Genomic DNA, 115,343 nt, shown 5'->3' on the forward strand with positions numbered 1-115,343 from the left:
CCTCTGGATCAAACCCGCAATGTTCAAATATTTCTCTCGCAGCCTTTCCTTTCTCTCTTTCAGAAATAAAAATACGCTTAAATTCATCTGTATAAGTGATTCCTTTTGTACCAACTGCTTTAACATATTTATTAGTTGATAACTGCTTGGTCTCTTTCTCTGTGAAAATCTTTTTACTCATTATTTTCCCGTCTCCATGTTATCTCTAGTTGTGTTTCTTAATTATACAAAAAAGTACCCTATTGGTAGACTTTTTTTGGTGTCTACTTAATAGGGTACATTGTAAAGCGCTTCTGGGCTTTTTCATGATGTACAGATAGTTCGCCCCCAACCACTTATTAAGGAAAAATACGCCAGCCGCATAAAGGTTGACAATGAGAACGGTCACCCACATGGAAGGAATGGTCGGCCGATATTTGCAGGCTACCACCATAAACAAACAGGCAATCACCACTCCTCCATGCGACACAAAAAACTCGATATATCGAAAATGCGGAAACGAAAACCGGCCAAGATCAGGTGTCACGATGGCTTGAATGGAACTGCCTAACCCAGCAAAATACATGAATTGAAAAAGTCTGAAGCTATTAGTCAGTAGCATCACAATGGCCAGAATGACAGCAAGATCACTAAGTTGCAGTGGCAAAGCCGTTTTAAGCGACCAAGCATTCTCATACACAAGCCATAGATGATAAAAAGCCTCAGAAGCTAATAAGAGGAATGCTAGAGAGAAACGAAAAAGCCGTTTTTTCCCCTGCTCCTGAATCTGCTTTCTAAAGACAAACAGAAAAACGCCGAGAACTAAAATGATTCCGATCGTCAATAGATGCTCCCCTGAAAAAAGGCGAAACGGATCTAATTTTGAATGAAATTGAAAAAATGTTTTCATCTTGATAACCCCATTACTTGAGTTGATTTTATGAGCGAATATTCCTAGTTTGGGGCAAATTCTGTCAGGTCTATACCGGTTTCTTTGTTAGGCAATATTTTTAACAAGTATGTTTTCAAGGTCAAATGGTTAAAGTAACAACAAAGTTCTATAATCAAGGAGGGTAATTGATGGAGAACACACATGATTTTGTGGAGAAATTGCACGAAAAACAGGAGAAAGACGAACAAAATAGAAAGCGGCAAGGTAAAGGGGATCCAGGCAAAAGGTTACCCAATAAGCGGCATTAACGACGAGCGTTAGTTGAAAGAAACCCTGTAAATTCATTAATTGCAAATTAAAAAAATAAAGCATCGGCGTGTTAAAGCCGATGCTCTTTTTATGTTTAAAAACTATGCTATTTAGATGCGTGTAACTTTTGTGAACTGATTTACACAATTTAAATAGGTTACACAAAACACCAGAGACCTTCCATGGTGTTGAAAGGTTCCTAGTGTTTTATAATCGAACAGAGCTTGATGAATCAACCTACTCCACTTTCTTCCACCGCGTGTCACCAACCAGTTAACATAATTAAATTATGAGAAACTTAATTAATGCAATCAGCTTGTCCTCGTTCTCTCAACAACTGCTTATTTCCCCTTCAGGACAGATTTTAAAGCTTTTTCAATTTCGGCATAGCCGGTGCACCGGCATATATTTGATTCCAGCCATTCTTTAATTGTTTTATCATCGGCATTGGGATGCTGCTCGATGAGCGAATGACAGTTCATGATAAAGCCAGGTGTACAATAACCGCATTGAAACGCGAAGTTTTCCACAAATGCACGTTGAATCGGGGAATCCTTCAGTCCTTCAATAGTTGTAACCCTTTTCCCAACCGCTTCAATAGCAAACATCAAACACGATTTCATCGGCCAACCATCAACATTCACCGTACATGCCCCGCAATCACCGTTTAAACAACCTGGTTTTGCACCAGTTAAACCCAGCTTATTCCTTAATGTGAACAAAAGAGTGTCTGCCGCCCTTACTGTAACAATTTGATTCTCATCATTGACGTTTAACACGATTGTTTGTGATTTCAAGTTTTCAGCTCCCCTTCATCATTCAACTTACTCATGCCTTATCCAATGACTCTAAAACATCCAACAATAAATTCCGCAGCACAAATAAGCGATAGTTTGCTGAACCCTCAACATCATCTAAAATCGGTCCTGGCAATGAAGCTAGTGCACGTTCAACTCTTTCGGCTTCCGGCATCCCTTTATTATTTAAAGCCGCTTCTACCAGCTGTGATCGAAAAGGAAAAGGACAGAGTCCGCTTAAGGCCACCCTTATCTCGTTATCGATTTTTAAGGCCGCTATCGTTATCAATGGATAGCCGGTATACCACTGCTGGCGTCTTTTGAAAGTATAGAACGGCGCATCAATAAACCGTTTTTCTGTTGCTATTTGTACAAGAAACTCACCCGGCGAAAGCTGCAGTTGTTTCCGGAATATCTCATTAATGGGAACCACTTTGACTCCTTCCGGCCCAACAGTGACTACTTGGCTGTCGGAGAGTAAAAAAGGTAAAATGGCTTCACGATAGAAAATTTGTGCACATATATTCCCGCCAAGCGTAATTTTTACTCGGGCGGTACGGTCAGCAATTTCACTTGCCGTTTTAGATAATAAGGGAAATAGATTTTCTTCACCAAGTTCAGTAAGAGTGACCGAGCTTCCTAAAACGAGGTGTTCTCCGCTAAATTGCATGACTTTGCTTTCAGCAATTTCTTTCAAATCAATGACTGCTTCTGTATAGACTAAATCAATTCTCCCAAGCGTAATTAATTCCGTTCCACCTGATATAAACATGGGATTATTGCCTTGCTGGCTTAAGTTCTGGTATAAATCAACAGCCTCCTTCAACGAAGCTGGTTTATAATAATCAAAATCAAACGGAAGCATTCTTTATTGCCTCCTTTGCTTTCCAAATCAATTCTGGAATTAAGGGCAGATTATGAAGTGAAACACCAGCGGCCACGGACAATGCATTCCCGAGGGCCCCGGGCATTCCCATTAACCCTAGTTCTCCTATGCCCCGGGCGCCATATGGTGCATCAAGCTGTGGGTTTTCAACAAAACCAACCAAGTAATTAGGATTTTCTCCATAGCGGAGCGGGCGGTACGTCCGAAGCTGCGGATTCAAAACCCTCCCAAGATTATCAAAATAAAATGTTTCTCTTCCAGCGAATGCCAACCCCATACTCATTGCACCCATAACCTGACCTAATGCCGCTTTTTCATTCATCACCCTGCCAGCATCCACCACCGTCGCAGCATTAACAAGTCGATAAGTATAATCTGTACGATCGAATTCTACCTCTACTCCATATGCCGCAACAGACCATTCCGGACCAGGCTTCCCAGCCCCAGTTTCAGGATCCAAATGCGTTAGATGACGTAATATATAATTTCCTCTGCCAATGATTTGGCCGCCAATAGCGTTACCATTTGGATAGTGATAACCGTAGCCAATATCTTTAAAATGGAGTCCTATGGATGGATCATCTTTTAAAAACACCCGACTATTCGCCACTACAAGATCTTCCTTGGGTGCTCTTAACACACATGAAGCCACTTCCTTTAATTGATTAATCACATCGTCTGCGGCATTTAAGGTAGCTCTGCCTGCCATAAATGTACCCCTGCTGGCAACGGTCTTCCAATGTTCTGGCGTTGTCTGGGTATCGACTTCCATTCGAACATGAATTTTATCGACATCCATTTTCAGTCTCTCAGCGAGAATTTGAGCAAGCACAGTCTTAGTTCCCGTTCCAATTTCGATAATGCCTGACATTAAATTAATACTTCCATCCCGATTAAATGTTAAAATAACGCCTGAGGGAGCATTGGCATCAATCGTTGACGTTTTCCAGCTGCAGCTTACGCCTTTTACTCTAACAAAACGTTCATCTATCTCTTTAATCGGCCCTTCGTCCCACTTGATTAACTCTCTTACTCTCTCAATACATGGCGGTAAGTCTCCTAAATTGCTTTTATTTAAGAGAACCCTTGTCGGTGTCGTATTTCCTGGCCTGATGGCATTTATATAACGAAGTTCAAGCGGATCCATCTGCAGTTTTTGTGACAGTAAGTCCATTGTTCTTTCAATCACAAAGGAAAGCTCGGCATGAGCAAATCCTCTATATGGGGATGCATACGAATGATTAGTATACATACAGTACGAATCACACCAGACATTCTCAACATTGTAGGGACCTGTGCAATCAACTGCCCCTGATCTCGTTACATCAATGGCTTTATCGGAATAGGCACCCCCATCCCACAAATAAAGGATTTCCATAGCTTTAATTTTCCCGTTACGGTCAGCCCCAATTTTAACTGTTGCATCCAAACCAATGTGACATGGGGATGTAATCATATCCTCTTCACGGGCATTAAAAACCTTTACGGGGCGGCCGCCAACAGCCTTCGATGCTAAGTAGGCAAGTACTTCTAGCTGAACGGGTGCCTTTCCACCGTAGGCTCCTCCAACAAGAGGCGTGTGAACAACAATTTTCCCTATATCCTCACCAAAATAATCAGCTATGAGGCTTTTGACCATAAAAGGAGCCTGAGACGAGGTCGTTATATTGATTGTTCCATCTGGTAAAATCTCGCAAATCGAACATCTTGTTTCCATTGCAGCATGGTCCGAAGGGGCAAAGGAATAACTTGCTTCTACCGTTACCTCACTATCAGCCCATCCTTTATCCATGTTGCCCTTGCGAATTTTAATATGAGTTGCAATGTTTGTTCCCGGAACCGGGTGTGAATCTTCCTCCTTTTTATATTCGCCTAACTGTTCATGGACGAGGGGAGCATTCTTTTGGAACGCCTGTGTGGGTGAATTTACTACTGGCAGTAATTCATAGTGGACCTTAACCCGGCTGGCTGCTTTCTTAGCCTGATCTGGAGTTTCGGCGACAACTAGTGCAACTGGTTCCCCGTGATAACGGACCTTATCAACAGCAATCGGCGGGCGGTCGCGAATCGCCTCACCTACGAGCGGAAAATGTTCTCCTGCGACAATCGCCTTAACTCCTGGTATTTTTAGCGCTTCTGTCGTGTCAATCGCAGTGATCCTAGCGTGCCCATATGGACTGATGACCATTTTACAAGAAAGCATCCCGACCGATTGGTAATCATCCGTGTATTTCGCTCGGCCTGTCACTTTATCCCATGCCTCTTTACGAATGACACTCTTCCCAATTACCTCCAATTTGTTCCCTCCTAACCCTCGTTATTCATGAAAGCTTTCGATTAATCACTCCTAAACCTATCCACATCATAAAAATGGAGTAATCCTCTCTTTCATCTATTCCCAGTGCATCAATATTTAAGAAGCCTGTATATATCCCATCTTCAAAAAAAAAGCATAGATGATCCTTCTCTTTTATAGGCAGATCCTATAACTCGAATGATGGTTGCTGCTACTTTTTTCCCCGGACGTTTAATGGTGTCAAGTATCCCGGAAAGGTCCTCTATTCCACTCCCCCATCTCTCAAACACCGTTTTAGTAAGAGCGCTATAACGCAAAGGTTTCTACACTATTTATATTAATGGGAAAACCATTCTTAGAATCTTTAATTTTTTTCATGGAAAATTCATATTCATTTAAAAAGAAAAAACGTCGATGAGACATATGTAAAAGTCAAAGGGAAATGGATCTACCTGTATCGTGCCGTGGATTCTGAAGGAAATACCATTGATTTTTATCTGAGCAAGGTAACAGCTTCTATAAAACAAGACAAAAAGGCTCCTCTTCTTCCTGAAGCCTTTTTGTTATGCTTAGTCTGGAAAGGTAGACTTTTTGAACAGACGAACTTCTGATAATCAGTATTATGTAACCTGCGTTTCTAGCGTAGGCCTTTTTTACATAAGAACCCTGTTAGTTATTGTTGTCCTGTTCTTAATTCTTGAATTAGTTTGAGTGTGTCATTGTACAAACTTAATTGATATCTATAGGGTTCTAATTCTGGCGGAATATTGACTTGTACAGAAATCGAAGATAGGTCCAGCAAGTCTAGGGTAAATCTGAAGATCTTAGGACTTTGATAGTTCTCTAGACTCTCGTTGAGTTGTTTTTCTATGTATCTCCCCAGCATTTGTAATTGAACAGTCCATTGTTGTTGATCAGCTGTTGGTATAAAATCTGTTTTGGACCAATCACTGAATGTATTTAGTATCCCGGAAATATAGGTATATCCTGTCTTTAGTTGCGAAAGGAATTGCTCGTTTTGTTTTAATATTTGCTTTTTATTCTTAACGAATGGATTTAATTTCAAACTTTTTTCTGCCATCTTAAAGTCTTTTTGTACCTGATGCAACTCTTGGAGTAGATTTGTTATATCCTTCCTTAAATGTTGTCCTTCAACAGAGTCACAGTTATTATTTATCCAATGAGCTGTCCTTTCAAACCACTGTACAAGATGGAATCCAAATTGACTTAACATCCGATGAGCCTCTTTCACATAATTGGGCGGAAAAATCATCATATGAATGATAACAGCGATAAGTGCTCCTATGATAGTATCTCTGATTCGGTCCAAGGGATAATAACTTGTTTTATGCATAAAGACAAAAACTAGTAAAATGGTCAAAGCTATTTGATGAATGATGGTTTTATGTACCCTTAGTATAATCGGGAGCAACATTCCTCCTAATAATAATAATCCTATCGTCCATCCGTTCACTTCTAAGTGGCTGACAATAAGGACGGTAAAAACGACGCCAAAAATGGTACCGATGATTCTATAAAAAGCGTACAGGGCAGAATGCTGAATAGTTTCTTGCATAGAAAGAATCACAGTCAATGGTGCCAAATAAGGGTGTTTGGATCCTAGCATTTTTGCCAACTCCCATGATACACCAGAAGCTAAAGCTATTTTTGTTATCAGCATTAATCCTTTTAGTAATCCTGTTTTTTGTTTACCCGTGTTTTTTTTCATAAAAGCTCCCTTGTTTAAAAGTGTCTCTGCATATCTATTTTTGATATGATCCATTTCTTGTATGTCCATACTTACTATGAGCTAGAGAGATCCAATTTATTACAAATGAAATTACCTAATCGATATGAAAAAATTGATATCCTATATTTCGAAATAATTCCATTTATTCAGAGCTGCCTGCGAAAAGGGAACCTTTTTTATATTTATAGTAAGTTAGGTAGAGATTGATTTTACAAAGGAATTCAAACAAGTCGGTCGATATTTTAGAAAGCAAGTATATCGATATGATAATTGCAATCATGCTTGCACCCTCTGATAGAAGGAACAGACAAAATAATGCCTGTTCCTTCATAATCTTGCGTTATTCACTTGTCTTAGAAGGGATCAGCACGGATCCCTCCATGAGTCTTCGAGCACTACGGCTCATGACCACTTTTTTAACGATCCATTCTGTTTCCTCTTGTGCGGCTTCAGCACCTACCGTTAAGGTACCGGAGGGGTGACCAAAACGAAGCGCAGACTTGGTGTCACTCAAAATCTTACTGACAATGGTTCCCGGTATCGCGGCAGCAGCGGCGATCGCTACAGCACCCGTACCGGTCATGGCGTGATGCAGTTTTCCCATGGAAAGAATGCGTGCTAAAACATCAATGTCCTCCGCTCGTACTTCTTTTCCGTCGGACGCCGTGTAGCTCGCTGGTTCCCCAAAAAATGCGATTTTCGGCGTGTGCTGACGCTTTGTCATGACATATTCGACGTTATCAGCTAGACCCATGGCCACAGCTCCATGAGCGCGAATCGCTTCAAAGCGGGCAAGAAGTTCCACATCACCGTTTATATCCCGCTGCAGCTCCGTTCCTGTTAATCCCAAGGATGATGCCGAAACAAAAATAGCAGGGTTTCCGGCATTTATTAAGGTGACCTCCACCTCTCCCACACCTGGTACGGGAAGTACATCTATAGGATTTCCTGTAGGAAACATGGCTCCTCCACCATCCCCATCGCCCGCACCTGGATCAAGGAATTCCAGCTTAATTTCCGCTGCAGGGAAAGTAACTCCGTCCAACTCGAAGTCACCCAGCTCTTGCACCTCTCCATCCTTCATCGGGACATGAGCGATGATCTTCTTGCCTATATTCGCTTGCCAGATATTCACGGGAGCTACTCCATCCCGCGGAGCGTCTACTAGGCCTCGAAGTATGGCAAATGGCCCTACAGCCGAGGTTAGATTCCCACAGTTCCCACTCCAGTCCACCAACGGTTGTCCGATGGCAATCTGTCCGAATAAATAATCTACATCACACCCCGGGCGATTACTTTTGCTGACAATGACTACCTTGCTCGTACTCGATGTGGCACCACCCATACCATCAATCTGCTGACCATACGGATCTGGACTGCCTATAACACGTAGTAATACTCTATCCCGCTCAGTTGGATCAGCCGGTAAATCGTCCGGTACGAAAAAGACCCCCTTGCTTGTTCCGCCTCGCATATATACTGCCGGGATTTTGATTTGTTTTCCCCATTTACTCATGACTCTGGTTACCTCCCATTTTCTTTAACCATGCATCTTCGCTTTACTCTTTTCCAGCTTATTTCGAAGCACCATCTGTAACACTCCACCGTGGCGATAGTAATCAATCTCCACTTCACTATCGAATCTCACCACCGCTTCAAACTCTTTTTTCGTTCCATCCTCATCCGTTGCCGTTACTTTAACAAGCTGCCGCGGCTTGATGTCTTCGGAAATGAGGATTTCATATTCTTCTTTACCGGATAATCCAAGCGTTTCGGCATTTTCTCCTTCTTTAAACTGAAGGGGAAGTACGCCCATTAGAGCGAGATTGCTGCGATGGATGCGTTCAAAGCTTTGCGTGAGGACGGCTTTTACTCCAAGCAGCTGAGTTGCTTTCGCTGCCCAGTCACGGGAGCTCCCCATACCATAGTCGACTCCGGCAATAATCAACAAACCTGTTTTGTCTTGTTGATACTTCATTGCTGCATCATAGATGGACATCACTTCACCAGTTGGGAAATAGGTAGTTACACCACCTTCAGTTCCTGGTGCTACCTGATTGCGGAGACGAATATTGGAGAAGCCTCCACGAATCATGACATGGTGATTGCCGCGTCTCGCTCCATAAGAACTTAAATCTTCGGTTTGAACCTCTTTATCCAGCAAGTATTTACCTGCCACACTCTTGGCCGGGATGGTACCGCCTGCAGGAGATATGTGGTCTGTTGTGATGGAATCTCCCAATTTGGCAAGCACACGAAGTCCTTGAAGCGGCTGAATGTCTCCGGCCTCGCTGGACATGTTCTCAAAGAACGGCGGATTCTGTAAATAAGTTGACTCCTCTTCCCACTCATAAAGTAAACCGGCACTTGTTTCCAATCGGTTCCAAGCTTCATTTCCTGTAAAGATCTTTCCGTTTTGGTATTGGTAAAGATCCGGTGTTACGTTCTCGGCAATAATTTTCTGAATTTCGGAATCTGCCGGCCATAAGTCTGTAAGGTAGACATCATTTCCGTCTGCATCTTTGCCAAGTGGTTCTTCTCGCAAATTAATATCCACGGTACCGGCAATCGCATAGGCCACAACAAGCGGTGGAGACGCCAGGAAGTTGGACTTGATGAGCGGATGGATCCGTCCTTCAAAATTTCGATTTCCGGATAAGACTCCAGAAACGATCAAATCATTTTCAACAATGGTCTTGGCGATCTCTTCAGGCAGTGGACCTGAGTTTCCGACACAAGTGGTGCATCCATAACCTACCAAGTAGAATCCTAGTTTTTCTAGGTATGGCAGTAAGTTCGCTTTTCTTAGGTAATCCGTCACGACCTTTGATCCTGGTGAGAGACTGGTTTTTACGTAAGGAGGAACGGTTAATCCCTTTTCCATCGCTTTTTTGGCAAGAAGACCGGCACCAATCATCACATTCGGGTTGGATGTATTGGTACAGCTCGTAATGGCCGCCAAAACGGTTGAACCGGTTTTTAACGTTGAGGTTTTACCGTTCTCATGCTGAACGCTAGCCTCTTTGTTGATTTCCCCCGCATCAAGACCATAACCATGATTCCCAAGCTCATGGGTGAGTGCCTTTTGGAATGTATCCTTCACCTTTGAAAGCGGAATTAAATCTTGAGGTCGCTTCGGCCCTGCCACACTCGTCTCGATGGTGGAAAGATCGATTTCCATGACTTCCGTAAAAATTGGTTCCGGAGATAGCGGATTAAAGAACAGGCCGTTTGCTTTACAGTAAGCCTCCACTAATTGGACCTGTTTTTCCGATCTTCCGGAAAGACGCAAGTAATTCAATGTCTCCTCATCAATCGGGAAAATCGTAATAGTGGCTCCATTTTCCGGAGACATATTCGAAACGGTCGCTCGGTCTGCAAGAGACAACGTCGAAACTCCTTCACCAAAAAACTCAACAAATTTGCCTACGACTTTCTTTTTGCGAAGCAAATGAGTGACATAGAGTGCTAAATCTGTTCCTGTTGTCCCTGCAGGCAGCTTTCCTTTTAGTCGGATCCCAATGACTTCGGGAGCGGGAAAGCAAGAGGGTTGACCAAGCATGCCGGCTTCTGCTTCAATTCCGCCCACTCCCCAACCTACCACACCAACCCCATTGATCATCGGAGTATGGGAATCTGTACCGAAGCAGGTGTCAGGAAAAGCTAAAACTTCGCCGGTTTCTTCTTCCACCCCATGTACAACGGAAGCAAGGTACTCTAGGTTGGCTTGATGAATGATCGCCGTGGAAGGAGGCACCGCCCGAAACTTATCAATTGAGTTGGTAGCCCATTTAAAGAATTTATAACGCTCTAAGTTTAATTCAAAACCACGATCGACATTGTACCTTAATGCATCAGGCGTCCCGAACTTATCTACCTGTTCGGCATGGTCAATGACCAAATCGACTGCAATTTCTGGATTAATCTGTTCCGGATCTCCGCCCATATTCGCTATGGCGGTTCTTAAGGAAGCCAAGTCAACGACAACAGGAACTCCGGTAAAATCCTGAAGGACAATACGAGCCGGTTTAAAAGGAACGTCTACATTTTCTTTCGCATCCTTTGTGCCCCATTTCGTCAAATTCTCAATGTGCTTCTGCTTGATCGCTTTTCCGTCATACTGACGCAATACAGCCTCCAATAAAATTTTAATAGAGTAAGGCAGTCTGGATACTTGACCTATTCTAGCTTCCTCCAAAGTTTGAAGTCGGTAATAATGAACTTGTTTTCCGTTAAGCACAAAAGATGAACGAGCGTTGAAGATATCTTTATGTGTTCCCATGGTCTTCCCCTCTCCTATCCTGTTGTATTGAACTTGAGGTTATTATAGGGTAGATCCAGACCTAAAAGAAAATATCAATTCCTTATGACTAGCGATACCTATTTGGAATATCTAAAAATAAAAAAAGAGCCAAACAAGACAGACTGCAATTGTCTCATTTGACTTCTTTACCCTTGCAAATCGATTTCTTTAACAAAATGAACAAACGCTTCGACGGTATTCATTTCCAGCGTTTCATTATAGTAATACATCCAGGTTTGTCTTATGATGCGGTTTCCCTCTTTATCTGTGATGTCTACTTTATTTACCTCTTCATCCTTAGCTACAATGAGTCTCGGTACGATGGCGTATCCTAACCCGTTGATAATCATTTCCCTGCACGTGTCGACTTTATCCACCTTTATTCCGATAAGGGGCGGCTCAGAATAGTTCTCCATCCACCAATTATCCAGCAGTGCTTTAAAGATGTGTTCCGTTTGATAGTCTATTCGCGGCAGCTTCGGAAGATTTACTAGATTAATCTCATCAACAGAGGCAATACAAAGAGGTTCTTCAAATAATAAATGACTTTGATCAGGCCAATTGTAGTCTCCGCGAACAAAACCCACATGAACATCCCGATTATACACGGCATTGTAAATGTCCCGTGACCATCCAGTGGTCACTTGAAACTCTACCATTGCATATTTCAATTTAAACTGTTTCAAGATGCCCGGAAGCTTATATTTGGAAAAGTAATTGGAGACGCCGATCCTTAAGGTTCCGGCCACTTGGCTATCCATGCTTTTTACTTTCTCCCTAATCCGGCGAAAATTAAAGAGAATATCCTCAGCCGACTTAGCCAAAAACTCACCTTGAGGGGTAAAATGAACTCCCCTTCTTCCCCTCTGCACAATGGTGACACCGAATTCCTTTTCGATTTGACGCAACCGTTTCGTAATGGAAGGTTGAGAAATGAATAATTCCTGAGCGGTTCTTGTTATGTTTTTATGCTTGTAAAGCACCTGCAATATGAGCCAATCTTGCTCATCCAATGTCTTGACCCCCCTCATCCAATCTATAAATAATATACTATAGCTAACCGAATCAGATATGCAAGTTGGTTATGCCTAACCATACAAAATTAGTATTTTATTTAATAATACTGCTATGATTAGATGTTAATAGGTAACTCATGCTAAGAACGGAGGAACGTAAATGAAGGATATTGTGAGCTTGTTTCAAGAAATTCCGACTCCCTGTATATCCGATGCTTTGCAAGGAATGAATAACCTGGATCCCAGCATTAAACCTTTAAAGGAACAATATAGAGTTGCGGGTAGGGCTTTTACAGTTAAAATGCCTGTCGGAGACAACCACGCGGTACTTCGAGCGATACAAGAAGCTAAACCGGATGATATTCTAATCATCGATGCTAAAGGAGATATGTACCATGCAGTGGCCGGCGACTTTGTCGTGGGCATTGCACAAACCTTGGGAATAAAAGGTATCATTGTTGACGGAGTCATCCGTGATATTCATGAGATAAGAGAGCTAAATTATCCGGTCTTTTGCAAAGGGATCACGGTCGCTGCAAGCGGCAAAGCCGGAGGAGGGGAAATTGGCGTCCCCATTTCTTGTGGAGGGGTTTCGATCCAACCCGGTGATATGATTGTCGGGGATGTCAATGGGGTTGTCGTTGTCCCTCGGGGCATGGAAACAACTATTCTCCATAAAGCTATGGAGAAGTTGAAAAAGGATCAAGAGCGAGCAGAGCTTGTTTCCAGGGATCAGGAAGCAGTAAGAAAGTATCTTGATTCTGTACTATCCAAGTAAGCTAAAAGATTTACCGAACCTAGGAGATAAAAGCTGATCTTCCTATGTGGAAATCAGCTTTTATATTTTGTCACCTATCAGTTCCCAGCCTATAATGAGGTTAGCCAATTCTTTTACTTAGACTTGAAAGAAGTATGATTTATTCAACTATCCTGCTCCTTTAGTTGAACAAGTAAATTAACGATATTCTTTAACGGAATTAAAAAACCTTAATGCTAATATGGCAGGTGGTAAAACCCTTCCCAAATAAGTAATGCTTTTAGGAAGCTCTTTGTTTTCGGGAAATAGGACAAATGGTAGAAACCGAGTGAGTCCAGCACCAAGGGCAACCGCCAAAACCATGATAAAGGTTTGTAAAGGTGTCAGGATCATAACTTTTTCCTCTATATACAAAAAGAGCCAAGTTTTAAATATGGCTCTTTTTATATTTGGGGCCTTGTCCCATCGACATCTATCTAACAGAACAGACTACTCCAAAAACGATAGAATATGCTTCTTTGTTACAAAATAACCTAAAATTTCGTTCTGGGGGTATTTCTAAATTTTAGCTTGATGGGCATGCGTCAGGACCCCTAGTATAACGAATAATCAATAGAATTATTTTGAGGAAGGATCGACTTTTCCTCGTATGAGTCCATCTTCAAAAGTTCCGACTATAAATACCCTGGGAATCAACTCAAATAATCGGGTTAAAAACTTTTCTTCCGAAAGTCTTGGGATTTCTGCGGGAATTTGATCTAAAGTACTGACAACATAGTGATTATCACCTTTTTTTAAAGCGACATACGGTTCTTCTTTTGTATATAAACACACAACTTCTCCTTTTTCAACCGCATCGAGAACTCGCAGAATCTTTTTATAATGAAGCTCAGCCACTTCTTTCATCGTTAACTTTTTGACAGTTCTATCACTCACGTTGAAAAAATCTAACATCATTTCTCTCCCCTCTCTGTCAGGCTGCTATATGTATAGTCTGTGTTCTTGACTTAACGTCTGTGTTTAAATTTTAACTGATGGAACAGCGGCGTACAACACGTATGCCATCATTGGATTATAGCGTATAAATGAATTGTTTTTTCATAACTACATCTCTCCCTTTAATTGGTTTATTTTATTTTCAGCTAAACGTTTACTACTTGAGTAGTATCCTAAATTCAACTCATGTCCTCTAAGTTCTTGCAAAAGTTCTACTGAAACCGCTAATTCAAGCCGTTCTTTGAGTTCATTGATGCGAACCAAAGTTTCGTGTATTCGTTCAGTGTATAGTGTAAGGTCATGTTCAGCTAACATTAGTTGTTCTTCTTTATTTAATTTAGATGCCATTAGTGTGCTCCTCCTAGTTTAAGTCGATTTCTGATTTCATTTGCCCATTGACTTATCTCGTTAACGGTAATTTGTATCTCATCTGCAACATACATCTTCCGCTTATTGACTCGGTGTGATTTAGGTGGCTGTGTAGGTATCTCAGGTTTCAGGAACAAATACTTGGTGTTAACACAGTACCATCCATCAATCAGTACCATGTGCTTATCGAATGTTTCAAAGTCCATCCATGAACCCCCATGTTTCCAACGGTGATTATCCATCTTGTACACCTTTGCATAGAATTCGTTTCCTACCATATAACCGTTTCTACGGACACCATTAGGTAGCTGTTGCTTTGTTGGTCGAAGAAAAGTTATTATTGAATATCTCCCTTCAGTTTGGATTTTATTTCAAGGATAGCTTTTTCATGTCCTGCGATAGCTTTAAAGATAGCTGTTTCTTCATCTGATAAAGTGTGTTTCCATGCTGTACCGTTTACGATGCTATTACTAACACCACGTTCCACTTCAAATATATCTGCAAGTTATACCTAATTGTACTTACCGTTCTAGTAATGTTTACGGATAAGAACAGCATTTCTGTCAGTCAGTTTACTGTTATGGCTATTTTCACCTTGTGTACCTTTATTAATCCGCTTAGTCATGTTGCATTCTCCTCTATTTTTGCGTCTCTTATAGTTGCCTAGCATTTGTATCTATCTGCACAAAAAAAGCAGCACCCTGCCAATAAAAAAGAGTAGTCTCATGAGACTACTCTTTCCTCGAAAGGTGATCTGCCGCTGATAAACTTAAAGAATCATTTAGTTTTGAATTCGTTTAATATGTATTGTTCGGCGCTTGTTACTTCCTTAGTAGCCATTGTTTCTACCTCTTATTCTTTTACAAGAAAACTTTCATTTGAAATTTTTTATATAAGTCTTCTCGTAATTTTTTATAGTATGTTTCACTCACAAGGTTTTTTGCTCCTCGCAGTATTTCTCTTGCATAATGTTCCGGCGGTGCCGTCTCGCGTTCTTTATGAACGACTACAAACGTTAAGACATCTTTTAGCGTATGACCATTTATTTGTACATCAACAAACGTAGGACGATAGGATTTGACTGACACCCCTTCGCGCTTAAAGAGGTAATCAAGCGCTTGTTGCGGAGTTTCGTAGATAACACCCTCAACCCATTCATTCGAGCATTCTACAATATCCGCTCGGCCACCATCCTGTGATTTTTTCGTATATTGAAGGACGTAGCTGTTAAGCACACCTGCTCCCTTCACGTCTTGAAAATAGTGCTCAACGCCATGTTTTTTGAAACGTTCATGATCCATACAGGAACCATAAGCAAAGTATAAAAATGAACTGGGTTTTTGTTGTAAAAATTTATATAATTTCCAATCACCATGTTCAATGGGCTTATGGAGCAGCTTTTTATCTTGAGATACATAGACATAAGAAGGAACTTCTCCTTTATCCGTATAGATGATTTTTGTAATTCTGGTATATAAGCTGTTTTCCTCTAAATCTGTGTATCCTTCTAGTACATCTAAACTCCGAAGCTGCTCATCATTAACGGCATACATTTCACCGTATGTTTTATCAGTTTGTGAGAGGGTCATAGCTGGATAACCGAAACCGGAATCAAATAGTTGCCCATAGGTCCACGCTTGTTGTGAGATACAAGTAGCGCCGTGTAATATGTGATGATACTTTTCATGTTTTCTTAACGTTCCATAAACAAATACATATTGCATTTTTTCCCCCTCTGATTTACGTTTAGCTGTCTCGGAGGTTATATATTGAGCATTTGCGAAATCTCGATCATTTCTATTATGAGCTGATCCTTCTGCATTCAGTTCTTCACCATAGATGGACACAGTCTGCCTGCTTGGTGCAAGTTTCACTCCGTTCCAATGAAGAACTGTGTCAACAAAACCAAATTTATCAGCATGAGATTGACCGATTATACTCTGACTTACATATAATTCATAGGTGCCATCCCTTTCAAAATCAATCGGATATAAACCGCTCAAATCAGCGACGTCTCCTTTTATAAGCCCCTTCAGCTTATGGTCTTTATCATATATTGTTGATAAATATTCCGATCCTTTATCCGCAATATCAAGTGTATACTTTTTATTTAACTGACTACTAATTACATCTAATTTGTAATCATCTTTAAATACAACATCGTACCTATAGTTCCTATTGAATAACTCAAAATCAAAAATTTGTTGAAAATCTCCATTCAAAAATGAATAGAGATAACCATATACACTCCCGCCGCTCCCTCCCGAATTGATAATGATTAAAATATCATTCACTTTATCTCCGGTAAAATCTCCCAAGAAGATCGTTGGATTAAATCCGGCAGCTTCTTTAAGTGGTATTCTTTTGTACTCCTTTGTTTTTCCATTCAGAACGACAAGTACAACCTTGTCCGCAAAGGAACTTGCTGTTCCGAAAGCTCTGTCTCCTACTAAAAAGACTTGATCGATAATTCCATCACCGTTTACATCTCCTTGTTGAAAATCTACTATATAACCACTAAAACCGTTATAATACATCATTTGTCTTACATAACCAGTCTGCAATGTCCCTTTAAATTCCAGCAACGCTTCCTTAGAGGGGTACGGATAAGGAAAGTACAATGCCTTATCAACAGATTGTAACGCTTTATCAGGCAGCCCTGCTTTAGACTGAGCATCTGCCAGATAGTACCAATAAGTAGATGAATCAGGGGTTTCTTGAATTAATGTCTCATAGTATGTAATCACTTTTTTAAAATAGTAGGGGTACACATCTTTTGCAGGAACGAGTTCGTTATGATTCCATCTATATACTTCAACTTTATGTGCTTTCGCTGTCTCATGTTTCCATAGGGCTATCTCGTATCTTCCGTCCCTCCCTTGTTCCCCTGGCATATCTTCCACTTCGATTTTGCTAAAGTTCATCTCCTTAGGCAGTAAATGTTGAAATCCATTGGGAATCCATTGCAAAAGATCTAACTCTGACCAAATTGTGGCAATCTGCCAACCGATAATCAAGTTATTTATTTTGTTGCTCGTAATAGGGGCTGCCATTATATCAGTAATGTTATATCCCTTCCCTTTCATATTGGCAATTTGATACCAAGTGTTATAATGCCTTTTTAAAACCATGACGTAATTTTTACCTTGATATCTATATACAACCGTTAATTCCTTATCCTTATCCCCATCTAGATCTGCCAATAGTACTGCAGGAGGTTTATTTGGTTTTGTCAGTTGCATAAGCTCTGCCCTAGGGGGGAAAAAACGCTTTATAACATTAAGAACATACACATCGTTCTGCCTCATAAAACCCCTCTTTCATGTGTCCTTTCAACACATTATATGTAGACATTTGTTGTGCACATTCCATACCAGAAAGTTTTCTTTATCAAACCCCATAACCACTTCATTTTTAACGGTTTGGACCGGAAAAGGGTTTGGCCGCTTCTATGCTCCGCCGGATGCTCCTTCCTCACTACAAAAAGACGGTTTTTTATTCAGTTGTATATAAGAAGAAAGGAAATTACTCTATTTACATTTTTGCACCAGAATCCTTTCCATTTCGGACAATTTCAATAATCATTTGATTATAAATGCGCATATTTTTCGCTTGTTAAATTATTTATTTCACTGTATTTTTAACTGAGATAGAATAAGTTTTTTTTATCAACAAAGATTGATAGATTTAAAAAATATTGCTCTAACAACAGAAACAATATTTAAACAAAGGGAGTTATGATCAATGAAGATATATATTATAAGAACTGTGAAGGTATTTGCATGGTTCTTCTTAGGGTCTATCATAATAGCTATTTCGATTCTGTTTGGCACCCAGTTTGGGCATAATTTACGCATAATTGCTGCAGAAAGCTTTCTTACTTCGCAGCACCCGCAATTTGCGAAGTTCGCCTTTTTATCTCAAACAGAGTTGACTAATTTAACGAATTCCGTTAAAAATCCGAAGTGGCAAAACAGTAAAATTACAAATAATATAAATTTCTCAAACAAAGAATTGGAAAAGAAAAAGTACGATCCCCTTATCATTACGATAGAAACGATCAACCAAAAGTATCAAGATCATTATTTTGAGGGGAAACTTATGACCGTAAGCAATCCTCTTAATGTAAAGCTCGTAACACAGCAAGGCACGCAAGGGAAAGATGTTGGCGAAAAAATTTATGTGATGGCCAAACGAAATCATGCCCTAGCTGCCGTTAATGCGAGCGGCTTTGCAGATGCAACGGGCCATGGCGGCGGTAAAATAGGCTTGGGCACTGTTATAGCAAATGGACATATTGTAAATACACCTGGAAACAGTAATACTCCAACCATTATCACCGGGTTAACAAAATACGGTCAAATGGTTACAGGAGATTATTCAGCAAACCAACTGCTGCACATGAACGTTATTTCCGCCGCAGGTTTCATGCCGCAACTTATTGTGAATGGAGAAAAGATGATCACACATGGAAACGGCGGCTGGGGATACGGACCTAGAACTATTATGGCGCAAAAGAAAGACGGGACTATTATGTTTTTGGTTGTCGACGGAAGACAACCTCACAGTATCGGTGCCTCATTAAAGGATTGTCAAGATCTTTTATATAAATACGGTGCTTACAATGCAATGGCTATGGACGGAGGTTCATCTGCTACGTTATTTGCATTAGGCAATGTATTGAATATTCCATCTACGTTATCGCATAATTCTCGTTACTTGCCGAACAGTTGGGTCGTTACCGCAAATCAGAATCAAAAAGTGGAAGTTACCGTAGATGGTCAGCCGGCAACGCAAGAAAAAATCACAGCAATTACCGGATTATCAACACTGGTTACTAAAAAGTGAAAAAATACTTTCCTGCAAGAGGCTTCTCATATCCACCGAGCCCAAATTTCGCTGTACCTCCAAACGAAATTTGGGCTTTCTTAGTAAATAAGAAGCTCATTTTATCGTTTTGGAGGTAATCTGTTTTCTTAGCTTGACAGACATGGGGGTTCCCCGCATACCCATCAAGTTAAAGACCTACAATACCCCAGAACGAAAAGATTAGAAACATGTGTAAAGAGAAATAGGCTCCTGTACAGGAGCCTATTTTTTATATAAAGGTTAATGAACCTTATACTGCTTTATCCTTTTCTGTGCGGTTCTATCTTTTAAAAGATCTCCCCTTTAAATATATAACAAACATTAATAACGAACATCCAATTAGAACTGTCAGCCCCATGAAAATATTGCGATACATGGCTTCAGGTAAGAGATTTTTCTGCAATGCAAGTAATAAGCCTGACAGGGTAACACCGAATGCACCACCAAAAAACTGAATTAACTGCGCCATCCCCATTCCTGTGCCGATCTTATCATCTGGTAAAAGTCTGGATGTTTCATTTGCGATACTTGATGTTAGCGAAGAAAACCCTGTACTCATAAACATATACGTAATTAAAATCGCATATGGCGAGACGTTTGAAAAGAATGAAAACGCTACTGTGGAAATTATGAGAAACAGATGCCCGAACAAAATTAATGGTATGTTTCCTACACGGTCAATTAAGCGGCCGATATACTGGGCAGCCACAGCTGATAGTATGGCTCCGGGGAAAATAATCATCCCGATCGCAGCCGGTGCTATTTGGAACACGGCTGAAAGAATAATAGGCATTAAAAAGAGTGTTGAAAAATGTATGATAAACGCAGAAAATCCTATAAACAATACTTTAAGATACTGTCCATTTTTTAAAAGGTCTGGCTGAATAAACGGAATTTCGACGCGGTGAATATGTCTCCATAAGATCGCAATTACCACAATACTTCCTAAAAGAATAGTGTATGAGAATGTCGATAAAAACAAAAGAAGTCCCGTTACGCTAGCTCCTGTTAGCACACCGCCTACAGTATCAAACTTGATTGCTTGCACGTCTTCTTTTGGAAGAAATTTGATGAATGCTGGTAATACAACAAATACCAAAGCAGTAACTGCAAACAAATAGTGCCATCCTAATGTCTGTATAATGGTCCCGCCGATCACTGGACCTAATCCGAATCCTAATGATGCTGCAGATGAAATAAGCGACATTGCTTTTCCCCGTCTTGATTCGGGAATATATTTGCCTGCCAAGACCATTGCAAGGCCTGGAACTGCACCAGCACCTGCTGCTTGCAGAAGTCTAGATGCTAATAATAGATCAAATTGCGTAGCAAACAGTCCGATAATTGAGGCAACGCCTAAAATGGTTATTCCGATTGTTAATAGTCTTCTGATTGGAATAAAGTCGGATAATCGACTGTATGTGAGTGTGGCAATAGCAAACACAATGGAGTAACCTGATACAATCCAAGAAGCTGTGGATGAAGATAATTGAAAATCATCTAATATACTTGGCAAAGCAACATTAAACATCGTGGTATTCATGACAACAAGCCACACGGTGACACTCCAAAGAAGTACAATTTTATTTTCTTGAAGCAGCCCGTTTTTTTTATCGGCTGTTACAGGTAAAGATAAACTGGTCATGTTATTCCTCCGTTTCTGTTTATTTTATAAAGTATGGCATAGCGGTTTCTTTAATCAAAAAATTTCAATCTATACAAATCGTTTATATATAAATGATTTATAATTTCGACATATGAACTGCTGCTATACAGAACCAAAGCCTGCACTCGCTTCCTCTCTCTCATCCTTATATGGAACAGGAAAAGGGTTTGACCGCTTCTATGCTCTGCCGGATGCTCTTTCCTCACTATAAAAGCTGGTTTTTTTATTCACTTATATATAGTTTAACCCTCATATTTTTCTAGAGACTTAGAAAATATACAGGAGTGCCTTGCTGTTCGTCAATAAATTAGTTCTAAATTGACTTTTTTATTCACTGCCGCACTCGACTAAGCTATATTCATGGAAAGAATCATTCAATAGGAGATGGAAAGTATTCTAAAAAATGGGCAATATAGAAGATGGATTCAGAGATAATGGTTATTACTTAATCAATTTAAGTACAATAAGAATTTATCGACACCAGATGATAAATCTATAGTAGCTCCTAATACCGATACGCTGTATTTTTCTGCTTGGTTGGATTTATCTAAAGAACCTGTTGTGCTGAATGTGCCGGATACGAACGATCGATACTATACTGTTCAGTTGTTAGATGCTTGGACGAATACATTTGCCAATATAGGCAGAAGGACCACTGGTACAAAGGCAGGGAAATTTGTAATAGTCGGTCCACATTGGCAAGGAACATTGCCTTCTGGAATTAAGAAGCTACAATCTCCCACTGATACAGTATGGGCGTTAGGACGTATCTTAGTTAAAGGAGAGAATGATTTGCCTGAGGCTCAGTCCTTGCAGGGAAAATTCACTTTGACAACTTTAAAAGGAAAAAGGGCAACAATTAAGCAGAAACGAAATCAATTGTTATCGACAACTACGGTAGAAGAATTAAGTATGATGGATTTTATAAACGAGCTGAATGAAGGGTTGAGACAAAATCCACCTTCAAAAAAAGAGCAAGCAATTCTTCAGCAATTTAAACCGATTGGTATTGATCCTTCCCTTGAAAATCCTTTAAAGGACATGAACCAAGAGACAATAAACGGACTCAATAAAGCAGCAAAAGATGCGATAAATATTATTCGTTTTAGCAATACACAGCTCAAGCCAGAAGGTAGCTGGCAGTATAACTATGATATTGGAACCTATGGCTTTGATTATTTACTACGAGCGGCTGTTGCCTATTCTGGCCTTGGGGCAAATATTATAGAAGAATCCATGTACGTAAGAACATTTGTCGATGAGAATGGAGACAAACTGAACGGAAAAAACAAATATGTAATTCACTTTGAAAAAGGAAAGTTACCAAATGTTGAAGCATTTTGGTCCTTGACTCTCTATAATTCAAGCTTCTTCCTAGTAAAAAATCCAATTAAACGCTATGCTGTTGGTGATCGTACAGAAGGGCTTCGATATAATGCGGATGGATCGCTTGATATTTATATCCAACATAGTCCTCCAGCGGGGAAGGAATTGAATTGGCTGCCAGCGCCCGAGGGTGATTTTAATCTCATCATGCGTTTGTATCAGCCGGGATTTGCCATTCTTAACGGAAGTTACAAACTACCTCCGGTGAAGAAAGTGAGTGGAGCATAAAAGGTTAGATCCATAAAAAATGCCGTTCTTTAAGAAAAAAACGGCATTTTTAGTTACTCTTAACATTTATCTAGGATAGGTACGGTCTGAAGTATTTTTAGATGAATGATTCATCATGAGGATGTGTTTCTAAAAAAGAATTCACCAATGCTTCCAGTTGTTCCGATTCGGGACTTTCACCTTCAAATGTAAATTCAATTTCTTGTATAAACTCACCATCTTTGTACACATGCAATCCTCCTCTTTGGAGTAAAACACTGTATTCCACTTTAAACCGATATCCGCCTTGCTCAATTGCTCCCATGTTCTATCCCTCCTCATACCGGCAGTAATATGTTTCATTGTTAAGTCTTCTCGCTTAGTATTTACATTGCAGGAATAACTATCCAAATACCGAGGAAGCCATCTCATTAAGCTTTTTCAATAAAATTTTCCAACCACTTGCTGAATTCCGCCAATCATAAGCTAAGGGATTATAGCTGAAGCCAATTGATGATTACTCTTATCTGCGCAGGCATCGGAAATCTGCTACATGGTTTCAATCTCTTTGGACATACTGTAGATGGCATCTTCTGTAATGATGTTAACATATGGACAAGGAGGAACTCATATGCCAAACCAAAATAAATTCACGAACTCCACAACTGCTCCGTTTGTGCAGGAGACAATGGAAGACATTTGGCGCACAACTTGCGGGACATGGCAAGACTGTAATGAAACCACTATTCAGTCTTTCTTGTCTCAGTGCCAACAGCATAACATTGACCCACAGTTCTGTATGAGCTGGGTTGAACAACATAGTGATAAGATTCCAAACTGGTCAGCTGTTTCTGATACAACTCGCGAATGGGTGAACCAACATACTTCTACCGGTTCTCCTATTTCTACACGAGACCCGCACATGCCTTAAATACAAAGGAGAGCCGCTTGGCTCTCCCGCATTTTTATTGCATTCTTAATGAGCAATTTCCACTCAACATTTCTGCATGCCTACTTCTCTGTTTATCAATATTTAAAGTATATTTAATTCAAAATAATATGTCTAGAACTACAGGACAATGATCGCTGCCCATTACATGTGAATGAATTTGGGCATCTTTTAATGAATTTTTTATTCTTTCAGATATAATAAAATAATCAATTCTCCATCCAATGTTTCTCTCTCTTACCTTATTCATATAGGACCACCAAGTATATGCATCTTCCCTATTTGGATATAAGTAGCGAAAGGCATCTATAAACCCGGATTCCAGTAGCTTCGTCATCTTTCCTCGTTCTTCTTCTGTAAAGCCGGAGTTTCCTTTATTGGATTTTGGATTTTTCAAATCGATTGCGTTATGAGCTACGTTTAAATCTCCGCATAAAATAACCGGTTTTATTGTATCTAAATCCCTAAGGTAGCTGCGAATTTTATCTTCCCAAGCGATTCTGAAGTCAAGCCTTGCCAAATCTCTTTGAGAATTGGGGGTGTATACATTCACCAAATAGAATTCTTCAAACTCTAAGGTAAGTATCCTTCCTTCCGGTTCTTGTTCTTCAATCCCTACACCATATGTAACGGATAACGGCTCCTTCTTTGTAAATACGGCCGTACCGGAATAACCTTTTTTAACTGCATAGTTCCAATATTGAAAGTAGTTTTCTAAGTCCAAATCGATTTGTCCTTCTTGTAATTTAGTTTCCTGAATACAGAATATATCTGCGTCCGCTTCTTTAAAGTATTCTAAAAATCCTTTGCGTACACATGCTCTAATACCATTAACATTCCAAGAAATCAGTTTCATAAAATTATAACTTTCTCCTCATTGGCTTATCTATATTTTTTCGATAAATAAAATTTTATCATGTATCGCCTTTAAGATATACAGTTATAATATTTGGGATTAATTGGCCCTTTCGCTTTCAACAGCTCTCCTCTATAATTGCCTGTTAGAGAAAGGAGGAGAGCAAATGGCTGATGTAAAACAATTTATCTTTTTCGATTTTGAAATGCTATGTTCAAATAGAGGAATGCCTTTTAGTGATATGGAAGGAATTCGCCTAGGTGCTGTGAAATATGATATTGAGACAGAGAGCATTGCGTATTTTGATCGTTATATTCGGCCTGCAAAACTGGAATCTTTAACTCGATTTTGTAAAGAATTAACGGGAATCCATGATTCTGACTTAGTTAATGCAAGTGATTTTAAAGCGGTGTTTGAAGATTTTTTAACCTGGATTGGCGGAGTTAAAAAATCTCGTTTTTTCTCTTGGTCCACCAGTGATTTATCTCGTTTGAAAATAGATGCAGAAAAATATGAAATACCTCTTGCTACGATTAAAAAAATTGAAAAACGTTATATAGACTTTCAAGCGATCTTTACAAAAAGGGTTTCAAGGAACAACCTTTCGGTGGAAAATGCATTACATGTATATGGGTTAAGTTTTATTGGAGAAAAGCACAATCCGATGTATGATGCATATAATACCCTTCGTATCTATTTAAGCTTTTTAAACGAGCGAGTAGAGTCTGATTTTATCATGTTAAAACAATTTATTTTTGAAGAAGTACCGCTTGAAATTGAACAAATAAATGTAAAGCTTAGCGAATATCTAAGACAAGATATGCAGTTATTTGCAGAACAATTGAATGAAATGTGTAAAATGAAAGACGCAGCAAAAATAATAAAAAGGACTCGGAGAATAGTTGAGAAATATGAAAATGTTCTAATCAACCGTTCGGGTTTATTTTCTCAAGAGAATATTTTTCATGTCGGTCTTTTAGTAAATTTTTATCATGATTTATTGTTGTCTTATGATGAACATTTCAAACACTCATCTAAAATCATAATTTTAGATGAAAGTATGGTACAATCTTTAAACCAGCTTTTTTTGAAGCGAGGATGAAGAACCATTCTCCTTCGTACATATTATAACTCCTAACCCCTCACTATCCTCTGGGCTATTTACACGCACAAATTCATAAAAAATGCATCAGGCTGATACCTGATACATTATGATTACGCAACCTTATGGAAGATGGAATTTATTATGCATCATTCTCCCCCATGTGTCACATTTTTCCCGTAGAATATTTCGTCCATCTCGGCTTTCAATTTCTTTGTGATTGAATCCCGTTCATCGCTATGCAACTTTTCTTTCGTATAACCGAACAGATAATTGTCTAAATCAAATTCCCTAAGCTTACATTTTGTATGGAATATATTTTCTTGATATACGTTAACATCGATCATGTCATATAAATTTTTAATGCCGCTTGGAATGTAATTTTGGATGGAGCTGATTTCATGGTCGATAAATAATTTGTGACCTGTGATATCTCTTGTAAAGCCGCGTACCCGATAATCGATAGTCATGATATCTGTATCAAATGAATGTATTAAATAATTCAATGCTTTAAGCGGCGAAATTTCCCCGCATGTGGATACATCTATGTCTGCTCGAAACGTACTGATTCCATCGTCGGGATGATATTCCGGATAAGTATGAACCGTTATGTGACTCTTATCCAGCTGTGCTACAACGGCTTGCGGAACGGGTCCGGGTGATTCCGATAATGATTCGATTGAGGCATCTCCGACCGGACCTTCCGACACTAAAATGGTTACACTTGCTCCTTGTGGCTCATAGTCTTGCTGCGCAATATTCAATATGTGCGCTCCGATAATCTCAGTTACAGTTGACAATATGTTTGTTAATCTTTCTGCATTATATTGTTCATCAATATACTCTATGTATGCCTCACGTTCTTCTTTCGTTTTTGTATAGCAAATGTCGTACATATTAAAACTTAAAGATTTGGTCAAATTGTTAAAACCATGTAGTTGAATTCCTTGTTTTGGTGTTAGGTGCATTATTTTATATCCTCCTTTTGTACAGAAGATTACTCCGACAGTTCTAATTTCTGCTTTAATAAAGGGCTTATATTCAGTCAATGTACTTAAAGGTAATATTTACTAAATTATTAAATGTAGTATATACTACCAACGAGTTGAAAGATAAGAAAAACGCCCAATTTCAACGGGCGTTCCTTTTCATACTACATATTTGTTAATCACAAAACCCCAAGCGCTCTTACAAAACTCTGACACGGTTTGATGTACACCAACACTACTCAGCCTAGTCAAAACAAACAATATGTTTTAATATTGTTTGCCAATATGAAGTATGTTATTCGGAATTGCACCCTTAAATCGAAACCTAAATGAAATTAATACCTGATGCATCATGCTTACTCAATATTTGTTATATAAACGTTGGGCTCTATCAGCACGTTCTAGCATTCCCGTAGTTTTTCGTACGATTTCACGCCCACCCTTTCTTACAAACCATAAGAGATAACAGACGCGTGCATATTCTTCTAGAGACCGTAACACCTTGTCATTTCCTTCTACAGTACGGGCTAATTCATAAGAATCCCTATCCAAATCCCAGTCATTCTGACTGCTTTTATATGTAAAGTTAACACATTTTTGTGCCAAGTTAGGCACTGTATATAAAGACACATAATCTAATGATAAAATAAGTTCGTTGACACTGCCATCCTGATATACTTCTCTGCTGACAAGCTTGTTAATCCGTGTCATGCCGTCCCTTGTTCGTTTATCCCTTATCATTTTAACTTGTGTAGATTCTTTGTCCATTCTATCTCCCCTTCCTATACCAAGTTGAAACCCATTATATTCTGTGCAAGAGGAATTTATGCTAACTTCAAACAAAATGGCCAAAAGATGAAGGCGGCTTTATGACTTCTTACTCGTTTATAGAGAAAAGTGGAATTGAATAAGGTTGCTCATAGTAGGAATAAATCATCTAATATTCCCTTCTTGTTTCAGATATACTTAATGAAGTGTTCAACTCTATAATGGCAGGATATAATTGAAATTTAGTGCCATAAACTTTGCTTTTCAAAGTGAGGTAGAAAATAAAATGCTGTATTTAGATAAAAAACATGATCCAAGAAAGAACGCAAAATTATTATCACAAATTACCGAAAGCAAACAAGATATTAAAAAAGCCATAAAGGAAACAGAGCGCCTTTTTCATCAGCACAGCATGAATGGACATATACTAGAACAAAACTATGCCCAGTCTTTTTCGGTACTTGCTTTTTTAAAAAAATTCGTGACAAGCCTGACTCATCTTACTTTTACTTCCTTAGGAAATGATAATATTGTAGCATCAGATACATTTGTTGATGAGAAGGGAAATGTTTATCCAAGATGGAAAGAACGATTGGATACAGAATACGCAAAGTTAATGAATGAAATTCATCTGGAAGTAAATGTTGCAGATTACGGTGCTGTAGGCGATGGTATTACTGACAACACTAAAGCTTTTAAAAAGGCGATTGGAAACGGTCGGGTAAAAGTTCATGTGCCAGAAGGAGTTTTTTTAACAAAGGGAATAAGGCTTCCATCATGGACGTGTTTAATCGGGAAAGGAAAAGGCGTGACAACGATAAAGCTTCACAACGACACGCCAAAAGGGACCAGGCTCGTTACAAACGCTAACCATCTTAGAGGAAATCGCAATATTCTTGTGCAAGGAATGAGTTTGGATTGGAATGTAGGCAGGCTCGCCAGCACAGATAAAACTAGTACCGGCGGCAATCATTCCAGCTGTTTGACATTTGCTAATGTTTCATTGGGTTGGGTTAAGGATGTCGAAGGGATTGATGCAGGGCTTCATTGCTTTGACGTTTCATCGACCTTCTATAATTATTCTGGAGATGGAACCCGTGCACGGGGCGGGAGCAAGTACGTGTGGCTGGATAACTTAAACGGTTATGGCTTTGGCGATGACGGGATTACAACTCACCATAGCGATTATATTTTAATTTCAAACTCCCATATGTGTGATCCGAGCGGCAGAGCGCATGACAACGGTGCTTCTAACTCCAACGGCATTGAAATTGACGATGGCTCCAGAAATGTCTGGCTTGTGAATAATTCTACTTCAAGATGCTTCGGGGGAGTGGAAATCAAAGCTCACCACAATTCTTCTGCGGCTTCTAACGTTCAAATCATTGGTCATATTTCGGTAAATGATAACCGTTCCTATAATTTCCGCCATATTGGCCATCACAAAAGTACTGACCCTGAATCTAAAACAGCCTACAATATCAAGGCCACGAATATTGCAGCGATAGCACCCATTTACACAGAACTATATACTGATTCTACTCCGCGCGGTATGGTGGTTTCTGCCTATAGAAATGTAGTCATTAACAATTTTACGTTGATTGGTGATCCTGATTACAACTATAAAGGGAATTCTGTAATTGCTATCCAATATCGCGCGAGAAACGTTGTACTGAATAATGTGGCGATAAGGAATTTTAAAAGCGCAGGCGTGGATATTAAGGTATTTGGCGGTGAACACCGTGCAGACCATATCCATATTTGCAACGTAATGATTCGTAATTCTGCCCCGCAAGCTATCGATATAGGGTCCGGCGTACAAAGCGTTAGAATTCATAAAGTAATTGCCTTAAGCCAAAACGGAAGATATGGATTTAAAGCTGCTAACTTCCCCACAAGTATTTCAGAATTTTATGCAAGGGGTTATAAAACCCCCTTTTCTATTGCAGGAAATGATTATGAAACAATATAAAAACACAGAAATTTATAAAAAATGCACCAGACTAATACCTGGTGCATGATGTTTATTCAATCTTATTCACTTGAAGTTCATTATCTACAACTGACACTTGAATCTTCTTCACTTCGCCGTTAAGAAGCAAGTCAGCTACTGTATCTTCCACTTTTTCTTGAATGACTCGGCGCAGCGGTCTTGCTCCGAAAGCAGGGTGATATCCGATTTCAGCGATTCTTTTCTTGGCAGCTTCGTCCATAGTCAGTTCGATGTCTTGCTCTTTTAGATTTTCTTGTAATTCCTTGGACAATAGCTCCACAATTTTCACTAAGTCTGCTTCTTTCAAATGATTAAACGAAATAATCGCATCGAATCGGTTTAAGAATTCCGGTTTGAAGTATGCCGTTAAGGAATCCATAATGTTGACTTGCTGCTTGTCTTCATTCGCGCTTCCGAAGCCGACTGTCGGAGCCTTCTTATCAGTTATTCCCGCATTGCTTGTCATAATAATAATTGTATCCTTAAAGCTTACAGTTCTTCCTTGACTGTCCGTTAAGCGTCCGTCCTCTAAAATTTGTAGGAAGATGTGCTGAACGTCCGGATGTGCTTTTTCAATTTCATCTAAAAGTACGATGCTGTAAGGTTTTCTTCTTACTTTTTCCGTCAGCTGTCCTGCTTCTTCGTGTCCTACATATCCAGGAGGAGAACCGATTAGTTTTGAAACAGTGTGCTTCTCCATGTATTCGCTCATATCTAAGCGAATCATTGCCTCTTTATCTCCGAACACTTCCTCGGCCAGCGTTTTTGCAAGCTCTGTTTTACCTACACCGGTCGGCCCTACAAACATGAAGGAGGCCGTCGGTCTTGTTTTTGATTTTAATCCTGCTCTTCCGCGTCTAACTGCTTTTGCAACTTTATCAACTGCTTCTTCTTGTCCAATTACTTTATCGGTTAGTCTTTGTTTTAAGTTTTGCAATTTTTGCTGTTCCTGCTGCTGCAGCTTTCTTACCGGAATTCCGGTTTTATCTTCTATAATTTTTTCAATATCTTCTACTTTTACTTCCGCTACTGTTCGTCCTTTCACAGCGCTTAGTTGTTCCATTATTCGTTTTTCTTCATCGCGCAATTGCGCCGCTTTTTCATAACGTTCTTCTTTTGTAGCGATATCCTTCTCGCTTCTAATCTGCTCTAATTCCACCTGCAGTTTTGCCGGTTCTTGACTGCTTTCTCTCAAGTTTACTTTTGAACCTGCTTCATCTAGCAAGTCTATTGCCTTATCCGGCAAGTAACGATCTTGAATATAGCGGTGTGAAAGCGTTACGCATGCTTGAATGGCTTCATCAGATATTTGTACTTCATGATAGTGTTCATATTTGTCCTTAAGGCCTTTTAATATCTCGATAGCCTCTTCAACAGAAGGCTCATTTACTATTACTGGCTGAAAGCGTCTTTCTAAAGCTGCATCTTTTTCGATAATGCGATATTCCTTTAATGTAGTCGCACCTATTACTTGCAGCTCCCCCCGTGCCAAAGCCGGTTTTAAAATGTTTCCGGCATCCATGGAGCCTTGTGCTGAACCTGCACCTACGATTGTATGAATTTCGTCAATAAATAAAATAATATTATTGTTCTGTTGCAGTTCTTCAATTAACATTTTCATACGCTCTTCAAATTGTCCGCGTACACCTGTATCAGATACTAACGATGCAACATCTAAAACATAAATTACTTTATTCAGTAATTTAGCCGGAACTTTTTCTTCTGCGATACGGAGTGCCAATCCTTCTGCAATCGCAGTTTTACCGACACCTGGTTCGCCGATAAGAACAGGATTATTTTTGTTTCTTCGATTAAGGATTTCGATCACTCGTTCTACTTCCTTATCTCTCCCAATTACAGGATCGATCAAGCCGTTTTTAGCAGCTTCGCTTAAATTTCGCGCCATTCCATCTAAAAAACGGCTTCCTTTCGCGTTTTGAGCATTTGCTGAAGCATGATTTGACCGGTTATGTTCTGATGCTGCATGCATATGGTTTCCAAACATATCAAACAGATGAGAAAAACCATCAAACGGAGAACGGTTCATTGCAAATTGCCTGCTCTTCTCCTTCTCATAACAAACGCGGCATAGATGTCTTTCGCTTTTTTGACCGTTTATATTTACATTCAATAAAATATTCGCTTGATTTTGACCACAATTTTGACATTTCATATACATTTCACTCCTTCACAACATTGTATCTATTTAAATAACTATTATAATCAAAAATTGACTTTGACTAACTTTGACCTTTTGGTGATTATTTTACTCCCTTTATAATCATTATCAAGCGGTAATTTTTGGGTGATAACAGTATTGCTCCCGTAATAAATAAAAACCAGTATGCTGCTGAACTAGCACAACATACCGGTTTTTAAATGCTCAATAATGATGATTTTTGAAAAAAAGGTGGTTCTTCATCTCTTTTTTACATGTTCTTTCTCGCAAAAATAAATGCAATGACAGTAAACTTTTTCAATCTAATATCTGTACAACACCTTGCCCACCGTCAACTATAACTCTGTCTCCTGTCTTAAGCCTTGTGGTGGCGTTACCGCATCCCACAATAGCAGGAATGCCAAGCTCTCTAGCTACGATGGCAGCATGAGATAGAGGCGCTCCTATGTCTGTTATGATAGCTGCAGCTTTAGGGAAAAGCGGTGTCCATCCAACATTGGTAGTAGATGCAACTAAAATTTCACCTGACAGAAGGGTATCTCCTTCTTCAGGACTTGTCAGAACACGTACACTTCCTTCTATTCGCCCTGCTGCTCCAGCAAAGCCTTTTAGTGTTTCAGAATCAGATGCTTTGATAGGCATATGAGTATCAAAATAGTCAACTCTTCGATCTGGGTCTTCTGCCCACTTGAAAGGGTCGAACCGTCCATTAATGATTGATGGAAGCGGGGGAAGAGCCTTGTATTTTTCGTAGTTTTCTCTTCTGACTTGTATATACGTAACTGCTACGTCATCTCCAGAAAGTAACTTCACAACTTCATTAACATATAAGAAAAATACGTCATCTTTTATTCCTGTAAGTTCACCTGTTCTAAGTATAAAAGCTCGAGCTACTCGATAAACTCTTACAAACTCTGAACGTGTTGTTTCTCTTAGAGCAGCATATTCGGATGCTTTTGCTAACTGTGTCTTAAGCCATTTTACCTTGTTGGGGAAACGCTCCTGAAATCTTGTAAATGCACCTTCGTATTGAGTATGTTGTTTATTTAAAAGAACTTCTGCATCAATGCCAGACTTCATATATTCCTCTATCTGACTTTCAAGCCAATGTATATCCTCTGCAGGGTGAGGAATTGATAATTCGAATTCGTGAGGTCCTCGATGACCTTGCTGCATTAAATATTCTTCACGACTCATTTTGCCCTTAATTACATTAGATATGCCAATGACAGGGCCGAGACTTGCAAGTCCAGCATTACCTCTGAGGTTGGATAATAGTAGATTCGCATCCTCTTTTCCTACAAGCTTTGTTAGCTTAGTAGTCAATTTAGAAGAAGTCCTACCAGACTTACGTCCACCGGCAAGTAAAGTAAACCAAGCTTTACAAATATATGGGTAGAGTTCCTCTTTCCATAATACTAATAGTTCTTGCTTTGTCCGTGCATATCTAATTTTCTCTGTCGTTTGAACGCACCAAGTTGGTGTGTCCTCAAGATACTCTCGTATATTTTTCATCGCTTTATTTAATTTTAAAAGATATGGTTTTAGTTTTACTGCCATTTCCTTTAGTAATCCAAGTCTTGAAAATGGATACAAAGGTACATTGATTCCTTCAGGTATTTCCCCTAATGCGTCACTAATCAATTTTGCCATCTTCCCACCCTTTGGATTCATTCCAAATACTGTGTATAAAGATAATGCATGACTAATATTTGTGTAGGCTCTTCCGCATATATTGCCAGACCACATATAATACCCAGGGACTACATTTGACTCTTCATCAAGCGCTCTTAGTAAAGACCATGTAAGCGGCGTCATAACATCAGGAATTGCCTCTCCTATATTCGTATTGGTCCATAGAAAATCTCCAAGTAACGTATCATTCCATTCATAGGTTTCAAGATTACCCGAATTTAACGTTGTAATAGGTCTTGCTTGAAGGATATATAGTTTTCCTTTTGATACAGCCCATTCCATATCTTGAGGACAATTCAATTCTTTCTCAAGCCTAGCAGCAAGTTTATAGAGTGTTGATGCATATTTTTGAAACTCATCTGGACCAGCATATTTCCCTTTTAGTCTCATAATGGTAAAAGAGTGTGCATTTGCCTCCCCGGATACAAGCTGCTCTCCCAATCCATAGACATAATTACCTGTCATATTTAGGCGGCTGCCTGTAATCGGATCAGCAGTAAACAATACTCCTGAAATTTCAGATTGTACCATTAATTGAACGACTATTGCAATTTGGTGAGAATGATCAATTCCTTGCACTGTACTATATACTTTTACTCTTTCAGACTGTGTTGATTGATAAACCTTATAGATAGCATTCAAAACCTCTTCGTCCGTTTTTACATTTAGAACCGTTTCAAACTCTCCTGCAAAAGATGCCTGGCCTGAATCTTCACTTAATGCAGATGATCGTACGGCAAATAATGCAGATTCATTATTTTTTCGAATGGCATTCAAATAATCGTATATCTTATTCAAAGATATATCACTTAATTTAGCTTCTTGAAAAGCTGAGGGCAACACTATAAAACCTTCTGGCACAGGATATCCTTCTTGAAACATTTTGGAAAGCATGCCACCTTTTCCACCTGCGTATGGCTGAAGATCAGGAGTTAATTCTTTAAAATTTTTTACCGTGTTATCCACATAAAACAACTCCTTTTCATAATCTCCGCATTCACTTTTCACAGCCTCATGAACATTCCTTATATAGACATTTTCTTAATAGCTCTAAATAATAATCCATTTCTGCTACCATATCTTCTAAATGAAGTTCACTCAGAGAAACGTGCCTTGCTTTTTCCTGTTCCTGTTTACTGAAACCTTCTAGCGTCCAAACAACCATATTAATCGCTCTTTTGTGATCAATATCCTCTCTAAATTTAGAAACATCGATATCTTCAAGTACTTTTTCATAACTGATTGCAATTTTCTCTTTATTTCGATGCTCTAACTCACGCTTCACATCCTCTGATTCTTCAAAATATGCAACCTTAATGAAATCAAACATGTCAGGGTATTTCTTAACTAATTCCACTTTAAGCAATACAAGCTGCCGGAATCTTGCTAGAAGATCTGTTTCATTTAAGTCAATTTCCCCAAAAAACTCATCCATAAGAATCTCTAACGAATAGTCATACAAAAATAAAAACAAATCCTTCTTATTATTAAAATAGTGAAACAGCGACCCTTTTGAAATATTTGCATCTTTCACAATTTTATCTGTAGATGCATTTTTAAAACCCTTTTGTGTGAATTCTTTTATCGCTGCATTTAAAATACGATCTTGCTTTTCACGTTTTAAACTTAAGAATTTTGAAAACATAATGTTTGCCACCTTGCTTAATAAATAATTGTAAAAAGGACCACACGAGTCAATGATAATATATTCTTTTTTGACTGGTGTGGTCAATGATAATGTATCATTTTTGACTAACATGGTCAATTATCTAAATTTGTTTTGAGTATATATTACCTAAATTTTAGCATTTGGATAATTTTGTTATTGTATCTGCGTGGGTTATAGGAATATGGAAACCATTGAAGACGCAAAAATCCCCTTTAAAAAAGAGTGGTGTTTATTCTGTTACACAGTTTAATTCCCCAATTAACTTAGTTGCATATAAGATGGGATCTTAACCAATTAGGTTTATACGTACCGTTCGTAAAAGTACACGTTAATAGACACGTCGAAGTGTACTGTTTTTTAGTATATAAAAGTGTACTTTTTTAGACGCATAAAGGGAGAGGTATTTCAGGTTGGCTACGTATTCACAATGAGGGCAAACAGAAGGCGGAGATGTTATCTCCACCTGAATTTGAAAGTCATATTCATTCTCCAACATGCCGATAATCTTAAAGCGTGAGAGATTTAAGATGTCCATAGGCTGTCTTTTGTTCATTAATTTTTTTCTTCGATTGCCGATTGTTTTCAGAAAATAAAGTATAAGATCGTAAAAATGAACCTCCCCCACTTACTCGCTTCCGCTCCTGGAAGTGGGAGTTTCTTAGCACCAACAAAGATAAGGTCCCATGAGAAGCGGATTTGCCATCTCCTCTCTGCACCTATGCAGGGGCTCCTTCCTTTGTCTGACTAAGCAACTTCTGCACATGCAGAAGGGTGGGAACACACCGTCTACTACTTTTTGCTTACGCAATCCGTAGATACTTTCTTTTTGTTTCTTCCGGAATATGACACATCTTTCCGTACAGTTCTTTTGCCAAAATGTTGCGGGCACCATGAATGTCCCGGTGTTCTTCGTAGCCGCACGCACAAACATAGTTGCGTGTCCGCACTTTCTTTCTTCTTTGGCAACATGGACATGTTTGAGAAGTGTATGCTTCGTCTACGAGAAACAAGAGAATGCCTTTTGCGTGCAGTTTATACTCTAAATACGCGCGGAGTGTGCCAAATGACCAATTTGACAGCTTTTGGTTGACGTGTTTCGTCCGTTTTTTCTGTTTCCTTCGCTGTACGCCTTCTGGATTGCCGACGAAAACTTGCTTCACTTCGTTTTCCAGGCACCAATCGACGAAGTTCTTCGTGGTCTTGTGGAGGGCATCCTGCAATTGCTTGGATGACTTGGACAGGATGAACTGCTTGGCGCGATTGTATTTCTTCCATTGCCGGGAATACTTGTTGCATTTACTCATGAGACGTTGAAGTTCCCCCAGCTTTTTATTGCGCAGCTGATGGATCGAGCGAATTTTTCTGCCGGTGACAATGAGTGCTTCACCGGTTTCACAAAACGCAGCAATCGAGTGGATTTCTCCCATGTCTACACCTGCAGAATGCGTGTATGTGTGCCTCATGGGAATCTCTCCATCTTCATAAGAGATGGCTAAATAGAGTCCATTGTCCCATGCGAGTTCAATTTCTTTCAGCTTTCCTTCGGGTAAGGTCGCAGGATTTACAGATACGACAATGGGCTGTTCTCGTTTTCCGTTATGGATGCCCATCGACAAATGAATGGTGCCATTCTCTTTAACAGAAAAGCCGTCTTTCTTCCATTTCGTATTGTAGTGTTTCTTTTGTTTATAGGGATATTTGGCGGTTTTGATTCCTTTTAGGAGGGCAGCTCTTGTGGCATCTCTGGCGAACAAGTACTTTTCAAATACAGCTTGTATGCTTTGAGAATGTAAGTGGTAGCTTCCTTTCGTCAGTACTTGCAGGGCAGACTTGTTGATCCATTTTCCATTATGTTGCAGATGATATGCCTTTGCGTGACGCAAACAATCATTCCATACTTTGGCGGACTCGCGATTGCAGTCAAACAATCGCTGCAGGTTTGTCTTTGAGGTTTGGAAATAGACTCGTTTCGCTCGAATCATAGATTCACCCCCTATCTATTCCTCATTGTACCACAAAAAACATACGTTCTATTCATTTACAAAATTTTTACATGTCAGACAATAGAGATGGAACGTGCCTATCTCTTGCCCGAAGGCGATTCATCCCCCACTTACCGTTACACACCATTCACACGCTTGAAGTGGGGGTATTCTCGCCCAATTTATGATAAATTTGAGCATTCTGTGACAAAGGAAAAAATATTATTAACTATTAGAAGTAGATGTTAATTAACTCACTGTTTTATGGAAACCCTATCGCTACAATGAGAAGGTGTTAAGAACCTTCTAAATAATAATGAAATGGGGTTTTTTCTTGAACTTTCCACAATTGAAAATAGGTCACATGGTGCCAAAGGTTCCAATCATGCAAGGTGGTATGGGTGTGGGAATTTCTTTAAGTAGACTAGCATCTGCTGTTGCGAACGCTGGGGGAATTGGAATCATATCAGGAACGGGGATTACCGTCGATGAAATGAGATCACATATAAGGAAGGCGAAGGATTGTATAAAGGATTCCGGCTATATTGGGGTAAACGTTCTTTTCGCCATGAATGACTTTGCTGAAAAAATGAAAGCAGCCATTGAAGAAAAGATTGATTTCATCATATCAGGTGCTGGAATTTCAAGAGATATGTATGCTTGGGGCAAAGAATCCGGCATACCTGTCATCTCGATTGTATCTTCAGCGAAGCTTGCTAAGCTGTCAGAACGTCTAGGTGCTTCTGCTGTTGTTGTAGAAGGCTATGAAGCCGGAGGGCACCTTGGTACCGAAAGACCTTTGTTCGATATATTACCAGAAGTGGTTTCTGCGGTTAAGATTCCAGTTATTGCTGCTGGAGGAATTATGACCGGAGAAGATCTCGGGCGCGCCTTAAGTATGGGGGCTTCTGGAGTACAGATGGGAACGAGGTTCGTTGCTAGTGAAGAGTGCGATGCTCCGTTATCATTTAAAGAAAAATATGTACACGCGCGGCAGGAAGATACTATTTTGGTAAAAACAACCGTTGGTCTCCAGGGTCGTGTGATTAAGAATCATTTCACTGAACTTATTTCTGATGATAAAAAGGTGAACATTAAGAAGTGCATTAATTGCCTGAAAAATTGTTCTTATCGTTTTTGTACGCTAGATTCTTTGATTACATCTATGAATGGAGATTGCGAGAATGGCCTTGTTTTTGCCGGTGCAAGAGTGCATGAAATCGAAGAAATCCTGCCAGTTAAAACAATCATCAACAACATTATGAGAGAATATGAAGCTTGTATATGATTTTATAAAAATAAATAACATTTGATAGAAATCTAGGGGTGCCCTTTTGAGGCTGAGAGGAGCAATCCAACCCTTTGAACCTGATTTGATTAGTACCAACGTAGGGAAGATTAAACACGCTTGTGCAGCTTACCTATTTTTTGGGGTAAGCTTTATATTTCAAGGAGGATAGAAAAATGAACTATTACAAAAAATATTATGAGAAAAAGAACTTATCTTTTGAGGACTATTTTTCATCACTAACTCATGAAGATGTAAAGCACGTAATAAATAAAACAACGTTAAACGAGTTGGATTTTTTAACTTTATTATCGCCTGCAGCAGAGCCTTTTTTAGAAGATATGGGGCAAAAGGCTCAACAAGTAACTATTCAACATTTTGGGAAAGTAATGCAGTTGTTTGCACCTCTCTATATCTCCGATCACTGCGTCAATCAGTGCCTGTATTGCAGTTACAGCATAAACAATGATTTTCCTCGAAAAAAACTTACCTTGTCAGAAATTGAAGCAGAGGCCAAGGTAATAGCTGAAACAGGAATTGAACACTTGCTTATTTTAACTGGGGAATCACGGTTACATGCCTCTATTGATTATCTTAAAGAAAGTATCACGATTTTAAAGAAATATTTTTCCTCCCTTTCAATTGAGTTACACCCTCTGAAAACAGAAGAATATCGGGAATTGATTCAATGTGGCATAACCGGACTCACTGTTTATCAGGAAGTATACAACGAAGACATATATAAGCAAATTCATGTGAAAGGTCCAAAACGAAACTACTCATATCGATTGGATACGCCGGAACGGGGTTGCAAAGCAGGAATAAGCAAGGTTAATATCGGGGCACTCCTGGGAATGGATGACTGGCGGAAAGAAGTGTTCTTTACCGGTATTCATGCTGCTTACTTGAAACATAAGTATGCAGAAACGGAAATCGGGATTGGATTTCCAAGAATGCGCCCTCATTTGGGAGATTTTCAGCCAAAAACAAATGTTACAGATAAAAATTTACTTCAAGCCATGATAGCAATGCGTTTATTTTTGCCAGAATCAGATATTATCCTTTCAACAAGAGAGCAGCCAGAACTTCGTGACCACCTTATTAGTATGGGCGTTACTAAAATGTCTGCAGCTTCCTCAACTGCTGTCGGTGGTTATGTAAACAAAGAGACCAGCCACAGTCAGTTTGAAATTTCCGATGAACGAAGTGTTGACAAAATAAAAGATATGTTGCACATTAACGACTATCAAACCCGATGAAGATAATTAAGACTTTTTTCTTACTAGCCAGTTATTGTACAGTTCGTTTTGATACGCTAAGCTATTCATGAGACAAGGGAGCTCCTTTCAAGGATGGTTGGTCGCACTTCTATTCTAGTGAAGAAACGCTTCCTTGTCTCTTTTCCTATGGATTTGTCAGTTTTCACAAGTGCTTTTACTCAAGTACAATTATAAAATAAAAAAGAAAACCCGTACAATTGAATTTTGTACAGGTCTAACTTGCTTTCTCGTCTTCTTTTTTATCTTCCTTCTTAATTTTCTGGGTTAATTCAATGAGTGCTTTTGCAGCTTTCTCTGCATTAAACGTGCCAATTTCTTCGTAGTTAAAATCCATGGTGCGCTCACCTCGACGATATAGTATGCGAGATGTTTTGTCTGTGTACCTTACCCTACTCTTATATCGCTGAAATTTGAAGTGTAAGGCAGAAACTCCATATAATATAGAAAAAAGTCGACCTGACTGATCTCTTTTAGGTTAATTAAGTCCTATTTAATTCGGTAAAGGAAATTATTCAAATGAATTTCACCTGAATATACCCACAACCTATTCACAAGTAAAGCAAAAATAAAAAAACAGCGAAATTATTCGCTTCCTTTGATGAATTGCTCAAGTTCTTTTGTCTTTTGACCATCTAATTGATTAGAAATATAGATAAGACTGTTTTGAACTGCCATTGATTCTAAATGTAATAGTCTTTGCCCAGATGCAATTTAGGTCATTCTAGAGCTTCTGAAGATTACTCTAGAACAATATTGCTTAAGATACTTTTTATAGCCATTCAATCTTTATTGTAGCTGCTTTTCTTTCTCTTGTGGTGTCATGATTTGCTTCTGTATTTGAAGAGAACCATATCTTCTTAATAAACGTCTTGAGAAAAGTGTTACAAGGCTCAGACTCAAGTTCATCTAGCTTATCTAATGTTCTAATAGTGTCTTCTAGTCGTTGTTGCTCTTCATCTGTATTAGATAAATTTTCTAATTGAATGTCAATGAGCTCTATTTGTTGTTGAACTTGCCTGATTTGTTCTTCATTCTCATCCCGCATTTCGTAAAAATCGTTTTTTGTTATCTCTCCGTCCATTCGCATCTCTTTCAAATTTCGTTGCCGTTTATTGAGTTTTTCTAATTGCTTATTCAATGATTCTCGTTGAATCGCTAACTTCTTCTCTACATCGGTTGTATCAAGAGATTTCAACTTTTTTAGTGCTTGTTCAAAATCCGTCTTTCTTTCTTTAACCTTCTGTAATACAAACTTCTCTATTGAAAGGTACTTGTGGCCTCTGTCTTGACATACGTTATTATCAATTTTGTAACTGCACGATTTTATGAACTCAACACCGTTTCCATCACATTGCAAATATCTCTTTCTTCCGCAGCAGTTACAGTAAATTAGATTTTGAAGTCTTCTCGTAGCTTTCAACTTGTGAAAGAACTTGTCTTGACTATTCTCTTCTAACATCTTTTGAACCTCTAAAAATGTTTGTTTGCTTACAATACCAGAGTGAGCATTCTCAACGAACACTTCATCAACCACTCTGCCATTAACTCGTCTGCACGCTTGAATGACTCCGTAATAAACTGGATTCTTTCTAATTTGACTAATGTGGGAGCTAGTCAGTACTTTACCTTGTCTGCTTCTCCATCCGAGCATATCTAACTGCTTCGCGATTTCATTCGCACTAACTCGCTCTAATGTCTTTTGAAAGATGTGACGAATTATTTTAGCTTCATCTTCAACTATTTCTAATCGTTTATCTTCGTTCTTCTTGTATCCTAGAGGAATACGATTCGACATCGTCCATTTGCCTTGTTCTGCTGCTGCTAATCTCCCTCTTCCTAAACGTTTACGAATTTGTTTGTATTCGAAGTTTGCCATCATCGCTTGAAATGAGAAAAGCATTTCATTGCTTTCCTGAGACAAATCTATTGCACCTTGAGGAGTCAAAATTTTGATGTCGTGGAGAATCAACATCTTCTTAATTTCTTCAGCATGAGCATTATCACGAGAAATTCTATCGATGTCCATTACAAGAAGGGCGTCATAATCATCTAGTCTACTTAGCAACAAATTCAACTGAGGTCTTTCAGTATTAACCCCACTTGAAATTTCTTGGTAAATGTCATAGGTTAGTTTTTGTTGTTTTGAAAGCTTGATTAGAGCATTTCGGTGATTAGTCAGAATTTCATCTATATCTAAATGTTCCTCGTTTCTTGATAAGCGTAAATAAATCGCGGCTAATCCCATTCGCTTCACCTCTTAATATATGCATTTGGAATGACGCCATATTTTTCATCTAATAAAAATAGAAAATTAATATTTGTAATCTTGCCGACTGTGCCATACAACGTAATCACGACTATATCGCCAATATTGTATTTAGGTTGTTTTTTTCTAGTCAAACTATTCCTCCCCTTTACGAGTCGTGATCCAATGGTATTCTGACGATATCAGTATATGCGGGCTGAAGGAAAACGCTTATTATAGATGTGCATTATACAAAAAGAATTTTGCCTACAAGAAAAGCGTTTTTTTGCAAATGCATTGGCGGAGGTTCTTGGAGGGTAGCACCTAGCCGGTGGAGCTGGACATAAAAAAGCACACCCTAGTATGTGGTGTGCTTACGCTTCCTGTACATATTTTTCCCATGCCTGATCAAAAATGGTCATGCTTTCTAGCAAACCGCTCAGTTCTAAATAAGAGCTGATTTCATCGTATTCAGCGGATTGCTTCGGAAAGCTGTGATCATCATACATTTTTATGGCCAGCACCGTTAAATCGTCTTTTTGGTAGCTGTCGCGGTATTTCATCATATAATGATAGAATGACTTGTTCATAGAGTGCCCCCCTGTTTTTTGCTTCATTATACACAGAGATATTGAAAAAAACCAGCCGATTGGCTGGTTCATGTTGAGAAATCAAAATAGTTTCGTTTCAGAAGACGCGGGCGTTTCATTAAATCCTCAAATGAAAGAATCTTTGGCAGCTGCTTCGTGTCAATTAAGAAAAGCTGATCCTCAATTTGCTTTACAGTATCTTCCGTTTGATATGTCATTCCGCACGCAGAGCAGCATACACACGGCGTTTCCTCAATTTGTACTGTTTTCGTACCGTCTGGAAGCTCCCAATATACAGTATTTACACTTTCCTTTGCTGTCGTATTTTCGCACCAGCTGCACTTCATGATGTCGCTTCTCCCTCTGACGTTTTCATTTTTGTGATTTGCGCCTGAAACTTCTTCTCTTTTAACTCGTCGCGCTTATCCCGCTTGTTTTTTAAGGAGCTATGTGTCGGGTCTGTTTCATATGTTTTGCGGCGGTCCATACGCTGCAGTCCTTCCGGTACGAGATTAAATTTGCTGTCGTTCATAAGAGCTGCTATGCCGATATTTGAACGCTTTTCATCTGCATCTGGATATACTTCTTTAAAATAGCCGTCTGCACGTCCCGGCACATAATTTTCCGGCTCCGGATACGTAGTAATAACGCCTTCAAAGTTGCGGAGTACAACTTTGTCAGGGCTTTGGGATATTAAATAATTAGGCTGAAGCGCAATTTTCCCTCCACCACCCGGTGCATCAACAACAAAGGTAGGTACTGCATAACCGGATGTATGCCCTCGCAGCCCTTCCATAATTTCCAGCCCTTTCGATACAGGCGCACGGAAATGGCTGATTCCTTCTGACAAATCGCATTGATAAATATAATACGGGCGTACGCGAATTTTTACTAAATCATACATTAATTTTTTCATGATTGCTACACTGTCATTAATTCCCGCTAATATAACAGCCTGATTTCCGACAGGCACGCCCGAATTCACGAGCATTTCGCAAGCGTGCTTCGCTTCCTCGGTAATTTCGATGGAAGTATTAAAGTGTGTGTTCAGCCAAACCGGATGATATTTTTTCAAGATATCGCAAAGATTTTCTGTAATACGCTGCGGAAATACGACCGGGGCCCTTGTGCCGATGCGAATGATTTCAACATGAGGAATCGCTCGTAAGTTTTTCAAGATATATTCTAAAATATTATCATTAATTAATAAACCGTCTCCCCCAGAAATAAGAACGTCCCGTACTTGCGGCGTTTGTGCGATATACTGAATCGCGGCATCCAACTGCTTCTTCGGCACGCCCATTCCAATTTGTCCGCTGAATCGGCGGCGCGTACAATACCGGCAATACATAGAGCATTGGTTTGTAACTAAAAACAGCACCCGGTCCGGATAGCGGTGCGTTAATCCCGGCACCGGAGAATCCTCATCCTCGTGAAGCGGATCTTCCAAATCATATTTCGTTTTATAGAGCTCTTTCGAAATCGGAACAGACTGCATGCGTACCGGACAGCGCGGATCATCCGGATTCATGAGAGAAGCATAGTACGGAGTAATATTAAGAGGAATTGTTTTTGTGGAAATGCGCACTCCTTCTTCTTCGTCCGCTGTTAAATTGATGACCTTTTTCAAATCATCCAATGTTTTAATTGTGTTGGTAAGCTGCCAAATCCAATCGTTCCATTGCTCTTCTGTAACATCCTTCCACAGTTCAATTTCGCTCCAATGGCGCTTTGGTTTATATAAGTTGTACAGCATAAGAGTTTCCCCCTTTAATTCTTTACTTTTTATAAAAGCAAAAACTGTGCCGACGCTTTTGTACCGTCTGCCTTCGTTTTCTATACATTTCCATATTATTTTTATATGTAACAACGATATTCTTGGTGAAAACACACAAACAGCTGCCGAGTACCTGGCAGCTGTTCCACATTTTTTAAGTTTATATTGCATTTGACGGAGCATTTAAAAGCTTGCAGGCTATAAAATACTTCAGTTTCCTTTGCCGGTACTGTCAGCAAGCATCCCCTGCCGAAAATCTGGCAGCATAACCGCGGCTTATCGTGATCTTTACTCGGTTATTTCTATCTTCTGTCAAGTATGTAATAAAGCTTTGGCATTGTTCCTATATACGTATTCCTTCGTTGATAAAAGTCGCATTCATTCCATACACAAACAATCGTACAAGAATAAAAGACCGACCGGCTGCGCAGCTCGCTCCAGCAGCTTTTTCATAAAAACATGCCTGCGAGATTCCGGCAGCGCGGCACAATCTGTTATTTTCTTACACATAAAAAAAATTCACTGTGCATACGGCAAGGTGTTCACCTTTCCTTTTAATGACAAGCTTTGTAAAAGCAGCGAAACGCTCAGTTTTCTCCACAGCAAGACTAGGTTGGTCGATTCGGATCATTCATGAAAGTAATCAAGAACTCACTCAATAGTGCAGCGCTCCTTGCTTTCTAAAAAACTAACTATATACAAATGAATAAAAAAACCTGTTATAGCGGGGAGAGATCATCCGGCGACGTGCAGAAGCGGTCAAACCTTTGTAGTGGTTCATGCAAGGGGAAACCAGGAAGAAGAAGCATATCATGCTCCCTTTTCGTTGCACATAGCACAAAATGTTGAATTTATCATTCACTCATATATATGCTAATATTTCATCCATCACTCACTTCACACCAGTCGAGAAGCGTACAAGCAAAAATTTCGGCAGCAGCTATCATTTTATCGATTTCAATATACTCGTTCGGATAATGAGCCGCCTTTGTTTCGCCGGGGCCAAAAACAAGAGTGGGGATATTTGCAATTTGCGTAAATAATCCTCCGTCCGTTCCCCACGGCGAAGCTTCCGCAACTGGTTCTGTCTGCTGCACCAGCCTAAAATTCTCCCGCACCGTTTCTATAAGCGGGTGCTGCTCTTCAAGCGTTCCCGGCACCCAACGTGCGCCAAACCACTCCAATACGACTGGGTGTCGGTGAAACCAAGCATCGCTATGACCCAGCTCATCCAGCCATGCTGCAAACTCCTGCTTCGCTTCCTCTATCGTTTCATTTGGCATTACACCGTATCTTCCTTCTAACATGATGCAATCCGGGACAGACGACGGCCAATTCCCGCCTTCAATTTTGCCGATGTTAATCGGAACAGGGATTGGCACAGATTCATATAAGGGATCATCTATACGCTCATTGCGCTTTATTTCCAGTTTTTGCAGATGCTCCAGCACTGCTATGCTTTTTTCAATTGCGCTGATTCCTTCATAGCGTGTTCCGCCGTGCGCCGCTTTCCCGTGCACCTTGAGCCGAAACCATATGGATCCTTGCTGTTTTTGGAAAAACCTCATATTTGTCGGCTCCGGTATTAACGCACCGTCTGCTTGATAACCACGCAAAATCGCTGCCAGCGTTCCGGCACCTCCGCTCTCTTCCTCAATAACACTTTGAAAATATATATTCCCTTTCAGCTTTATATCACACGCGATAATAGCCTCCATCGCCATAATAAGCGCTACATTACCGCCCTTCATATCAGCAGCTCCGCGGCCGTACAGCCTGTTTCCAACCACTTCGCCTCCGTACGGATCGTATTCCCACTGCTTCATCTCGCCTTCAGGAACGACGTCAATATGACCGTTTAAAATAAGCGATTTACCGCCCCCTGTACCCTTTAAAGTTGCCACTACATTTGGACTATCATTAAAATGCTTGCGCGGCGAAACAAAGTATGGGTGCTTTTTCATTTCCGAATATGGCGGCTCCCATATATCAAGAGACAGACCGAGTTCTCTCATTTTCTCGATAATAATAGCTTGCGCTTTGCTTTCTTCACCTGATACGCTTCTCTCTTGTACAAGCCGCTTGAGAAGCCGTACTCCTTTTGTTTGATGCGCTTGAATATATTCACGTACTTGGTTTTTCTTTTGATTCAACCGCTTCACCCGCCTCTTATCATATTCCCTGCAGAAATTGCACCGTTTCAAGAAAATATTTATTTAGTCACAGCAGCTGATTAAGCGGTGATAAACGCCGCCCCTTCACATTCCCTTTCAGACCGATCAAACCTTTTCCGTTTCAAATACATTCACGTTTCGTATGAAATTATCAAATAAGGCTGTCCAACCAGAGGCTTAATGAAATTATCGCGCATCATGCACTTTTCCCCTCCCCGTACCCGTCTTTACATCATATGACGAAGTACGCGGTTTCTTTCATAAAAAATGACCGTCTCTTTTATAAGACAGTCATTTTTTTCAGTTCTTATTTTTTGTTAGAAAGCAGTTTATTCTAAGCGATTACAACTTCCTCTTCCGTAATAGGCACGCCATTCATTTTATCTATAACTTCTATTTTTCGGTTATGTAAGCCTTATATCATAAGAAAGAACCGATTAACGCAATGTTAATCGGTTTAGGGATGATTGACGCTCTTTCAGAGATGCCATTAGCAAATACAAGTTGCTCCGATGATGATCAAAAGAATGAACAATACAACAATCAAAGCAAATCCGAAACCAAATCCACCACAGCCATAACCATATCCGTAACCCCACATAGTTTTTCACTCCTTACATCAATTGAAATGGTTTACACTCACAAAATATGTCGGACAAGTCGGGAAGTGTATGTGTGTTTGCCTATAAATAAAAAAAATCTCTGCAAAATGCAGAGATTTTATGTTATCCTTCTTGATTCATTTGTAAAGCAAGCGTCTTTTTTTGTTTTCGCCGTTCTAAATAAAGCGTTTGAAACGCCATGAAAGTGTTTCCGACTACCCAATACAATCCGATGGCAGAAACCAAGTGAAAGGACATAAAGAAAATCATGACGGGCATAACGTACAGCATCATTTTCATTTGCTGATTCAGCATCGCATTATCTGATTGCTTCGCGCGGCTGTTCATCACCCAATATTGGAGGAATGTAGCGACAGCCGCAAGAACCGGCAATATGTGAAGCGAGTCGGTTTGTCCTAGACTGAACCATAAAAATGTATGGGCCGCAATCTCTTTTGTCCGAACAATAGCATTATATAGTGCCATTAATATAAACATTTGGATAACAGCGGGCAAACATCCCATCGCCGGATTTATGCCGTGTTTTTGATAAAGCTTCATCGTTTCTTGATTCAGCAACTGCTGTGTCTTCGGATCTTTCGCATTATATTGCTCTCTCAGTTTTTTCATTTCAGGCTGGAGCTGCTGCATTCTCCACTGATTATCATTTAAAGAAATGACGAGCGGTGAAAGCGCCAGTCGAATCAGCAGCGTAATAGCAATGATGCCGATGCCGTAATTATCGTTAAAAAGATGTGAAATATGGGTAATCACGAATGAAATGGGATATACCAAATAATGATCCCAAATCCCTGTATTATGCGATGTAATAGGTGTCTTTGTACTGCACCCAGATAAAAACAATACAAATGTCAAAGGCAAAAGCCCTAAAATTCTTTTCAACGTGTTTCCTCCTTGTTACTTTTATTTATGAAAGTAACAAGGATACTCCATCTTCATCGTCGTCAGGAGCGGTTTTGTGACGGACAGACATAGAAATTTGTTTGCGGGCATCCAAAATCCAATCGCTGCTGTTCTTTCTGCTTTGTTCCCTAGCTGAAGATGAGAGCTGCATGGTTATATGCGAATCATACACCTTCGGAAGCTCGGAGCAAAGACGCCAGGACCATTTCCCTGCCAAGAAAGCAGTGCTTAAAATCGCAAGGGTAAAGACGGTTTCCCAATTGTCTATCAGCAGTCCCTCAAGCATCTCCAATCTCCTTCGCCTCCTTCCCTATTTATCGCTTTCTATTGTGCGCGAATGATCGCCAAATGTCAATTCTCTTTTACAGGGATGGGGATATGATGAAAGCTCGTAACATCAAATAAACCAAGATCTGTAATTTTCAATCGAGGAATTACAGGTAAAGATAGAAATGATAGCGTTAAAAATGCATTAAAATGCTTCGGAGCACCAATTTTCAACAAGCTGTCATTCACTTCTTTAATTTGCGTATATACCGTTTTCCAATCCGATTCGGACATGAGCCCGGCGATAGAAAGCGGCAGCTTGGCCAGTACTTTTCCATTCTCCACTACAGCAAGCCCTCCTTGCATTTCTTGGAGCGATTTCACTGCCGCTATTATATCCTGATCGTTTGTTCCTGCGGCAATAATATTATGAGAATCGTGTGCAACTGTTGTGGCAATGGCACCGGTTTGAAGTCCTAATCCTTTAATAATTCCGAGCCCGACATTTCCGGTAGCTTTGTGTCTTTCTATTACCGCCGCTTTCAGTACATCCTGCTTTGGATTTGATACGAAATAACCGTTTTGAACCGGTACGCGTTCAATTAAATGTTCTGTTATTAAGTTATTTGGTATAATGCCGATTACATTTGCCTTTGCAGCATTATCCATATGAATTTGCAGCTGCTCATCACATATACTTACTATATCCACTGTTTCCGTGAGGCCTCGTAGAGACTGCTCTTGTGCTTTATGGCCCGTATAACTGCCGTTTTCAGCTACTAAAACGCCTTTTTTATACACTTGTGCAATCGAGAACTCATGCAAATCATCTAACAGCAGCAAATCTGCATCAAATCCCGGTGCCACAGCGCCTTTTGTATGCAAGCCGTAGCACTGCGCTGCATGAAGAGTCGCCATAGAAATGGCAGTTATAGGCGACAAGCCGTATTGAATAGCTTCCCGCACATTGTAATCAATGCTGCCCTCTTCCACTAAATCATCTAAATGCTTATCATCTGTACAGAATAAACAGCGATGTGCATTTTGTTCCGTTACAGCCTCTAAAAGCGTTCTTAAATTTTTAGCTACAGACCCTTCTCGAAGCATTACGTACATGCCGAGACGCAAACGATCCAATACTTCTTCTTTCGTCACACATTCATGATCAGTCAAAATACCGGCAGCCCGATACACATTTATATCAGCTTCTCTCAGCCCGGCTGCATGTCCATCAATTTGCCGGCTCAACAAAAGCTTATTCATCATTTCATCATCTGCTCTTAACACAGCCGGAAAATCCATGACTTCCGCTAATCCTAACACTCTATTATGGGAAAGAAATGCCTGTAAATCCTCCGCATGCAGCACTGCCCCGGCGTTTTCAAACGCTGTTGCCGGCACACAAGAAGGCAGCATAACAAATATATCAAGAGGGACATTCTCCGACGCATCCAGCATATATTGAATGCCTTTTGCTCCGGCTACATTGGCAATTTCATGGGGATCTGTAATGACAGTTGTGACGCCATGAGGGAGTACAACCTGTGAAAATTGGTGAGGTGTTACCATAGAAGATTCAATATGAACATGAGCATCAATCAGCCCGGGGCATACATATCGGCCGGCCGCATCAATTTCTTGCTTTCCTTCGTACGAACCGATTCCAACAATGACACCATCCGTAATGGCGATATCTCCAGCCGTCAATTCCTTCGTAAACACATTCACAATTACAGCATTGCGAATGACTACATCTGCTCGTTCACTTTTATTCGCGGTTACAATTCGTGTTTTCAATTGCTGCTTGTTCATCAAAATGTCACGCTCCTTTTTTGAATATACGAGAATAAACAGACGGCGTGTGCACATCTTGATTTATCCTCGCAGCCAAGCTATTTCCGGTAGCTTGGCTGAGACTCGTGGACCACCCACTATTATATGAAAATTGTTACACATTATGATTTTAAGTATTTTAGCTTAAGAGTACCAGAATGGCAAGATGCTTTTCTCAAAAAAACATGTCATATACATTCTCCCAAGATGCATATAGTGTACGGATGAATAAAGGGGGTGGATAAGTTGTTCCAGACCGAAGCTGATCAATATGCCTTTGAAGCAGCCATGTATGAACAACTGGCTTGTTATTATAAATACAGCAATCCACAAAAATACATGGAGTATTACTTGAAGCATTATGAGGCAGTACAAAAGCTGATAAAAGCGTATCATGCAAATCGCATAGCACATCCGCAGGGACAAGCGCAGCCGGCAAAAGTCCGTGTTCTGCACGCTTCGCCAAATGCTCCTGCATTTGATATGTATGTAAACGGACAGCGTGTGCTGCAAAACCTGACCTATAAGCAATCCAGTAATTACTTATCCCTGCCGCAGGGTCAATATCGCATTGATATTTACACAGCCGGCACGCAAGCGTCCCCTATCCTGTCCGCTATCGTACCGGTTATGAATAATACGGCTTATATGGTTGCTGCAACCGGAGACGCAAGCAAGCTTCAGCTCCTTTCGTTTGTAGACAGCACATATTTACCATACGGCGAAGCAAAGATTCGCTTTGCGCACCTTTCTCCGGATGCCCCGGCTGTAGATGTCACAATGAAGGATGGAGAAGTGCTGTTCCCGAATGTTTCCTTTAAACAAATTACAGAGTATTTGCAAGTGAGTCCAGGCACAGCAGATCTCGAAGTGCGCACAGCAGGAACGAAAAATGCTGTCTTGTCTCTTCCTAATACAAAAATTCAGCCAAATAAAGTGTATACTATATACGCAGTCGGCTATGCAAATAAAGAACCGAAACTTGAGGCTCTCTTTCTCACAAACTAAAAGTCTACAATGAACATTGTAGACTTTTTGTATGTATAATGGCTATTGTAAAGTTGTCTCTTTTGTTTTCTTTTGGAAGGTCATACAAAACCTTGTCCAATCTGGTGTAGATTCACAAGAAATGCGCCCATCATGCTTTTCTACAATTTGTTTGCACACAAACAGTCCGATTCCTGTACCGAGCTTTTTCGTTGTTACGAACGGCTCAAAAATTGTCTCAATTTTATCAGCAGGAATCATCGGTCCGTTATTTTTAATAATAATGTGAATTGTACTTTCATCTTCAAACGTATCAATCACGATTTTACGATTTTTAGGATTCGCTTCCAGCGCATCTATGGAGTTCATTAAAATATTTAATATCACTTGCCGTACTTCGCTGCGATACCCATATAAACCGATAGGATAAAACATGTTTTTCTCAATGGACACATTTGTGTTCACCAAGCTCGGATATAGGAAATGGGTGATATCATGAAATAAATCGTTCAGAGAAAAAAACTCTTTTTCATTCCACATTTCTTTTCGAGATACAAGCAAAAATTGAGAAATACGGAAGTTTAATTGATCTAATTCATGCGAAATAATATCCAAATACGGCAGATGCGTATTTTCCGCTTTTAATAATTTTACAAAGCCCATGATGGATGTAAGAGGATTTCGAAATTCATGAACGAAACTGGCTGACATTTGTCCTAAAATGGTCAGTCTTTCTTTATGTGTTTCATCAATAAACTGCTGCTTTTCTTCTAAGCTTTTCGTGATTATTTCGGAATACTTAAGCACGGTAAAATAAATCAGCTGATCAAAGCAGCTATGAATTTTTGTGATAAGCGGTTTGAGTTCGCGAGCCTTTACATCAAGTTCGCACATAGCCTCAAACAATTCATTTCTCCCAACATTTACATTGTGTACAAATTCTCCAATATTCACATCCGCTTGCGCTCGTTCGGTGGCAATCTTAGCACATAATGGTTGTATGTCTTCTAATCGTTTTTCTCCTATAATCAGAGAAATAATTGAAAACAGAAGATTTTCTCCGTTCATTATAATCTCTTCTCGAAACGGATCTCCTTGGGAAACAATAATTTTTTGCTTCCATGTCTCTACAAATTCTTGGCTGTTTTTTTTTAAGTAGGCGCAAAATTTTTGTTCGATCTCGCTAATAATCAGAAAAACCCCCCGTCCCCTCCATGACACAAGCAAAAGCAGCATCTTTATATTATATTTTGAATATTAACACAAAAGTACCGATTCGTTAAGGATTTTGTCAAATTCCGCGTGCAGCTTGCAGAGTAAAATAACAAACCTTTTACAAACACCATGCATATCATATAATGGGCAAAGCGCCGGCACCCTTGATATCGCTTCGTTATCTCGGATTTCTATACATCTTATCGGTCTCGTTCTCGCTCAACAGCTATAGGTCGACCAGACCTTTATGTGCCGGATGCTATTTTTGAGAAGGAAATGAAATCATTTTAATATGGTAAATGAAATTAATAATTTATAAAATAAAAATCCGGAATCCGGGTCTTTATTTTTTCATGCAAACCAGTTTCAGCTCTGTCATTTCTTCTATGGCATATTTGATTCCTTCGCGCCCTGCTCCGCTTTGCTTCACCCCTCCATACGGCATGTGATCCACTCGGAATGTCGGTACATCATTAATCATCACCCCTCCTGCCTCGAGCTCATCAATGGCTTGCATAGCCTTGCTTAGTTGATTTGTAAAAACCCCTGCCTGCAAACCGTATTGCGATTGATTCACCCGTTTGATGACTTCATGAAAAGATGCAAAAGAATTTACAGTTACAACAGGACCAAACACTTCTTTACACTGAACCGACACATCATCAGGTACATTTGCCAATATTGTTGGTTCGTACGTACGTTCATCCTTTTGCTTTCCTCCAATGATCACAGCGGCGCCGGCTTTCACTGCCTCTTGCACCCATTCATGCACACGCGATACATCTCCTTTGGAGATTAGGGCCGTTACGTCTGTTGTTTCATGTAACGGATCGCCTACAATTAGATTTCGCGTTGCGGCGGCAAACAGCTTCACAAATACATGAAATAAACTTTCGTGCACAAAAATGCGCTGGACGGAGATGCATACCTGACCGTTATATACAAATGCCCCCCACTTTATCCGCTCAACCAACTCTTTTGTAAGCATCACTTCTTCATCAATAATAACGGCTGAATTCGAACCAAGCTCAAGTGTTACTCGCTTCAAACCAGCCTTGCTTTTCATTGCAATTCCGACTTCAGGGCTTCCTGTAAATGTAATTGCTGCAATACGTTCGTCTTTAACAAGTGTTTCTCCAATAACAGATCCTTTGCCGGTCACAATATTAAAAGCGCCTTTTGGCAAGCCCGCCTCCTCTAACAATCCAGCAAGAACATATGAGGATAGCGGTGTTTGACTCGCCGGCTTCAAAACAATTGTATTTCCGGAAGCAATTGCAGGCCCCACTTTATGGGCGACTAAATTCATAGGAAAATTAAACGGCGTAATAGCACCGATGACCCCAATCGGCTTTCGAATCGTATAGGCGACTCTCCCATCCGCATCTGGCGCGGCATCAATTGGAATTGTTTCTCCTCCGATTCGTTTTGCTTCTTCTGCAGCAAACTTATAAGTTTGAATCGTACGTTCTACCTCGACGCGAGCTGTCTTAATGGGCTTCGCCGCTTCCTTTGCGATGAGCTGCGCCAGCTCTTCTTTTTTCTCTTGAAGCTTTGCAACAAGGTTTTCTAAAATGGAAGCACGCTCGTACGCTGAGAGCGAAGCCATCCGTTTTGCTGCTGCTCTTGCAGCTTCTATAGCCTCATGAACGTTCTCCTCAGAGGCTAGTGCAATATCTGCAAGCTTTTCTCCAGAATACGGAGCATACAGCGGTATGTATTCTTTCGTATCTATCCATTGATTGTTTACATATAATTGCTGTTTCATCGATCCCTCTCCCTATAAAAAGCCATCGCTCATGCAGCACGATGGCACTTTCTATACGATATGCCGGCTAACACATACCTAACACTACAAAAACCCGACTCATGAGATTCATTACGAACTGACCTGCTCGGTGAGTGTTGCAATATGCGGGGAAAGATGAGCTGTTTGCTGCTTAATTACCTCTACGTGTTTAATATAATGACCGTCCAGTTCTAAAATACGGAATTTGTAGTTTTCAATTTGAATGCTATCGCCTTGCTGAATTTCAAAGTGCTCGGTTAAAATCCAGCCGCTGATCGTATCTACATCACTGTCATCTATGGCAAGCCCGAACAAATGATTGACCTCGCTGACAAGCACCTTTCCTTCAAGAATTGTTTTCGTTTCGCTTATGTGCTGAATCTCAGGCTGCTCATCCGTATCGAACTCATCTTGAATCTCGCCTACGATTTCCTCTAAAATATCTTCAACTGTCACTAAGCCCGATGTTCCGCCATACTCATCTACAAGAATGGCCATGTGCGTCCTATCGCGCTGCATTTTTAAAAACAAGTCGTGTATGGGAATTGATTCAATCACTTGAATAATGGGACGGGCATAATGCTCAACCGTACACACCTGTACTTTAGGTTCCTGTGCAAAATCCGTAAAAACATCTTTAAAGTTAACCATGCCGACAATGTGATCTTTATCCTTATCAATAACCGGATAACGGGTATATTTTTCATTAGACATCATTTGCATCACTTGCGCTAACGATTCTCCTTTTTCAATCGTTACCATTTCCGTACGAGGGACCATAATTTCCTTTGCAATGCGGTCATCAAATTCAAAAATTTTGTTCACATATTTATATTCCGACTGATTTATTTCCCCGTTTCTATAGCTCTCTGAAACAAGCATCCGGAGCTCCTCTTCAGAGTGCGCTGCTTCATGCTCTTTAGTCAATTGCAGTCCGAACAAACCGACAATAAGACGCGCTGAGCCATTGAGCAGCCAAATAAACGGATAAGCGAGATGATAAAAAAATATAAGGGGCTTCGCTATTGCTAAGTTGATTCCCTCAGCCTTTTGGATGGCGAATGTTTTTGGTGCTAATTCTCCGATTACAACATGTAAGAAGGTGATGAGTGTAAACGATAAAAATACCGACAAAAGCGTTGAAAACGAGGGAGGCACTTCCAATCGAATAAATACAGGATAAAGCATGCGCTTAATGGCGGGCTCCCCGAGCCACCCAAGCCCAAGCGCAGTTACAGTAATTCCAAGCTGACAGGCCGATAAATATCCATCCAAATTCGAAATTACTGTTTTTACAGCAATGGCACGTTTACTTCCTTCTGCAATTAAATAGTCGACGCGAGAGCTTCTTATTTTCAAAATCGCAAACTCCGCAGCGACAAAAAACGCAGTCAAGGCAATTAAAAGCGTAACCATACTCAAGTTAAATATGTCCAAATATGTCCCTTGCCTACTACCGCAAGCAAGGAGCCACCTCCTACCGGTTTTATTCCTATCTTATGAATAAAAATAAGCCTTTCATTCTAACAATCTCGCTTTTTTTCTACACTGCGTATCACCTTATACCGTTATTCAAACTATGTTGTACTTAACTATATATAAGTGAATTATAATTTCGACATTTCCATGTGCTATGTGCAACCAAAAGAAAATATTGTATGCTTCTTCTCTCTGGTTTACCCTTGCATGAACCGCTACAAAGGTTTGACCGCTTCTGCACGTCGCCGGATGATCTCTCCCCACTATAAAAAGACGGTTTTTTTATTCACTTGTATATAGATTATGTATCTACATGATAACGAAACTCATATCTTCCGTCAAACGCGATAAACGAGGAAATTCAACCAAAAAACCTCTCATTTTCAGTCATTTATGCAAGAATTTTATACAAAGCTCAGTTGTTTTCAGGTATTTTCACTTTCTTTGCCGATTTCCCACTTCTTTTGTCACGCGTGCAGGGAATTTATTACGGAAAGAGAAAACGTACAACATGAGAATTGAGGAGGGATTAGTATGGAATATAAAACTCCGATGGTTGCTAAAAAGTTAGGTGTCAGTCCAAAGGTTGTGATGCGCATCGTTCAACAATTGCAATTGGATCTGCAAAAAAATAAGTTTGGTCATTATATATTCAGCGAAGACGACCTGCAGCAAATTCTAGAGTACCATCAAACTCCCGAGAATACTCCCGTGGCTGAATTTCCCGCTGATTTCTCGCACGAAGAATTCGCTTCTTTGAAGCAGGAAATACAAGCTTTATCTAATCGTATGACTCGCAATGAAGGTAAATTGGACGCTAAAGCTGACGATGTGGTAAACTATCAGCTGCTGCAGCATCGAAGTGAAATTGAAGAGCTGCAGAAAACCATCAAGCTGCTAAAAGGAAGAATAGAGCAATTGGAAGTCCGAAAGCCGTATATAGCTCCTGTACGAGAAAACACGGCTGAAAAGCCTAAGCGGCGCAAAATGAGTTTAAGCATTTTTGGTTTTTAGTCCTCAAGGTGTAAAGAAGCGATGTGTTCAAACGCATCGGCTCTTTACACCTTTTTACGTTCATCCGTATAATTTTCCATATTTTATTTATACTAATTTTCAGCATGCAATGTGTATATTTCCTGCATTTTTTAAAAAACGGGCTGATTGCCAAGCTCATTATTTCAAACATACATACAAGGAGGTTTGTTTATGAAGAACAAGCGAGTTATGCTGCTCTCTATGCTGCTCCCTTCTGTATTATCCATCTCCATGTTAAGCGGCTGCGCCGGAAACAAAGGAGAAAATAAACAGAATACCGCGTCATCCAAAAAGAAAGAACAAGTACTGAATTTAATTGAAACAGACGAAATTCCTACAATGGACACAACGAAAGCAACAGATGCTATAGCATTTCGTATCATGGTCAACACAATGGAAGGGTTATATCGGCTCGATAAAAGCAACAAGCCTATTCCAGGCATTGCTGAGTCTTATACAGCAAGCGCTGACAAGAAGACTTACACCTTCAAGCTTCGTGATGCAAACTGGTCAAACGGGGATCCAGTAACTGCTAAGGACTTTGTATATGCATGGCGCCGTTTAGTAGATCCAAAAGTGGGCGCAGAGTACGCCTATATTATGTATTACGTGAAAAATGCACAGAAAATCAACGAAGGAAAAGCTGCTTTAGATTCCCTTGGCGTAAAAGCTTCGGGCGACAAAACATTGGTCGTGGAGCTGGAGTCCCCACTTCCGGAATCCACGTTAATCGCATTAACAACATTTCCTTCTTACTTCCCTTTGAATGAAAAATTCGTAAATGCACAAGCTGGCAAATTCGGGTTGGAGGCTGCCAATACGTTATCCAACGGTCCATTCACGTTAAGCGATTGGAAGCATAATGCGAGTTTTCAATTCGCAAAAAATGATACATATTGGGATGCCAAGACCGTGAAGCTGAAGAAAATCAATTTTAACATTGTAAAAGACGTATCTACTGCAGTGAACTTATACGAGGGCGGACAGATAGATCAAGTCTCTTTGTCTTCTGAGTTTGTAGATAAATATAAGAGCAGTTCAAATTTCAAAACAGAGCCGGAAGCAACCATCTTCTACTTACGAATGAACCTTAACAATCCGATTCTCAAAAATATAAATGCACGAAAAGCAATCGACTTGGCTATTGACAAAAAATCTTTAACAAGCGTCATTTTAAACAATGGATCTAAGCCGGCATATTTCTTTGTTCCAAAAGATTTCGTTAAAAGTCCTGACGGAAAAGACTTCCGTGCCCTTAATGGCGATTTTAATAAAACAGACACAAAAGCTGCCAAAGATCTTTGGACAAAAGCAAAACAAGAGCTGGGTCAACAGCAAGTCACATTAGAGCTGTTGAATTATGACACAGAAACAGCAAAAAAAACCGGCGAATATCTCAAAGAACAAATGGAGAAAAATCTAGAAGGGCTTACAGTCAATATTAAACAGCAGCCGTTCAAACAAAAGCTTGAGCTCGTCAGAAAAAAAGAATTTGAATTGTCATTGGACGGCTGGGGAGCAGATTATTTAGATGCGGTTTCCTATCTCGATATATTTGTATCCAATAGCCCGAATAACAGCTCTTCCTATTCTAATCCTGAGTATGATAAATTAATCAGCGCCGTTAAATCCTCTTTAGCAACCGACGAAAAAGCGCGCTTTGATGCACTATTAAAAGCAGAAAAGCTATTATTTAAGGATGCTGCAATCAGTCCTCTTTATCAGCGCGGCCGCGCCATCATTACAAAGCCTTACGTTAAAGATGTATATTACCACCAAATTGGCGGCGATTATTCATATAAATGGGCTTATATAGATTAATGTTCTACAGCTTGCTGATTGGCAAGCTGTTGTTTTTTTATTATGGTATGTGAAATTATAAGCTGTTTCCTTTCCTAACTCACTCATTTTCGAATATAACCCATGTATTATTTCCGCAGAAAAAGAATACGTGCCTTGATTCCTAACTATCTTTTTATTAAAATAACGTATCAGTTAAATTTGTTTATAAAATAAGCACCAGCATTCGTTGCAACTGACAGCCATTTTATCGATCAATATGACGTATCAATACTGTAAAAGGCTCGCCGTTTTGGCGAGCCTTTTTAATTAACAATGTAGGAATAGTAGACCAAAAGAAATCAGAAGGTAATCCAATCAGGTCGAGTTTTCAAGATAGCATAGCCGCCATATCTTCTGCTGCTGTTGTAATTAACTTTAGGCCAAATTGCTCCTGCAGTGCTTGCAGTATACCTGGTGAGATAAATTCCGGCGCCTTTGGTCCGATTCGAATATCTTGAATGCCAAGGCTGAACAAACCTAACAAAATGGCTACTGCTTTTTGTTCAAACCACGAAAGAACAATACTAACAGGCAATTCATTCACTTCACAGTTAAAGGCTTGTGCCAAGGCGGCCGCGATTTTAACAGTAGAAATAGAATTGTTGCATTGTCCTAAATCTAAATATCGCGGAATATTTGTCCCCGGCACTACTCCATAATCTACATCATTAAAACGAAATTTGCCGCATGAAGTTGTTAAAATAACCGTTTCCGGCGGCAAAGAAGTGGCTAGTTCTCGATAATATTCTCCGCCTTTACCAGGGGCATCGCATCCGGCAATTACGAAGAACCGTTTAATTTTGCCATCTTGCACAGCTTTAACGATTTCTGGAGCAATAGACAGCACTGTCTCATGGTGGAAACCAGTTATTAAATGCTCATCAGACTCTATATAAGCCTCTGGAAGCTCCAGCGCCTTATCGATTAAAAGAGTAAAATCGTCATTTTCAATTTTGCGAACACCTTCCAAGCCTGCCACCTCGTATGAAAAGAAGCGATCTGCGTACGTACCTTTAATAGGCATCACACAATTTGTTGTCGCCAAAATGGCTCCAGGGAATTTTTCAAACAAACGGCGTTGATCGTACCATGCTTTTCCTATATTTCCTTTTAAATGCGCATACTTTTTCAATGATGGATAGCCGTGCGCTGGAAGCATTTCGGAATGTGTATAAATGTTAATTCCTTTTCCTTCCGTTTGTTTTAACAGTTCTTCTAAGGCATATAAATTATGACCAGTTACAACGATGGCTTTTCCTTCTACTCTATTTTGGCTGACTTGTATCGGCTCTGGAATGCCAAAATGCTCCGTATGAGCACGATCTAGCATTTCCATTACGCGAATGGCCGATTGTCCAACCTTCATAGCCATACTCAAATGCTCTTGTTCATTAAAATTTGAATTCGTAAGAGTCATATATAACGCTTCATGCGTCGTTGCATCCACAAATGAATCCGTATAGCCTAACTGCGCTGCATGCGTACGATATGCTGCAATTCCCTTTAATCCGAACACAAGTATATCTTGCAAGCTTGCGATTATTTCATTCTTTCCGCATACACCCATTACTTTACATCCGCCAGTCGGCGTTTGTTCACACTGATGACAAAACATGATTTCCGTCCCCTTTCTCCATAAACATCACATCTATAGCATAAGAAAAACAAGGAGAGCATGTTGTGACGGGAATCACTTTCATTCAGTCGATTGTGTGACAATTTTTCATAGTGTGCTATGAAAAGCCTTAAGTTAACATAATATTTTTATGGTTTTGCTGTAACAGCTTTTGTGCATATGCATTTCCTTTTAATACATCCCGAAACTCTTTTACGGAGTATACGTGCTTCATTGCTGCAAATGCCTCTATTCGCACCGGCACTCCTGTAACTTTTTCACTGAGTAAAAACTCGTCGTCAATAGGTTCTGCCCGAAATCCTAAAAAACGCAAATACAAGTACATCCTTTTTGTGAGAACGGCAATGTACCAATCCGCTTTTGTCTCAAGCGCATGAATAAATAAAATGGCTGTAAGGTGTTTAAAATGACCGCGTCCTCTAAACTGGCTGTCAATGGACAGCTTTCCTATTTCGTATACCTTCTTGCTGCCCAGCTCCTGCACAACCGGGTGCTTGGAGAATGGATAAAAAAATTCAGAGTTTGATTCATCAGGCTCTTTATACCTGGCACACTCTACCGTACCAATAAACTTTTCTCCTTCGCCAATTAACAAAAAACGTTCAGGACTCAAATTTCTCTCTACAAATGTTAAACTTCTTTCTTCGCAAAAGTCTCCCCACAATTGCTCAAACATAAAATGTTCTTCCTTCGTTTGAACTCTTTGAAACATAATTGCCCCGCCTCTCTAGCAGCCTATTCTATAGCAAACAAATACGATACGTTTTGATAGTGCTTTTGTATATATGGTACATAAAGAATGAATAAAAATACAATAAAAATTTCTACCCTTTTATATTTCCACAAAAAGGAAATTATTCCTTTTGTTTTTACATTTCTTATTCTATCTTTAACAATCTCTTTATTATATATTCATAATACAGTACATGAAATTTAATGCATATAGATAGAGCTGAGATACTCTCTGCCCTATCTCAATCCAAGCCATTCCTCAAATAATCGAATAAATTCTCGTTTTCCCATTAATTGCTCGGCCCCTTGCTTTGTTGTGTAAGGATAAAACTGCAGAAATATGCCGCATCCCGATTCAATTTTCTTAGCATGCACCTGACTTCCTGGATATACGCACACCACTTCGTGTATCGCTCTTCTATGGAATTGTCTTTTTCCATCCTTTTCTGTGACATATTTAATAGACCAATATTTATACATCTGTTCCGTTGCCTTTGTATTGCCGATAGGCTGAAAAATATTGTACATTGGACTGTATTTCACTTCTACAATAATTGAAGATTGATAGACCCATTCTTCGTTAATCTGCTGGAAATAGTCGATGCGAATGTCCGGTTTTTTCGTATCTTCACCGTTATAAAAATTGCTTCCCTTACTAAGCGCAATCAGCGGATGCGTTTCAATCAACTCATTGAAAACAACTTGAAGGCGCATGTTCTCTTTCTCTAATGTAACAGCGGTACCGTCTTGTAATCCGTCCAAATAAAAAAAAGATTGAATTTGTGTTTTTACAGGTATCGGAGGAACAAAATCAATCTCTTGCAAAATAGACAAAATAGCAAAAAATATATAATACTCATAGATTAAAAAAGTGGGCTTATAAACGAAAAGAAACAGCGGCTCGTTTGCTTGCATATCCGTTTTTTGATGCAGCGTTTCCATAAATCGGATAAAATTACGATACATCGGCTTTAAGGAAGACGGGACATAGGAAATCTCAGATGGAATGCTGCTCCAAAAAGGAGAATGAAGAAGCGTAGCTACATATACGGTTAACTCGCTAATAATCCCATACAGCACTTTATATTCCTGCATTTTGACCGATACCTTTCTCATATCGGTATCTTTTAAAAGCTGGATATTCCTATATTTTTGTTTATCTCTTTCTGTAACAGACCCATTTCTTTCAATCGTCTGCAAAATTGTTTGAACGGCTTGCTTTTCTTTTTTTCCATTTCCCTCTAAGTGCTGTAGTTTATTCATATTTTCATATAAAAAAAGCTGCAGTTTTTCAACAGTCTGCAAAAATTCTATCGTCTTCCTCTTCACAAATTGATGGGCAGGACTCCTTCTTGATTCTAATACGCGACGGTTCCACTGCTTCTCTATTCCTTTCGCCTGCAAAAGGTCATTTTTGCGTATTGTCCCCTTTGTTGGTTTGCGAAACGATCTCTCCTTTCGTTCCACAACTTCGTACTGTACATCGTCTTCAATCCATGTATACAATTGCTTTATATGTGAAATATTTTGAGACAGCCAGCGAATGGTTTTCATGTGAGAGTGATCTTCTAAATCTGAAAACAAAGAGAATGTTTTTTTATAATGTCCTCTATCCATAATTAAACTGCCCAGCACAGCGCGAACTGTATTTTGAATCAGAACAAGCTGGTCATCATAAAAGTTTTTCGGTGTAATGCGAAACGCACCGTAATACAGTTCCCCTTCCACCTGTACCTCAAAATGATACATACCGCACCGCCACGGGTATACATAATCTGTTTTTCCATGCTCATACAATAAAACGAGCGGTTGTTTTGCATGAAGCTTATATTTCCACTCCGATTCTTGCTTTTTTCCTTCGTATACTTTGTTCCAAACGAAAGTAACATATATGCCCGCTTCACCCAGAAACTGCAAACGAAGCGGCTTCAATTCTTGTACTTCATAAACACATTCAGGAAGGAAGTGCGGTGATTCACATAATCGAGACAAAGGCACTGCATCTCCCTTTTCCCCATTGCCTACTACAAGCTGCAGCAAAAATGGCAGCTTTTTTCCTTCGTCAATGATTTGCGTATACTCCTCATTATTTCGCATATCCGTACAGCTCCAGCTCTCTCGCTTTTTGCTGCAAATATTCTATGCTGTGCACAAAATCCGAAACTTCCTTAGCAAACGGAGATTGAAAAATGTGAAGAAGAGATTTTCCTTTTCGATTATCTTCAGAAAGAAATACACTGACTGCTGAATCCATTCCACGTATCTTTGTTAAAATTCTCTGTTTAATTTGTAAATCTATCGCTTCTTCTCTCGGGATAAAGGGAACATTGCTTTCATCTTTCGGCATATTATCCAAATACGCAGCAATCGCAGACGCGACACGAAAAGAAACGCCTTTCGATGCATCGTGTGCTTGCAGCGTTTCGTGCAATGCATCCAGTAATTCCAACTCCTCTTCTGTAAATACAGAAAGCGCTTGATGATGCTGTGTCCATTTTCCCCGAAATTCTGTTGCTGTTATAGATAAACTGCCTTTTTGCTTGCTGCCGCGAGCGTGGAGCGCTTCTCGAAACGGAAGCTTTTTCAGCGACACAACATTTACCCGGTCAAGAAGGCGGTCTGATAGTTCCTTTGTTGTTTCATCGAAATTCACTGTTCCGACAAATATAATGTTATCTCCGATTTGCACCTGAGGGGGAACTGCTCTTTCTTTGTCATCAGGCGCATACAGAGAAAGAATGCGCTTTGATGTTTCCAGCTCCAAAAGAGATAAAAACGAAGTAAACCAATGCTCAATATGAGAAATATTCATTTCATCAAATACAATCATGTACAGCTGCTCCGGATGAGCTGCTGCATCCAGCATCGTACGAACAACACCTGTGTCGCTCTCCATATAAGTACCGTTCGGGTGAAGATAGCCTAATATATCCTGCGCATCTTGAAAAGCAGGAGAACAAGATACCCATAGCAGTTCTTTCCCATGTCTCAATCCAAGTGCTGCTCCATAGGCTTGCACAAGCTGCGATTTTCCAATACCTGGTATCCCCCCTACAATCGTAACAGGGTTTGTCTTTACGCACACATGAAAATTATAAATATCCGACTCTTCAAAAAACAGATCGTTTTCATAAGCATGATGCTTTACAGCCTGCAAAAACAACCGTTCTTTTTCCTCCGTTGCATTTGCTCTTATTTTTTCCTGTACAATAACAGATGACAACTTTTTTCCGTTCTCTTCAATTTGTTTCAAAAGTGAATCGTACGTATCTTGAGAAACAAAATACAGTTGGTCGTCCATATTCACTTCAATCCAAGATTTCAATTGGTCAGCTTCAATAAATCTCACCTGCTGCTTTTGTTCCACATACATCGCAGGGCTGAAGGTTGATTTTAAAGCTAATTTTCCATATAAGCGCCCTTCGCAAATAAGCAGTTCCGGCATATCAAAATCGTTCGGATATTTCATAAGCAAAAAGGATACATAGCCTTTTTCAAGCTTTCGTTCGAACACATCTCTCGTTTGTCCCTTCTGCAGCTGCGGCACCGGTATAATTCGATATTCTCCTTTATTTGTTCGTTTTTCGGTTCGGATAATCTCTGCAGATAAAGATTTATTCCCATACTTCAGCCGAAATACGAGCAGAAACTGTTCCATCTCATGTTCTGGTACAGACGAAAAAACTCGCTGATTGTGCTTATTTGCGTACAGCCCTGAGAAAATCGGTTTTAGAGTCCCGACGGCTTCTTGAATCGTTTTTGGAACAGGCGATAAACACTGTATAAAAAAATGCGTGTCGCTCTCTTTTGGAATATATGTGCCGAGAAATACCATACGCTGCAATCTTTTAATTACATTTGGATGAAGAGCCTGCTGGAGTCTCACGCTTTTTTGCCCCCTTTTGCAATGCTTTTATCATTGTATGTTGTAAAGAATTAATATAGAAATAAAAAACCTCAGCCGATACGGCCGAGGTTATGCAAGATGCTTTTTCGTTTGTTTTTCTTGTTCCACTGCGTTGCGTGCAATTCGCATTTTTGTAATCGTATACCGCAGTGTGTCATGTGCATTTTTGTCTTCTTCAAGCTGAATTTCCGCCAATGCAGCTACTGTATTAGCTAAGTTCTCCACTGAGTCTCTCAAATGTGAGCCGCGGTTAAAAAAGGATTCCTGAAGCAATGTCTCCATAATTTCTCGGGCTAAATCCCGAATGCGTCGCAATTGCTCTTTCTCTTCCATCTTCCACCACTCCCTAGTGTGTATTACGGAAAGTATGAATACTTGTATATACATATTCGATAAAAGAAAGAGCAATTCCTTGCAGCAGCTCATTTATATTTCAATTTTTCCGTGAAACAGCATACAAATGGAGATAACTGTACAAAGCAAGATTCCAATTATAATTTTGTTTTTGTAAATTTACAAAGCTCTATTGATCCATCACCCATGTTTTTATAATGGCAAAATATTCTCTTGCATATGACTTTGCTTTCGCTTTCCATGGCGTCGGCGCAGCCAGTCCCTCTGTTTCCAAACCGAGACGCTTCGCAATAAATTTGGCACGATAGATGTGGAAGTCATTTGAGATAAGCACCGCTTTTGATATATGAAATTTCTCCATGGAGTATTGAATATTTTCATATGTGCTTGTGGATTGATCTTCTACGAAAATTCGTTCTTCTTTAATTCCTTTTTCGAGTAAATATTGTTTCATCGCCGTTGCTTCTTTAATAACCTCATTCGCACCTTTTCCGCCAGATACGATAACCTTCGTTTCGGGATTTTCTCTTAAATATTCAATTCCTTTATCCATCCTTGCTTTGAGAGTCAGCGACAACCGATCCTCGTACACTCTTGCGCCAAGGATAAGCACATACTCCGCATTTCTCTGCGGCTTTTCCTGCGCTGCTGCAATCATAAGATATGAAGCTGCTGCAACATATATAATTATGATTCCGATAAAACCGATGATTGCTGTTTTCATCCTTTTTCTCCTTCCCTAAATTTACCCCTTCATCATGGAAATGATGTTTGAAAAAGCCCCCATTATAAAAGGCGGAATGTTAATCCGCCCTTGTCTCGCTTTTTATGAATTTATAAGCACGCACATACATTTGCAGTTCCTTCAGCAAATCCTGAATGAGCGGTTTTGCGTCTTCAATCAGCTCGCCATTTTGAAAATAAATGCCATCGAGCACAAGCTGTTTCGGAATGGCATTGGCATAGACGCCTCTGGCGACAATCCGCATACTATTTAAAGCGTTAATGCCACCTTTGCCTCCACCGGCTACTGCAAGCAACGCTACAGGCTTATGCGTAAATTCACGGCTTCCTAAAAAATCGAGAGCGTTTTTCAAAGCGCCACTCATCGCATTGTGATATTCAGGCGTACACAGAACAATTCCGTCTGCTTTTGCAATCATGCTGCGCAGCTTTTTCACCGCAGCCAATTCGCTTTGTGACTCTTCGCCATTATATAAGGGTAATGCCTCTGTGCTCAAATCGTATAACTCTGCATCATACACATCTGCAATATACTGCGCTGCAATACGCGTTCTTCCATGTTTTCTAGGTGTTCCGTTTATTACCGCGAGTTTCATACTTATCCTCTCCTTATGCCGCGAACCGTTCCCGGTAAAATTTTCATATTTTTCATTCAATTATAACATTGTAAACACCGAAAAATATATCGAATTGCTTCAGTTATAGAACTTTCTGCGTATGAAAAAAACTGACACGCCGACATGTCAGTTTTATACTTCGTCATGGATGGGAAACGGCGGTACAAATGAATCGAAGCTGCGTATCGTCATGATTTTCTCTATCGTACGTCTGCATTTAGGCAAGAGCGAAAATGATTGAGCGCCCAGTGGTGTCCCGGTTCATTGAACGAAGCTGTCATATTCGCATAGACGACGATTTTAAACCCTTTATTATAAGCATCTACAGCTGTATGAAGCACACAAATGTCCGTGCACACTCCTACAAGATGAACCTCTTCAATCCCGCGCTCGCGCAGCTTCATCTCCAAATCCGTTCCGGCAAATGCACTGTAGCGCGTTTTATCCATATAATATACATTTTGTTTTTCCTTATTTGCTTCATACATATTTTGAAGTTTGCCATACAACTCTCTGCCCTTTGTACCTGCAATATTATGAGGAGGATACAGAGCTGTCTCGGGATGGTTCATATCTCCTTCTTCATGCTTATCGATTGCAAACACTATATAATCCCCATTTTGGATAAACTGTTCTGTCATGTCCGCAAGTTTATTTTCAATCTCTTGTGCAGGGGCCCCGCATGTTAAAGCGCCATCCTCTGCTACAAAATCATATGTATAATCAATGTGAATTAAAGCTTTTTTCATATCCATCACTCCTTTATTTTCTGTTTCATGAGAAACAAGAGAAAACGACTTCTTTCGGTTTTCGTCTCATTCCCCTCTTCCTTATTCGACAATTCATATAATAACCCTTCTCTCCCTGTGTAAAAAGGAATTCACAGTAATGAAATCTATGAAAACGTTTCTTCACGCACAAAGAGACCATACGCGAAGCATTGGTCTCTTATTTCTTTACTATTTACTGTTTTGCTTATATTTTATATAAGCTCGGTCGTAGTATACCCATTGGCTCGTACCTAAATCGAACCAACCGTCTTTATAAGCATAAGCAAGGTATGACTCAGGACTGTTTAACTTGCGAATGACTGCAGCGCTCGTGGATGGACCTGTGCGAAGATTGATGTTATTTCCAAGAATATCAACTACACCGATTGGACTGCCATCCGGATTTCCATATTTAAGGTATTCGATATAAGAAGGATCGCAGTACACCCATTGGCCCGCACCAAGATCCAACCAGCCGTTATTTTCTGCGTACACAAGATACGACTCAGGACTGTTTAACTTGCGAATGACAGTCGAGCTTGTAGATGGGCCTGTCCGCAAATTGATATTCGTTCCAAGTATATTTGCTATGCCGATGGGGCCCGCAGGCTGTGGAGTTGGATTTGGCTGTTTGTTCAATCCCATCGCTTCTGCCACTCCGCGCGCATATGCTTGACTCATATCTTCGATAAACTGCGGATTCTGCAATAGATTTGCATCACTGCTATCAATAAAAGCTGTCTCACAAAGGATTGCATCCATTGCTGTTTCGCGCAGCACGGCGTAATCCGCTTTCTTTCTGCCGCGGTCGGGCAAGCTGTATTTTGGCAAAACAGAAACAACAGCATTGTGAACGGTTTGCTGTTTACCCGCAGCAAAGCTGCTGTCTGACAGACCAGAATATATATAATCTTCATAGCCTGTTCCGCCGCCCGCATTGATGTGAATAGAGATAAAGTAATCTGCCCCGAAGCTGTTGGCGATGCTTGTACGCTCGGACAACGATATATATACATCTGTTTCTCGCGTCATTTTCACATCTACTTCATAATTCGCACTTATAATGTCTCGAACACGCTTCGCAATTTGCAGAGTCAAATTTTTCTCCTGTAAGCCATTCCCAACAGCACCGGTATCTGTACCGCCGTGACCAGGGTCAATGACTAGCTTCATAGAAAATGCCTCTTCCTTTCTTTTACGTCTATTTATATTGATAGATTGATTGAATATAAAAATATATTCTCTCAATCTATCATACGCAAATGATAGACATAAAGTGCCGTGACATAAGCTCGTTTTCCCGTACATTTATATAAATAGAAAATCCATCACTTTTTGAACGTGATGGATTATTCCCGCTTCAGCCAATTGATGATTAAAATGTATGATTGATAGTGCATTTGTCTAATTAACGCAAGAAAAAGGAGTATGACCGCCCCAGCTCCGCTATATAACAATCCAAACTTGAAAAGCGCCGTAAAAGCAGGCGGAAACAAAGTGTATTGACGAATAATACATAATGTAAGGAACATAATGAAAAACAACGGCAGATGCTGCATTTCATACGGTGCACCTTTTTTGCAAAGAAATTTTGCCAGCCATATGTGTATCCCTTCGGCTAAAATCAAGCAAAGAATCGCACAAATCACGCCCATTGCAACGGTCATTCTCTCCCTTCCTTCTTCTTAAGACTTTAAGAGCAATTCATAAAAGAAAACGTCCTGCCACTCTCCAAACTTAAAGCCGACTTCACGGAACGTCCCTGCATGGGAAAAGCCGAAGCTTTCATGAAGCTTGACGCTCACATCATTTCCTCCTGTAATACCCGCTATGATAACGTGATGCCCGGCTTCCTTGCCTAATTCCAATATGCGCTTGATCAGTTCGCGGGCAATTCCTTTTCCCCGTGCTTTTTTGTGTACATACACAGATATTTCTACAGTTTGTTTATAAGCCTCCTTTTCCCGAAACGGGGATAAGGAACAATAGCCTGCTACTTTCTCGTCCAATTCAGCAACAATCAATGGGTATATATCATTATATTTATGAAACCATTGCAATCTGTCTTCCAATGTTTTTTCTTCTAAGTCAAAGGTGGCTGTTGTATGCAAAACAGCATCGTTATATATGTCTAAAATTTGCGGCACGTCTTCTAGTACGGCTTTTCGAATCATCATGACAGTTCCTCCGTAAGCGTCTTTTCATAGCAATCTACCATTATTCCTTTTGTGGATTCCTTTTTGACAAAAAAGGAAAACCCAAGGTTCTCCCAAAAAGCTTTTGCCTTTTGATTCTGTTCAATGACTGTAAGACGCAGCTTTGTCGTTCCTTGCTCCTTTAATGCTTGCTCCAGCGTAAAATAAGCATTCGTTCCATAACCGTAGCCGCGATAGTCTCCATGAATCATCAGCAGTCCAAGCCACGGACAGCCGTCTCTTTCATTGTGCTTCATATACTCTGCAAGACCTACATATGTATCATCTGCTTTTAGAAAATACGTATGACGATTGGAATCACCGTGAAAAAACTCTTCTCGGAGCTCCTCATCCGTTCTCGCTGCACTGCCGTTTTCAAGTATATTATACTCTGGATTTGAATTCACGATTTCACGTATGATATAAAGCTGCTCCTCTGTAACCGGTTCTAACGTAAGCATATGGCCTCCACTTTCTTTTTCTTACCATGTTAATATAAATGTATAAAGCGAGACAAGTATTTATGAGCTTTATAATGAAATTAACGCTTCTCTTTGTGCCTTCGTTGTTCATAATAAGCTCCGTGAAAAAACAGAAAAAGCCCCTTCTTGAGAAGGGGCTTTTACATTATACGTTCATATAGGCATGCTTTGTCGCTTCATGAAACGCTCTCGTATCATATTTATGCTCCATATAAATTTGGTGCCATACCATAAATGATAGAACCGTCCAAATTTTACGGCTGTAATCGCCTTTTCCGGCACAATGTGCTTCGAGCAAGTTCAAAACGTATTGTTTATCAATCAAATAATCAGTCTGGCTTTCCTTAATGATTGTTACGGCCCAGTCGTACATTTCATTCTTTAGCCAGTGACGGATCGGTACAGGGAAGCCAAGTTTTTTGCGGTCCAGCACGTGATCTGGCACAATACCTTTTACCGCTTCGCGTAAAATGGCTTTTGTTGTGCCATTTGCGATTTTCAAGTCAGTCGGAAGCTTGGATGCAACATCGAACACTTCTTTATCTAAGAATGGAACGCGCAGCTCCAAGGAATGCGCCATTGTCATTTTGTCCGCTTTCACAAGGATATCACCGCGCAGCCACGTAAACATATCAATGTACTGCATCTTGCTCACATCATCATAAGAACGGATTTCATTGTACAACGGCTTCGTAATATCCATGTAGTTTACATCATTGCTGTAGTGCTCCATAAGCGCCGCTTTTTCATCTTCTCTGAAGATTTTCGCGTTTCCGTAATAACGCTCTTCGATCGGCGTACAGCCGCGCTCAAGGAAGCTCTTCCCTTTGAAGCCTTCCTGCAATGCGCCGCTCAGCGCTTTCAGAACGCGTTTGCCTGGTGACGGAATGTATTGGAACATCTTCAAAGAATTTGGCTCACGATAAATATTATAGCCGCCGAACAGCTCATCTGATCCTTCACCGGACAGCACAACTGTTACGTGCTTGCGCGCTTCCTTTGCTACGAAGTATAAAGGAACAGCGGCAGGATCTGCCAATGGATCGTCCATATGCCACATAATTTTCGGGAATTCATTCATGAACTCTTCCGGTGTTACGAGCACGCTGTAGTTCTTGACATCGAGCTTGTCTGCCGTTTCTTTCGCTACATCTACCTCACTGAAGCCTTCACGCTCAAAGCCGACGGAGAACGTAAGTAAATTCGGATTAAACTCTTTTGCAATAGATACAACGATAGAAGAGTCGATACCGCCGGATAAGAAGGATCCGACCGGAACGTCGCTTCGCATATGCACTTTTACAGAATCGTATAATACGTCGCGAATCTTTTGAATATGTTCCTCTTTTGTCGCGTTAGAAGCCTTGAAATACGGCTTCCAATAACGATGGAAGGAAATCGCTTTGCCCGGTTCCTTTACGAAGTAGTGACCCGGTTCAACTTTGTTAATGTCCGCAGTCAATGACGCAGGCTCCGGTGCGTATTGATAAGTAAAATAGTGTTGTAAAGACGCAGGGTTTACGCCTTTATCTTCCAATGCATGCAGGATGCTTTTCTTTTCAGATGCAAAATAAATCGCATCTTCTTCCTGCGCAACGAATAACGGCTTAATACCGAAATGATCGCGTGCGCCGAATAAACGTTTTTCTTCACGATCCCAGATCATGAATGCAAACATACCGCGCAAGTAGTCCACGCACTTTTCTTTCATGTGTGCATACAAAGCGACAATTACTTCTGTATCTGATTGTGTCGCAAATGTTGCGCCTTTTTCCAACAGCATTTCACGAAGCTCTACATAGTTATAAATTTCACCATTAAAAATAATCACATATCGTTCGTTTTCATATGTCAACGGCTGATGTCCCGCTTCTATGTCAATAATGCTCAAGCGGCGGAAGCCAAATTGTACATGTTCATCGCGGAAATATCCTTCATCATCCGGTCCGCGGTGGAAAATAATTGAATTCATCGCTTCAAACTGCCCGATATCTTCAGTTGAAAGTTCTCTAGGCTTCTCGTATAAGCAACCTACAAAGCCACACATAACTTTACCCTTCTTTCCTTATGAAATCCTTATTCATACTACTATATTGACCTTATTTATACTAGCACAAGAACGGCGAACGCGCGAGAAAAAGTAGGAAAAAATGAAATTTCTTTCAAAATTGTTCTCACGTTTAGGCATTTTTATCATATGATATCGCAGATTCAAATGAGGGAGGTATCATGATGGACGAAGAAAACCAAAAACATCCGTCTCGTTCACAAATCAAAAGCTACTTAAAACAAATTGACGACTTTTTTGAGCAAACGCCGCTGCGCAATTTTATGGCAGAAATGAATCATTTTTTCCAAAAGGGGAATCGTCTTTTAACATTTCCTGTTGATTTGTATGAAGCCGGCAACGACCTTGTTGTAAAGGCAGAACTTCCAGGTGTCAATAAAAATCAAATTCAAATTGAAATTCAGGGAGAATATCTGCAAATTTCGGTACAGGACGATATTTTAGAAGAAGAGCAAAGTAAAGCGGATAATTACTATCGGCGCGAACGCTCCATTTCAGAAGCGATGCGGGTCATTAAACTTCCTTACGCTATTAATAAAAAATCTGCGAAAGCTTCTTATAAAAACGGCGTATTGGAAATTCGTGCTCCAAAAATTGCAGTAAAAAGCGATATATTGACAATTGAATAAAACAGACAGCACCTAGCCAGTGGAGCTGAACATATCTTCAGAGTTTCTTACAATATAAGAAATAGAGATGCGGCGTTTCGCCGCATCTCTATTTTGTTAACCGTTCAATATCACGAATTATATCTTCATACGGAGTATTGCTGACTCCGCTGTATTTTTTTACCACTTTTCCGTCTTTGTCAACAAGGAAAAATGATGTTCCATGCACCACTTGGTTAGACGTGTCCGGTTTATCAACAAATGTGCGGAAGTTTTTCTTTGCAAAACGTTCAATTTCCTCCTGGGAATATCCAGTTAAGAAATTCCAATTTTTCCGATCGGCTGAAAATTTATCGGCAAACATTTGCAATGCTTGAGGATTATCCACTTGCGGATCTACGCTGAATGATACAAAATGGACGTCCAAATTTTTTTCTTTTGCCATCTTTTGAAGACGGGCTAAATTTGCTGTCATAGGGGGACATACGGTTGTACAGCTTGTAAAAATAAAATCTGCAACCCAGACTTTTCCCTTAAGCTCTTTTGATCCGTACGGCTTTCCATCTTGGTTTGTATATTGAAAATCTTCCGTATCCCAGTTTAGAGGATTGCGGACCTTAGACCCCGCATCGCATCCTGCTGCCAGGACAAGAAGCACGGCGAAGAGTATCGCTAGACTTCGATTACGTTTCATGCTAGAACTCCTTTTCTGCAAAATTGCACTACTATTGTACCAAAACTGCTTATGAAACAAAAACATTTATCTCTCTTGACACAAATTCGTTAATTTTTCAACAGCTTCGTTCCCATCAAACGTACTATACCAACGATGGTCATCTTCATCCAATATGCGATAATGTTGACTGATTATATTTTGCTGGAGACGAAATCCCCCCATCCTCTCTACTTCTTTCCACCATACTTTTCCTCCAAGCGTTCGTTCCTTTCGATATTCTACATGGTCACGGGCAATTGTTGTAACAGTCTCAAGCGCATCGCCCCCAAAAGAAGAACGTAAAATCTCGCTTTCGCGAAATAAGGCGCATACAGCAACGACGATTGTCCAAGAAGGCTGCACTCGCTCCTTTTCAATTTGTACAAGCGTTTTTTTAGAAATGCCGAGAATCTCCGACATCTTTTCTTGCGTATAGCCGCTTTCAATCCGAACCAATTTCATTTTTTTTGCCAGAAAAGCAGTTGCTTCTTCTTTCTTCATATGTAGCACCTCAAATTTTATGTAAAAATTACCTTGTTGTAATTTTACACTTTTTTAATACTTAGTCAATTCATTTTACTTCTTCCGAGCCCGTTCTTTGTATACAATTGAAATTAGGAAATAACTTATATGAGAGGTGATATGGGCAGTGGTAAAACAATTTGAAAATATGGATCAAGTGAAAACAAAAAAATCCATGAGGGAATATATGCGCTGGAGAAAAGAGAGCAATAAAAAAAAGAAAGATTTCACTTTCCTTGTAGAGCAATCACCTCTCAAACAAATTGAATTTTTACGAGAAAACAAGGCAAAAACAACTGTAACATGGATCGGTCATGCGACCTTTCTTATTCAAACAAACGGACTTAACATATTGACGGATCCGGTGTGGTCACAAAATTTAAAAATCGTCCCGAGACTGACACAGCCTGGTCTTCAATTAGCTGAATTGCCTTCTATTGATGTCGTCCTTATTTCTCACGGACACTATGATCATTTGGATTTTGCGACGCTGCGCAAACTCAATTCAAATATATTATATCTTGTTCCAAGCGGAATGAAACAACTGTTCAAACGCAAAGGCTTTCCGCGGGTAGAGGAGTTTAATTGGTGGGAAGAGACGGCAGTAGACGAAGTGTCCTTTCACTTTGTCCCTGCCCAGCATTGGACGCGCCGCACGTTATTTGACATGAACCGTTCCCATTGGGGCGGCTGGGTAATTGAAAATAAAAAGCTGAAGGAAGCGGTGTATTTTTGTGGAGACAGCGGCTATTTCCGGGGATTTAACGATATCAAAGAACGCTTTTCCATTGATATTGCCCTTATGCCGATTGGCGCATACGAACCGGAATGGTTTATGAAAGAAGTTCATATGACACCGGAAGAAGCTGTGCAAGCGTACTTGGATCTTCAGGCTGTACATTTCATACCGATGCATTACGGTTCGTTTGCATTGGCTGATGAAACGCCAAAAGAAGCGTTGGAGCGCCTGCAGGACAATTGGAATTTACGTATGCTGCCGCGGGAGCATCTGCACATTTTATTTCTTGGTCAAACCTTTGCACTAGAGACAGCACAAAAAGCTGTTATAAAAAAAGAAGCGGAAAACGCATTATAGATGTATAACATATAAGCCCTCCTGAACATTCTATATAGAAAAGACATTCAGGAGGGTTTATATGTTTCATAATTTACCGCCTTACATCCAAAAGCGATTTTATATGAGTGCCGCAGCTTTGACCTCCCTTGCCGTTTCCTACTTTTTTATTAATTAAGTACACCTGAGCGTGCAATTTTCGTTTTCACATGAATTCGAAACTTTGCTTTCGGATACAGATTTTGATACCATGCCTTTTCCGTTAACGTTAAATGCCGGATGGTTGTGTCATAAACGACGCCGAATCCCATAGGATCCACTTTATACTTTTGCATTTTCTTGATCTCTTTGGCTAATTCCTTTTCCATCTTAGCGCTAATTGCCTTCTCAAATGCTTCATACACGCCGGGCTTTTCCAAACTGATGGGCTGGCTGAGTGCAGCAATATTGGCTGTTACATGAACATCCACATCGAATACAGGATCCTTCTGCTTTACCAATTTGACTTTCCGCTTAGCCTTTATTTGCTGAAGGTTCACAAATAAAGGCCCAGGATCCGCTTTTTCTGTGTAAAACTTTTTCATTGCGCTATTGGGAATTTCAATATCTGTTTGTCCCGATCCTTTATAACCGTCGCGTATAGCTTTGACATAAAAGGTTTCTGCGGCATTGATATCAGTAATGTACTTTCCTCTAAACATCAAAGCTGCTCCATCAATCAAAACGAAGTCCCGCCGTTTTTCCAGAAACGGTAAAACCGGGTCTTTCCCCACTTGAAGATAATCCCGTAAAAATTCTTGCACTGTACAAGATATCATACTTTCTCCATCGATGTTTTGCCGTATCATCTTATACAAGTACGTTCCCATGTTTTTCGAGTGCTCTTCGGCTTTTGTCTGAAAGAGAATGTCCTTCGCTGTTGTTTCGCTAATCGCTAAGTACATGTTCGTTTGTGTCGCCGCATCGCGCTTTAAGGTTTGAACCTGGCGGATAATTCCTTCTTCTTTTGCATACGATTTTCCATATACAGCCACACGCAGCTGCCCGGTAACCAATTTGTCGCTCGTTTCAAGGTTCATAAATTTAAAAAGACCTTGGCTTGTATTCGCTGTGCTCTCCAATTGCGCTGCTACATCCTCAGGCTTGGAACCGAAATGGTGCATTACAAGAGTCCCCTTGATGTTATCCCCCTCTCCTTTATCCACTCCGATAGCCGTAGCCAATCCTAAGGTTTCAAGCGGACGTTTTTTAATGACACACCCAGCGGAAAGAAATACAACAAGACATATGGATACGATAAAAGAAATACGTTTTCTCATTGTTTTTGCCTCTTCTTTCGAATAGTTTGAATAAGCCAAGAAAGAGCAAATAATACGATCGGATAAATGAAAGAAGCATATAAGGATACAACGCTAAATAAATCTGTATATTTCGAAATTTGACTGTAAGTTTTAAACAGCAGTGAAATAGCAAGAATGCATCCGCAAAGAACATAAAGCGCAATCGTTTGTTTCACAGATGTGACCTTCTTAACTCCTTTCGACACGACCCAAAGCAAAACGCTTATATTGGGCAATAAAATTAAAAGCATTAAAGAAATGGTGATCATTTCGAATTGCTCCAAAAACGGAAAACTTACCGCTTTATATAGATTCAAAGTTGGCCATATTGTTTTGAGGAGTCCTGTGCCTGAATAAAAGCCGACAGTTAAAAAAGTCGTATATAAATAAAGCACATTCGTAAGAAAAATTGACCATTGCGAATAACGATGAACTGTCTTTTTTTCACTCGCATAAGGGTATAGAAAATACAACAATTCAAAACCAGTCAATGAAAATGACATGTGGTAAGTGCCCATGGCAAGTTGTTTTGGGCTCGCTTCCAAAATCGGTAAAAAATGTTGCGGCTCAAAATATGTAAGTGTTTGTGCAAGCACGAGGAACACCCACTCTGTTAAAAGAAAGCTCATTAAGCAAACCCCTAAAACAATCCGAATACCGCCGCGTACCGCATAAATAACAAGTATCAACAGCATAACCGCAATGAGCCAAATGGGGTAATCCGGCATTAAATACTCGCTGGCAAAAGCGTAATAATTGATAATATACGTAATCGTGTAGCTAAATAAACATCCCATATACAATATGTTTAAGCCATTGCCTATCCACTTTCCAAACAGATGAACGTGAATATCAAACAAATCCATATTGTCGAAACGCTTTAATGTTTGAACGATAATTAGAATTAAAAGATGGGCGATTCCGCCTGCCAAAATAACGGCTATCCAGGAATCCTGTTTTGCATGTTTAAAAACAAAACGCGCAAAGCCTGTAATTCCTACCCCTATTTGCAGCGTATGTATAACGACAAGCAATAGGGCACTCGGAAACATGAGATGCTTTGGAATAGTCTTTTCCATAAAAACTCCCTACTCATCAATATCTTTTTTCTTTGGCTTCTTTGGTACTTTCTTTTTTATTTCATCCTGCGGTTCATTGTATCCTGATCGGCTTGTATTGTAACGCTGAGGAATCCGAATGATACTTTGTCCGAAATCCTTAAAATGCCATGGATAAATAGGAGCTAAATATGGACGATTTAAACTTGTGGTCTTTAGTAAATGAATGACAACAAAGGAGAGACCAAATATTAAACCGATTCCTCCCGCAATTCCCGAAACAATAATAATCGGGAATCGAATTACCCGAATGACTGTACCCATTACATAGTTAGGAGCCGTAAAGGAAGCAAGTGCACTGAGTGCAACTACAATGATTAAGATGTTGCTCGTAAAGCCCGCCTGTACAGCTGCTTGCCCGATTACGATACCGCCTACAATACCAATCGTTTGCCCGATTTTTGTCGGCAATCGCGCTCCCGCTTCCCTTAAAAGCTCAATTAAACCTTCCAACAACAAGGCTTCCATGACGGGTGGAAACGGTACGTTAGAACGTGACTGTCCAATAGAGACTAGTAAAGCAGATGGGATAATTTCATAATGATATGTTAAAGTAGCCACATAAAATGGCGTGAATGTAACCGAAATGAACATAGCAATGAAACGGAGCAATCGCAAAAATGTACTGACATTCCAGCTGAAATACAAATCTTCCGTCGATTCAAAGAAACTAAAAAATGTAACCGGTCCAATGAGAGCCAGCGGACTTCCGCTCATGAGTACTGCTACCTTACCGCTCATAACAGAATAGGATACACGCTGCGGCAGCTCTGTCATAAACAGCTGAGGAAACAAAGAAAACTCATTTTCCTCAATCATATGAGCCAATACCGAACTGTCAATTATATCATCCATATCGAGTTCAGAGATTCGCTCACGGAAAGCTTGCACATTCTCTTCGTCCGCAATTCCTTTCATATAGACAATTCGGACTTCCTTCGGAGCCCGTCTTCCAACCGTCATCGATTCCATAATCAAATCTTCATTTTTTATAATCTGACGAAGAACCTGTGCATTCGTTTCAATAGATTCTGTAAACTCCTGCTTCGGTCCAAGCACAGTCGCTTCATTCAAGGATTGAAACACACTTCTATATTGAGGCTGCGATATGTTAAACAATACCCCGTCATCTTGACCATTAATATGAATGAATACCCATCCGTCCAAGAGATTCATACAAATGTCATTTATATCGTTGCTGACTTGAATCCGGTTGATTGGGACAGCTTGTTTCAACATATTATTTGTCAACATCTCATCCGGCAGTTTCAGAAGTTTCTCTATCACGTCTTCATTCAGCGCCTGCTCATTTACAGCTCCCTTTATGAAAAAGAGCGTGATATCCTGTTGGTTTTTGAAGATTGTTCTTGTCTGCAAATCTGGATTTTCATTCATCGCCTCTTGTATTTGCTGACGAAGCTCGAAGTTTGCGGCGCTTGCCGCGATATGCTGCTGAGCCTTCTCTTTTTCTTCGCCCTTGCTTTGCTCATCTGTCTGTTTCTGACTTTGCGGATCGTTCTGTTTGCTTTCTTTTTTGCTCGGTTTTTGATTTTTTTGGCCGCTTTTTTTCTGTTCTTGATACACTTCTTCCCGCTTCTCGGACTTCGCCAACTCAGTTACATTTTGGCCATGCTGTGTGTCCTTTTCTTTTTTACGCTTTTTTCGAAAAAACATAATCCCATTCCTCATTTTGTTTTTTCTTATATTTCCCACACACTGCAGATTTAACCATTTTCTGACATGAAAAAAGAGAGGTTTCCCTCTCTTACTCAGCAAAGTACGTAAAGCCTATAGCTCCGACTCCTGTATGCGTACTGATAACTGGTGTTGTATAAAAAATTTGCGTATCTTTAAATCCGCTGACTTTCTCGATAGCTTCTTTTAAGCTTTCGGCCAGAGGAAGTGCTTTTATGTGCGGAATGCTTACTGCTTTTATTGTTTTGTCTGCTGTATCCTGCTCGAAGATCTTAGCTAAGGTTTTCACTACTTGTCCGTGACTGCGCACTTTTGTAACCGGGGTATATACGCCATCTGCAAGGTTGGCAATTGGTTTAATATTAAGCAAGGAACCTATCAGCGCTTTACCGCGTCCAATGCGTCCGCCTTTCACAAGATTTTCAAGCGTATCTACTACAACGTAAAGGTAGGAGTTCTTCCGTACTTCTTCGACACGTGCCAGGATTTCCTCCATAGTTCGGCCCTCACTTACCATCTTAGCAGCTTCAATGACCTGATACGCCATAGCATGGCTTATAAACATGGAATCTACCACCGTTACCTTTGTTTCTGTCATAGTAGCGGCACTTCTCGCTGTGCTGGCCGTACCGCTCATACCGCCCGTCATATGAATGGCAAGAACTTCGCTTCCATCTTCTCCCAAGCGGTCATACAGCTCTACAAATGCTCCGACTGCCGGTTGAGATGTTTTCGGAAGTTCTTTCGCTTTTTGCATTTTCTCAATAAATTCAACTGGTGTAATATCAACGCGATCCAAATACGTTTCATCATCAATCGTAATGGACAACGGAATCATATGAATATCATATTGTTGTAACATTTCTTGAGATAAATCTACCGTAGAATCTGTCACAATCTTAATTTTTGTCATGATTTTTCGTCCCTTTCCAATACACTCTCCTTGTTATTATACAAGTATTTACAGCGCTTTCAACTGTCACTTCTTATTTTCGACAAACCACTACTTCTCCGCGCGAAAAAGGGCAGAATGAAGATTCTGCCCTTTTTCACTATGCGTTTTTCTCAAGAGAGTTGATTTCATACACATTCGAGTAATCGGGCCATCTCATGGAATTGCGCAAATACTCCCGAAACGAGTACGAAAATCTCGGATTATTTTGCTTTTGAATTTTGGAGACAAACAAATGAAGGCGCGACTGAATTTGAAATGTTAAAGGATGCTGTGATTCTAATACGGGAATTTCTACAATCTTAATGCACTTTCCAGAATGGTGAGTGAAATAGAAACTTTTCATAATCACGATATCAATCCTCTTTTTTGTGGAGTTAAGTTTAGTATAAATAGAAAAGCTTGAAAAGTTTGTCTAAATTTCGGAGAATCATCAAATTTTTCTATTTTTCTTATTGTATGCGCTTTCTACTATAGTATAACAAAGAAAGAAAAAAGTGCCTACTCCGATGAGGCACTTTCTGCTAAATCTTCCGCTTCTCGTTTCATTTTTCGTTTATATACAATTTTAGAAAGAGAGATACTCAGCTCGTAAATAAATAAAAGCGGAATCGCAACGGAAAAATCAGAAATAAAATCAGGCGGTGTAATACATACAGCTATTACAATTAAAATAAAATACGCATACCGTCTTATTTTTTGCAGAGCAACAGGATTTAAAATACCGATACTCGTCAAAAACATAGCTACCACCGGCAGTTCAAATAATACGGCAAACGGAACGGTCATATTCATCACAAATTCAAAATACTTCTCTGTTGTAAACATCGTCTGAAACATTTCGTCCCCAAGACTTACTAAGAATTTGAATACAAACGGTAAAATAACAAAATAACCGAAACAAAGACCTCCGATAAATAACAAAAATAATGCCGGTATATATAATAGCGTCATCTTTTGCTCATGAGGCATGAGCGCAGGTCTGACAAAAAGCCAGATTTGAATTGCGGCGATGGGAATCGTGCAAACAATAGAAAATACCCCTGCAATTACAAAATAAATCCATAAAATATCGCTCGGTCCTAAAACCGTTAATTTCACTTCTAAATCCTTTACAAGGACGCCGTAAATATCCTTTGTATAAATAAATCCAACTGCAAGAAAACCGAGAAACGCCAGCATTGTAATAATTAAACGTTTACGGAGCTCGCTTAAATGCTCAACTACACTCATCTCTTGATCCATTATGTCACCACATTCCCGCTTGCTGTTCTGAAAAAAAAGATGCAAGAGAATTGCTCCGCTTACATCCTTTTAGACGCTTATTTTTTTTCTTTTGTTTCCAATACATCATCGCTTAAATCTTTTGTTGATTTTTTAAATTCTTTTAGCGTTTCTCCAAAAGCTTTTCCAATTTCCGGAAGCTTCTTCGGGCCGAATACGATTAATGCGATAAGTAAAATTAAAATCAAGCCTGGAAACCCAATGTTCGGCATACTGCATCCTCCTTAAATAGGTGTTAAGCCTGTATGGACAAAACCCCTTCCTTACTCTTTCATTTTGGCAAAAAAGTAAGCAATCGTCAACGCATTGCAGCACTTTGACACAAAAATTTGAAATTTATTTCTTTTATAATTGTATCATTTTCGAATTCATCTGAGCTATGATGTTTTTCTGCATATTATTTTACGTGCTGCTGGCAGCATAAAAAGACCGCCTCTTGTAGAGGCGGCCTTTTTATGTCAACTTAGACGCAATAACATTCTTGGTATGCTCAGCTAAGTCTTTCAAATCCAGATTCTTATACTGCTCTTCATAAATCGGCTTTGATACCGTTAGCGTAACATGTGCCGGCTTCACTTTATTGCCGTTTGCTTCTAAAATATTGTACGTTCCATCTACCGTTACAGGCAAAATCGGTACGCCTGACTTCATAGCTAAATGAAAGCTGCCTGTTTTGAACTCCCCCATCTCTTTTCCTTTACTGCGTGTTCCTTCAGGGAAAATAACGAGAGAATGTCCATCCTTGAGCAGCTGAATACCCTCTCTAATCGCTTGCAGCGATTGACGGCGGTCGCTCCGGTCCATGAATACGCAGTTCATCAATTCCATCCATGGCGCCACAATCGGAATCTTTTTGATTTCGGCTTTCGAAATGAAGCCGATCGGTTTGTTCAGATATCCCATGAGTACAGGAATATCAAAGTTGCTTTGGTGATTGCACACAACAAGTACAGCCCGATCTTGCGGCATATGTTCAAGCCCCTTCACTTCTACAGTCGAACCTGATATACCGACCATTCGTTTTCCGAAAAAGTCCGGTGTTTTATGTACTAAGCGATCTTTTTCCTCCGGCGGCAAGGTTGGCGGCAGCTTCTTCATTCTGAAAAGCCTCGGTGTGATCCTCAGTAAAAGAAAAAGAAGATAAATTGCAGTAAAAATAGTCCGAATCATACAAGACCCCCATCTAAAATACATTCGCTTTTCATTATACAAGACATAGATGAGAAAAAGAAGAAAAAACAAAAGTGCCTCCTCAGGCACTTTTGTTTTTTCTTCTATATAGTCGCTTTGACAAACAGCAGCTGTGCCATCATCTAGCCCCCCGAAGGTTCACGAAGTCGATGGTCAATATCTTTTGTACTTAGAAGCGCTTTGCTGCTTCACGTGCTGCTTCGATTGCTGTTTCTTTAATTTCCGCTGCTTTATCAGAAAACGCTGCCATTCCTTCAACAGGAAGATACGCTACATCTGTTACACCCCAAAATGCAAGAACCGCTTGCAAGTGGTTACGGCCAAAGTCCATTGCAGCTGCAGGACCGTCGGAGTAAATACCGCCAGTTGCTTGAATATGAATTGCTTTTTTGCCTTCCAACAAGCCAACAGGACCGTTTTCTGTATACTTAAACGTTTTGCCGGCCATAGACAAGTTATCAATGTAAGCTTTCACAACTGGAGGATAGCTGAAGTTCCACATTGGCGTTGCGAAAACGTAACGATCCGCATGGATGAATTGCTCTAGGTTCGCATTCATAGCAGCTACTTTTGCTTGTTGGCTTGCGCTTAATTCTTCAAAAGCAACGCCGCCGGCAAGCTTGCCCCATGCTTCCATTACTTCCCCGTCAATCATTGGAACGCTTGTTTCAAATAAGTCAACCGTTACAACTTCATCAGCTGGATTTGCTTCTTTGTAAGATGCAATAAACGCCTCTGCAACAGCTTTACTGAATGATACCTCGGATGTGTTTGGATTTGCTGTGATAAGTAATACTTGTTTCATTTCGTTCCTCTCCTTTATATCTCGCATTAACAAGTCTTTAATCCAAGATTATTTTTAAAAAAATGATTAACTTACATTACGTAAGTAAGTATATAAAAATACATTTAAAGTGTCAACAGAAAACTATGCATTTTATTTTGATTTTTTTAGTTACATTTTTGTTACATCTACCTTTACGGTTCAGAATTTTTCGACATTTTATGTCTTTCTTCAACTTTTAAATATTTTGTTATATTACACACATATTTCTTTACTAACAAACACGTAACAGTTCTGTGACTTTGCTTGCTCGACTATGTTACAACGCATATCCTTAATATAACATTAACATCGAACCCGTAAATACTGATAAAAGGTGATGCTATTGCGTATTGTAAAGCGGTTTATGTCGATTCAAATGATTCCGCCGTTGCTTGTTGCAGCGGGGTTCGGAGGAACGACGGTAAGCGTTCATAGTCAATATCAGGAAGCAAAACAGCAACACCACGAAGTGCAGAAAGAAATGCAGATGAAAAACGAAGGACTCCAAAAGAAAGTGCAAGAATTGGAGCAAAAAACGGAACAGATGCAAACTTCGATGCAGCAAAAAGATGTGGAACTGCAACAAAAAGATGCAGAACTCCAACAAACAAAACAGCAACTGCAAGATACGGAGCATAGAATGGCGGAATCCGGCGTGGATCTTCCGTCTCGGAGCAATGAAGCAGCTGCAGGACGCACCGTATATGTAAAAGCGACCGCCTATTCTGCGGACCCTGCTGAAAATGGGGGAACATATAACGGAGAAGTCCTAACAAAAACCGGGTTTAGTTTAACAGATAACCCGAATGCTAAAGTGATTGCCGTTGACCCTAATGTCATTCCGATTGGAAGTACAGTATGGGTAGAGGGATACGGCTATGCAAAAGCACTGGATACGGGCAGTGCTATTCAAGGAAATCGCATTGATGTTTTTATAAATGATAAGGAAAAAATGCATGATTGGGGCGTGCGTAATATACAAGTCCGTATTTTAACGGAAGGTCAGTAATGCCCCGCACTTCAAGGCAAATTGCTTCTTTATATATAGGAAAAACCCTGCTTTTTGCAGGGTTTTTTATTTATTTTCGCATCGTATTTTCAAAGACGTGCTTCACTTTATTCACTACATAACTGCTTCCGCCTCGCGTCTTCACGTCCTCTATCATCACAGCGACTATCATGTTTGGATTGACGGCATCATAGGCAACGAACCAACCGTTTTCTTGTCCTTCCTCTCCTTTTTCCCTCTTCAATTCGGCCGTTCCAGTTTTCCCCGCTAAAGAAGCTCCCTCTATTTTCGCTCCTCTGCCGGTCCCTTCCGCATCGTTCACGACCTTCACAAGTGCTGCATTCAGCATCTTTGCATTCTCAGCGGATATAACGTTTTCTTTCCATGCTTTACCCGTGTTTTCTCCTTCTTTCAAAGACGGTACAGGAATCGTACCGCCTGTTACAAAAGGCGCATACGACAGCGCCAGATGAAGGGATGTCATCACAACCTCGCCCTGCCCATATGCCGTATCTGCAAGCTGGATATCATTTTTGATTCCTTTCGCTGCAATCGTCGATTCTTGAAATGGATATTTGAGCGGGAGCTTTTCTGCAAAACCGAATTTCTTTGCCTCTTCTGCAAATTTTTCTTTGCCGATTTTCAGCCCTTCTTGAGCAAAGTAAACATTGTCAGAGTAAACCATTGCCTTCTCCAAATTGATTGGACTTGCGTCTTTAACGCGTGTTACATAATAATTTCCCCAAGAAGAGTCCTTCGCCCACTGCAATCCGGGGATTTGCTTTTCTTCTTGCGGATTCAAGGTTTTTGTATTTAAGCCTATAGCTGCTGTAATCGGTTTGAATACAGACCCGGGCGCATAAGCCTGTGTAAAGCGGTTTAACAGCGGTTTCTTCTGATCAGCGTTCAAAGCTTCCCATTGAGAGGATTTCATTCCTCTTACAAAAGTGTTCGGATCAAAAGAAGGGCTGCTTACAAGCGCCAATACATTTCCTGTTTTCGGATCGACTGCTCCGGCAGTGCCTGCATCGCTCTTCATTTCGTTATACAGTTCTTTTTGCAGGTTTGTATTGATTGTAACTGTAAGGGTCTCTCCGTCTTTTGCAGGCTTTTCCGCCAGCTGCCCCTTCTCTTTCTTATTGGCATCTATTATGTAAATACGGCCGCCGTTCTCGCCCCGCAATTCATTTTCGTATACTTGTTCAAGCCCCCTCTTTCCGATCGTATCCCCAGCTTTATACCCTTTTAAGGTTTTCAATTCCTCCGCAGTAATTTCTCCAACGTAACCCGTTAAGTGACCGGCAGCCTCTTTCAGAGGGTATGTACGCATAGGCTTATTTACTATTTTGACGCCCGGCAAGCTCGTATAGTCGTTATGATTTGCTTCATCAGGAAGAATTGCCAATGGCACGAACAAATTTGATTGTACCCATTTCTCCTTCAGCTTCTTATCAATCTCTTCTGTTGTTATGCCAAGCATCTTTGCTAATGACTCTTTTGTTGTCTGTGCGGTCTCTCCCAGCTTTTCAGGAACAATCCCGACTTGATAGGCTGTTCCGTTTATCGCAAGCCCGTTTCCTTTTTGGTCGAGAATCTCACCTCGCTTTGCCGGATACGGCTTTATTCTGACTTCATCGCCTTTTTGCATAGACGGAAAAAGAAGCGACGGGTTCCAGACGATTTTCCACTCTTCCTTCTCACCCTTCTTTTCTTTTACGAGTGCAGCATGGTGATCAAATGAAATAGTGCCTGCAACAGTGTTTATTTTTGCTTTATAATGCAAGTCCGTCTTTTCTTTATCTTGTTGCTTCTTCTCCTTTGTTTCGGCAAGTTCAGCTGTCACTTGGCTCACTTCAATGCTGCTATAAATATTCTCATAACGTTTTACAAAGTCTTCTTTAGAGACTTCTTTCTTCGAATCGCTTGAAAGCTGTTCGTACATCTTGCTGAATTCTTGCTTGTTCCAGGCCTGGATGTACGCCTTCATCGTTTCCTCCGGCTGCGGCTCTTTATTGCATGCTGCCAAAGAAGCGAAACAGCATAACAGCAGGATTCCCCAAATCTTTTTCATCTCTATCCCCCCTATATCTATCCATTTCCATTATAATACAAATTTGCAATGAACAACGAAAAAAGAACCGGTTTTTACCAGTTCTTTTGTTTCTTTTCATATACCGTGAAATAATACTCATACGGATTTTTTTCATCCTGCACGCCCTGCTCGCGTGAAACTTCTTGCCACTCGGCCTCAGAAATTTCCGGAAACCATGTATCCCCTGTAAACAATTCCTCAATATACGTAATATAGAGACGTTCCGCCGCAGGCAATGCTTCTTGAAACAGTTCTGCACCGCCGATTACGAATACTTCCTCCGCAGTCGAAGCAAATCGCTCCAATAGCTCGCTTATAGAGTGAACAACCGTGCACCCCTCTGCCTGGTATTCTTTATTGCGTGTAACAATAATGTTTTCTCTTCCAGGCAGCGGCTTTCCGATGGATTCAAACGTCTTTCGTCCCATGATAATGGGATGCCCCATTGTCGTTTTCTTAAAATAAGCCAAGTCCGCCGGCAAGCGCCACGGCAAATCGTTATGGCTGCCAATCAAGCGATTTTGATCCATTGCTACAATCAGTGAAATCATACAAAATCCTCCCATACGAATGTATAAACTGTCTATCATTTTAGCATACTTTTCCATGCTTGCGGAATGGAACTTGCCATTTTAGACTGTATAATGCACCTGTACAAATTCGTTCATCCTCTTTGTTTCTTTTAAATGCAGCTTCATTTTTGGATTGTCGTTCTTAAATAAAGGAATGCCCTTTTCTAAAATAACAGGGATGTACGTAAGGATAAATTCGTCCACTGCCCCAGCCTTCATGAAAGCGTCCAATATGCCGGCTCCGCCTACGAGCCAAATATTCTGCCCCTTCCCCTGTTTCAGCCTGCAGACAAAATTGTTTACATCTTCATTCACAAACTCCGCATGTTCATCTTTTCCCATTTGCGTACCGGAAAAAACATAGCACTTCTTTTCGGCGTACGGAAAAGGTACATCAAAACCGAGGATTTGATTGTAGGTCGCTTTGCCCATCACGACTGTGTCAATTGTTTCAAAAAAGCTTTTGTATCCGTTGTCGCCCTCGCCGCCTGCCTCCTCTAGCCAATCGACACCCCCGTTTTCGTCCGCGATGTACCCATCCAAGCTTACTGCGATATACAAAATAACCTTTCTATCCTTATTCATGTTTCGTTTCCCCCTTGTTCCTCTTCTTTTTTCCCCACGTCATAATCCTACTATATAATTACGAAAAAAATTGTCATGTTCATTGTCCAAATCAAAAAGGCTCCTTGGTATTATCATATACATGAATGTGAACAGAAAATTCACGGCATAGCTGCTGGCAAATGCATTCGGGGTTTTGATTAGAACATGATAAAAAGACACTCTCCTATACAGGGAGTGTCTTGCTGCAGATTATACCGCAACCGGGGCCTTGATAGCCGGATGCGGATCATATTCGATCAATTCGATATCTTCTACTTCAACATCAAAAACCGACGCAATGCTTTGGTTGATTTTTAATGCAGGAAACGGCTTTGGTTCGCGAGCCAGCTGCATTTGCACTTGCTCGATGTGATTTGTGTAGATATGCGCATCTCCTAATGTATGAACGAAGTCGCCAACCTCTAATCCGCACTCATGCGCAATTAAGTGAGTGAGGAGCGCATAGCTTGCAATATTAAAAGGAATGCCTAGGAAAATGTCACCGCTGCGCTGATACAGCTGACAGGACAGCTTTCCGTCCGCCACATAAAACTGAAACATAGTATGACAAGGCGGCAGCGCCATAGACGGCACATCCTCGGGCGACCACGCCGAAACGATGAGACGTCTGGAATCCGGATTCATTTTAATCGTTTCAATGACATCTTTTAGCTGATCAATTGTTTCTCCCGTTGAGGTTTTCCATGCTCTCCACTGCTTGCCGTATATATTTCCAAGGTCGCCGTATGTGCGCGCAAATTCATCATCCTCAAGAATTTGCTTTTTAAACAGCTCCATTTGCTCTTCATACTGTTTGTTAAATGCTTCATCCTCTTGTGAACGAAGACCAAAATCCGCCATATCCGGACCTTTGTATGCCTCGCTCTCTACCCATTTTTTAAAAGCCCACTCGTTCCATATATTATTGTTATGCTGCAATAAGTAGCGGATGTTCGTGTCGCCTTTCATAAACCAAAGCAGTTCGCTCACAATGAGACGAAAAGGAATTCGCTTCGTTGTCAAAAGAGGGAATCCTTCTTTTAAATTGAAACGCATTTGGTACCCGAACGCAGAAAACGTGCCCGTTCCGGTCCGGTCTTCTTTTTTCGTCCCATTCTCCAAGACATGGCGGCACATGTTCAGATATTCGTATTCAGCATGCTTCATATTATCCCTCTTTCCTTTCTCATTCAAAACCTGATACGGCCTATCTAAAAAAGTGAATGCCTTCTGCCTGTATCTTTCTATATACATTCACCACTATGACAATTGTGCCCTGCATATGAGTTGAGGTCAAGAGTTGATTTTTTTAAGAAAAACGGAGCCGGCTCGTTCAGGCGCAGAATCTAAGGTTCTCCGTCCTAAAAAGCGCTTTTTGCTTTTTTGTAGCGGAGGTTCTTAGGTGACCCGGCGGAGTTAGCCATTTCCCCAATTTGTAAACTCTTATAATGTAGCAAAAAAAAGATGCAGGAGCTTTCTCCTACATCTCTTTTCGGATCATATCTGCAATTTCTAGCAGCTCTTTCCTGCTGATTTTCACTTTGTCGAACGGTGTTTTATGGCCATTATACTGTACAATTTCCACATTGTCTTCTACGATATCGGCTTTTGTATGCTTGTTCACTTGAAACATGACAAAACCTCCTTGTATTTCTAGGTTGCCCAAAGTTTTCATTCCATACAAAAGGGACAAGCAATTTGATGCTTGTCCCTTTCTTTTATGAGAGCCATTGCGGCGGTTGATTTTTGCCCCAATAGATTTTTCCAAGCTCATGATGGGCAAAGAAGCCGTCATCGCTGCTGTGGTAATGAAAATCGAAATAATATCCTTCTTTTGGCGGATGATCGCGTCTTACGTGGAAACGAAGCAAATCTTTTCCTGTACGCGTATCGTATACATGAAAGATTTTTTCATTTTCTCCGCCCTTTGGACGCTGAGAGAACGCTAAATGCGATAACGAATCAGAAGGCTGCTGCTCTGTAAAAGCTGTTAACGTTTCCTCCATACGCGGCAAAATGTCAGCTTCGAATTGTTGTTCAATGGCCGGCCCGATTTTAGAGCCGAATTTCATCATGGACTGCTTCTCCGCTTCTTCCCTTGCATATGTAATGAAGGCAACGGACGTCAATTGACTATCTTCTAATGAGAGCTCTTGCGTTTCCTCCTGAGCACGAGAGGCTTGCTCCATATTTTGCTTCGTAGACCTGTCCGCTTTCGCATTATCTAATAATACAGCGGGCGGCGTAACCAATCCAAAAGTAAGGACAGTAATGAGCGTGACAAGTGTTTTCTTCATCCAATTTGGCATGCGTTCTCCCCCCTTTCTCTCTCTCGGTACATGCAAACGCAAGCATTTTTTATATTTTTCATTATACAAAACTTATTTTCCTAATTATATTACAATTTCATGAACTTAGCGTACAAGTTTTACAAGGGACATGTATATTTTTACTAGAAATGTCATAAAATTTTAACAATTGGATATCCTGCTTACAAAGGAGTAGATAAAATGAGCTTGAATATGGTGTATTTCCTCATTAGCCTTGGAACGCTTGTCTTCTTCATATATCAAAACATTACAGACTAAAAGGAAAGGGATTTGCATCTCTTCCTTTTTTTATGGTATGAACACATATCGAATGACTACTCCGGCTGCGAGACATCCCGCTGCAATTCCTGCCCATATATGAAAGATCCCTAAAGCGATGATGCCATAGAACAGCAATGCAGGCAAAAAAATGCTAATTCTCGGTTCAACCATTAAAAGCAATTCTCCGTTTGGACAATAAAGGCGCAGAAGCAGCTTATCTGTAAAGAGCTTCCACTGTTCTCCCGACTGCTTAAAGATTGCAAACAAGACGAAAACAATAACAATCATACAAAGCCACCACGGAGCCATATAGAAAGCGGCAGAACTATACCCTGTAACAAGAAAATAAAACTGTCTATTTGTATCTGTCCGAAAATACTGCTTTAGAAATAACTCGGCAATGCGCAACGTTTTTTTGTCCGTTTTCCACAGCCTCTTTGACCGCGGGAATATCCAAGGCTTCTTGGATTGGACAGGCTTTTGTACATGACCGGCTCCAATCAATACTGTTGAAGTCCATCGCAATGCCTCCCTCCTCTCCTGTTCCGCTTCTTGCAGGAAAAATCGCTGATAATGCAGTTTATGGCGAATGCATACTTGGAGAAAAAAACCGAGCAAAGGACCATAGAGAAAAATCACATAAGCAAATTGAGTCAGCAAAAACACGCCGGTACTAAAAACAAGCACCATAATTCCCCAACTTGTCAGATGAAGCAGCTTTTGCTCCCATTTTTTCTGAATTCGTACTGCCCAATATCGGTTGAGAAACATTTGAATATAACTCATGAAGATATGAAACAGCAGCAATATCAAAACCTGAAAAATATTCAAATTGTATCCTTTTACGAAAATAGGCAAGGTATATGCAAAAATAATCACATGTAACAAACACACTTTACAAAATGTATACCACATGCCACGCACGATAATAGAGCGTAGAAAGTGCGGATGTTGTATTAAAAACAAGCTGTCTCCCGGCTCCAAAAAAGAACGGACGCTCCCAAAAGATGTAAGAACAAATAAAAGTGTGCAGGCGATTGGCAACGGTATGTAGGTAACCCAATCCGGCGGTGTATGCCATAAAGAAGATTGATACATGCCGGCAAAAACAAGAGCAGGAATCACAAAATATAAAGCAATCGTCCAATCTACAATGGAGCGAATGGTATTCCATTTTTGGGTCCATTCATGAAGCAGCCGTTTATAAAAGATTTGTTTATTCATACTGTTCCTGCCTTACAATGACATCAAAGCAGTCCATCAGCGTTGCATTAGGCATACCTGCTAATTGCTGAATGTTCGCTAAGCTTCCGTTCGCAAGCAATTCCCCGCTTGAAACAAGCAAAAACCGCTCACATATTCTTTCAGCCGTATCCAATACGTGTGTACATAGCAATACACCCACTCCGCGTTTTCTTTCTTTTTGCAGCAGCGTCAAAAAATCTCGAATTGCTGTCGGATCTAATCCAAGAAACGGCTCGTCTACAATATAAAAATCCGGTTTAGCCAAAAATGCAAGCATAAGCATAACCTTCTGCTTCATTCCCTTTGAAAATTGTCCTATGTAGCTGTGCTTGCTTTCCTCCATCCGAAAGATACGCAGCAATTCCTCAGCATCCTCTTCCCACCCTGTGTCCAGCATTTTCGCAGCAGCAAGCAGTTCCATATGCTCCCATAATGTTAAATAGTCATAGTAGACAGGCTGCTCCGGTACGTATGCGTACCCGCCGCCATTAATAGAAACTGTTCCGTCCATATGAGGCAATAACCCGAGAATCGCTTTTATAATCGTGCTCTTCCCGGCTCCATTTGCGCCGATTAAGGCAACAAGTTCTCCGCTTACTACGGAAAATATAATGTTATGAATAATCGGCTCCCCTTCTGCGTAACCCGCAGAGCGAATATGTACTTGAAGCAAATTCATCCCCCTATCTATTTTTGGATTAAATTCCCATATAATATTATTATAGCATTTCGTTAAATCAGGGAAAGAAAATCTTTTTCTGCCATATTAAAATTCTATCTATTAAGTTAAATGAGTTTCATATAAAATGATAAGGAAATGACTTTAATGGAGGAACATATATGAATTTTGTGCATAAGCGGGAGCGGACATATTTCATGCTGCTTATTTTTATCAGCATCCCGACCTATTTACTTCTTTTCTTAAGCGGTATAGGGATCTTATTATTGCTTATTTTCGCTCTTATTCCTATGCTTCTTTCTTTATTGCACATAGGCTATGTCCGAAGCAATGGAGTAAAGATAACCCCCCGGCAATTTCCGCATATACATGAAGCAGCTGAAAAAATCAGACAGGATATGGGTCTGACATCTATACCCGATATGTATATCATGCAATCCGGCGGACTTTTGAATGCATTTGCGACTCGATTTTTTGGGAAAAACATGGTTGTTTTATACTCAGAAATCGTAGAAGCTACTATGATAAACGGCGAAGAAAAGCTGCATTTTATCATTGCCCATGAAATGGCGCATATCAAGCGTAATCATATTATTAAAAACTTGCTTATATTGCCCGGAAATTGGATTCCGTTTCTCAGCGAAGCATATTCGCGGGCATGTGAGTATACATGTGACCGCATGGCTTCATTTTGCATTCAAAATGCAGAAGCTTCCAAACAAGCTTTAACGATTTTGGCTGTCGGTAAAGAGCTGTATGAGCAAGTCGATATAAAAGAGTATCAAATTGAAAGCAGCAAGGAAACAAATCCGGTTGTCTGGTTAAGCGAAAAGTTAAGCACGCATCCAAGCTTGCCAAAGCGCATTCATAAAATTACTGTTTTCAGCGGGCAGGAAACGCCTGTCTCTTTTAAAACATCGCGCCAAACGAGGTGGATGCTTGCTGGTATTGCTGCGGCCTCTCTTTTATTTATCGGAACCGGGGCTGCTCTGCTGTATCAGCTGCCGAAAACTGCTGTATACAGTGATTTTATGCTTGGCGCATCGAATACTACGCCATTAATGCTTGCCGCGTCGGAAAACGATACGGCAAAAGCAAAAGAATTGCTAGATGAAGACGCTGACGTGAATGTAAAAGATTCAGACGGCTGGACAGCGCTTCACTATGCGCTCATCCCTGCTGAAGAAGAACCATTTTCACAGGACATGCCGGCGAATCAAGAAATCAATAAAACGATGGTAGAGCTCCTTCTTAAAGCGAATGCGAATGCGAATGCTTCTTCAAAGGGCGGGGATATACCGCTTCATTACATTGTTGAAAGCGGAGATAAGCAGCTTATTAAAACTGCGCTCAAGCACGGCGGCAGCTTAGCTGTTACAGACACTTACGGAGAAACGCCGTTATTTGTCGCAGTATATACGAACCAGCCTGAAATTGTGCGTCTGCTGCTTGATGAAGGCGCAGATCCAAAGGTAAAAAATACAGGCGATATGACGGTACTGGATATCGCTAAGGACGAAGGCTTTGCAGAGATTGTCTCCATTCTGGAAAACAAGCAAAAAATTGTAGATTAGTCATAAGAAAAGGATAGGCAATCCCTATCCTTTTTATAATATGAGCAAACTTTTAGAATTTTCGGAGCATGTCTAGCTCCACCGGCTAGGTGCAGAACCAGAGAACCTCTGCTTCTGCACCTCGAAGGCTCCGCTTTTCTTACTTTACAAACTTTGTCGTCACATAGCGGAACAGTACCGACTTTCCTGTACCTCCGAGAACACCGACTGCTTTTCGACCTGCACCCGTGCTGTACAGAAATTTCCGCAGAAATCCCGGACCCATTAAACAAAAAATCATGAATCCGAACCCGATTACGAAATCCTTTAAATCGACGGCGTCTCCTATGCTGTTAAAAGCGAGCCATAGAATCATAATCTGCAAACTTTGCGTGAAAATCGTCGCAATCGTTTCGCGCCACCACACACTCCATATATTCATGTCCTCATTCACGATAGACCAAGCTGCAAGAGGACTCATAACAAATATGATCAAGAGCTCTACCGTCCGGATAATATATTGAATGGCCAGAAGAAGAAAGATAATGGCCATAGCCAAACCGGCCAGCAGCACAGCTGTTGCAGCTGTTCCCGGAACTCCGACGAATTTAGAAAAAGTTTCGACTTTAATGCCCTTATCTAAAAAAATTTGGACGATTGCGTTATTTAAAGGAATGAGAATTTCCTTTAAAAGGAACGGTGCCAAAACGGCAAGAATTCCCCCCACAAAGGTGCGAACAATAACTTCTTGCACACCCCTTTGGCTGTATCCGCCTATCTTCTCTACAATCAGTTTAAACATATTGAAGGTAAAGAAAACCCCTCCAATGGTTACAGAAATCATAAAAATGATATTATAAGCTTCTGATACGTATGCATATTTTGATAAATCAGTTGGCATAAACAAGTATATTTTCAGCCAGCTGAACGCTGCATTGGCAATATCATTCATGAGATTATGGAGAAGCTCGTTTAAATATTCGATCGGACTCTTGAACATATAGCTCCTCCTTATTTTGCGGCAGGCACATCCGTCAATAGAGCTGCAGAATCGATTCGCCATGTATCTTGTTTTTGCAGTGCAAGCTGAATATAGTGTGTGCTCGTTATCGAGTTTCCTTTAATCGTAACTGTGCGGTTAACAGCAGCTATTACCGTTGCGGTCCTTTCGTTTGTTTCTCCCTCAAAAATGGATATACTATGAACCTTTATATCTGTTTTTGTAGTGCCCTTGTTTTCTCCAAGCGGAATGATTTCTGCTTCTCCCCGTTCTGTGACATATGCACGCAATGCTGTATGGTCAGCTCCGCTGTACAGAGCTTTGCAAAAGGATTGAATGGTTTGATTCATACTCTTATCAGCCAAGACAGTCTTCGTATCGAAATGCGCCGCCCCCTTTAACGAGCGCAATTCTTCTTGCAAGTGCTTTCTATCTTCTAAGCTATTTAAATAAAAATAAAGCCCCCATACCGTAATAACAAGAAAGAGTAGACTCGCCGCCAGCATCCATTTCATTGTCTTCATCAACTTCCTCCTGCCGGTATACGTCCGTATCCGTAAATTTTTTCCCGCCATACGGGCTTGTTAAGATCGCTGTATCCGACTCCGTCGCTGTTGCTGTTGTACATCATCCCGTTTCCGACATAAAGACCTACATGACTGATAAAAGCGTGATTGCTCGTTCCGGTGAAAAATATTAAATCTCCCGGCCGCAGCTCCTTCTCGGTTATTCGCGTCGTATATCGATACTGCTCCTCTGCAGTTCTGGGCAAATGAACACCAGCTGCGGCAAAGGCCCATTTCATAAGACCGCTGCAATCAAAGCTTGTACTCGGCGTCTCTCCTCCCCAGCTGTATGGCCACTTCTCGTATTTCAATGCTTCTCCCATAACCTGCTGAAACAAAGAATCTCCGCTTAATGATCCTTGCATTCGGTCTAAATACCGCATCACTTTTGCCGAGTATGTATAGTCCCCGTAGCAATAGGGGCTGCGCCAGCCGCAGCTTGCCGATTTTGTATGCGCAATTGAAAATTGCTTATTCAGCTCTTCTGTGCCGACACCGCCGTGCTCCTTTATATAGTAAAGCCAGCCCGGTCCGTAGTTATAGCTTTGTATAATAGTAGAAAGATCTGTAATCCCGAGCTTCTCAGCTGTTTGCAGCATATTTTTCCAGTGCTTGACCCCCTGCTGAATACTTGCTGCCGGATCAGTGATAGAGCCTGGAGGAAGACCAGCTGATTCGCTGCTCTGCATCACATCCGCTGCTGTTCCCCCGCTTTCTTGCATGATGATGGATAACAAAACCGGAATATATTTTTCATCCAGCCCTGCTTTTTTTGCAGCATCTCGTACAATCGGCTCCCACTGCCGTACTTCCGGTGTCACTACGTGAACATCTCTTGATTGACTCGGCAATCCGCCAAAAAATACGATGAATAGAAGCAGACACAGCAGCAAACAAGCTGTAAGTACTTCTTTCCAATACTTGATCCCTAAAATAGCCGCTTTTGCATACATGCTATCCTTCGCCCCCGAACCGTTCCGCATATTGCCTCGGGTCAATCAGCTGCAATTCTTCCGGTGTTGCATCTACTCGCATATACACCCGGTTATGTCCGGCAACATATATGCCCTCTCCTTGCTTGCGCCGTCCGATGATCACTTCTTCCTCCTCTGAAAGCCGAAGCACATCATATTCCTTTAGATCACGAATATCATTATCCTGCAAGCCTAAGAGAAGCATGCTGATGCTATTATTCAATATCGCTTTGCCTACATTGTGCCCGCCCTCTGCCGTACCGAGAAAATCAATAGGCTGCTGCGAAGCAACAATGGCTTCCCCTGCATACTTTCGGATACGTTTATATACATCTAGAAGAAACAACGCGCTCTTTGCGTTACGCATAAGAAGATGCGCTTCATCTACATATAGCTTTTTAGGCGTAATGGTATCGCGTGTAATTTCTTCCCATAAAAATGACAGAATATTAAACATAACAACAGGCTGACTGTCTCCGTCCTGCTGCAAATCTCTTATATCAAAGCAAATGATGTTGTTATGCAGATTCACATTTGTAGTTCCATTAAAGAGTTTTGCATTCGTCCCCTCTGTATACATCCGCAAAATTTCCCGAAAATCCCGCAAGCTTTCATACCCTTTTTCTCCGATATGACGATATAAGTCATCTAGCGTCGGAAATGCTTCCGCCTTTCGGTTAGCAAATACAGTATCCTCCGTAATGCCCGACTGTCTATATACAGCGAATAGTGCCCGCTCCAATAGAGCGCTTTCCAATACAGACATATTCGGATAAATGAGCTTAAAAAAGATTTTTAGCCGCTGCATCTTTAAAAACAAAACGCTGCCGCGAATATCATCGTCCGTTGTATCATGCAAAATGTGAAACGGATTAATTACATGCTCAGTATTGTTGCTGATTCGGATTACCTGACCGCCGATTTGCGAAACAACACGGGCAAACTCACGTTCAGGATCTATCAGAAAGAAACGAGTATCTTCGCTTTCGAGCACCCATTGCCGTAGCAAATGCTTCTGCATAAAAAAGCTTTTCCCCATGCCGGTCGTCCCAAGAATAAGCATATTGCGCGACGGAAATACCTTCTTATTATTCATATCAACAAGGACCACATTGTCTGTGTGGAGATTTTGCCCCATAATAATCCCGCTTTGCATAAACAGCTCGCTTTCATCAAACGGCAGCATGGAAGATGCGGCAGAAGTATGCATATTTTGATGCGTATAATGAGGAAGCGCAATCTCGCAAATCGGCAGTACGCTTCGAAAGGCTTCGAGCATATTGTCTCTTGCAGGAACAATTGAAAGCCCTGTTTGCCATATGATGCTTTGCAAGCGATCTGTTAAACGATCTAGTTCTTCTAAACTGGATGCTTGCAAATGGATATACGTATGAACGAGAAAAATAGTTTTATGATTATGACCGAGAAGCACATCCAGCATATGCTCGGCACTTTTTTGCTTTCGCTCCGTTTCCTTGCGGCGCACCGGCGAAAGCGATTGATTCATCCGAGCTTCATATTCTTCAATAGATTGGTTAAGATGACGAATCATCTTATCGCTTGCTACAGGGACGAGATGGGTGCTTATATTTATATTTCCGGAAAAACGATACAGCTTTGTAAGCCAGTTCCCCCTTACGCTGTTTGGATAATCGACGACCAAAAGTGTTCGCGCATAATTTCTGCCGAATAAAAGGCAGTCTCTCATTTCTTCAGCACATCCAGGCGCAATTCTATTCTTAAGAGACGCACACGTGCCTACATACATTTCCAGCTCAGATTGTCTCTTGCTAGTTTTGGAGAATATCACGTGCTCTCCCTCCTATTGTGTAGGGGTAAATAAATATATCTTGAATAGGACAATGCTGCGATCCTTCATAATCAAACAGGGTGTGAAGATATCTCGCAATATCTAAATCACTTGCTTCCTGCACGGTTAATCCCATTTCCTCCAGCCCGCTTTTCACTTGTTTTTTCTTTTGATCGAGCAGGACCATGCTCTCTTCATATGCTTGTTTTGTCGTGCCTGTAATAAGTTCGCCTATCATCAAATAGCGCTGCCGCTGAATCATTGTTGTACTCGTCTCCATCCCTTTGGCATATGCTATATATCCTTTTAGCAATTCCTGCTTTACAGAAGAAGAATCATCTCTTTTTGTTTCTAAACTCTTTACATAACTCCCAAGGTCTACTGGCTGAGACATAATCGCTGTTTGAATAGGAAAAGATAAGCTTCTTAAAAACAATTCGTACTTTTCCATCGTTTCGTTTAACTCACGATGGCTCATTAAGTCGAGATTGAAGGAGGACACACGAAGAAGCTGCACAAGGCGAAAGTCCTGCGTGACAATGACTCCCCCGTCAAGCGCCCTCACCGGTATCAAATTTTGGATGGATTGCTCCTGCTGCTGTTTTTTCTCTGCTTTCTTCTTCCAATAGTTCCTCATGAATATCCTCCTTCCGGTAGTAATATACTCTCTGTCTCGCATGGAATCGAACGAGTTCACGGGCATGCTGCCAAAACGGAATGTTTTCCCGCACTGGTCTCACATAGACAAGAACAGCCGAAACCATCAAAGTAATCGTAATGACAGGAATCTTTATGTACATAGAAATCGGCATAAGGAGCACCGGAATATCGAGAAGAAGTGACGGTAAAAAACAGACTAAATCCCTCAGTGTAACATTTTGCATAATTTCAAAATTTCCATTCACATTTCCGGGAATTGTATATTCCTGCTTTTCCTCCATGTGCTCACCCCAGCAGTCCAAGGAACCATTTCATAATAGCGCCTGCGCTCATAACAATTGCTACAATAATGAATGTATCCTTCATATTCTTCTTGTACTCGCCTTTCTTTCCTGCAGAGCTCGTAAGGTTATACATAACGCCCATCGCCATAATAGCCGCTGTCCCGATAGACGGCGACACAACCATAAAGAAGTTGATGAGACCATTCGCGACATTTTTTACAATCGTAGTCGGGTCATCACTTGCCGCTAAAACGATATGCGGCGCCATTCCTGCACAAAATACCAATATCGAGACATACAATCGTTTCCAGCATTTCATATACTCAGCTCTCCTTTCGGGGTTTCTTTTTGGGTATTTTTATCGAGATACTCCTCTAACGCCTCTATTACGACGTTATAAATAAAACGATCATTCATACTGCAATAGACATCAAGCCGCTTCTTCAGCTCAATCGGAATTTCCGCATTTAACTTTTTTGTTTCCTCCTGGCTCACGTGCCCTCCCCCTTCTTTGAAGAAATCTTCTTTTCTTCATTAATGTATATCCCCCTAAGTCCATAAAGACAACACCTCTAGCACAGATTTCGTTCTTCAAATGATGACATAACTTCTAAAAGATATGAAAAATGGAACAAAAAAATCACATCGGACAAACTCCGATGTGATCTTCCATGTAAAAAGATGCTGTATTTACAAATCCCTGCAAAGCGCCGCCAATACGTTGATTTGTATCGCTTTAGCAGCATGCCGCAAGACTGATCCCCACAGCAATCAATACAAGACTTGCGCCATGTTTAAGATTACATAACGGTGTCTAACCTTAATCACAGTAGAATATAAAAGCATCCAATATGCATGAAACCTTAATTTACAAACAAAATAAAAATCATTACAACTTTTGCTTGCATTTTGTCCGTTGATTAAATAGAATATTCTGTAAATACTTATAAGAACGAAATCGTTGAACAGGAAGAGTAAACCAACCGCCGTTCCACAGAGAGCAATCGGCAGCTGAAAAGATTGCGCTGCGGCCTGGTTGAATGACACCTGCGAGTGCTGCTTTGAACAAAAAGTAGAAGCAGCCGGTCTTCGCCGTTACAGAAGCTGAGTGGTCATAATGACAATTTGGGTGGCACCGCGGTTTTCCCGTCCCTTTTTTAGGGGACGGGTATTTTTATGTTCAGGTAAAATATTTGAAGTTTAAGAAGCACGAGCGAGCCGGTTCCGCTTTTCTATTAAAGGAGGTGAGCGCTGTGGACGATGGCGACGATGATAACAAAAACACATTCAACTATTTAGGAGGAATCAGATATGAATCAGAAGCGAGCGCTCATCGAAGAGTGCAAGAGTAAAGAAAATAAAGTTGTCACATTAAAAGGCTGGGTGAAGCGGATTCGTCATTTGGGAAGTGTGAGCTTTCTTTTATTGAGGGACCGCACAGGTGTTATACAATGTGTGTTGGAAAATGAATGGGCAGGATTCAAAGCGGAGACGGAAAGCGTTGTACAAATTACAGGGAAAATTGTTGCAACATCTAAAACGGAAACAGGCGTGGAAATGATAGCAGAGCATATCCAAATCCTAAACTCTGCGGCTCCATTGCCATTTGAAATGAATAAAAAGACTTTGTCGGCCGGTTTGGAGCACATCTTGAATCACCGCGTATTGTCTCTAAGGCATGAACGCGCAAACGCTGTTTTTAAAATCAAATCTGCATTTGCAGAGGCCTTCAGCAATTACCTTTCCGGACAAGGATTCACGAGAATCTTTACACCGAAAATCGTTTCACAAGGTGCGGAAGGCGGTGCAAACGTATTTTGGTTCAATTACTTTGGACAGAAAGCATACTTGGCGCAGTCTCCCCAGTTTTATAAGCAAATGATGGTAGCTGCCGGCTTTGAAAGAGTGTTTGAAGTTGCAGCAGTGTACCGGGCGGAAGAGCATAACTCATCCCGCCACTTGAACGAATACATTTCGCTGGATGCTGAAATAGGGTTTATTGAAAATTTTCATGAGCTAATGGAGATGGAAACGAATCTTCTGCAACATATGTTTCAAACCGTTTCACTTCATTTTCATGAAGAGTTGAAGTTATTCAACGCAGAAGTACCGGGAATTAAAGAAATTCCAAAGCTGACGCTGCAAGAAGCGCAAGAAATTTTGCAACGCACGTACAAAAAAGTCTCTCCCTCCGGAGACTTAGACACTGAAGGCGAAAAGCTGATTGGCAAATATATTAAAGAATCCTTCGGCAGCGACTTTGTCTTCATCACGCATTATCCAAAAGAAACGCGGCCGATGTACACGATGCCTAGCTCTCATAATCCTGCGCTGACAGAATCGTTCGACCTGCTATATAAAGGACTTGAAATCACATCGGGCGGCCAGCGTATCCATGAATACGAACAGCTTCTTGCATCGTTCAAAAGCAAAGGATTAGACCCAGAAAACTTTAAATCGTATTTGCACTCCTTTCAATACGGCTTTCCTCCGCATGGGGGTTTTGCAATCGGCTTGGAGCGACTCGTATTCAAATTTTTAAACTTAATGAATGTTCGCGAAGCAAGCGCGTTTCCAAGAGACTGCGGGCGTATTACACCGTAAGCGCATCAGAAAATAATAAGGAGCGGAAAATCCGCTCCTTATTATTTCCTTTATTTATAGCCCGCCTATATATGAGTGAATGATAATTTCGACATGTCCATGTGCTATGTGCAACCAAAAGGGAGTATTGTATGCTTCTTCTCTCTGATTTCCCCTTGCATGAACCACTACAAAGGTTTGACCGCTTCTGCACGTCGCCGGATGATCCCTCCCCACTATAAAAAGTCGGTTTTTTTATTCACTTGTATATATACGGATGTTTATTCTACGAAACTTAATGTCTAGACGTATAGTCTCATTTGTGATAGGTTCATTTTGTAAGTATTGTAAAAATATAGATTAAATAAAGGGAGATGAGAATATGAAACGTATTGCTTATGACATGACCACTTCAATTGTAACACTGTCATTCTTTGCGCCGATGGATCGGACTGCGCATTCCGAATCTGCGGATAACAGCACACCGCTTCAACAACCAACTGTTACTCAATCGCCCTCTAATCTGCAAGTAGATACAAATCTCTTCAACAACGGTTCTAGTGCCTTCCAAGCCTATGAACATCAAGGTACACTTTACATCACGAACAATGGCGTGGCGAGCAGTGAAATCTACATAAATGGGAAAATCATACCCGCTCACCAAATCTTCCACAGCAAAAACGGCAAAACGATGAAGCTCGATATAGGAAGATATACAGGAAACGGCACGAATACAATCCAATTCAAAAATATACAGCCGGAAGGAGCCTCCCTGCACGTGTCTATTCCATATCCCACTCTAATAAAAACTCCTAAAGAAGCAATTCATTCTTCCAAGATATTTCAAAGGGTAGATGAATTGATCGATCAAGAAGTAACGAACGGGTTCCCCGGCGCGGCGCTCATCGTTGTCAAGGATGGGAAAATCGTCAAAAACACCGCGTACGGCTTCGCAAAGAAATATGATGCTCACACTCTTTTACAGCATCCGCAAAAAATGAAAGAAGACACAATGTTCGACATCGCCTCCAATTCCAAAATGTACGCCGTCAATTATGCCCTGCAAAAGCTCGTGAGCGAAGGAAAAATAAACATCAATGCCCGCGTGCAAGACTACATTCCTGAATTCAAAGACGAGCCAACCGACCTTGTCAAAGGAAAGGATAAGCTGTGCCTCATTGATATTTTGCATCATTGCGCAGGATTCTTGGCTGATCCGCAATATCACAATCCAAAGGTATCAAAAGATTTATACTCCCAAGAACGCGACAAAACATTGCAGATGATGCTGAAAACGCCGCTTCAATATGAACACGGCACAAAGAACATATATAGCGACGTCGATTATATGCTCCTCGGGTATATCATAGAAAAAGTGACGGGGCAGCGGCTGGATGATTATGTGGAGAACACGATTTATAAACCTTTAGGGCTTACGCATACGCTGTTCAATCCGCTTCAAAAAGGATTTCAGCCGAACGATTTTGCTGCGACAGAATTGGCGGGCAACACGCGCGATGGCGTCATCAGCTTCCCGAATATACGCACGTATACGCTGCAGGGAGAAGTGCATGATGAAAAAGCATTCTACTCCATGAGCGGCGTTTCCGGCCATGCTGGGCTATTCTCCAGCACTGGTGATTTGGCAGTTTTGCTTCAAGTCATGTTAAATGGCGGCGGATACGGTAACGTAAAGCTGTTCGACCGCTCTGTCATCGATACGTTCGTTCAGTCGTCCTCCCTTAACCCGACATACGGACTCGGCTGGAGGAAAAACGCCGACAGCAGCATGAAGTGGATGTTCGGCCCGTATGCCAGCAGGAGCACGGTCGGACATACAGGCTGGACAGGTACGCTGACGGTAATTGACCCTGACAATAACTTGGGTATCGTATTATTGACGAACAAAAAGCACTCTCCATTGATCGACCCGAAGATAGACGCAAACAAGTTTGCGGGGGACGTCTTCCAGACCGGAAAATACGGGGCCGTGGTGACTCGCGTATACGAGGCGTTGGGCATCGCTCAAAAACAGTAAAGGAAAACGGGCAGCTGCGGCTGTCCGTTTTGTAATTGAACCTGCAAACTTTCTTTACATATGTGATATTGGTAAACTTAGGATACTACTGATCCCTAAGAGGTGACCGCAATGAAAAAAGCATTTTTGATAGGCACTGTCTTAATCGGCTTCGTATCAGGCTGTACCGAAACATCATCCGAGTCCCAGCCAGCAGTCCCGACCGCGAAACAAAGTGCCCAAAGTTTGAAAATAGAAGAAAAAATGATGGATATCGACGGGCAAACGATTTACTTCAAGAAAATCGGCAGCGACAAACCGCCTTTGTTGATGTTGCACGGCTACGGCGGTTCATCTGACGGCTTCCAAAAGATTTACCCTGCTCTCTCAGAACGATTCACCATCATTTCCGTCGATATATTAGGGTTTGGCAGATCGTCAAAGCCTGTGGATTTTCACTACTCCTTCCCGACCCAAGCTAATTTGTACTATAAGCTTATGACGAAAATGGGGTATACGAAATTCGCTGTTTTAGGCCATTCCATGGGCGGCGAAATCGGGATGAATGTAAGCTATCTCTACCCTGATGCCGTCACTCATCTCATTTTGACAGACGCGCCGGGCGCAGAATCCTTGACGGAAGGAAAACCAAGCAAGAAACCGAATCTCGACACATCATTAAAGAATGTATCGGACGCAAAAGATTACAACACTGCCGAAATTAAAAACGACCGTAAAGATAAGCTCCACTATGTTCAATTAAATATGCAAAGACCGAGACGCCTGCAAATCGCTGCGAAGGAATTAAAGCTGCCAATTCTCATCGTTTGGGGACGGAAGGACAGCAGCGTGCCTTGGCAAGACGGAGAAAAATATGATCGCCTTTTGCCGAACAGCGAGCTGCGGATTATTGAAGAAGGCTATCACGCTCCTTTCAGGCAGCAGCCGAAAGAGTTCATGAAATACATAAATGAATTTTTCGACAAGTACAACTGAAGCGTAAGAAGCTGTATGAAAGACGCAGCTTCTTACGCTTTGCTATTTCTCTGTTTCACCGATAGGCTTCGGAAACACCAGCGTGAAAACCGTCCCTTTTCCTTCTTCGCTTTCCACATGAATATAACCGTGATGCCCTTCCGCAAGTGTATTGCTAAACCTTAACACCAATAAAGACAATTGAAAGTTTTTTCATTGATTTTCCCTCTGTCAGTAATGCTCGTTGTTTTGACACGTTCATCTTATAATGCCGGGCGTATTTGTATAAGTTGTTTTGATGACAGTCTTATTAACAGTGTAAAAGATAACATGTTACCGTTGAGCAAACGATTTCCGTTACGCCCGTTACTGCGGAGTCAAGAAACTCACCATTTAAGCAAAACTTGATAATATCGCTTTAATGCGATTGTCAACTACTTCATAATAAATTTCTAATCCTTTTCGAGTGCCTGAAATGATTTTAGCAGTTTTTAGTTTGGATAAATGCTGACTAATTGTACTTTGAGGCAGCTTCAATTCTCCATACATTGTTGTTACATTAGTAGGGCCTTTTGTAAGCATTATTTCTACTAAGCTTAAGCGGACAGGATGTGCCAATACCTTTAATACTTCAGCGATATCTGTATACTTTTCTATTTTTTCTACCATATTTCTTTTCTCCTCTTTATATAAATATTATAAATATCACAATATAATATTCGAAGGAATATACGATTTTATGTCCGTCGTTTTTAAAAAAATTTAAACACCGCAAAAAAAAGATTCCCGATTTGGGAATCTTTTTTTTGTTTTAAAAATATATGATCTTTCTACCCTGCCGGTGTAAGCTTAATCGAAACCTTTTTGTTTCCTACCTTCACTTCTTCCGCTTCAAAAACTTGGTCGCTGATCAGCAGTTCTTTCATCAATAAGCTTTCCTGCAGCAAACCTTTATATTGCTCCACCGCACGCTTCATTTCCTCATCGGCATGCATAGCTATGTCGACGCGCATATTCACTGGCAAGTTCAATTTTTTGCGATACTCCTGAACGGCGCGGATAAACTCACGCGCCACCCCTTCTTGCACAAGTTCCTCCGATAACGTGACATCCATCATGACAGTATACTGCCCGTTGGACGCTGCTGCAAATCCTTCTTTCGGCACTTTTTCTACAAGAACATCCTCCATAGCGACGGTTACCGTTTCTCCCGGCGATACCTGTATTTCTTGTTTACCGCTCTCTATAAAACGCTGAGCGTCCGACTCTGATGCTTGCTCCAGCCATTTGTTGATGAGATTCGTTTGCTTCCCGAATTTCGGCCCCGCCTTTTTGAAATCAAGCTTCAGTTTATACGAAACGTATTCTCTTTCCTCTTGCTTCACATCGAACGCTTTTACATTCAGTTCATCCATGACGATATCTTTATAGGAGCTCCAGTCCATCTGTTCCCCTTTGCTTAAAAGCGTAAGGCTTGCCAGCGGCTGTTTCACTTTTAATGAGGTCGAATTTCGGATGCTTCGGCCGAGCTCCACAACTTGCAGAACCGCTTCCATTTCTTCTTGCAACTGTACTTGAATCAAGGATTCATCATATTCCGGATAGTCTGTGAGGTGTACGCTGTCACCTTCCAGATTGCTGTAAATATCCTCGGCGACGAACGGCGTAAACGGTGCCACCAATCGACTGATCGTGACCAGCACCTCATGCAGCGTTTCGTATGCAGCCGCCTTTTCGGGATTCATTCCGCTCGACCAAAAGCGATCGCGGGAGCGACGCACATACCAGTTGCTTACCTCTTCAACTAGTGCAGCGATGAAGCGGGCAGCATTGGTAAATTGATAGTCCTCCAGGTTTTCTCGTACGTGTTTTACTGTGCTGTGCAAACGGGATAAGATCCATTCGTCCAATTTATTTTTCTTTGCTTCATATTGATTCTTTGGATTGTATCCATCCAAATTTGCGTACAGTACGTAGAAGCTGTGTACATTCACCAGCGTATCCACGAGTTTGGATTTCGCTTCCTGCACAACCCGTTCCGAAAACCGTTTTGGATTCCACGGCGCGCTGTCTGCCAAAAGCGCCCATCGCAATGCGTCGGCTCCAAACTTTTGTACCAAGTCTGCAGGATCGAGAGCATTCCCCTTACTTTTAGACATCTTTTGACCGTTTTCATCCAGGATATGCCCAAGGGACAACACGCGTTTGTACGGCGCTTTTCCCGTAAACAATGTGGATACCGCAAGCAGGCTGTAGAACCAGCCTCGCGTTTGATCGATGCCCTCTGCAATCACATCAGCAGGGAATTGCTGCTTGAACAGTTCTTGATTTCGGAATGGAAAGTGATATTGTGCGAACGGCATCGAGCCGCTGTCAAACCAAACATCAATGACTTCCGGCGTACGTGCCATGGTACTGCCGCACTCGGAACAACAAAGCTTTACATCATCGACATATGGCTTATGCAACTCAATATCCTCCGGCACAGGATGTGCAGCAAGACTTCTCAATTCCTCTATGCTTTTCGGCGCCTGCTGATGTTTGCACTCCTCACATTGCCACACATTCAAAGGCGTTCCCCAATACCGCTTCCGGCTGATATTCCAATCTACGATTTGTTCCAGGAAGTTGCCGAACCGTCCGTGCTTGATGTGGTCCGGATACCATCTAACTTCTTCGTTGTTTCGCAGCAGTTGCTCCTTCAAGGAAGTCATTCGGATGAACCAGCTCTCGTTTGCGTAATACAGCAGAGGTGAATCACAACGCCAGCAATGAGGATAGCTGTGTTCATATTTTTCTTTATGGTATAACAGTCCTTTTTGAGCAAGATACCGCACAACATCCACATCGCAATCCTTCACGAACCGTCCTTCAAATAGAGGAACCTGGGATGTGTATCTCCCTTTCTCATCGACTACGTTTACAAAAGATAGACCGTTTTCTCGTACAACTTTGTAGTCATCTTCTCCGTAAGCGGGAGCGATGTGAACAATTCCCGTACCGCTTTGATCTGTAACATACTCCGCTGTTACCACTTCATGCCCTTTTTGTACTTCGACAAACTCAAACGGCGGCATATAAGAAAGTCCTGTCAATTCCGCCCCTTTGTGCATAGATAATACTTCGTATCCCTGCAGTACCTTCTCCGCAAGGGATTCTGCAACTATATAGATATCCTCTCCCTGTTTCGCCCGCACATAGTCCATGTCCGGGTGAACCGCTAACGCCACGTTTGCCGGAAGTGTCCAAGGTGTTGTCGTCCAACCGAGAAAATATTCGTTTTCCTTGTCTTTCCGTTTGAATTTAACTGTAGCCGTCAAATCCTTTACCGTCTTATATCCTTGCGCCACCTCATGCGAGCTCAATGACGTTTGGCAACTCGGGCAATATGGAGAAACTCTATGCCCTTTGTACAACAATCCTTCTTCATGAATCGTGCCGAGAATGTTCCATACACTCTCGATATACGAGTTATCCAACGTGATATACGGGGCTTCCATATCCACCCAGTAGCCGATTTGCTCCGTAAATTCACGCCATTGCTTCTCATACGTAAAGACGCTTTCCTTACATTTCTCGATGAAGGCTTCCACGCCGTATCGTTCAATTTCATGCTTTCCAGAGATGCCTAGCTGCTTTTCCACTCCCAATTCCACCGGAAGCCCATGTGTATCCCAGCCGGCCTTTCGCAGCACTCGATATCCCGTCATCGTTTTATATCGTGCAACAACATCCTTAATCGTTCTGCCCAGCGCATGCCCGACATGCGGCAATCCGTTCGCGGTTGGCGGCCCTTCGTAGAATACGAAAGTCGGATTGCCTTCTCGATTCCCAATAGATTTGTGGAATGTTTGCTGTTTTTCCCATTGCTTGCGAACACGCTGCTCTCTTTGTACAGCGGATTCTTTTACATTTACTTCTTTCACGTGATACCACTCCTTTTTATTGAGCTAAAAGCACACAAAAACCCGCCCCTGCAGAAGGGACGGGTTCAACCGCGGTACCACCCTAATTCTATTGACTAGTTTCTGTTCATCAATAGCACTCAGCCACGTACTGACATACGCGTTCCTTTTAACGGTAGACGCCCGTTCAAGCTTACTGTATTTTCGGCTTGACTTCTCGGAGAGGATATTCGGTCATGAACTGAACACCGGCTTGCAGCGAAATACCGGCTCTCTGTGGAACAGCTTCATCACGTACTTGTTCTCGTCAACGAATTTGTGTGCTTTTATTGCTTGCTATTATATGATGGAAATTATATCCTTGTCAATTTATTCTTAAAATATTTCATACTCTTTGTATATTCCAGCCATCCGACTGAGGTTTCTGCCCGCTCTACATTCTTAGAGACAGCGCTCCCCCCTTATTCCTAACAAAAAAGCAGTCTCTAAAAATGACTCTGCTCTAAAAATATGTTGGTTTACTGCCTTTATTTTTGAAGTTCAGACAAAAGCTCGAGAACACGCTCTTTTTTGAACACAAACTTAAAGGATTGACTATCTTTGAGGATTAGTTGAATCGCCCCGTTTAGCGGACCGCTGACTTCTTTGCACTCTTGAATGTCCGCTCGGCGAATACCAATCGCAAGTTGTATGTCCGAATTTAAATGCTGCTTATACACAAGAACTCTTTGATTCGTTACCGCCAAAACCATGGACATGTTATCTTTTGTAAGCCAAGAAATTTCAGGAAAAAGCTTCATTACCCAATTGGCAGGGGCTGTCCTCCCTCCCGCAATTGTAATAATTTCCTCATCACTTTCTAAATCTTGCATCACTCGCTCTTGATATTGAGTTGTAACGCTCATCATGTCTCTCCTCTCCAAATCAAATAGCCCCCCATTTCGTCACCATTAACGAACAGGTTGTGCCAACTCCAATGAAAATCCGACAAAAATAGGAATTGTTATATATTTTATACATCAAATAATATCATAAATTGAACCAAATACGGAAAATTATACTCAATCCTTTGCGACCTCTCTTCTGTATTCATACATAACCTCTTTTTTTCTAAAATAAGGATATCTTAATATTATGGATGAACAAGGAGAAAACCTGCAATATCTGCTTATTTAGTAGTTGCATTACATTGTTCAAAAAAAAAATCTCCTCCTAAAGACAATCACAAAATCTTTTTTAATATCCAAAATAGTTTCAATATTTTTGATACGCTATTAAGCGAAGACCATTTGTACCCAATAGTATAATAGAAATAACGTTACGATTGTTGTTGGTGGTATTACAATCAACGATACGCTCAAATAATCTTTCCATTTTACTTTAACCTTATTTTTTCTGAGGATATGCATCCAGATTAGGGAGGCAAGTGTCCCGATAGGCAAGAGTAAGGATCCCATGTCACTACCGATGATATTCGCGAGATAAATAGTTTTCAACGTGATTGGATCCAGTCCCATTTCTGTTAAAGTAATGGTTCCAACCATCAAAGCTGGATGGTTGTTGAATAGATTGGATAGAATGGAAACCAATCCCCCCATCACAAAGCTTGCATAAAATAATCCTTGATTTACAATCGGTTCACATAAATTTACCAGCATTGCTGTTAGTCCTGCATTATGGAGACCGTAAATAATCACGTACATAGAAAAGGCAAAAATCAGAATGTGCCAAGGTGTCTTCTTCAATATATCAACAGGATTTGTGCGTAAGTGGTACCATCTCCACGCAAGCAAAACGAGTGACCCGACTACCGCAACAAACTCAATTGGAATCGAGAGAAAAGATGCAACAAAGAGTAGACAGCGCATGATAAAAACAAACAGCAATACCTTTAACATAAACTTTGTACGTTGACGTTTGGTTTCAACCGGAATATGTCCTTTTAGCGGATGAAAATTTTTCACGAAAAACATTGCTTCTACATCATAGGATGAATTTGGTAACTTTTTTGGCAGTTTCTTTTTTACCACTACGTACATCAGCCATGACATAAACAACAACCCTAACGTTGCCGGTACAAACATCATCGCCGTGTGCATATAAAGTGTCATGTGAACAATATTTAATGCGATTAAATTGACAATATTGCTTACACCAATTGGAGCGCTGGAAGCTGTTGCAATAAGAGCCCCGCTTAAGAGATAGGGGATTTGTTGGTGTGGTTTTAACTGAAGATTTTTGAGGAGTAGAATTAAAATGGGGGTAGTGATTAGGATACTGCCATCGTTATTAAATAAAAGTGTCATCAAAAAACATAACAACTGAATGTACCAGTATAGACGGTGACCTGAACCTTTAGCTAAATTTGCAAGCCGTGCAGCTGCCCAGTGAAAGAAACCGAAGCTTTCTAGTATAACAGCCATGACAATCGTTGCGATAATAGTTATTGAGGCGCCGCCGATTTTACTGATAATGTCTAGAATATTAGCGCGGGATACAACGCCTGTTAATAAAATAATTCCCGCGCCAATTGCTGCTGGCCACGCTTCATTGATGCCCTTCGGTCTCCAAAATATCACTGCTGTTGTCATAAGAAACACCAAAACTGAAATTGTGATGTGAATATTCATTGGCCTATTTATTGCTCCTTCCTGCTTTTCAAGAACCTTAAGTAATTAGATATCTAATTCTATTTATATGCAACTCTATCAAGAAAGAAATAGACTTTAGACCTAATAGGCTCAATATGTATGTTTGTCCCTTATACTTTATTTCCGGATGAAATGGGTATTTGCCAGTTATATTTAAACCATGAATAAAAATGGAGGTCCTACCGCTGTAGGACCTCTTTATACATTAAGGTAAATGGGCAGACTTGATATGAGAAAGCTTTAAATACACTGTTTCGCCACTTGCAATTGCGAGTTCAATTATAGTATTACTAACTTTCTTTACTCATCCTATCTTCGTTGGGTCCTCTCCCATATCAAAAACCACAAGTTCCCCTTCCCACTTCTTTAATTGTTCTTCAAATGAACGAAGTAATGTTTACGCTTTAGAAAGAAAATTGAGAAAAGAAAAAGCTAGATATTAGACTAGTTATTTCAATATGTACGTTTGCCCCTTATACTTTATTTTTGGATAAAATGGGTATTTGCCGGTTATATAACCATGAATAAAAATGGGAAACTTGTCCAATCTCTTTCTATCTATTTACATAATATGTTTTATAACAATAATAGAGGAGAAATAAATACTATGAATTTATTAAAAAAGTTTTTTATTATCGGGATTGGATCTAATCTAGTTGTGGTGCTTGCTATGTTGCTCCTTCCTGCTTTTCTTATTACAGATCATGTTGAAGTTTTTGAAAAATTGACATCCTACATTTCAAAAGAATAATTTTATTTATACACTCTTATAAGAAATGAACAAAAACCTTGTCAGAAAATCTGACAAGAAAACCTTCAAACCATGAAAATGTATTTATAATGATAACAAAGATCTCGTCATCTTGGTCCCCCAATACATTGACGACGTTTGCCGTCCAGCTGTTGCAGCCGGGCGGTCTTTTTTGTTGATAGTCATACGAGATAATGAAATAGTCTTCATTTCATATTTCTCCCGCATATACATAACAAAAAATCCCTTTTTATGGTAAATTAAAAGAAAGGGATTTTTTGTGAGAGGGAGGATTGTTTATAGCTTTTGTACTGCTTTTAGATGTTCTTGTAAAGATGGAGCGGATTTCAAGAGAATACAGCTAGCTGAAGATTTATTTTCAAATTACATACACAGTCAAAAATTGAACAACAACTCGTTCATCATCAAGGAATATATTCTTACAGTTGAGACACTAAATGCTTGGAGGTATTGCCATGAACGAATAGATTTTAAGTATAACAACTTTCAATACATTACGTTACATGCACCAGAAGGGGGAAACTATATATAGTGGGGCGAGATCATCCGGCGACGTGCAGAAGCGCTCAAACCCTTGTAGTGGTTCATGCAAAGGTAAACCAGAGAGAAGAAGCACGCAATACGCCCTTTTGGTTGCACATAGCACATGGAAATGTCGAATTTATTATTCACTCATATACGGAAGAAGCGTTTGTGATTTCCATTAGATGCATTAAGAGCGGTTTTCAGCTTCTTTTTCTACAAACGCAGCGTTTCCAATAGTTTCCACATGAACCTTTTCTTTTTTCAAGATTTCTTCAACATGCGCACTCTCTTGAAATTGCCGTTTATAGATTGTAACATCTTCTAAAGCGGTCGGATGCTTAACGATTTCAATATGTTCTTCGCTGACAGGAATTCGGATTATCTCCGTATGTCCTTTCATTTTATCCGGATTTTCTGCATCGAAAACCTTCCTCTCAATCACAAGCTCCTCACGATTCACAGGCACGACGATAATTTTTTCTTCCGTGACAACCTCTTTACGCACGATCACATCCCCTGTTTGTACCCGTGTCTTGAAAATATCCAACTGTTCTTCACAAAGCTTCAGCTTTACATCATGCCCCGCATCCATCCCTTTTACAGTTTGAGCCTTTTCTTGATCAAGCTCCAATTCCTTTGTCATACCCCATCCTCCATCATCGCCTTCATATACGCCGCAGATTTTCCAACCCGAGATATGTAACCAAAAATGCCGGCTTCAAGCACTTTTGAAAAAACACCTCACAAATCGTAGGCATAATTTGTGAGGTGTTTTCTCCATTTAATACGCGCCCTAGTGACGGGGATCATCCTCGTCAGCAACTACATGAGGGTCGCCAGTTGTATCTACACGAGCTTCTTCTCTTTTTAGGGTCTCTTCTATGTGTCGCGTTTCTTCTACTTCACGTTTATAAGCGGAAACTTCCCCTGTTATCACAGTATGTTTCCCAACTTCAACTCGCTCCTCGCTGACAGGAATATGAATGGTTTCTTCAGCACTGATAGGGGAATCACTCACTTCATGGTCGATTGCTCTTCTCTCAATAACAACTTCCTCATGGGTAACAGGAACGTCAACGATCTTCCGTTCTTCTACAATCTCCTTGCTTAGGGTTACCTCTCCTGTTTCTACCCGATTTTTCGAGATATCCAGTTCCTCTTGGTGAAGACGCAGTTTTCCATCGTCAACAGTTTCAGCCCTCTCACGTCTTTCTTCTTTCTCATCGTCAAAGAATCCGAAAAATTCGCTCATAGTTACCTCCATTAATCATGTAATTTGATGCCCATGACTATATTGCTCTTTCGGACTGTATGTTATTCCGCCTATAATCTGGAAAGTTGACTTGTTTTAAGAACAAGACAGCATCTCATCGATTTAGCTTTGTTGATACATATCGCATACATAGCGGTCTTCATTACTCAAAAGAAAAGACGCCTCCTTACATCCGACGTTCTAAATTTGCCTCTCAAACAAAGCATTCCGATTGTTATATTTCGTAACCTTCCGAAGGACAAATACATTTCCTGCAAGCAGAACAACACCAATGAAAAACAGCAAAAGAGGACTGATCAATAACAAGCCCGTTGCTTGTGCCACAACAAGTGCAACAATTGGCAAAATCACCGTACTGCCGAGCTGCTGCGCCGCTTGAAAGCTTCGTACGCGAGCTGAAATGAGTACGTTAATTAAAATGGTGAATAGCGCCACAAGCGGCGACAACCAAAAAACAAGAAGAAGCCAGTTCGCATTCGGAAAAATAATCTTATCAAACATTCCTGCTGTAGCGATGTTCACAACAATGCCAAACAGTATAAAACTTACAATAGATATAGTAATAGCAGGAAGAAAGGCAGACAACACTTTTCCGACAAACAGCTCTTTTACCGTAATTGGTGCAAATAGAAGACTTTCGAGTGTTCTTCTTTCTTTTTCTCCAACGAAGCTGTTCGCTGCAACCATCATGGAATTTAAACACGGAATGATTAAAAACATAGACCCTAACATATAGTTCACCATAACGTATATAATTTGATGATTAATGCTCGGCAGGCTCTCCAGCTTTGTTTTCGTTTCCCCCTGCGGCAGCGCTTTTAGAATTGTTGCCACAAATTTAGCTGTGTCATTCGAATCAATAGGAGCCCACTTGGCAGTTAAGATGAGTATGAGCGGGAGAATTACACATAAAATAAGGGGAAGAAGTACCATGCCAAGCCAAATTTGGCTGTTTGTTGTAATAGCTTTCATATCTTTGTACGCAATCGTCCAAATGATCGATTTATTCATAGCTATTCCCCCTAATCGCAAAGTACAGGGATTCTAAATCGCGGTTCTCGATTTCCACATGATGCACCCAAGTTTCTTGAGACAACGCTTGAATGAGATTTGTAATGGCATTCTTGTGAGGGAGACGAAAGCGCACTCTTCTTTCATCTATTCTTTCAAATGGATATCCGGCATATTGCGTCCCTTGGACCGATAGCCCCGTTTCCACCTTTAATACAACATTCCGAATATAACGCTCTTCTAATTCTTCTTTCGTTCCTCTTTCTAGTATTCTTCCTTTTTCTAAAAATAAATATGTATCACATACCGTCTCCATCTGATGCAAAATATGCGAGCAGAGTAAAACAGTAGTTCCTTCTTGTTCACTTAATTTTTTAATATATCTCATGACAAGATGAATTCCTTCCGGGTCAAGTCCATTCGTCGGCTCATCAAGAAACAGAAGCGAGGGACGATGAAGCAAAGCCTTAATCATTCCCAAGCGGCGCTTCATACCAGTACTGTATGTCCCGACTTTCTTGTGCTGGTGCATATCTAATTGAAATTCCTCTAACAGCTGCTGAATCCGTTTTACCTCATAGGATCGGTACAGCTTGGCGAAGAATAGCAAATTTTCTAAACCGCTCAGCTCATAATATAAACCTGCTCCTTCTGTCAAAATACCGCTCATGCGCCGAATATCATGCCCGTTCTCTACAGGATTCCATTCTCCAATACGCATTTCTCCGCCATCAGGGTCGATTACACCGTTTAACAGACGAATAATGGTCGTTTTCCCGGAGCCATTAGGACCGAGGAGTCCAACTGTTTCTCCTTGTTGTACATGAAAGCTGACGTTCTCAAGCACAAGCTGCTTTTCAAAGCTTTTCCTAAGCTCGCTCACTTCAATAAACATACCCTTTCACCTTCTTCATGTTTTATATCATACATTTAGACGATTATCTAAATTTATCAATCACATTATACAGGATATTTTATCTATTCTGAATCATTTCTTTACCAATGACTCGTTCAAGCCCTAACTTCTTCATGCTGTCTACAACATTCTGCATAGCTGTAGACAAGAAGTGCGGGTTGCCAATTACTTTTGAGAACGGATTATCTGATTTACGGACTTGGTTTAACGCAATAATAACAGCCCCTGTGCCTTTCATCGCTCTCACACGTCTTCT

At 40.6% G+C, this 115,343-nt stretch carries 103 protein-coding genes, 4 pseudogenes, 2 riboswitches and 2 other annotated features (1 of these 111 running past the window's edge); of the genes and pseudogenes, 22 read left to right on the forward strand and 85 right to left on the reverse strand.

Annotated features, from left to right (window positions below; translation table 11 throughout):
- Window positions 1-181, reverse strand: a 181-nt coding sequence (locus H540_RS0104365; protein WP_028399586.1) for an HTH domain-containing protein, incomplete at its 3' end; no start/stop codon positions are given.
- Between the two features lie 24 nt (window positions 182-205).
- Complete coding sequence (locus H540_RS28980) at window positions 206-889, reverse strand: YwaF family protein (RefSeq protein ID WP_051316991.1); 684 nt, start codon at window positions 887-889, stop codon at window positions 206-208.
- A 170-nt stretch (window positions 890-1,059) separates the two neighbouring features.
- Here H540_RS28980 and H540_RS31305 point away from each other — a divergent pair, with 170 nt between their 5' ends.
- The gene (locus H540_RS31305; RefSeq protein ID WP_028399587.1) at window positions 1,060-1,179 is read left to right on the forward strand and encodes a DUF4023 domain-containing protein; all 120 of its coding nucleotides are present in this window, start codon (window positions 1,060-1,062) and stop codon (window positions 1,177-1,179) included.
- A 342-nt stretch (window positions 1,180-1,521) separates the two neighbouring features.
- Here H540_RS31305 and H540_RS0104380 read toward each other — a convergent pair whose 3' ends face one another.
- From H540_RS0104380 to H540_RS0104390, 3 genes are read right to left on the reverse strand one after another with little or no spacing between them, the layout of a single operon-like run.
- On the reverse strand, window positions 1,522-1,977 hold the full coding sequence (locus tag H540_RS0104380) for a (2Fe-2S)-binding protein (protein WP_028399588.1): 456 nt from the start codon (window positions 1,975-1,977) through the stop codon (window positions 1,522-1,524).
- A 31-nt stretch (window positions 1,978-2,008) separates the two neighbouring features.
- Entirely contained in the window at window positions 2,009-2,842 is an 834-nt protein-coding gene (locus H540_RS0104385; protein WP_028399589.1) for an FAD binding domain-containing protein, read from the reverse strand.
- Window positions 2,829-5,159 (reverse strand): xanthine dehydrogenase family protein molybdopterin-binding subunit, encoded by a 2,331-nt coding sequence (locus H540_RS0104390; RefSeq protein ID WP_028399590.1) that lies wholly within the window; start codon window positions 5,157-5,159, stop codon window positions 2,829-2,831. Before H540_RS0104390 ends, H540_RS0104385 begins: the two co-directional genes overlap by 14 nt.
- Before the next feature lie 380 nt (window positions 5,160-5,539).
- On the opposite strand from H540_RS0104390, the pseudogene H540_RS35460 reads away from it, so the two are divergent.
- Window positions 5,540-5,698, forward strand: a pseudogene (locus H540_RS35460) (DDE-type integrase/transposase/recombinase); the annotation flags it as partial.
- Between the two features lie 134 nt (window positions 5,699-5,832).
- On the opposite strand, the gene H540_RS0104395 reads toward H540_RS35460, so the two are convergent.
- The 4 genes from H540_RS0104395 to H540_RS0104410 form a co-directional block, all read right to left on the reverse strand.
- Window positions 5,833-6,942 (reverse strand): FUSC family protein, encoded by a 1,110-nt coding sequence (locus tag H540_RS0104395; RefSeq protein WP_245592167.1) that lies wholly within the window; start codon window positions 6,940-6,942, stop codon window positions 5,833-5,835.
- 307 nt (window positions 6,943-7,249) lie between these two features.
- Entirely contained in the window at window positions 7,250-8,425 is a 1,176-nt protein-coding gene (prpF, locus tag H540_RS0104400) for a 2-methylaconitate cis-trans isomerase PrpF (RefSeq protein WP_028399592.1), read from the reverse strand.
- Window positions 8,426-8,449: 24 nt separating this feature from the next.
- Complete coding sequence (gene acnA, locus H540_RS0104405; RefSeq protein WP_028399593.1) at window positions 8,450-11,191, reverse strand: aconitate hydratase AcnA; 2,742 nt, start codon at window positions 11,189-11,191, stop codon at window positions 8,450-8,452.
- 167 nt (window positions 11,192-11,358) lie between these two features.
- On the reverse strand, window positions 11,359-12,225 hold the full coding sequence (locus H540_RS0104410; RefSeq protein ID WP_028399594.1) for a LysR family transcriptional regulator: 867 nt from the start codon (window positions 12,223-12,225) through the stop codon (window positions 11,359-11,361).
- Window positions 12,226-12,388: 163 nt separating this feature from the next.
- Between H540_RS0104410 and H540_RS0104415 the strand changes: the two genes are divergently transcribed.
- Complete coding sequence (locus tag H540_RS0104415; RefSeq protein ID WP_028399595.1) at window positions 12,389-13,006, forward strand: RraA family protein; 618 nt, start codon at window positions 12,389-12,391, stop codon at window positions 13,004-13,006.
- A 177-nt stretch (window positions 13,007-13,183) separates the two neighbouring features.
- Here H540_RS0104415 and H540_RS28985 read toward each other — a convergent pair whose 3' ends face one another.
- The 5 genes from H540_RS28985 to H540_RS34390 all read right to left on the reverse strand — a co-directional run bounded on the left by H540_RS28985 (window position 13,184) and on the right by H540_RS34390 (window position 17,658).
- Entirely contained in the window at window positions 13,184-13,378 is a 195-nt protein-coding gene (locus tag H540_RS28985) for an AzlD domain-containing protein (protein WP_051316992.1), read from the reverse strand.
- A gap of 225 nt (window positions 13,379-13,603) precedes the next feature.
- Window positions 13,604-13,942, reverse strand: a complete 339-nt coding sequence (locus H540_RS0104425) for a hypothetical protein (RefSeq protein WP_155890941.1) — start codon at window positions 13,940-13,942, stop codon at window positions 13,604-13,606.
- Between the two features lie 147 nt (window positions 13,943-14,089).
- Window positions 14,090-14,329: a hypothetical protein gene (locus tag H540_RS0104430; protein ID WP_028399597.1), complete on the reverse strand. Its 240-nt coding sequence runs from the start codon at window positions 14,327-14,329 to the stop codon at window positions 14,090-14,092.
- Window positions 14,330-14,687: 358 nt separating this feature from the next.
- Window positions 14,688-14,837: a hypothetical protein gene (locus H540_RS32955; RefSeq protein ID WP_155890942.1), complete on the reverse strand. Its 150-nt coding sequence runs from the start codon at window positions 14,835-14,837 to the stop codon at window positions 14,688-14,690.
- Window positions 14,838-15,210: 373 nt separating this feature from the next.
- A complete protein-coding gene (locus H540_RS34390; protein ID WP_245592168.1) occupies window positions 15,211-17,658 on the reverse strand; it encodes a gamma-glutamylcyclotransferase in 2,448 nt (815 codons plus the stop codon).
- Window positions 17,659-18,094: 436 nt separating this feature from the next.
- Between H540_RS34390 and H540_RS0104460 the strand changes: the two genes are divergently transcribed.
- Window positions 18,095-19,198 (forward strand): phosphodiester glycosidase family protein, encoded by a 1,104-nt coding sequence (locus tag H540_RS0104460; protein ID WP_028399599.1) that lies wholly within the window; start codon window positions 18,095-18,097, stop codon window positions 19,196-19,198.
- A gap of 301 nt (window positions 19,199-19,499) precedes the next feature.
- Here H540_RS0104460 and H540_RS0104465 read toward each other — a convergent pair whose 3' ends face one another.
- Window positions 19,500-20,864, reverse strand: a complete 1,365-nt coding sequence (locus H540_RS0104465) for an MFS transporter (RefSeq protein WP_028399600.1) — start codon at window positions 20,862-20,864, stop codon at window positions 19,500-19,502.
- A 480-nt stretch (window positions 20,865-21,344) separates the two neighbouring features.
- On the opposite strand from H540_RS0104465, the pseudogene H540_RS35115 reads away from it, so the two are divergent.
- Both H540_RS35115 and H540_RS35120 read left to right on the forward strand, forming a co-directional pair.
- Window positions 21,345-21,707: pseudogene (locus H540_RS35115) on the forward strand (DUF1254 domain-containing protein); the annotation flags it as partial.
- A gap of 414 nt (window positions 21,708-22,121) precedes the next feature.
- Window positions 22,122-22,499, forward strand: a complete 378-nt coding sequence (locus H540_RS35120; RefSeq protein WP_281172461.1) for a DUF1214 domain-containing protein — start codon at window positions 22,122-22,124, stop codon at window positions 22,497-22,499.
- A gap of 97 nt (window positions 22,500-22,596) precedes the next feature.
- Here the strand turns inward: H540_RS35120 and H540_RS0104475 are convergent, their stop codons facing one another.
- Window positions 22,597-22,803 carry a DUF5370 family protein gene (locus H540_RS0104475; RefSeq protein WP_028399601.1) on the reverse strand — a complete coding sequence of 69 codons (207 nt, stop codon included), beginning with the start codon at window positions 22,801-22,803 and terminating at the stop codon, window positions 22,597-22,599.
- 306 nt (window positions 22,804-23,109) lie between these two features.
- Here H540_RS0104475 and H540_RS0104480 point away from each other — a divergent pair, with 306 nt between their 5' ends.
- The gene (locus tag H540_RS0104480) at window positions 23,110-23,409 is read left to right on the forward strand and encodes a hypothetical protein (protein WP_028399602.1); all 300 of its coding nucleotides are present in this window, start codon (window positions 23,110-23,112) and stop codon (window positions 23,407-23,409) included.
- 118 nt (window positions 23,410-23,527) lie between these two features.
- Here H540_RS0104480 and H540_RS0104485 read toward each other — a convergent pair whose 3' ends face one another.
- A complete protein-coding gene (locus H540_RS0104485; protein ID WP_028399603.1) occupies window positions 23,528-24,283 on the reverse strand; it encodes an exodeoxyribonuclease III in 756 nt (251 codons plus the stop codon).
- A 166-nt stretch (window positions 24,284-24,449) separates the two neighbouring features.
- On the opposite strand from H540_RS0104485, the gene H540_RS0104490 reads away from it, so the two are divergent.
- On the forward strand, window positions 24,450-25,385 hold the full coding sequence (locus H540_RS0104490) for a 3'-5' exonuclease (protein ID WP_028399604.1): 936 nt from the start codon (window positions 24,450-24,452) through the stop codon (window positions 25,383-25,385).
- Between the two features lie 149 nt (window positions 25,386-25,534).
- Here H540_RS0104490 and speD read toward each other — a convergent pair whose 3' ends face one another.
- Window positions 25,535-26,353, reverse strand: coding sequence for an adenosylmethionine decarboxylase (gene speD, locus H540_RS0104495; protein WP_028399605.1), 819 nt, complete (start codon window positions 26,351-26,353; stop codon window positions 25,535-25,537).
- 381 nt (window positions 26,354-26,734) lie between these two features.
- A complete protein-coding gene (locus tag H540_RS0104500; RefSeq protein ID WP_028399606.1) occupies window positions 26,735-27,142 on the reverse strand; it encodes a hypothetical protein in 408 nt (135 codons plus the stop codon).
- Between the two features lie 286 nt (window positions 27,143-27,428).
- Between H540_RS0104500 and H540_RS29000 the strand changes: the two genes are divergently transcribed.
- A complete protein-coding gene (locus H540_RS29000) occupies window positions 27,429-29,114 on the forward strand; it encodes a glycosyl hydrolase family 28-related protein (protein WP_034670359.1) in 1,686 nt (561 codons plus the stop codon).
- A 52-nt stretch (window positions 29,115-29,166) separates the two neighbouring features.
- On the opposite strand, the gene H540_RS0104510 is transcribed toward H540_RS29000, so the two are convergent.
- From H540_RS0104510 to H540_RS0104530, 4 genes are all read right to left on the reverse strand, one after another.
- Window positions 29,167-31,308: an ATP-dependent Clp protease ATP-binding subunit gene (locus tag H540_RS0104510; RefSeq protein ID WP_028399607.1), complete on the reverse strand. Its 2,142-nt coding sequence runs from the start codon at window positions 31,306-31,308 to the stop codon at window positions 29,167-29,169.
- A 303-nt stretch (window positions 31,309-31,611) separates the two neighbouring features.
- Window positions 31,612-33,975, reverse strand: a complete 2,364-nt coding sequence (locus tag H540_RS0104515; protein ID WP_028399608.1) for a PEP/pyruvate-binding domain-containing protein — start codon at window positions 33,973-33,975, stop codon at window positions 31,612-31,614.
- Between the two features lie 46 nt (window positions 33,976-34,021).
- Window positions 34,022-34,654, reverse strand: a complete 633-nt coding sequence (locus H540_RS0104520; protein ID WP_028399609.1) for a TetR/AcrR family transcriptional regulator — start codon at window positions 34,652-34,654, stop codon at window positions 34,022-34,024.
- A gap of 824 nt (window positions 34,655-35,478) precedes the next feature.
- The gene (locus H540_RS0104530; RefSeq protein WP_028399611.1) at window positions 35,479-36,660 is read right to left on the reverse strand and encodes an RNA-guided endonuclease InsQ/TnpB family protein; all 1,182 of its coding nucleotides are present in this window, start codon (window positions 36,658-36,660) and stop codon (window positions 35,479-35,481) included.
- A gap of 316 nt (window positions 36,661-36,976) precedes the next feature.
- Here H540_RS0104530 and H540_RS0104535 point away from each other — a divergent pair, with 316 nt between their 5' ends.
- Window positions 36,977-37,948, forward strand: a complete 972-nt coding sequence (locus H540_RS0104535) for an NAD(P)H-dependent flavin oxidoreductase (RefSeq protein ID WP_028399612.1) — start codon at window positions 36,977-36,979, stop codon at window positions 37,946-37,948.
- Between the two features lie 24 nt (window positions 37,949-37,972).
- A riboswitch (TPP riboswitch) is annotated at window positions 37,973-38,072 on the forward strand.
- A 52-nt stretch (window positions 38,073-38,124) separates the two neighbouring features.
- Window positions 38,125-39,207: a 2-iminoacetate synthase ThiH gene (gene thiH / locus H540_RS0104540; protein WP_028399613.1), complete on the forward strand. Its 1,083-nt coding sequence runs from the start codon at window positions 38,125-38,127 to the stop codon at window positions 39,205-39,207.
- 790 nt (window positions 39,208-39,997) lie between these two features.
- Here thiH and H540_RS0104550 read toward each other — a convergent pair.
- From H540_RS0104550 to ade, 10 genes are all read right to left on the reverse strand, one after another.
- A complete protein-coding gene (locus H540_RS0104550) occupies window positions 39,998-41,473 on the reverse strand; it encodes a recombinase family protein (RefSeq protein WP_028399614.1) in 1,476 nt (491 codons plus the stop codon).
- 5 nt (window positions 41,474-41,478) lie between these two features.
- Window positions 41,479-41,628, reverse strand: coding sequence for a hypothetical protein (locus H540_RS33980; RefSeq protein ID WP_169729565.1), 150 nt, complete (start codon window positions 41,626-41,628; stop codon window positions 41,479-41,481).
- A 219-nt stretch (window positions 41,629-41,847) separates the two neighbouring features.
- Entirely contained in the window at window positions 41,848-42,063 is a 216-nt protein-coding gene (locus tag H540_RS0104560; RefSeq protein ID WP_028399615.1) for a YozE family protein, read from the reverse strand.
- Window positions 42,064-42,131: 68 nt separating this feature from the next.
- The gene (locus tag H540_RS0104565) at window positions 42,132-42,410 is read right to left on the reverse strand and encodes a YokU family protein (RefSeq protein ID WP_028399616.1); all 279 of its coding nucleotides are present in this window, start codon (window positions 42,408-42,410) and stop codon (window positions 42,132-42,134) included.
- Complete coding sequence (kamA, locus tag H540_RS0104570) at window positions 42,407-43,819, reverse strand: lysine 2,3-aminomutase (RefSeq protein ID WP_028399617.1); 1,413 nt, start codon at window positions 43,817-43,819, stop codon at window positions 42,407-42,409. Before kamA ends, H540_RS0104565 begins: the two co-directional genes overlap by 4 nt.
- A gap of 902 nt (window positions 43,820-44,721) precedes the next feature.
- Window positions 44,722-45,993, reverse strand: coding sequence for a peptidase (locus tag H540_RS0104575; protein ID WP_028399618.1), 1,272 nt, complete (start codon window positions 45,991-45,993; stop codon window positions 44,722-44,724).
- Between the two features lie 511 nt (window positions 45,994-46,504).
- Complete coding sequence (locus H540_RS31770) at window positions 46,505-46,615, reverse strand: YjcZ family sporulation protein (protein ID WP_081415009.1); 111 nt, start codon at window positions 46,613-46,615, stop codon at window positions 46,505-46,507.
- A 124-nt stretch (window positions 46,616-46,739) separates the two neighbouring features.
- Window positions 46,740-47,519, reverse strand: a complete 780-nt coding sequence (yidC, locus tag H540_RS0104585) for a membrane protein insertase YidC (protein WP_028399619.1) — start codon at window positions 47,517-47,519, stop codon at window positions 46,740-46,742.
- A gap of 25 nt (window positions 47,520-47,544) precedes the next feature.
- Complete coding sequence (locus H540_RS0104590) at window positions 47,545-47,832, reverse strand: hypothetical protein (RefSeq protein WP_028399620.1); 288 nt, start codon at window positions 47,830-47,832, stop codon at window positions 47,545-47,547.
- A gap of 59 nt (window positions 47,833-47,891) precedes the next feature.
- Window positions 47,892-49,619 carry an adenine deaminase gene (ade, locus tag H540_RS0104595; protein WP_028399621.1) on the reverse strand — a complete coding sequence of 576 codons (1,728 nt, stop codon included), beginning with the start codon at window positions 49,617-49,619 and terminating at the stop codon, window positions 47,892-47,894.
- 52 nt (window positions 49,620-49,671) lie between these two features.
- Window positions 49,672-49,769, reverse strand: a riboswitch (purine riboswitch).
- Window positions 49,770-49,886: 117 nt separating this feature from the next.
- Here ade and H540_RS0104600 point away from each other — a divergent pair.
- Window positions 49,887-50,648 carry a DUF4397 domain-containing protein gene (locus tag H540_RS0104600; protein ID WP_028399622.1) on the forward strand — a complete coding sequence of 254 codons (762 nt, stop codon included), beginning with the start codon at window positions 49,887-49,889 and terminating at the stop codon, window positions 50,646-50,648.
- Between the two features lie 42 nt (window positions 50,649-50,690).
- Here the strand turns inward: H540_RS0104600 and H540_RS0104605 are convergent, their stop codons facing one another.
- From H540_RS0104605 to H540_RS0104615, 3 genes are all read right to left on the reverse strand, one after another.
- A complete protein-coding gene (locus H540_RS0104605) occupies window positions 50,691-51,863 on the reverse strand; it encodes a histidine kinase N-terminal domain-containing protein (RefSeq protein ID WP_051316994.1) in 1,173 nt (390 codons plus the stop codon).
- A 322-nt stretch (window positions 51,864-52,185) separates the two neighbouring features.
- A complete protein-coding gene (locus tag H540_RS0104610; protein WP_028399624.1) occupies window positions 52,186-53,610 on the reverse strand; it encodes an aldehyde dehydrogenase family protein in 1,425 nt (474 codons plus the stop codon).
- A 111-nt stretch (window positions 53,611-53,721) separates the two neighbouring features.
- Window positions 53,722-55,068: a hemolysin family protein gene (locus H540_RS0104615; RefSeq protein WP_028399625.1), complete on the reverse strand. Its 1,347-nt coding sequence runs from the start codon at window positions 55,066-55,068 to the stop codon at window positions 53,722-53,724.
- A 576-nt stretch (window positions 55,069-55,644) separates the two neighbouring features.
- On the opposite strand from H540_RS0104615, the pseudogene H540_RS35465 reads away from it, so the two are divergent.
- Window positions 55,645-55,797 (forward strand): annotated as a pseudogene (locus H540_RS35465) (chromosome segregation protein); the annotation flags it as partial.
- A 519-nt stretch (window positions 55,798-56,316) separates the two neighbouring features.
- Window positions 56,317-57,966, forward strand: a complete 1,650-nt coding sequence (locus H540_RS0104625; RefSeq protein WP_028399627.1) for a peptide ABC transporter substrate-binding protein — start codon at window positions 56,317-56,319, stop codon at window positions 57,964-57,966.
- A 349-nt stretch (window positions 57,967-58,315) separates the two neighbouring features.
- Here the strand turns inward: H540_RS0104625 and hcp are convergent, their stop codons facing one another.
- From hcp to asnB, 13 genes are all read right to left on the reverse strand, one after another.
- Complete coding sequence (gene hcp / locus H540_RS0104630; RefSeq protein WP_028399628.1) at window positions 58,316-59,602, reverse strand: hydroxylamine reductase; 1,287 nt, start codon at window positions 59,600-59,602, stop codon at window positions 58,316-58,318.
- 130 nt (window positions 59,603-59,732) lie between these two features.
- Window positions 59,733-60,335: a hypothetical protein gene (locus H540_RS0104635; protein ID WP_028399629.1), complete on the reverse strand. Its 603-nt coding sequence runs from the start codon at window positions 60,333-60,335 to the stop codon at window positions 59,733-59,735.
- A gap of 257 nt (window positions 60,336-60,592) precedes the next feature.
- Window positions 60,593-62,452 carry a hypothetical protein gene (locus H540_RS0104640; protein ID WP_028399630.1) on the reverse strand — a complete coding sequence of 620 codons (1,860 nt, stop codon included), beginning with the start codon at window positions 62,450-62,452 and terminating at the stop codon, window positions 60,593-60,595.
- Window positions 62,442-64,241, reverse strand: coding sequence for an AAA family ATPase (locus tag H540_RS0104645; RefSeq protein WP_028399631.1), 1,800 nt, complete (start codon window positions 64,239-64,241; stop codon window positions 62,442-62,444). The genes H540_RS0104640 and H540_RS0104645 overlap by 11 nt, the downstream gene beginning before the upstream one ends.
- Before the next feature lie 90 nt (window positions 64,242-64,331).
- The gene (locus H540_RS0104650) at window positions 64,332-64,595 is read right to left on the reverse strand and encodes a hypothetical protein (protein ID WP_028399632.1); all 264 of its coding nucleotides are present in this window, start codon (window positions 64,593-64,595) and stop codon (window positions 64,332-64,334) included.
- 190 nt (window positions 64,596-64,785) lie between these two features.
- Window positions 64,786-65,340 (reverse strand): YdcF family protein, encoded by a 555-nt coding sequence (locus H540_RS0104655; protein WP_034670364.1) that lies wholly within the window; start codon window positions 65,338-65,340, stop codon window positions 64,786-64,788.
- Between the two features lie 79 nt (window positions 65,341-65,419).
- Window positions 65,420-65,956, reverse strand: coding sequence for an NADPH-dependent FMN reductase (locus H540_RS0104660; RefSeq protein WP_028399634.1), 537 nt, complete (start codon window positions 65,954-65,956; stop codon window positions 65,420-65,422).
- Between the two features lie 221 nt (window positions 65,957-66,177).
- Window positions 66,178-66,726, reverse strand: coding sequence for a cysteine hydrolase family protein (locus H540_RS0104665; RefSeq protein WP_028399635.1), 549 nt, complete (start codon window positions 66,724-66,726; stop codon window positions 66,178-66,180).
- 210 nt (window positions 66,727-66,936) lie between these two features.
- On the reverse strand, window positions 66,937-67,920 hold the full coding sequence (locus H540_RS0104670; protein ID WP_028399636.1) for an N-acetylmuramoyl-L-alanine amidase: 984 nt from the start codon (window positions 67,918-67,920) through the stop codon (window positions 66,937-66,939).
- A 176-nt stretch (window positions 67,921-68,096) separates the two neighbouring features.
- Window positions 68,097-68,414 carry a hypothetical protein gene (locus tag H540_RS0104675; RefSeq protein WP_028399637.1) on the reverse strand — a complete coding sequence of 106 codons (318 nt, stop codon included), beginning with the start codon at window positions 68,412-68,414 and terminating at the stop codon, window positions 68,097-68,099.
- Window positions 68,415-68,432: 18 nt separating this feature from the next.
- The gene (locus H540_RS0104680) at window positions 68,433-68,924 is read right to left on the reverse strand and encodes a GNAT family N-acetyltransferase (protein WP_028399638.1); all 492 of its coding nucleotides are present in this window, start codon (window positions 68,922-68,924) and stop codon (window positions 68,433-68,435) included.
- Window positions 68,921-69,403, reverse strand: coding sequence for a GNAT family N-acetyltransferase (locus H540_RS0104685; protein ID WP_028399639.1), 483 nt, complete (start codon window positions 69,401-69,403; stop codon window positions 68,921-68,923). The genes H540_RS0104680 and H540_RS0104685 overlap by 4 nt, the downstream gene beginning before the upstream one ends.
- 166 nt (window positions 69,404-69,569) lie before the next feature.
- Window positions 69,570-71,471 (reverse strand): asparagine synthase (glutamine-hydrolyzing), encoded by a 1,902-nt coding sequence (gene asnB / locus H540_RS0104690; protein WP_028399640.1) that lies wholly within the window; start codon window positions 71,469-71,471, stop codon window positions 69,570-69,572.
- Between the two features lie 185 nt (window positions 71,472-71,656).
- Here asnB and H540_RS0104695 point away from each other — a divergent pair, with 185 nt between their 5' ends.
- On the forward strand, window positions 71,657-72,121 hold the full coding sequence (locus tag H540_RS0104695; protein ID WP_028399641.1) for an Hsp20/alpha crystallin family protein: 465 nt from the start codon (window positions 71,657-71,659) through the stop codon (window positions 72,119-72,121).
- Between the two features lie 88 nt (window positions 72,122-72,209).
- On the opposite strand, the gene H540_RS0104700 is transcribed toward H540_RS0104695, so the two are convergent.
- Together H540_RS0104700 and H540_RS0104705 are read right to left on the reverse strand one after the other, a co-directional pair.
- Window positions 72,210-72,794, reverse strand: coding sequence for an SCO family protein (locus tag H540_RS0104700; RefSeq protein WP_028399642.1), 585 nt, complete (start codon window positions 72,792-72,794; stop codon window positions 72,210-72,212).
- 66 nt (window positions 72,795-72,860) lie between these two features.
- On the reverse strand, window positions 72,861-73,316 hold the full coding sequence (locus H540_RS0104705) for a helix-turn-helix transcriptional regulator (protein WP_028399643.1): 456 nt from the start codon (window positions 73,314-73,316) through the stop codon (window positions 72,861-72,863).
- 148 nt (window positions 73,317-73,464) lie between these two features.
- Between H540_RS0104705 and H540_RS0104710 the strand changes: the two genes are divergently transcribed.
- Window positions 73,465-74,433: an MBL fold metallo-hydrolase gene (locus H540_RS0104710; protein WP_028399644.1), complete on the forward strand. Its 969-nt coding sequence runs from the start codon at window positions 73,465-73,467 to the stop codon at window positions 74,431-74,433.
- Between the two features lie 149 nt (window positions 74,434-74,582).
- On the opposite strand, the gene H540_RS0104720 is transcribed toward H540_RS0104710, so the two are convergent.
- From H540_RS0104720 to H540_RS0104760, 9 genes are all read right to left on the reverse strand, one after another.
- Complete coding sequence (locus tag H540_RS0104720; protein ID WP_028399645.1) at window positions 74,583-75,731, reverse strand: Ger(x)C family spore germination protein; 1,149 nt, start codon at window positions 75,729-75,731, stop codon at window positions 74,583-74,585.
- Entirely contained in the window at window positions 75,728-76,831 is a 1,104-nt protein-coding gene (locus H540_RS0104725) for a GerAB/ArcD/ProY family transporter (protein ID WP_028399646.1), read from the reverse strand. The genes H540_RS0104720 and H540_RS0104725 overlap by 4 nt, the downstream gene beginning before the upstream one ends.
- Before the next feature lie 9 nt (window positions 76,832-76,840).
- Window positions 76,841-78,544 carry a spore germination protein gene (locus H540_RS0104730; protein ID WP_081415010.1) on the reverse strand — a complete coding sequence of 568 codons (1,704 nt, stop codon included), beginning with the start codon at window positions 78,542-78,544 and terminating at the stop codon, window positions 76,841-76,843.
- Between the two features lie 91 nt (window positions 78,545-78,635).
- On the reverse strand, window positions 78,636-79,478 hold the full coding sequence (locus tag H540_RS0104735) for a DegV family protein (protein WP_028399648.1): 843 nt from the start codon (window positions 79,476-79,478) through the stop codon (window positions 78,636-78,638).
- 139 nt (window positions 79,479-79,617) lie between these two features.
- On the reverse strand, window positions 79,618-79,869 hold the full coding sequence (locus H540_RS0104740; RefSeq protein ID WP_028399649.1) for a DUF2535 family protein: 252 nt from the start codon (window positions 79,867-79,869) through the stop codon (window positions 79,618-79,620).
- Window positions 79,870-80,018: 149 nt separating this feature from the next.
- On the reverse strand, window positions 80,019-80,762 hold the full coding sequence (tatC, locus tag H540_RS0104745; RefSeq protein ID WP_034670366.1) for a twin-arginine translocase subunit TatC: 744 nt from the start codon (window positions 80,760-80,762) through the stop codon (window positions 80,019-80,021).
- A 77-nt stretch (window positions 80,763-80,839) separates the two neighbouring features.
- Window positions 80,840-81,013: a twin-arginine translocase TatA/TatE family subunit gene (gene tatA / locus H540_RS31775; RefSeq protein ID WP_081415011.1), complete on the reverse strand. Its 174-nt coding sequence runs from the start codon at window positions 81,011-81,013 to the stop codon at window positions 80,840-80,842.
- Between the two features lie 241 nt (window positions 81,014-81,254).
- Window positions 81,255-81,971, reverse strand: coding sequence for a lysophospholipid acyltransferase family protein (locus H540_RS0104755; RefSeq protein ID WP_028399651.1), 717 nt, complete (start codon window positions 81,969-81,971; stop codon window positions 81,255-81,257).
- A gap of 190 nt (window positions 81,972-82,161) precedes the next feature.
- Window positions 82,162-82,797, reverse strand: coding sequence for an FMN-dependent NADH-azoreductase (locus H540_RS0104760; protein ID WP_028399652.1), 636 nt, complete (start codon window positions 82,795-82,797; stop codon window positions 82,162-82,164).
- 364 nt (window positions 82,798-83,161) lie between these two features.
- Here H540_RS0104760 and H540_RS31315 point away from each other — a divergent pair, with 364 nt between their 5' ends.
- Complete coding sequence (locus tag H540_RS31315) at window positions 83,162-83,827, forward strand: 3D domain-containing protein (RefSeq protein ID WP_051316995.1); 666 nt, start codon at window positions 83,162-83,164, stop codon at window positions 83,825-83,827.
- A gap of 70 nt (window positions 83,828-83,897) precedes the next feature.
- Here H540_RS31315 and H540_RS0104770 read toward each other — a convergent pair whose 3' ends face one another.
- From H540_RS0104770 to H540_RS0104805, 8 genes are all read right to left on the reverse strand, one after another.
- Entirely contained in the window at window positions 83,898-85,898 is a 2,001-nt protein-coding gene (locus tag H540_RS0104770; protein ID WP_028399653.1) for a penicillin-binding transpeptidase domain-containing protein, read from the reverse strand.
- Between the two features lie 74 nt (window positions 85,899-85,972).
- Window positions 85,973-86,470, reverse strand: a complete 498-nt coding sequence (locus H540_RS0104775) for a dihydrofolate reductase (protein WP_028399654.1) — start codon at window positions 86,468-86,470, stop codon at window positions 85,973-85,975.
- Between the two features lie 81 nt (window positions 86,471-86,551).
- Window positions 86,552-87,076: a dihydrofolate reductase family protein gene (locus tag H540_RS0104780; RefSeq protein ID WP_028399655.1), complete on the reverse strand. Its 525-nt coding sequence runs from the start codon at window positions 87,074-87,076 to the stop codon at window positions 86,552-86,554.
- A 231-nt stretch (window positions 87,077-87,307) separates the two neighbouring features.
- Window positions 87,308-88,264, reverse strand: a complete 957-nt coding sequence (locus tag H540_RS0104785; RefSeq protein WP_028399656.1) for a thymidylate synthase — start codon at window positions 88,262-88,264, stop codon at window positions 87,308-87,310.
- Window positions 88,265-88,577: 313 nt separating this feature from the next.
- The gene (locus H540_RS32960; protein ID WP_155890943.1) at window positions 88,578-88,730 is read right to left on the reverse strand and encodes a hypothetical protein; all 153 of its coding nucleotides are present in this window, start codon (window positions 88,728-88,730) and stop codon (window positions 88,578-88,580) included.
- An 85-nt stretch (window positions 88,731-88,815) separates the two neighbouring features.
- A complete protein-coding gene (locus H540_RS0104795) occupies window positions 88,816-89,406 on the reverse strand; it encodes a YpjP family protein (RefSeq protein ID WP_028399657.1) in 591 nt (196 codons plus the stop codon).
- Between the two features lie 309 nt (window positions 89,407-89,715).
- On the reverse strand, window positions 89,716-90,912 hold the full coding sequence (locus H540_RS0104800) for an ABC transporter permease (protein ID WP_028399658.1): 1,197 nt from the start codon (window positions 90,910-90,912) through the stop codon (window positions 89,716-89,718).
- A complete protein-coding gene (locus H540_RS0104805; RefSeq protein WP_028399659.1) occupies window positions 90,905-91,606 on the reverse strand; it encodes an ABC transporter ATP-binding protein in 702 nt (233 codons plus the stop codon). The genes H540_RS0104800 and H540_RS0104805 overlap by 8 nt, the downstream gene beginning before the upstream one ends.
- Window positions 91,607-91,773: 167 nt before the next feature.
- Between H540_RS0104805 and H540_RS29010 the strand changes: the two genes are divergently transcribed.
- Window positions 91,774-93,186, forward strand: a complete 1,413-nt coding sequence (locus tag H540_RS29010) for a M48 family metallopeptidase (protein WP_051316996.1) — start codon at window positions 91,774-91,776, stop codon at window positions 93,184-93,186.
- 139 nt (window positions 93,187-93,325) lie between these two features.
- Here H540_RS29010 and H540_RS0104815 read toward each other — a convergent pair whose 3' ends face one another.
- Genes H540_RS0104815 through H540_RS29015 form a run of 8 tightly spaced genes read right to left on the reverse strand, consistent with a single transcriptional unit; the run spans window position 93,326 to window position 98,954 of the window.
- On the reverse strand, window positions 93,326-94,165 hold the full coding sequence (locus H540_RS0104815; RefSeq protein ID WP_028399660.1) for a conjugal transfer protein TrbL family protein: 840 nt from the start codon (window positions 94,163-94,165) through the stop codon (window positions 93,326-93,328).
- 11 nt (window positions 94,166-94,176) lie between these two features.
- Window positions 94,177-94,689 carry a hypothetical protein gene (locus H540_RS0104820; protein WP_028399661.1) on the reverse strand — a complete coding sequence of 171 codons (513 nt, stop codon included), beginning with the start codon at window positions 94,687-94,689 and terminating at the stop codon, window positions 94,177-94,179.
- Window positions 94,689-95,684 (reverse strand): bifunctional lytic transglycosylase/C40 family peptidase, encoded by a 996-nt coding sequence (locus H540_RS0104825; RefSeq protein ID WP_028399662.1) that lies wholly within the window; start codon window positions 95,682-95,684, stop codon window positions 94,689-94,691. The genes H540_RS0104820 and H540_RS0104825 overlap by 1 nt, the downstream gene beginning before the upstream one ends.
- Before the next feature lies 1 nt (window position 95,685).
- Complete coding sequence (locus tag H540_RS0104830) at window positions 95,686-97,515, reverse strand: VirB4 family type IV secretion system protein (RefSeq protein ID WP_028399663.1); 1,830 nt, start codon at window positions 97,513-97,515, stop codon at window positions 95,686-95,688.
- Window positions 97,496-98,152 (reverse strand): TraC-like domain-containing protein, encoded by a 657-nt coding sequence (locus H540_RS0104835; RefSeq protein WP_155890944.1) that lies wholly within the window; start codon window positions 98,150-98,152, stop codon window positions 97,496-97,498. The genes H540_RS0104830 and H540_RS0104835 overlap by 20 nt, the downstream gene beginning before the upstream one ends.
- Window positions 98,067-98,456, reverse strand: a complete 390-nt coding sequence (locus tag H540_RS0104840; protein WP_028399665.1) for a hypothetical protein — start codon at window positions 98,454-98,456, stop codon at window positions 98,067-98,069. Before H540_RS0104840 ends, H540_RS0104835 begins: the two co-directional genes overlap by 86 nt.
- Before the next feature lie 4 nt (window positions 98,457-98,460).
- Entirely contained in the window at window positions 98,461-98,778 is a 318-nt protein-coding gene (locus tag H540_RS0104845) for a pilin (RefSeq protein WP_028399666.1), read from the reverse strand.
- Window positions 98,775-98,954, reverse strand: coding sequence for a hypothetical protein (locus H540_RS29015; RefSeq protein WP_034670370.1), 180 nt, complete (start codon window positions 98,952-98,954; stop codon window positions 98,775-98,777). Before H540_RS29015 ends, H540_RS0104845 begins: the two co-directional genes overlap by 4 nt.
- Before the next feature lie 457 nt (window positions 98,955-99,411).
- Window positions 99,412-99,616: a binding site (T-box leader), on the forward strand.
- A gap of 154 nt (window positions 99,617-99,770) precedes the next feature.
- On the opposite strand from H540_RS29015, the gene aspS reads away from it, so the two are divergent.
- The 3 genes from aspS to H540_RS0104865 all read left to right on the forward strand — a co-directional run bounded on the left by aspS (window position 99,771) and on the right by H540_RS0104865 (window position 104,055).
- The gene (aspS, locus tag H540_RS0104855; protein WP_028399667.1) at window positions 99,771-101,063 is read left to right on the forward strand and encodes an aspartate--tRNA(Asn) ligase; all 1,293 of its coding nucleotides are present in this window, start codon (window positions 99,771-99,773) and stop codon (window positions 101,061-101,063) included.
- A 361-nt stretch (window positions 101,064-101,424) separates the two neighbouring features.
- Complete coding sequence (pbp4b, locus tag H540_RS0104860; RefSeq protein ID WP_245592169.1) at window positions 101,425-103,080, forward strand: penicillin binding protein PBP4B; 1,656 nt, start codon at window positions 101,425-101,427, stop codon at window positions 103,078-103,080.
- A gap of 111 nt (window positions 103,081-103,191) precedes the next feature.
- A complete protein-coding gene (locus H540_RS0104865) occupies window positions 103,192-104,055 on the forward strand; it encodes an alpha/beta fold hydrolase (RefSeq protein ID WP_028399669.1) in 864 nt (287 codons plus the stop codon).
- A gap of 372 nt (window positions 104,056-104,427) precedes the next feature.
- On the opposite strand, the gene H540_RS0104875 is transcribed toward H540_RS0104865, so the two are convergent.
- The 4 genes from H540_RS0104875 to H540_RS0104890 all read right to left on the reverse strand — a co-directional run bounded on the left by H540_RS0104875 (window position 104,428) and on the right by H540_RS0104890 (window position 110,569).
- Window positions 104,428-104,703 (reverse strand): ArsR/SmtB family transcription factor, encoded by a 276-nt coding sequence (locus H540_RS0104875; RefSeq protein WP_028399670.1) that lies wholly within the window; start codon window positions 104,701-104,703, stop codon window positions 104,428-104,430.
- Window positions 104,704-104,864: 161 nt separating this feature from the next.
- On the reverse strand, window positions 104,865-107,960 hold the full coding sequence (ileS, locus tag H540_RS0104880; RefSeq protein WP_028399671.1) for an isoleucine--tRNA ligase: 3,096 nt from the start codon (window positions 107,958-107,960) through the stop codon (window positions 104,865-104,867).
- Between the two features lie 52 nt (window positions 107,961-108,012).
- Window positions 108,013-108,259, reverse strand: a binding site (T-box leader).
- A gap of 207 nt (window positions 108,260-108,466) precedes the next feature.
- Window positions 108,467-108,844 (reverse strand): hypothetical protein, encoded by a 378-nt coding sequence (locus H540_RS0104885; protein WP_028399672.1) that lies wholly within the window; start codon window positions 108,842-108,844, stop codon window positions 108,467-108,469.
- A gap of 369 nt (window positions 108,845-109,213) precedes the next feature.
- Window positions 109,214-110,569, reverse strand: a complete 1,356-nt coding sequence (locus H540_RS0104890; protein ID WP_028399673.1) for an arsenic transporter — start codon at window positions 110,567-110,569, stop codon at window positions 109,214-109,216.
- Between the two features lie 628 nt (window positions 110,570-111,197).
- Between H540_RS0104890 and H540_RS32965 the strand changes: the two genes are divergently transcribed.
- Entirely contained in the window at window positions 111,198-111,341 is a 144-nt protein-coding gene (locus H540_RS32965) for a hypothetical protein (RefSeq protein WP_155890946.1), read from the forward strand.
- A gap of 733 nt (window positions 111,342-112,074) precedes the next feature.
- Here H540_RS32965 and H540_RS29020 read toward each other — a convergent pair.
- The 5 genes and pseudogenes from H540_RS29020 to H540_RS0104925 form a co-directional block, all read right to left on the reverse strand.
- Window positions 112,075-112,530 (reverse strand): YsnF/AvaK domain-containing protein, encoded by a 456-nt coding sequence (locus tag H540_RS29020; RefSeq protein ID WP_051316997.1) that lies wholly within the window; start codon window positions 112,528-112,530, stop codon window positions 112,075-112,077.
- Between the two features lie 150 nt (window positions 112,531-112,680).
- On the reverse strand, window positions 112,681-113,139 hold the full coding sequence (locus H540_RS0104910; protein ID WP_028399674.1) for a YsnF/AvaK domain-containing protein: 459 nt from the start codon (window positions 113,137-113,139) through the stop codon (window positions 112,681-112,683).
- Between the two features lie 201 nt (window positions 113,140-113,340).
- The gene (locus H540_RS0104915; protein WP_028399675.1) at window positions 113,341-114,171 is read right to left on the reverse strand and encodes an ABC transporter permease subunit; all 831 of its coding nucleotides are present in this window, start codon (window positions 114,169-114,171) and stop codon (window positions 113,341-113,343) included.
- Window positions 114,164-115,066: an ABC transporter ATP-binding protein gene (locus tag H540_RS0104920; RefSeq protein ID WP_028399676.1), complete on the reverse strand. Its 903-nt coding sequence runs from the start codon at window positions 115,064-115,066 to the stop codon at window positions 114,164-114,166. Before H540_RS0104920 ends, H540_RS0104915 begins: the two co-directional genes overlap by 8 nt.
- 79 nt (window positions 115,067-115,145) lie before the next feature.
- Window positions 115,146-115,343 (reverse strand): annotated as a pseudogene (locus tag H540_RS0104925) (NAD(P)H-binding protein); its annotated part runs 90 nt beyond the window's last position; the annotation flags it as partial.

Origin of the sequence: Ectobacillus panaciterrae DSM 19096, from assembly GCF_000430785.1 — a bacterium.
Lineage (GTDB): Bacteria > Bacillota > Bacilli > Bacillales > Bacillaceae_G > Ectobacillus > Ectobacillus panaciterrae.

Coding starts and splice junctions, on each gene's coding strand:
- H540_RS28980 (WP_051316991.1), bottom strand. CDS start 889: ATGAAAACATTTTTTCAATTTCATTCAAAATTAGATCCGTTTCGCCTT.
- H540_RS31305 (WP_028399587.1), top strand. CDS start 1,060: ATGGAGAACACACATGATTTTGTGGAGAAATTGCACGAAAAACAGGAG.
- H540_RS0104385 (WP_028399589.1), bottom strand. CDS start 2,842: ATGCTTCCGTTTGATTTTGATTATTATAAACCAGCTTCGTTGAAGGAG.
- H540_RS0104395 (WP_245592167.1), bottom strand. CDS start 6,942: ATGGATCATATCAAAAATAGATATGCAGAGACACTTTTAAACAAGGGA.
- prpF (WP_028399592.1), bottom strand. CDS start 8,425: ATGAGTAAATGGGGAAAACAAATCAAAATCCCGGCAGTATATATGCGA.
- acnA (WP_028399593.1), bottom strand. CDS start 11,191: ATGGGAACACATAAAGATATCTTCAACGCTCGTTCATCTTTTGTGCTT.
- H540_RS0104415 (WP_028399595.1), top strand. CDS start 12,389: ATGAAGGATATTGTGAGCTTGTTTCAAGAAATTCCGACTCCCTGTATA.
- H540_RS28985 (WP_051316992.1), bottom strand. CDS start 13,378: ATGATCCTGACACCTTTACAAACCTTTATCATGGTTTTGGCGGTTGCC.
- H540_RS0104425 (WP_155890941.1), bottom strand. CDS start 13,942: ATGATGTTAGATTTTTTCAACGTGAGTGATAGAACTGTCAAAAAGTTA.
- H540_RS0104430 (WP_028399597.1), bottom strand. CDS start 14,329: ATGGCATCTAAATTAAATAAAGAAGAACAACTAATGTTAGCTGAACAT.
- H540_RS34390 (WP_245592168.1), bottom strand. CDS start 17,658: ATGAGGCAGAACGATGTGTATGTTCTTAATGTTATAAAGCGTTTTTTC.
- H540_RS0104460 (WP_028399599.1), top strand. CDS start 18,095: ATGAAGATATATATTATAAGAACTGTGAAGGTATTTGCATGGTTCTTC.
- H540_RS0104465 (WP_028399600.1), bottom strand. CDS start 20,864: ATGACCAGTTTATCTTTACCTGTAACAGCCGATAAAAAAAACGGGCTG.
- H540_RS35120 (WP_281172461.1), top strand. CDS start 22,122: ATGTACGTAAGAACATTTGTCGATGAGAATGGAGACAAACTGAACGGA.
- H540_RS0104475 (WP_028399601.1), bottom strand. CDS start 22,803: ATGGGAGCAATTGAGCAAGGCGGATATCGGTTTAAAGTGGAATACAGT.
- H540_RS0104480 (WP_028399602.1), top strand. CDS start 23,110: ATGCCAAACCAAAATAAATTCACGAACTCCACAACTGCTCCGTTTGTG.
- H540_RS0104485 (WP_028399603.1), bottom strand. CDS start 24,283: ATGAAACTGATTTCTTGGAATGTTAATGGTATTAGAGCATGTGTACGC.
- H540_RS0104490 (WP_028399604.1), top strand. CDS start 24,450: ATGGCTGATGTAAAACAATTTATCTTTTTCGATTTTGAAATGCTATGT.
- speD (WP_028399605.1), bottom strand. CDS start 26,353: ATGCACCTAACACCAAAACAAGGAATTCAACTACATGGTTTTAACAAT.
- H540_RS0104500 (WP_028399606.1), bottom strand. CDS start 27,142: ATGGACAAAGAATCTACACAAGTTAAAATGATAAGGGATAAACGAACA.
- H540_RS29000 (WP_034670359.1), top strand. CDS start 27,429: ATGCTGTATTTAGATAAAAAACATGATCCAAGAAAGAACGCAAAATTA.
- H540_RS0104510 (WP_028399607.1), bottom strand. CDS start 31,308: ATGAAATGTCAAAATTGTGGTCAAAATCAAGCGAATATTTTATTGAAT.
- H540_RS0104520 (WP_028399609.1), bottom strand. CDS start 34,654: ATGTTTTCAAAATTCTTAAGTTTAAAACGTGAAAAGCAAGATCGTATT.
- H540_RS0104530 (WP_028399611.1), bottom strand. CDS start 36,660: ATGATTCGAGCGAAACGAGTCTATTTCCAAACCTCAAAGACAAACCTG.
- H540_RS0104535 (WP_028399612.1), top strand. CDS start 36,977: ATGAAATGGGGTTTTTTCTTGAACTTTCCACAATTGAAAATAGGTCAC.
- thiH (WP_028399613.1), top strand. CDS start 38,125: ATGAACTATTACAAAAAATATTATGAGAAAAAGAACTTATCTTTTGAG.
- H540_RS0104550 (WP_028399614.1), bottom strand. CDS start 41,473: ATGGGATTAGCCGCGATTTATTTACGCTTATCAAGAAACGAGGAACAT.
- H540_RS0104560 (WP_028399615.1), bottom strand. CDS start 42,063: ATGAACAAGTCATTCTATCATTATATGATGAAATACCGCGACAGCTAC.
- H540_RS0104565 (WP_028399616.1), bottom strand. CDS start 42,410: ATGAAGTGCAGCTGGTGCGAAAATACGACAGCAAAGGAAAGTGTAAAT.
- kamA (WP_028399617.1), bottom strand. CDS start 43,819: ATGCTGTACAACTTATATAAACCAAAGCGCCATTGGAGCGAAATTGAA.
- H540_RS31770 (WP_081415009.1), bottom strand. CDS start 46,615: ATGTGGGGTTACGGATATGGTTATGGCTGTGGTGGATTTGGTTTCGGA.
- ade (WP_028399621.1), bottom strand. CDS start 49,619: ATGAACAAGCAGCAATTGAAAACACGAATTGTAACCGCGAATAAAAGT.
- H540_RS0104605 (WP_051316994.1), bottom strand. CDS start 51,863: ATGCTGCTTTTGCTTGTGTCATGGAGGGGACGGGGGGTTTTTCTGATT.
- H540_RS0104610 (WP_028399624.1), bottom strand. CDS start 53,610: ATGAAACAGCAATTATATGTAAACAATCAATGGATAGATACGAAAGAA.
- H540_RS0104625 (WP_028399627.1), top strand. CDS start 56,317: ATGAAGAACAAGCGAGTTATGCTGCTCTCTATGCTGCTCCCTTCTGTA.
- hcp (WP_028399628.1), bottom strand. CDS start 59,602: ATGTTTTGTCATCAGTGTGAACAAACGCCGACTGGCGGATGTAAAGTA.
- H540_RS0104635 (WP_028399629.1), bottom strand. CDS start 60,335: ATGTTTCAAAGAGTTCAAACGAAGGAAGAACATTTTATGTTTGAGCAA.
- H540_RS0104640 (WP_028399630.1), bottom strand. CDS start 62,452: ATGCGAAATAATGAGGAGTATACGCAAATCATTGACGAAGGAAAAAAG.
- H540_RS0104650 (WP_028399632.1), bottom strand. CDS start 64,595: ATGGAAGAGAAAGAGCAATTGCGACGCATTCGGGATTTAGCCCGAGAA.
- H540_RS0104655 (WP_034670364.1), bottom strand. CDS start 65,340: ATGAAAACAGCAATCATCGGTTTTATCGGAATCATAATTATATATGTT.
- H540_RS0104660 (WP_028399634.1), bottom strand. CDS start 65,956: ATGAAACTCGCGGTAATAAACGGAACACCTAGAAAACATGGAAGAACG.
- H540_RS0104665 (WP_028399635.1), bottom strand. CDS start 66,726: ATGAAAAAAGCTTTAATTCACATTGATTATACATATGATTTTGTAGCA.
- H540_RS0104670 (WP_028399636.1), bottom strand. CDS start 67,920: ATGAAGCTAGTCATTGACCCTGGTCACGGCGGTACAGATACCGGTGCT.
- H540_RS0104675 (WP_028399637.1), bottom strand. CDS start 68,414: ATGACCGTTGCAATGGGCGTGATTTGTGCGATTCTTTGCTTGATTTTA.
- H540_RS0104680 (WP_028399638.1), bottom strand. CDS start 68,924: ATGATGATTCGAAAAGCCGTACTAGAAGACGTGCCGCAAATTTTAGAC.
- H540_RS0104685 (WP_028399639.1), bottom strand. CDS start 69,403: ATGCTTACGTTAGAACCGGTTACAGAGGAGCAGCTTTATATCATACGT.
- asnB (WP_028399640.1), bottom strand. CDS start 71,471: ATGTGTGGCTTTGTAGGTTGCTTATACGAGAAGCCTAGAGAACTTTCA.
- H540_RS0104695 (WP_028399641.1), top strand. CDS start 71,657: ATGGACGAAGAAAACCAAAAACATCCGTCTCGTTCACAAATCAAAAGC.
- H540_RS0104700 (WP_028399642.1), bottom strand. CDS start 72,794: ATGAAACGTAATCGAAGTCTAGCGATACTCTTCGCCGTGCTTCTTGTC.
- H540_RS0104705 (WP_028399643.1), bottom strand. CDS start 73,316: ATGAAGAAAGAAGAAGCAACTGCTTTTCTGGCAAAAAAAATGAAATTG.
- H540_RS0104720 (WP_028399645.1), bottom strand. CDS start 75,731: ATGAGAAAACGTATTTCTTTTATCGTATCCATATGTCTTGTTGTATTT.
- H540_RS0104725 (WP_028399646.1), bottom strand. CDS start 76,831: ATGGAAAAGACTATTCCAAAGCATCTCATGTTTCCGAGTGCCCTATTG.
- H540_RS0104730 (WP_081415010.1), bottom strand. CDS start 78,544: ATGTTTTTTCGAAAAAAGCGTAAAAAAGAAAAGGACACACAGCATGGC.
- H540_RS0104735 (WP_028399648.1), bottom strand. CDS start 79,478: ATGACAAAAATTAAGATTGTGACAGATTCTACGGTAGATTTATCTCAA.
- tatC (WP_034670366.1), bottom strand. CDS start 80,762: ATGGATCAAGAGATGAGTGTAGTTGAGCATTTAAGCGAGCTCCGTAAA.
- tatA (WP_081415011.1), bottom strand. CDS start 81,013: ATGCCGAACATTGGGTTTCCAGGCTTGATTTTAATTTTACTTATCGCA.
- H540_RS0104755 (WP_028399651.1), bottom strand. CDS start 81,971: ATGATTCGGACTATTTTTACTGCAATTTATCTTCTTTTTCTTTTACTG.
- H540_RS0104760 (WP_028399652.1), bottom strand. CDS start 82,797: ATGAAACAAGTATTACTTATCACAGCAAATCCAAACACATCCGAGGTA.
- H540_RS0104770 (WP_028399653.1), bottom strand. CDS start 85,898: ATGAAAAAGATTTGGGGAATCCTGCTGTTATGCTGTTTCGCTTCTTTG.
- H540_RS0104775 (WP_028399654.1), bottom strand. CDS start 86,470: ATGATTTCACTGATTGTAGCAATGGATCAAAATCGCTTGATTGGCAGC.
- H540_RS0104780 (WP_028399655.1), bottom strand. CDS start 87,076: ATGAATAAGGATAGAAAGGTTATTTTGTATATCGCAGTAAGCTTGGAT.
- H540_RS0104785 (WP_028399656.1), bottom strand. CDS start 88,264: ATGAAGCATGCTGAATACGAATATCTGAACATGTGCCGCCATGTCTTG.
- H540_RS32960 (WP_155890943.1), bottom strand. CDS start 88,730: ATGTTTCAAGTGAACAAGCATACAAAAGCCGATATCGTAGAAGACAAT.
- H540_RS0104795 (WP_028399657.1), bottom strand. CDS start 89,406: ATGCCAAATTGGATGAAGAAAACACTTGTCACGCTCATTACTGTCCTT.
- H540_RS0104800 (WP_028399658.1), bottom strand. CDS start 90,912: ATGAATAAACAAATCTTTTATAAACGGCTGCTTCATGAATGGACCCAA.
- H540_RS29010 (WP_051316996.1), top strand. CDS start 91,774: ATGAATTTTGTGCATAAGCGGGAGCGGACATATTTCATGCTGCTTATT.
- H540_RS0104815 (WP_028399660.1), bottom strand. CDS start 94,165: ATGTTCAAGAGTCCGATCGAATATTTAAACGAGCTTCTCCATAATCTC.
- H540_RS0104820 (WP_028399661.1), bottom strand. CDS start 94,689: ATGAAGACAATGAAATGGATGCTGGCGGCGAGTCTACTCTTTCTTGTT.
- H540_RS0104825 (WP_028399662.1), bottom strand. CDS start 95,684: ATGTATGCAAAAGCGGCTATTTTAGGGATCAAGTATTGGAAAGAAGTA.
- H540_RS0104835 (WP_155890944.1), bottom strand. CDS start 98,152: ATGAGGAACTATTGGAAGAAGAAAGCAGAGAAAAAACAGCAGCAGGAG.
- H540_RS0104840 (WP_028399665.1), bottom strand. CDS start 98,456: ATGGAGGAAAAGCAGGAATATACAATTCCCGGAAATGTGAATGGAAAT.
- H540_RS0104845 (WP_028399666.1), bottom strand. CDS start 98,778: ATGAAATGCTGGAAACGATTGTATGTCTCGATATTGGTATTTTGTGCA.
- aspS (WP_028399667.1), top strand. CDS start 99,771: ATGAATCAGAAGCGAGCGCTCATCGAAGAGTGCAAGAGTAAAGAAAAT.
- pbp4b (WP_245592169.1), top strand. CDS start 101,425: ATGAAACGTATTGCTTATGACATGACCACTTCAATTGTAACACTGTCA.
- H540_RS0104865 (WP_028399669.1), top strand. CDS start 103,192: ATGAAAAAAGCATTTTTGATAGGCACTGTCTTAATCGGCTTCGTATCA.
- H540_RS0104875 (WP_028399670.1), bottom strand. CDS start 104,703: ATGGTAGAAAAAATAGAAAAGTATACAGATATCGCTGAAGTATTAAAG.
- H540_RS0104885 (WP_028399672.1), bottom strand. CDS start 108,844: ATGAGCGTTACAACTCAATATCAAGAGCGAGTGATGCAAGATTTAGAA.
- H540_RS0104890 (WP_028399673.1), bottom strand. CDS start 110,569: ATGAATATTCACATCACAATTTCAGTTTTGGTGTTTCTTATGACAACA.
- H540_RS32965 (WP_155890946.1), top strand. CDS start 111,198: ATGAATTTATTAAAAAAGTTTTTTATTATCGGGATTGGATCTAATCTA.
- H540_RS29020 (WP_051316997.1), bottom strand. CDS start 112,530: ATGACAAAGGAATTGGAGCTTGATCAAGAAAAGGCTCAAACTGTAAAA.
- H540_RS0104910 (WP_028399674.1), bottom strand. CDS start 113,139: ATGAGCGAATTTTTCGGATTCTTTGACGATGAGAAAGAAGAAAGACGT.
- H540_RS0104915 (WP_028399675.1), bottom strand. CDS start 114,171: ATGAATAAATCGATCATTTGGACGATTGCGTACAAAGATATGAAAGCT.
- H540_RS0104920 (WP_028399676.1), bottom strand. CDS start 115,066: ATGTTTATTGAAGTGAGCGAGCTTAGGAAAAGCTTTGAAAAGCAGCTT.